The 111,285-nt window shown below is 63.7% G+C and carries 114 protein-coding genes, 3 tRNA genes and 1 pseudogene (2 of these 118 only partly in view); 45 read left to right on the top strand and 73 right to left on the bottom strand.

Annotated features, from left to right (window positions below; translation table 11 throughout):
- On the bottom strand, positions 1-142 hold the 5' portion of the coding sequence (locus CKW06_RS16690; RefSeq protein WP_024958015.1) for a lipocalin family protein. 410 nt of this gene lie to the left of the window's left edge; only the first 142 of its 552 coding nucleotides appear in the window; the start codon lies at positions 140-142; its stop codon lies beyond the left edge, outside the window.
- 442 nt (positions 143-584) lie between these two features.
- Here CKW06_RS16690 and CKW06_RS23835 point away from each other — a divergent pair, with 442 nt between their 5' ends.
- From CKW06_RS23835 to CKW06_RS16665, 5 genes are all read left to right on the top strand, one after another.
- Positions 585-947 (top strand): helix-turn-helix transcriptional regulator, encoded by a 363-nt coding sequence (locus tag CKW06_RS23835; RefSeq protein ID WP_024958016.1) that lies wholly within the window; start codon positions 585-587, stop codon positions 945-947.
- The gene (locus CKW06_RS23830) at positions 931-1,479 is read left to right on the top strand and encodes a hypothetical protein (RefSeq protein ID WP_024958017.1); all 549 of its coding nucleotides are present in this window, start codon (positions 931-933) and stop codon (positions 1,477-1,479) included. Before CKW06_RS23835 ends, CKW06_RS23830 begins: the two co-directional genes overlap by 17 nt.
- 91 nt (positions 1,480-1,570) lie before the next feature.
- The gene (locus tag CKW06_RS16675; protein ID WP_024958018.1) at positions 1,571-2,182 is read left to right on the top strand and encodes a type IV toxin-antitoxin system AbiEi family antitoxin domain-containing protein; all 612 of its coding nucleotides are present in this window, start codon (positions 1,571-1,573) and stop codon (positions 2,180-2,182) included.
- An 89-nt stretch (positions 2,183-2,271) separates the two neighbouring features.
- Entirely contained in the window at positions 2,272-3,351 is a 1,080-nt protein-coding gene (locus CKW06_RS16670; protein WP_024958019.1) for a helix-turn-helix domain-containing protein, read from the top strand.
- Positions 3,332-3,841, top strand: a complete 510-nt coding sequence (locus CKW06_RS16665; RefSeq protein ID WP_024958020.1) for a PIN domain-containing protein — start codon at positions 3,332-3,334, stop codon at positions 3,839-3,841. The genes CKW06_RS16670 and CKW06_RS16665 overlap by 20 nt, the downstream gene beginning before the upstream one ends.
- A gap of 43 nt (positions 3,842-3,884) precedes the next feature.
- Here CKW06_RS16665 and CKW06_RS16660 read toward each other — a convergent pair whose 3' ends face one another.
- Genes CKW06_RS16660 through CKW06_RS16645 form a run of 4 tightly spaced genes read right to left on the bottom strand, consistent with a single transcriptional unit; the run spans position 3,885 to position 10,560 of the window.
- A complete protein-coding gene (locus tag CKW06_RS16660; protein WP_024958021.1) occupies positions 3,885-5,048 on the bottom strand; it encodes a Wadjet anti-phage system protein JetD domain-containing protein in 1,164 nt (387 codons plus the stop codon).
- Positions 5,035-8,409: an ATP-binding protein gene (locus tag CKW06_RS16655; RefSeq protein WP_024958022.1), complete on the bottom strand. Its 3,375-nt coding sequence runs from the start codon at positions 8,407-8,409 to the stop codon at positions 5,035-5,037. Before CKW06_RS16655 ends, CKW06_RS16660 begins: the two co-directional genes overlap by 14 nt.
- Complete coding sequence (locus CKW06_RS16650; protein ID WP_024958023.1) at positions 8,406-9,113, bottom strand: DUF4194 domain-containing protein; 708 nt, start codon at positions 9,111-9,113, stop codon at positions 8,406-8,408. The genes CKW06_RS16655 and CKW06_RS16650 overlap by 4 nt, the downstream gene beginning before the upstream one ends.
- Positions 9,100-10,560 carry a DUF3375 domain-containing protein gene (locus tag CKW06_RS16645; protein WP_024958024.1) on the bottom strand — a complete coding sequence of 487 codons (1,461 nt, stop codon included), beginning with the start codon at positions 10,558-10,560 and terminating at the stop codon, positions 9,100-9,102. Before CKW06_RS16645 ends, CKW06_RS16650 begins: the two co-directional genes overlap by 14 nt.
- 157 nt (positions 10,561-10,717) lie before the next feature.
- On the opposite strand from CKW06_RS16645, the gene CKW06_RS16640 reads away from it, so the two are divergent.
- From CKW06_RS16640 to brxL, 12 genes are all read left to right on the top strand, one after another.
- A complete protein-coding gene (locus tag CKW06_RS16640; RefSeq protein ID WP_024958025.1) occupies positions 10,718-11,632 on the top strand; it encodes a WYL domain-containing protein in 915 nt (304 codons plus the stop codon).
- 62 nt (positions 11,633-11,694) lie between these two features.
- The gene (locus CKW06_RS16635) at positions 11,695-12,195 is read left to right on the top strand and encodes a BrxE family protein (RefSeq protein ID WP_024958026.1); all 501 of its coding nucleotides are present in this window, start codon (positions 11,695-11,697) and stop codon (positions 12,193-12,195) included.
- Positions 12,196-12,197: 2 nt separating this feature from the next.
- The gene (locus tag CKW06_RS16630; RefSeq protein ID WP_024958027.1) at positions 12,198-12,986 is read left to right on the top strand and encodes a DUF1819 family protein; all 789 of its coding nucleotides are present in this window, start codon (positions 12,198-12,200) and stop codon (positions 12,984-12,986) included.
- Positions 12,967-13,542 carry a BREX protein BrxB domain-containing protein gene (locus CKW06_RS16625; RefSeq protein WP_004146420.1) on the top strand — a complete coding sequence of 192 codons (576 nt, stop codon included), beginning with the start codon at positions 12,967-12,969 and terminating at the stop codon, positions 13,540-13,542. Before CKW06_RS16630 ends, CKW06_RS16625 begins: the two co-directional genes overlap by 20 nt.
- Before the next feature lie 29 nt (positions 13,543-13,571).
- Positions 13,572-17,204 carry a BREX system P-loop protein BrxC gene (gene brxC / locus CKW06_RS16620; RefSeq protein WP_024958028.1) on the top strand — a complete coding sequence of 1,211 codons (3,633 nt, stop codon included), beginning with the start codon at positions 13,572-13,574 and terminating at the stop codon, positions 17,202-17,204.
- Positions 17,205-19,097 (top strand): Eco57I restriction-modification methylase domain-containing protein, encoded by a 1,893-nt coding sequence (locus tag CKW06_RS16615; RefSeq protein WP_024958029.1) that lies wholly within the window; start codon positions 17,205-17,207, stop codon positions 19,095-19,097.
- Positions 19,097-21,004 (top strand): BREX-1 system adenine-specific DNA-methyltransferase PglX, encoded by a 1,908-nt coding sequence (locus tag CKW06_RS16610; RefSeq protein ID WP_032964290.1) that lies wholly within the window; start codon positions 19,097-19,099, stop codon positions 21,002-21,004. Before CKW06_RS16615 ends, CKW06_RS16610 begins: the two co-directional genes overlap by 1 nt.
- A 1-nt stretch (position 21,005) precedes the next feature.
- Positions 21,006-21,719 carry a dual OB domain-containing protein gene (locus CKW06_RS16605; protein ID WP_024958030.1) on the top strand — a complete coding sequence of 238 codons (714 nt, stop codon included), beginning with the start codon at positions 21,006-21,008 and terminating at the stop codon, positions 21,717-21,719.
- Positions 21,716-22,333 carry a DUF488 domain-containing protein gene (locus CKW06_RS16600; RefSeq protein WP_032964292.1) on the top strand — a complete coding sequence of 206 codons (618 nt, stop codon included), beginning with the start codon at positions 21,716-21,718 and terminating at the stop codon, positions 22,331-22,333. The genes CKW06_RS16605 and CKW06_RS16600 overlap by 4 nt, the downstream gene beginning before the upstream one ends.
- The gene (locus CKW06_RS16595; protein ID WP_024958031.1) at positions 22,330-22,764 is read left to right on the top strand and encodes a DUF488 domain-containing protein; all 435 of its coding nucleotides are present in this window, start codon (positions 22,330-22,332) and stop codon (positions 22,762-22,764) included. The genes CKW06_RS16600 and CKW06_RS16595 overlap by 4 nt, the downstream gene beginning before the upstream one ends.
- Positions 22,761-25,289, top strand: coding sequence for a PglZ domain-containing protein (locus CKW06_RS16590; RefSeq protein WP_024958032.1), 2,529 nt, complete (start codon positions 22,761-22,763; stop codon positions 25,287-25,289). Before CKW06_RS16595 ends, CKW06_RS16590 begins: the two co-directional genes overlap by 4 nt.
- 5 nt (positions 25,290-25,294) lie before the next feature.
- Positions 25,295-27,385 (top strand): BREX system Lon protease-like protein BrxL, encoded by a 2,091-nt coding sequence (gene brxL, locus CKW06_RS16585; protein WP_024958033.1) that lies wholly within the window; start codon positions 25,295-25,297, stop codon positions 27,383-27,385.
- 9 nt (positions 27,386-27,394) lie between these two features.
- Here brxL and CKW06_RS16580 read toward each other — a convergent pair whose 3' ends face one another.
- The 28 genes from CKW06_RS16580 to CKW06_RS16450 form a co-directional block, all read right to left on the bottom strand.
- Entirely contained in the window at positions 27,395-27,853 is a 459-nt protein-coding gene (locus CKW06_RS16580) for a lysozyme (RefSeq protein ID WP_032964294.1), read from the bottom strand.
- Positions 27,850-28,326 carry a hypothetical protein gene (locus CKW06_RS16575; RefSeq protein ID WP_024958034.1) on the bottom strand — a complete coding sequence of 159 codons (477 nt, stop codon included), beginning with the start codon at positions 28,324-28,326 and terminating at the stop codon, positions 27,850-27,852. The genes CKW06_RS16580 and CKW06_RS16575 overlap by 4 nt, the downstream gene beginning before the upstream one ends.
- Positions 28,323-28,628 carry a DUF6127 family protein gene (locus tag CKW06_RS16570; RefSeq protein ID WP_020200523.1) on the bottom strand — a complete coding sequence of 102 codons (306 nt, stop codon included), beginning with the start codon at positions 28,626-28,628 and terminating at the stop codon, positions 28,323-28,325. Before CKW06_RS16570 ends, CKW06_RS16575 begins: the two co-directional genes overlap by 4 nt.
- 65 nt (positions 28,629-28,693) lie before the next feature.
- Positions 28,694-29,044 (bottom strand): DUF2793 domain-containing protein, encoded by a 351-nt coding sequence (locus CKW06_RS16565; RefSeq protein WP_024958035.1) that lies wholly within the window; start codon positions 29,042-29,044, stop codon positions 28,694-28,696.
- Positions 29,045-29,047: 3 nt separating this feature from the next.
- Positions 29,048-29,644: a glycosyltransferase family 2 protein gene (locus tag CKW06_RS16560; protein WP_024958036.1), complete on the bottom strand. Its 597-nt coding sequence runs from the start codon at positions 29,642-29,644 to the stop codon at positions 29,048-29,050.
- On the bottom strand, positions 29,644-31,914 hold the full coding sequence (locus tag CKW06_RS16555; protein ID WP_024958037.1) for a phage tail protein: 2,271 nt from the start codon (positions 31,912-31,914) through the stop codon (positions 29,644-29,646). Before CKW06_RS16555 ends, CKW06_RS16560 begins: the two co-directional genes overlap by 1 nt.
- Complete coding sequence (locus CKW06_RS16550) at positions 31,914-32,129, bottom strand: hypothetical protein (protein ID WP_024958038.1); 216 nt, start codon at positions 32,127-32,129, stop codon at positions 31,914-31,916. The genes CKW06_RS16555 and CKW06_RS16550 overlap by 1 nt, the downstream gene beginning before the upstream one ends.
- Positions 32,126-32,353 carry a hypothetical protein gene (locus CKW06_RS16545; protein WP_009521704.1) on the bottom strand — a complete coding sequence of 76 codons (228 nt, stop codon included), beginning with the start codon at positions 32,351-32,353 and terminating at the stop codon, positions 32,126-32,128. The genes CKW06_RS16550 and CKW06_RS16545 overlap by 4 nt, the downstream gene beginning before the upstream one ends.
- Positions 32,354-32,371: 18 nt before the next feature.
- Positions 32,372-33,160: a DUF2163 domain-containing protein gene (locus CKW06_RS16540; protein WP_024958039.1), complete on the bottom strand. Its 789-nt coding sequence runs from the start codon at positions 33,158-33,160 to the stop codon at positions 32,372-32,374.
- Between the two features lie 5 nt (positions 33,161-33,165).
- Positions 33,166-34,749, bottom strand: a complete 1,584-nt coding sequence (locus CKW06_RS16535) for a hypothetical protein (RefSeq protein WP_024958040.1) — start codon at positions 34,747-34,749, stop codon at positions 33,166-33,168.
- Positions 34,746-35,804 carry a hypothetical protein gene (locus tag CKW06_RS16530; protein ID WP_024958041.1) on the bottom strand — a complete coding sequence of 353 codons (1,059 nt, stop codon included), beginning with the start codon at positions 35,802-35,804 and terminating at the stop codon, positions 34,746-34,748. The genes CKW06_RS16535 and CKW06_RS16530 overlap by 4 nt, the downstream gene beginning before the upstream one ends.
- A 5-nt stretch (positions 35,805-35,809) precedes the next feature.
- On the bottom strand, positions 35,810-38,515 hold the full coding sequence (locus CKW06_RS16525) for a tail protein (RefSeq protein WP_024958042.1): 2,706 nt from the start codon (positions 38,513-38,515) through the stop codon (positions 35,810-35,812).
- Positions 38,515-39,156: a DUF6441 family protein gene (locus CKW06_RS16520; RefSeq protein WP_024958043.1), complete on the bottom strand. Its 642-nt coding sequence runs from the start codon at positions 39,154-39,156 to the stop codon at positions 38,515-38,517. The genes CKW06_RS16525 and CKW06_RS16520 overlap by 1 nt, the downstream gene beginning before the upstream one ends.
- Positions 39,157-39,159: 3 nt before the next feature.
- On the bottom strand, positions 39,160-39,315 hold the full coding sequence (locus CKW06_RS23755; RefSeq protein WP_169800872.1) for a hypothetical protein: 156 nt from the start codon (positions 39,313-39,315) through the stop codon (positions 39,160-39,162).
- Positions 39,316-39,344: 29 nt separating this feature from the next.
- The gene (locus CKW06_RS16515; RefSeq protein ID WP_024958044.1) at positions 39,345-39,746 is read right to left on the bottom strand and encodes a questin oxidase family protein; all 402 of its coding nucleotides are present in this window, start codon (positions 39,744-39,746) and stop codon (positions 39,345-39,347) included.
- A complete protein-coding gene (locus CKW06_RS16510) occupies positions 39,746-40,498 on the bottom strand; it encodes a phage tail tube protein (protein ID WP_024958045.1) in 753 nt (250 codons plus the stop codon). Before CKW06_RS16510 ends, CKW06_RS16515 begins: the two co-directional genes overlap by 1 nt.
- A 2-nt stretch (positions 40,499-40,500) precedes the next feature.
- Positions 40,501-40,713: a DUF7210 family protein gene (locus tag CKW06_RS16505; RefSeq protein ID WP_032964302.1), complete on the bottom strand. Its 213-nt coding sequence runs from the start codon at positions 40,711-40,713 to the stop codon at positions 40,501-40,503.
- Positions 40,714-40,720: 7 nt separating this feature from the next.
- Positions 40,721-41,146: a hypothetical protein gene (locus CKW06_RS16500; RefSeq protein WP_024958046.1), complete on the bottom strand. Its 426-nt coding sequence runs from the start codon at positions 41,144-41,146 to the stop codon at positions 40,721-40,723.
- Positions 41,147-41,156: 10 nt separating this feature from the next.
- On the bottom strand, positions 41,157-41,435 hold the full coding sequence (locus CKW06_RS16495; RefSeq protein WP_024958047.1) for a hypothetical protein: 279 nt from the start codon (positions 41,433-41,435) through the stop codon (positions 41,157-41,159).
- The gene (locus CKW06_RS16490) at positions 41,435-42,424 is read right to left on the bottom strand and encodes a major capsid protein (RefSeq protein WP_231910805.1); all 990 of its coding nucleotides are present in this window, start codon (positions 42,422-42,424) and stop codon (positions 41,435-41,437) included. The genes CKW06_RS16495 and CKW06_RS16490 overlap by 1 nt, the downstream gene beginning before the upstream one ends.
- A 107-nt stretch (positions 42,425-42,531) precedes the next feature.
- Positions 42,532-42,909, bottom strand: a complete 378-nt coding sequence (locus CKW06_RS16485; protein WP_024958049.1) for a head decoration protein — start codon at positions 42,907-42,909, stop codon at positions 42,532-42,534.
- A 3-nt stretch (positions 42,910-42,912) separates the two neighbouring features.
- Positions 42,913-44,220, bottom strand: coding sequence for a S49 family peptidase (locus tag CKW06_RS16480; protein ID WP_024958050.1), 1,308 nt, complete (start codon positions 44,218-44,220; stop codon positions 42,913-42,915).
- Position 44,221: 1 nt separating this feature from the next.
- Positions 44,222-45,718 carry a phage portal protein gene (locus CKW06_RS16475; protein ID WP_231910804.1) on the bottom strand — a complete coding sequence of 499 codons (1,497 nt, stop codon included), beginning with the start codon at positions 45,716-45,718 and terminating at the stop codon, positions 44,222-44,224.
- A gap of 38 nt (positions 45,719-45,756) precedes the next feature.
- Positions 45,757-45,978 (bottom strand): phage head-tail joining protein, encoded by a 222-nt coding sequence (locus tag CKW06_RS16470; protein ID WP_024958052.1) that lies wholly within the window; start codon positions 45,976-45,978, stop codon positions 45,757-45,759.
- Positions 45,978-46,370: a hypothetical protein gene (locus tag CKW06_RS16465; RefSeq protein ID WP_024958053.1), complete on the bottom strand. Its 393-nt coding sequence runs from the start codon at positions 46,368-46,370 to the stop codon at positions 45,978-45,980. The genes CKW06_RS16470 and CKW06_RS16465 overlap by 1 nt, the downstream gene beginning before the upstream one ends.
- Positions 46,370-46,861, bottom strand: a complete 492-nt coding sequence (locus CKW06_RS16460) for a hypothetical protein (RefSeq protein ID WP_024958054.1) — start codon at positions 46,859-46,861, stop codon at positions 46,370-46,372. Before CKW06_RS16460 ends, CKW06_RS16465 begins: the two co-directional genes overlap by 1 nt.
- Before the next feature lie 17 nt (positions 46,862-46,878).
- A complete protein-coding gene (locus tag CKW06_RS16455; RefSeq protein ID WP_231910803.1) occupies positions 46,879-48,834 on the bottom strand; it encodes a phage terminase large subunit family protein in 1,956 nt (651 codons plus the stop codon).
- 5 nt (positions 48,835-48,839) lie between these two features.
- The gene (locus CKW06_RS16450; RefSeq protein WP_231910802.1) at positions 48,840-49,322 is read right to left on the bottom strand and encodes an elements of external origin; all 483 of its coding nucleotides are present in this window, start codon (positions 49,320-49,322) and stop codon (positions 48,840-48,842) included.
- A 171-nt stretch (positions 49,323-49,493) separates the two neighbouring features.
- On the opposite strand from CKW06_RS16450, the gene CKW06_RS16445 reads away from it, so the two are divergent.
- From CKW06_RS16445 to CKW06_RS16425, 5 genes are all read left to right on the top strand, one after another.
- Entirely contained in the window at positions 49,494-49,691 is a 198-nt protein-coding gene (locus CKW06_RS16445; protein ID WP_024958057.1) for a DUF6900 domain-containing protein, read from the top strand.
- A gap of 94 nt (positions 49,692-49,785) precedes the next feature.
- A complete protein-coding gene (locus tag CKW06_RS16440; protein WP_024958058.1) occupies positions 49,786-50,349 on the top strand; it encodes a DUF3489 domain-containing protein in 564 nt (187 codons plus the stop codon).
- A 129-nt stretch (positions 50,350-50,478) separates the two neighbouring features.
- A complete protein-coding gene (locus CKW06_RS16435) occupies positions 50,479-50,838 on the top strand; it encodes a hypothetical protein (protein ID WP_024958059.1) in 360 nt (119 codons plus the stop codon).
- A 97-nt stretch (positions 50,839-50,935) separates the two neighbouring features.
- Positions 50,936-51,298: a hypothetical protein gene (locus tag CKW06_RS16430; RefSeq protein WP_024958060.1), complete on the top strand. Its 363-nt coding sequence runs from the start codon at positions 50,936-50,938 to the stop codon at positions 51,296-51,298.
- The gene (locus CKW06_RS16425) at positions 51,298-51,537 is read left to right on the top strand and encodes a hypothetical protein (protein WP_024958061.1); all 240 of its coding nucleotides are present in this window, start codon (positions 51,298-51,300) and stop codon (positions 51,535-51,537) included. The genes CKW06_RS16430 and CKW06_RS16425 overlap by 1 nt, the downstream gene beginning before the upstream one ends.
- Here CKW06_RS16425 and CKW06_RS16420 read toward each other — a convergent pair.
- The 22 genes from CKW06_RS16420 to CKW06_RS16315 all read right to left on the bottom strand — a co-directional run bounded on the left by CKW06_RS16420 (position 51,482) and on the right by CKW06_RS16315 (position 67,651).
- Positions 51,482-52,723, bottom strand: a complete 1,242-nt coding sequence (locus tag CKW06_RS16420; protein WP_024958062.1) for a site-specific DNA-methyltransferase — start codon at positions 52,721-52,723, stop codon at positions 51,482-51,484. The genes CKW06_RS16425 and CKW06_RS16420 overlap by 56 nt on opposite strands.
- Positions 52,720-54,153, bottom strand: coding sequence for a site-specific DNA-methyltransferase (locus CKW06_RS16415; RefSeq protein ID WP_032964308.1), 1,434 nt, complete (start codon positions 54,151-54,153; stop codon positions 52,720-52,722). The genes CKW06_RS16420 and CKW06_RS16415 overlap by 4 nt, the downstream gene beginning before the upstream one ends.
- 328 nt (positions 54,154-54,481) lie before the next feature.
- The gene (locus CKW06_RS16410; protein ID WP_024958063.1) at positions 54,482-54,868 is read right to left on the bottom strand and encodes a DUF6362 family protein; all 387 of its coding nucleotides are present in this window, start codon (positions 54,866-54,868) and stop codon (positions 54,482-54,484) included.
- On the bottom strand, positions 54,861-55,064 hold the full coding sequence (locus CKW06_RS16405; RefSeq protein ID WP_024958064.1) for a hypothetical protein: 204 nt from the start codon (positions 55,062-55,064) through the stop codon (positions 54,861-54,863). Before CKW06_RS16405 ends, CKW06_RS16410 begins: the two co-directional genes overlap by 8 nt.
- Position 55,065: 1 nt before the next feature.
- Complete coding sequence (locus CKW06_RS16400) at positions 55,066-55,530, bottom strand: crossover junction endodeoxyribonuclease RuvC (RefSeq protein ID WP_024958065.1); 465 nt, start codon at positions 55,528-55,530, stop codon at positions 55,066-55,068.
- Positions 55,531-55,655: 125 nt separating this feature from the next.
- Positions 55,656-57,947: a phage/plasmid primase, P4 family gene (locus CKW06_RS16395; protein ID WP_024958066.1), complete on the bottom strand. Its 2,292-nt coding sequence runs from the start codon at positions 57,945-57,947 to the stop codon at positions 55,656-55,658.
- A complete protein-coding gene (locus CKW06_RS16390; protein WP_024958067.1) occupies positions 57,940-58,167 on the bottom strand; it encodes a helix-turn-helix domain-containing protein in 228 nt (75 codons plus the stop codon). Before CKW06_RS16390 ends, CKW06_RS16395 begins: the two co-directional genes overlap by 8 nt.
- A complete protein-coding gene (locus tag CKW06_RS16385; RefSeq protein WP_024958068.1) occupies positions 58,164-58,901 on the bottom strand; it encodes an isoleucyl-tRNA synthetase in 738 nt (245 codons plus the stop codon). Before CKW06_RS16385 ends, CKW06_RS16390 begins: the two co-directional genes overlap by 4 nt.
- The gene (locus CKW06_RS16380) at positions 58,898-59,386 is read right to left on the bottom strand and encodes a DUF6511 domain-containing protein (RefSeq protein ID WP_024958069.1); all 489 of its coding nucleotides are present in this window, start codon (positions 59,384-59,386) and stop codon (positions 58,898-58,900) included. Before CKW06_RS16380 ends, CKW06_RS16385 begins: the two co-directional genes overlap by 4 nt.
- Before the next feature lie 9 nt (positions 59,387-59,395).
- Positions 59,396-60,025 (bottom strand): hypothetical protein, encoded by a 630-nt coding sequence (locus tag CKW06_RS16375; protein WP_024958070.1) that lies wholly within the window; start codon positions 60,023-60,025, stop codon positions 59,396-59,398.
- Between the two features lie 5 nt (positions 60,026-60,030).
- Positions 60,031-60,891 (bottom strand): ATP-binding protein, encoded by an 861-nt coding sequence (locus tag CKW06_RS16370; RefSeq protein ID WP_024958071.1) that lies wholly within the window; start codon positions 60,889-60,891, stop codon positions 60,031-60,033.
- Positions 60,891-61,649: a BRO-N domain-containing protein gene (locus CKW06_RS16365; protein WP_024958072.1), complete on the bottom strand. Its 759-nt coding sequence runs from the start codon at positions 61,647-61,649 to the stop codon at positions 60,891-60,893. Before CKW06_RS16365 ends, CKW06_RS16370 begins: the two co-directional genes overlap by 1 nt.
- 2 nt (positions 61,650-61,651) lie before the next feature.
- Positions 61,652-61,933 (bottom strand): hypothetical protein, encoded by a 282-nt coding sequence (locus tag CKW06_RS16360; RefSeq protein ID WP_024958073.1) that lies wholly within the window; start codon positions 61,931-61,933, stop codon positions 61,652-61,654.
- 5 nt (positions 61,934-61,938) lie between these two features.
- Positions 61,939-62,415, bottom strand: a complete 477-nt coding sequence (locus CKW06_RS16355; protein WP_024958074.1) for a hypothetical protein — start codon at positions 62,413-62,415, stop codon at positions 61,939-61,941.
- Between the two features lie 11 nt (positions 62,416-62,426).
- On the bottom strand, positions 62,427-62,690 hold the full coding sequence (locus CKW06_RS16350) for a helix-turn-helix transcriptional regulator (RefSeq protein ID WP_020200569.1): 264 nt from the start codon (positions 62,688-62,690) through the stop codon (positions 62,427-62,429).
- Positions 62,691-62,864: 174 nt separating this feature from the next.
- A complete protein-coding gene (locus tag CKW06_RS16345) occupies positions 62,865-63,329 on the bottom strand; it encodes a hypothetical protein (RefSeq protein WP_024958075.1) in 465 nt (154 codons plus the stop codon).
- Positions 63,326-64,738 (bottom strand): recombinase family protein, encoded by a 1,413-nt coding sequence (locus CKW06_RS16340; RefSeq protein ID WP_024958076.1) that lies wholly within the window; start codon positions 64,736-64,738, stop codon positions 63,326-63,328. The genes CKW06_RS16345 and CKW06_RS16340 overlap by 4 nt, the downstream gene beginning before the upstream one ends.
- Positions 64,735-65,208, bottom strand: coding sequence for a DUF2924 domain-containing protein (locus CKW06_RS16335; protein WP_024958077.1), 474 nt, complete (start codon positions 65,206-65,208; stop codon positions 64,735-64,737). Before CKW06_RS16335 ends, CKW06_RS16340 begins: the two co-directional genes overlap by 4 nt.
- Positions 65,205-65,420 (bottom strand): hypothetical protein, encoded by a 216-nt coding sequence (locus CKW06_RS16330; protein ID WP_076738371.1) that lies wholly within the window; start codon positions 65,418-65,420, stop codon positions 65,205-65,207. The genes CKW06_RS16335 and CKW06_RS16330 overlap by 4 nt, the downstream gene beginning before the upstream one ends.
- 89 nt (positions 65,421-65,509) lie before the next feature.
- Entirely contained in the window at positions 65,510-66,361 is an 852-nt protein-coding gene (locus CKW06_RS16325) for an OST-HTH/LOTUS domain-containing protein (RefSeq protein WP_231910796.1), read from the bottom strand.
- Between the two features lie 17 nt (positions 66,362-66,378).
- Complete coding sequence (locus tag CKW06_RS16320; RefSeq protein ID WP_024958080.1) at positions 66,379-67,308, bottom strand: ImmA/IrrE family metallo-endopeptidase; 930 nt, start codon at positions 67,306-67,308, stop codon at positions 66,379-66,381.
- Positions 67,309-67,321: 13 nt separating this feature from the next.
- A complete protein-coding gene (locus CKW06_RS16315) occupies positions 67,322-67,651 on the bottom strand; it encodes a helix-turn-helix domain-containing protein (protein WP_020200576.1) in 330 nt (109 codons plus the stop codon).
- Between the two features lie 244 nt (positions 67,652-67,895).
- Between CKW06_RS16315 and CKW06_RS16310 the strand changes: the two genes are divergently transcribed.
- Complete coding sequence (locus CKW06_RS16310; protein ID WP_024958081.1) at positions 67,896-69,131, top strand: hypothetical protein; 1,236 nt, start codon at positions 67,896-67,898, stop codon at positions 69,129-69,131.
- Positions 69,132-69,134: 3 nt separating this feature from the next.
- Complete coding sequence (locus CKW06_RS24005; protein ID WP_024958082.1) at positions 69,135-70,085, top strand: hypothetical protein; 951 nt, start codon at positions 69,135-69,137, stop codon at positions 70,083-70,085.
- 263 nt (positions 70,086-70,348) lie between these two features.
- Here the strand turns inward: CKW06_RS24005 and CKW06_RS16300 are convergent.
- Positions 70,349-70,424: transfer RNA gene (locus tag CKW06_RS16300), tRNA-Phe, on the bottom strand.
- A 72-nt stretch (positions 70,425-70,496) separates the two neighbouring features.
- Positions 70,497-70,572: transfer RNA gene (locus CKW06_RS16295), tRNA-Phe, on the bottom strand.
- 336 nt (positions 70,573-70,908) lie between these two features.
- Here CKW06_RS16295 and CKW06_RS16290 point away from each other — a divergent pair.
- Positions 70,909-71,934 (top strand): NADP-dependent oxidoreductase, encoded by a 1,026-nt coding sequence (locus CKW06_RS16290; RefSeq protein WP_024958083.1) that lies wholly within the window; start codon positions 70,909-70,911, stop codon positions 71,932-71,934.
- A 73-nt stretch (positions 71,935-72,007) separates the two neighbouring features.
- Here CKW06_RS16290 and CKW06_RS16285 read toward each other — a convergent pair.
- Positions 72,008-72,850, bottom strand: a pseudogene (locus tag CKW06_RS16285) (bifunctional transcriptional activator/DNA repair enzyme AdaA).
- Between the two features lie 132 nt (positions 72,851-72,982).
- Here CKW06_RS16285 and CKW06_RS16280 point away from each other — a divergent pair.
- A complete protein-coding gene (locus tag CKW06_RS16280; protein WP_024958084.1) occupies positions 72,983-73,744 on the top strand; it encodes an SDR family oxidoreductase in 762 nt (253 codons plus the stop codon).
- Between the two features lie 6 nt (positions 73,745-73,750).
- Here the strand turns inward: CKW06_RS16280 and CKW06_RS16275 are convergent, their stop codons facing one another.
- Positions 73,751-74,236 carry a hypothetical protein gene (locus CKW06_RS16275; protein ID WP_024958085.1) on the bottom strand — a complete coding sequence of 162 codons (486 nt, stop codon included), beginning with the start codon at positions 74,234-74,236 and terminating at the stop codon, positions 73,751-73,753.
- 161 nt (positions 74,237-74,397) lie between these two features.
- Between CKW06_RS16275 and CKW06_RS23750 the strand changes: the two genes are divergently transcribed.
- Positions 74,398-74,568: a hypothetical protein gene (locus tag CKW06_RS23750; RefSeq protein ID WP_005410406.1), complete on the top strand. Its 171-nt coding sequence runs from the start codon at positions 74,398-74,400 to the stop codon at positions 74,566-74,568.
- 61 nt (positions 74,569-74,629) lie between these two features.
- On the opposite strand, the gene CKW06_RS16270 is transcribed toward CKW06_RS23750, so the two are convergent.
- Positions 74,630-74,705 (bottom strand) — tRNA-Ala (locus CKW06_RS16270).
- Positions 74,706-74,942: 237 nt separating this feature from the next.
- Here CKW06_RS16270 and CKW06_RS16265 point away from each other — a divergent pair.
- The gene (locus CKW06_RS16265; protein ID WP_024958086.1) at positions 74,943-77,273 is read left to right on the top strand and encodes a TonB-dependent receptor; all 2,331 of its coding nucleotides are present in this window, start codon (positions 74,943-74,945) and stop codon (positions 77,271-77,273) included.
- Positions 77,274-77,361: 88 nt separating this feature from the next.
- Here the strand turns inward: CKW06_RS16265 and CKW06_RS16260 are convergent, their stop codons facing one another.
- From CKW06_RS16260 to rnd, 3 genes are all read right to left on the bottom strand, one after another.
- Positions 77,362-79,434, bottom strand: coding sequence for a DUF4034 domain-containing protein (locus tag CKW06_RS16260; protein ID WP_024958087.1), 2,073 nt, complete (start codon positions 79,432-79,434; stop codon positions 77,362-77,364).
- Between the two features lie 215 nt (positions 79,435-79,649).
- Complete coding sequence (locus CKW06_RS24000; protein WP_231910794.1) at positions 79,650-79,904, bottom strand: hypothetical protein; 255 nt, start codon at positions 79,902-79,904, stop codon at positions 79,650-79,652.
- A 68-nt stretch (positions 79,905-79,972) separates the two neighbouring features.
- Positions 79,973-81,052 carry a ribonuclease D gene (rnd, locus tag CKW06_RS16250; protein ID WP_024958088.1) on the bottom strand — a complete coding sequence of 360 codons (1,080 nt, stop codon included), beginning with the start codon at positions 81,050-81,052 and terminating at the stop codon, positions 79,973-79,975.
- Between the two features lie 84 nt (positions 81,053-81,136).
- On the opposite strand from rnd, the gene CKW06_RS16245 reads away from it, so the two are divergent.
- The gene (locus CKW06_RS16245; RefSeq protein ID WP_024958089.1) at positions 81,137-83,029 is read left to right on the top strand and encodes a formylglycine-generating enzyme family protein; all 1,893 of its coding nucleotides are present in this window, start codon (positions 81,137-81,139) and stop codon (positions 83,027-83,029) included.
- Between the two features lie 88 nt (positions 83,030-83,117).
- The gene (locus CKW06_RS16240) at positions 83,118-84,014 is read left to right on the top strand and encodes a M48 family metallopeptidase (protein ID WP_024958090.1); all 897 of its coding nucleotides are present in this window, start codon (positions 83,118-83,120) and stop codon (positions 84,012-84,014) included.
- A gap of 517 nt (positions 84,015-84,531) precedes the next feature.
- Here the strand turns inward: CKW06_RS16240 and xseA are convergent.
- Positions 84,532-85,863: an exodeoxyribonuclease VII large subunit gene (gene xseA, locus CKW06_RS16235; protein ID WP_024958293.1), complete on the bottom strand. Its 1,332-nt coding sequence runs from the start codon at positions 85,861-85,863 to the stop codon at positions 84,532-84,534.
- A 44-nt stretch (positions 85,864-85,907) separates the two neighbouring features.
- Entirely contained in the window at positions 85,908-86,978 is a 1,071-nt protein-coding gene (gene queG / locus CKW06_RS16230) for a tRNA epoxyqueuosine(34) reductase QueG (protein WP_005410398.1), read from the bottom strand.
- 23 nt (positions 86,979-87,001) lie between these two features.
- On the opposite strand from queG, the gene CKW06_RS16225 reads away from it, so the two are divergent.
- The 6 genes from CKW06_RS16225 (at position 87,002) to CKW06_RS16200 (ending at position 94,579) form a co-directional block, all read left to right on the top strand.
- Positions 87,002-88,486, top strand: coding sequence for a bifunctional ADP-dependent NAD(P)H-hydrate dehydratase/NAD(P)H-hydrate epimerase (locus CKW06_RS16225; RefSeq protein WP_024958294.1), 1,485 nt, complete (start codon positions 87,002-87,004; stop codon positions 88,484-88,486).
- Positions 88,483-88,965: a tRNA (adenosine(37)-N6)-threonylcarbamoyltransferase complex ATPase subunit type 1 TsaE gene (gene tsaE, locus CKW06_RS16220; RefSeq protein WP_024958295.1), complete on the top strand. Its 483-nt coding sequence runs from the start codon at positions 88,483-88,485 to the stop codon at positions 88,963-88,965. Before CKW06_RS16225 ends, tsaE begins: the two co-directional genes overlap by 4 nt.
- 82 nt (positions 88,966-89,047) lie before the next feature.
- Positions 89,048-90,610: an N-acetylmuramoyl-L-alanine amidase gene (locus CKW06_RS16215; protein WP_024958296.1), complete on the top strand. Its 1,563-nt coding sequence runs from the start codon at positions 89,048-89,050 to the stop codon at positions 90,608-90,610.
- Positions 90,611-90,775: 165 nt separating this feature from the next.
- The gene (gene mutL, locus CKW06_RS16210; RefSeq protein ID WP_024958297.1) at positions 90,776-92,680 is read left to right on the top strand and encodes a DNA mismatch repair endonuclease MutL; all 1,905 of its coding nucleotides are present in this window, start codon (positions 90,776-90,778) and stop codon (positions 92,678-92,680) included.
- Between the two features lie 11 nt (positions 92,681-92,691).
- Entirely contained in the window at positions 92,692-93,621 is a 930-nt protein-coding gene (locus CKW06_RS16205) for a DUF1684 domain-containing protein (protein ID WP_012480845.1), read from the top strand.
- Position 93,622: 1 nt separating this feature from the next.
- The gene (locus tag CKW06_RS16200; protein WP_024958298.1) at positions 93,623-94,579 is read left to right on the top strand and encodes a TraB/GumN family protein; all 957 of its coding nucleotides are present in this window, start codon (positions 93,623-93,625) and stop codon (positions 94,577-94,579) included.
- 72 nt (positions 94,580-94,651) lie between these two features.
- Here CKW06_RS16200 and phaR read toward each other — a convergent pair whose 3' ends face one another.
- The 3 genes from phaR to gluQRS all read right to left on the bottom strand — a co-directional run bounded on the left by phaR (position 94,652) and on the right by gluQRS (position 97,043).
- A complete protein-coding gene (phaR, locus tag CKW06_RS16195) occupies positions 94,652-95,179 on the bottom strand; it encodes a polyhydroxyalkanoate synthesis repressor PhaR (RefSeq protein ID WP_024958299.1) in 528 nt (175 codons plus the stop codon).
- Between the two features lie 185 nt (positions 95,180-95,364).
- A complete protein-coding gene (phbB, locus tag CKW06_RS16190; RefSeq protein WP_005410389.1) occupies positions 95,365-96,105 on the bottom strand; it encodes an acetoacetyl-CoA reductase in 741 nt (246 codons plus the stop codon).
- Positions 96,102-97,043, bottom strand: a complete 942-nt coding sequence (gene gluQRS, locus CKW06_RS16185; RefSeq protein WP_024958300.1) for a tRNA glutamyl-Q(34) synthetase GluQRS — start codon at positions 97,041-97,043, stop codon at positions 96,102-96,104. The genes phbB and gluQRS overlap by 4 nt, the downstream gene beginning before the upstream one ends.
- A gap of 93 nt (positions 97,044-97,136) precedes the next feature.
- Between gluQRS and htpX the strand changes: the two genes are divergently transcribed.
- Positions 97,137-98,003 (top strand): protease HtpX, encoded by an 867-nt coding sequence (htpX, locus tag CKW06_RS16180; protein ID WP_005410387.1) that lies wholly within the window; start codon positions 97,137-97,139, stop codon positions 98,001-98,003.
- A gap of 669 nt (positions 98,004-98,672) precedes the next feature.
- Here the strand turns inward: htpX and CKW06_RS16175 are convergent.
- Positions 98,673-99,500, bottom strand: a complete 828-nt coding sequence (locus CKW06_RS16175) for an inositol monophosphatase family protein (protein WP_005410386.1) — start codon at positions 99,498-99,500, stop codon at positions 98,673-98,675.
- 120 nt (positions 99,501-99,620) lie between these two features.
- Between CKW06_RS16175 and CKW06_RS16170 the strand changes: the two genes are divergently transcribed.
- Genes CKW06_RS16170 through CKW06_RS16160 form a run of 3 tightly spaced genes read left to right on the top strand, consistent with a single transcriptional unit; the run spans position 99,621 to position 103,493 of the window.
- On the top strand, positions 99,621-100,391 hold the full coding sequence (locus tag CKW06_RS16170) for an RNA methyltransferase (protein WP_005414025.1): 771 nt from the start codon (positions 99,621-99,623) through the stop codon (positions 100,389-100,391).
- Between the two features lie 46 nt (positions 100,392-100,437).
- Entirely contained in the window at positions 100,438-101,370 is a 933-nt protein-coding gene (locus CKW06_RS16165) for a phosphate/phosphite/phosphonate ABC transporter substrate-binding protein (RefSeq protein ID WP_024958446.1), read from the top strand.
- Entirely contained in the window at positions 101,367-103,493 is a 2,127-nt protein-coding gene (locus CKW06_RS16160; RefSeq protein WP_024958445.1) for a putative bifunctional diguanylate cyclase/phosphodiesterase, read from the top strand. Before CKW06_RS16165 ends, CKW06_RS16160 begins: the two co-directional genes overlap by 4 nt.
- Before the next feature lie 65 nt (positions 103,494-103,558).
- Here the strand turns inward: CKW06_RS16160 and epmB are convergent, their stop codons facing one another.
- Positions 103,559-104,575: an EF-P beta-lysylation protein EpmB gene (epmB, locus tag CKW06_RS16155; RefSeq protein WP_024958444.1), complete on the bottom strand. Its 1,017-nt coding sequence runs from the start codon at positions 104,573-104,575 to the stop codon at positions 103,559-103,561.
- A gap of 120 nt (positions 104,576-104,695) precedes the next feature.
- On the opposite strand from epmB, the gene efp reads away from it, so the two are divergent.
- The 5 genes from efp to CKW06_RS16130 all read left to right on the top strand — a co-directional run bounded on the left by efp (position 104,696) and on the right by CKW06_RS16130 (position 108,956).
- Positions 104,696-105,262 carry an elongation factor P gene (gene efp, locus CKW06_RS16150; RefSeq protein ID WP_005410381.1) on the top strand — a complete coding sequence of 189 codons (567 nt, stop codon included), beginning with the start codon at positions 104,696-104,698 and terminating at the stop codon, positions 105,260-105,262.
- Between the two features lie 200 nt (positions 105,263-105,462).
- A complete protein-coding gene (locus CKW06_RS16145) occupies positions 105,463-106,806 on the top strand; it encodes a TRZ/ATZ family hydrolase (RefSeq protein WP_024958443.1) in 1,344 nt (447 codons plus the stop codon).
- Between the two features lie 25 nt (positions 106,807-106,831).
- Entirely contained in the window at positions 106,832-107,548 is a 717-nt protein-coding gene (ubiG, locus tag CKW06_RS16140; RefSeq protein WP_005410379.1) for a bifunctional 2-polyprenyl-6-hydroxyphenol methylase/3-demethylubiquinol 3-O-methyltransferase UbiG, read from the top strand.
- A complete protein-coding gene (locus CKW06_RS16135) occupies positions 107,545-108,240 on the top strand; it encodes a phosphoglycolate phosphatase (RefSeq protein WP_005410378.1) in 696 nt (231 codons plus the stop codon). The genes ubiG and CKW06_RS16135 overlap by 4 nt, the downstream gene beginning before the upstream one ends.
- A gap of 11 nt (positions 108,241-108,251) precedes the next feature.
- A complete protein-coding gene (locus tag CKW06_RS16130; protein WP_024958442.1) occupies positions 108,252-108,956 on the top strand; it encodes a squalene/phytoene synthase family protein in 705 nt (234 codons plus the stop codon).
- Between the two features lie 105 nt (positions 108,957-109,061).
- On the opposite strand, the gene CKW06_RS16125 is transcribed toward CKW06_RS16130, so the two are convergent.
- The 3 genes in view from CKW06_RS16125 to yidD are tightly spaced (at most 1 nt apart) and all read right to left on the bottom strand, a layout consistent with a single transcriptional unit that may run on beyond the window.
- Entirely contained in the window at positions 109,062-109,910 is an 849-nt protein-coding gene (locus tag CKW06_RS16125; protein WP_024958441.1) for a M23 family metallopeptidase, read from the bottom strand.
- Positions 109,910-111,256 (bottom strand): dihydroorotase, encoded by a 1,347-nt coding sequence (locus CKW06_RS16120; protein ID WP_012480835.1) that lies wholly within the window; start codon positions 111,254-111,256, stop codon positions 109,910-109,912. The genes CKW06_RS16125 and CKW06_RS16120 overlap by 1 nt, the downstream gene beginning before the upstream one ends.
- Before the next feature lies 1 nt (position 111,257).
- A protein-coding gene (yidD, locus tag CKW06_RS16115) for a membrane protein insertion efficiency factor YidD (protein ID WP_005414016.1) crosses the window boundary here: on the bottom strand, positions 111,258-111,285 show its 3' portion. It continues 227 nt past the right edge of the window; only the last 28 of its 255 coding nucleotides appear in the window; its start codon lies beyond the right edge, outside the window — the gene reads right to left on this strand; the stop codon is at positions 111,258-111,260.

The raw sequence follows: 111,285 nt of genomic DNA, 5'->3' as shown, positions 1-111,285 counted from the left end.
ACACCGGCAGGTGAGCGATCTCGTGCCATTGGCCTGCATAGCGGTCGATGTCCAGCGTGTCGACTGCACGCACCGGTTCGGCGGCGATCACCGGGGCGGCGGCCAGCAGCAGGCAGGCGAGCAGGGTGGGGCGCAATTGCATCGGCAGGCTCCGGCAGGAATCTGCAGCGTAGGTGCCGCGGCGGGTACCGGTGTAAATGTTTCGTCAACCAGACGGCGGTGGCCCGGCATGGATCGAGGCCATGGAAGGGGCCAGCGCCAGGTAGATCCACGCCATGCGTGGATGGCAGGCCGCACGCAAAAAAAAGACCTGCATTTCTGCAGGTCTCTGAAGATGGTGGTGTAGTTTAACAGAAAACCAAACCCACATATCAGCAGTCTCTCAGCCCCGGTCGGAAGCCTTGAGACCTTCGCGCGATTCCGGGGAAGGATTTCGCGCAGCCGCGCATGCCCATGATTGTAAATTCAGAGAGGCTGATTGGCACTCGCAGTTGCCGTGACTGCCAAGGAATCTCGGGGCTGCAACTTGGCTTTCCTCTCGTTTGTCGCCGTAATGCCCGGCACGAACGACGAAAGGACATGCCATGCAAACCGAACCCGCCTTCACCGAAACCGAGCTTGCTCGGCGGTGGAACGTCAGCATCAAGACCCTACAACGCTGGCGCAGCGAAGAACGAGGCCCGCCGTATATCAAGCTCTCAAAGGCCGTCCGCTATCCAGTGGATGAGATCGTCACCTATGAGCAGGTGAACCGCCAGGGCATGTCCAACGAAGTGCCGCTGCCATCCTTGAACGACGCGCAGCCCGTTGTCGAATCTCCCGCGCCCGCCGCCCCTGAGCCAAAGCGGTACTACTTGAGCGAGGCCTTCGCACTCATCGCGCAGTACGGCAGTCTTGAAGCGGCCGAGGCCGCGCTGACGGAGGCGCGCGATGAAGCCCAAGGTTGATGCCGATAGACAGGGTGTTGTGGTCAGCCCGGATGAGCCAGTCATCACGTATCCGGTCCTCGATGAAAACCAGTTGTCCTCGAGGTGGAATCTCTCACCCAAGACGCTGCAAAAGTGGCGCTCGGAAGGAATCGGCCCACCCGCCTGGCACCTCAACAGATCTGTTCGTTACCTTCTGATGGAGGTCGAGACCTTCGAGCGCAAGGCTCGGGTCACTTGGAAATCCCCTAGCGGACGCCCGTTGTCCGAATCATCTCCCACAGCACGTGAAGACGCCATCGAGCAGATGATGCAGAAGCGGCCTGAACGCCGTGATCGGGTTTTCTACTCCGCCAAAGATGTAGTCGACATCACTGGCTTGCCCGGTTACTGGATTCACCAGAATCAGGAACGCCTGCGGCTGGGCATTCCGTTCTATCGGATCGCAAACGGTGACGTCATCCGCTTCAGCATCGAGGAGATCTTTCTCTGGGAGATGCACCACCTGCGCCCATGCCGGTACCCGGCGAGAGGGAATGCTGATGCCCCGTAGTTGATGCAGTCCTTGGCGATGTGCATGGCCATACGTTCCGATATTTCGTTGATTATTTGAAATTGGAGAACAAATGGAACACACTCCATCAATGCTCTCCGAGACCCACACCCAGCGCATCCTTGATCTGGCTAGCCAGAGAGGGCTGCTGCGCGCCAGCGATTTGGACGCCATCGGCACGCCCCGGGTCATCCTGACGCGCATGACTGCCGCAGGACTGCTGGAACGGGTCGGGCGTGGTCTTTACCGTCTGCCAGGCACACAGGTAACGGAATTCGAGAGTCTTGCCCTTGTCGCCACCAGGGTGCCACAAGCCGTGTTCTGCCTGCTCTCCGCACTCCAGTTTCACGGGCTGACCACCCAACTACCTCGTCAAGTCTGGATCGCCATGCCACGCGGTAGCCACTCACCCCGGATCGACTATCCGCCGATCCGGATGGTTCAGATGGCCGGTAGCGCTCATCTGGCAGGCATCGAGGAGCACTTGTGCAATGGGGTGAAGGTGCGGATCTACAACCCGGCCAAGACCGTGGTCGATTGCTTCAAACATCGCAACAAGATCGGGCTAGATGTGGCTCTGGAGGCATTGAAAGACGCCTGGAGGACGCGCAAGGCGTCCGCAGACGATCTGTGGCGCTACGCTCAGGACTGCCGCGTCGCCACTGTGATTCGACCCTACATGGAGGCAGTCGCCCACGAGTGACGCCACAGCCTTCGAGACGGACGGGCTTCTCTTTGGTTTAAATTTTTGGTAGGATCACGGTTGTTTTAAACCCAACCCAAGGAGGCGTCATGATTGCAGATCGCATTCGTCAAGCACGATTGGCGGCAGGTCTGACCCTGGGTGCGTTGGGTGAACAGGTGGGTGTTTCTCACACCGCCATCCAGAAGTACGAGAAGGGTCTGCTGACGCCCTCGTCGTCTCAACTGCTCAAGCTGGCCCGCGCCTGCGGCATCCGGACCGAGTACTTCTTTCGAACGCATACGGTTGCACTGCTGCAGCCCGAATTCCGCAAGCTCTCGACCTTTGGCAAGACGGCGCAGGATGCGCTGAAGATCAAGGTCGTCGAACTGGTGGAAAAGCGCGTGGAGTTGCTCGGCGCATTTCCCGAATTGCCGTTCCCGGCGTTTGCACCGCCCGCGAATCTGCCTGAGCAGATCACCTCGCTCGATGAGATCGACGCCTTCTCGGATACGGTCCGCAACGCTTGGCAGTTGGGGCTGAATCCGATTGCTGACCTAACCGACACCCTCGAAGGCCTTGGCTTGCTGGTCATCGTGGTCGATGAAGAGAATCCGGGCTTCTCTGGCTTGACGGCCAAGGCACGAACCGAAGATGGCCGGGAGTATCCGGTCGTGGCTGTCTCCAAGCGCTGGCCCGGTGATCGGCAGCGGTTCACGCTGGCGCATGAGCTGGGGCACCTGCTGCTCGAAGGACGGCTGGCTGACGGCATCAATGAAGAGAAAGCCTGCGACCGGTTCGCCGGTGCCTTCCTGGCTCCGCGTGTCGCGGTGTTGCAGTTGCTTGGCGCACAACGCCATGCCTTGGAATGGCAAGAGTTGTATGTGCTCAAGCACGAGTTCGGTCTGTCGATGACCGGATGGCTGCAGCGCGCCAAACAGTGTGGCGTGATCACCGAGGCCGCTCACGTCTCTATGTTCAAGCGGTTTTCGGCCAAGGGCTGGCGCAAGACTGAGCCTGGCGAGCCACTGCCGCAAGAGCATCCACGACTGTTTGATCAGTTGGTGTACCGCGCCTTGGCCGAGCAATACATTTCCGAAGGCAAGGCGGCGGAACTGCTGGGCATCCCGATGATGCGCTTCCACAAAGAACGCCAGCTGGAGTCATCGGATGCGGTTGCTCATCAGTGATGCGAACATCTTGATCGATATGGAAGCGGGAGCGTTGATGGAGACGCTCTTTCAGCTTCCGATGCAGTTTGGCATCCCTGATCTGCTGTACTACGAAGAAATTGAACCGGGCAGTCCGGGCCTTGAAGACTTGGGCTTGCAGGTCATGGAGGTCAGCGGCGACTTCGTAGCCTATGCCCAGCAGTTGCCAGGCCAGCACAATCACCTACTTCCCGCGAAAAACGGCCCCAAGCCCAGTCACAACGACTACTTGGCACTGGCGCTTGCGAAGCAAGAGGCCTGCACCCTACTCACGGGCGACACCAATTTGCGAATTGTTGCCAACAAGGAACAGGTCAACGTCATGGGCACCATTGGGTTGCTGTGCGCCATGATCGAGAACCAGCTGCTGACTGTCGACGACGCCTTCAAGGCACTCGACCGAATGAAGTCGGGCAAGCGACGGCTGCCCTGGCCAGAAGCCGAAAAAGTGTTGAACGCGCTGCGCTGATCTGGGGGCGCCATCGGCAGCCAACTGCTACAGGCCGCTGGCTCTAGGCAAATGACCGTTGCAACACGTTCCATGCGGCAGTCCAGTCGATCCGCTCCTGTTCCAAGCGAACGTTTTGCCCCCAGCGCTGCTGCTTGAGATCCCGATAAAGTTGCTGCTCATCCTTGGTCAGGAGCGTCAGTTCCGCTGCTGAATGCTGCGCCGCCTCGTCCACCCACAGTGCCTTGTGTCGAAGCAAAGTCTCTTCGTCCATGAGCACGGATTGCAACTCTGGAATGTATGAACGGGCGCGATGCAGAATGGCAAATCCATGGGTGTCCAAGTCACCCCAGTAGATGCACTTCGCGCGGGCAAGCCAAGGTAGCCGGGCCAACACGTCGACGTTATAGCCAAGGCGCATGAACACGACAGCGCCCGGCATGTCGGACATTGCCAGTCCCGTTTGAAGGTTCTCGACAATGAACACATGCGAGACAGGCCAACTGATACCCGCGAGGTCGTCAACCGGCGCAGTGATGTCACCCACGCCGCCGACATGAGCTCGCAACGACTGATCCAGCACCCTCATGCGCACAAGGAGTGGTGGAGCCTTCAGGCCACACCGCTGGTAAAAATCCACGTCGCTGGATGAGTCCTCCTGTATTGCGGCCACCAGATCCGTCAGCAGCCCTTTGCGCCCATCAAGCCATTTGCTGTCCAGTCCTGATACCGGCAGCTGGCGGGGATACAGGTTGGAGTTCGGATGGCTCGCAATCCAATCCAGCATCTCTGTCAGCCTTTGATAGTCGGCATCGCTGTAATCTGCGAGGACATCAAAATATTTCGGCAACTGCTGCGCAAGAACCGGCCAGCGAGCAGTCAGCGTCTGATACCGAGACAGGGCGCGAACCCACCGTGCAGATGCACCGATCCACAGGGCAACATCTTCAGGGCCTCGTAACGCCAGTTTCTCGGGCAGTCGCTGAACACCAAGCGCTTTCCACCGGCGCTCACTCCACGACAAGGAGCCGACTCCTTGCCAACCTTGCCATGCGCTCACCCAAGCGCGAACGCTGTCAACTTGTCTCAGTGCAGCCTGCTCCGTCGGAATGCCGAGGGGAACTTCCAGCGGCCAGTGGACCTCACCCGGATCACCGATCAACCACTCGCGGTGCTTGCTTTGAAAGCGACGGGCAAGAAGCTGCCGAACATCTTCAGGGAGCTTCAACGTTAGCCTCCTCTCGAGCGTGCTCCGGCAGCTTCAACCGCTGACGGTCACCGTCGTACTCGATCAGCAGAACGCCTGATACTCTCCGATCGCTGATATCGACGAAGCAGGCGCCACCGATGAATGGCTCAAGGGTCATGACGGACTTCAACGGTGTAGCGACCACCATCTGGAATCCGAAATTGGTAAAGATGTTCATCGCCAAAGCGGTGAACTCGTTATCAGCCTTGTCGAAGGCTTCATCAAGCACGACGGGCGCGTACATCGGCACGCCGTGGTCGTTCCCGCCCAGCTGATACCGCAATGCAGCGGCCAAGCACGTGGTGGCCAGCTTCTGTCGTTGACCGCCAGACTTGCCTGCTCCGCTGCGGTAGATCTCGACCTCGACGCCGCTTTCATCGATTTCCCTTCCGATGAACTCCACATGTTGTCGAACGTCGAGCACGGTTTCACGCCAACGTTTTTGCTCGGGGTCCTGACTGGCGAGTCGATCAACAAGTCGGCGTAGGGCCAGGAACCGTGCCTCGGCAAACTCGCGGTCCTCCGTCCACGCATGGCTCAGAGCCTGCTGGATTTCCTGCTTGAACTCCTTGACGTCGACAAGCTGCCGGTCGCTGGCATCGATGTGGAGATAGGTGCGTTGATTGGCGCTCTGATTGAAAGGCACCTGGCCAAGACTGTCGTTGACGAGATCCATCCGCTCAAGGATGGCTTTGCGCGCATCGTTCAGGTAAGTGGAAAGTGCCGCCAGATTCTGGTGGCTTTGGTTTTGAAGCAGCTCGAAGAACCGCTGCTCATAGGCAGGCAAGCCATCCGTTTCCAGTCGAACCAATTTGGCGAAGAAGTCTGGCGCGCTGGCGAGGCTCGTGTCCATGTCGCCCGCGTCCATGGGCCACTGACGTTTGAAATCGGCGAAGCGCGCTTCTATTTCCTTCTCGCAGGCACCAATCCCACGGTTGACCTCTTCGATCTCCGCATTGAGTGCGCGTTCTACAGAGGTTGTCACCTTGTCGAGGTTGTCGAGCCGGACTGCATCTGACTGCTTGGCGAAGCGCTCGTCGAGTCCCGAAACCTGGTGGGGCGTCAAAGGAACGAGAGACGCGTCCTGTAGGAGCGATTCCAGTTTCTGCGTACTGGTCTTGATTTGGTCAAGAATCGAGTCGTGCGCGCGCGTTGCCTGGCGAAGCTCCTTATCAGCATCCTCGACGAGCTTCTTTTGCTTCTCGATCTGCTCACTGAGCTGCAGTAGGGTGGTGTTGCCTTCCCGCGCTTCGCGGATTTGCCGCTCAATGGTGGAGATGCGATCCAGCAATGGGAGCAGATCTATTTCCTGCCACTGGAGATTCACCAGCGTTTGGCACTGCATCGCTCGGGTTGCACGGTTCTTGTCTTGGTCGGAGAGTTTGTCGATCTCCCCGCCGAGGCGCGCAATCGCGTCAGCCTGCTCCTGCGCCTGAGCTTGAAACAGCCCGAGCTTCTCCCGGTTATCGAATCCGAGCACCCAGTTTCGTCGGTCGCCGACACTTCTGCGGTCGTCTTTCTCGTGCCGAGTTTTGCTGTGCTTGACCTGGCCCTCGCGGGTGATGGCGCGATCTGCGCTCCTGAACGACTGAATGGAATCGACGCACGCGTAATCGAAGCGTTGCCGCAGTTCTGCCTGGAGCCAATCAGCGTAGGCTCCCTCTTTGACGTTCAGCTTGAGTACGAGCGAGTTAGCCCCGATTGGCTTGGCCTGCCACGTCTCCGGACGGCCAGTCCGGTAATACACCAAGCGCTGCCCAAGGTGGGTGGTGTTGATGTGATTGGCCAGCGCGGAATACTGGCGCTCGTCCACAAGGAGTGAGAGCGCAAAGCCGTGCAGGACGCGCTCAATGGCCCCCTGCCATTCGGCCTCGTCAGGTTTCACTTCGACGAGTTCGCCAACAAAGGGAAGTGCCGACTCCGCGATCCCGATGGCGGTGGCGATATTTCGGCGCATTTCCAGCATGTCGGCTGGAATGTTCGATGGCTGGCGCTGGAGTGCCTGCACCTCTTTCACTGCTTGCGAAAATGCTGCCTCAGCGTCCCTTTTTTCTCCTGCCAGGCGGAACTGTTCTTCGCGGTTCGCGTTGCTTCGCTGCTCCCAGTTTTCAACCTCCTGCCGCGCGTTGCCCAACAGTTCCGCGAAGGCTTGAGGCGAATCAGGGAGGCTCCAGCCCAGCTTCTTGCAAGCCTCTTCAGCCTGACCACGTTTGCGCAGGCGATCTGTGCGCTGGCCCTCCAGCCCCGATTTCTCAGCCTCCCATTGCTCGATCTGATCACCGCCTGCCTCACGGTGCTGTCGCTCCAGATCGCGCAAGGTTGCGGCGTGGTTATCCAGAGTGCTTTGACGTCGCCCCACTTCACCTTCTGAGCCGTTGGCTTGCACCTCCAGGGCTGCCACGTGCTCCTTGAGAAGCTCAATGCGTCGGGTTTCCCGGTAGCCATCAACGCCCAGCCGAAGCTCCTCCAGTCCATTACGTTGCAGCATCAACGAGTCCCTACGCTGATGCTGCTCCCGTGCTGGCGCGAGCGTTTGAACCTGTTCGCGGGCCGTGACTACCGCCTGGTGGGCAGCATTGAGTTCGCCAAATTCACTAACCAAGCGATCCGCTACCTCGAAGGTCTCGGGCTTGTCGAGCATGAAGTCGCGCAGAAAGGTATTGAGGTCGCCGAGGTTTTTAGCCGACTGGGTTTTGTGCAGCAAACGCAGCGCCATTTCGCTCTCGATGCCGAGCAGACGGCAGAACCGTTCGCAATAGGGACGAAATTCGTCGCGGGCGAATGCCTCCGGGAAGGACTGCTTGAGCTTTCGGATGTCGAAGTTTGACTGACCAAAGTCCTCCAGCTCGCGCAGGTCAAAGGCCCGCTCCATCACAAGGTAGTGGCGTTTGACGTCGGCGCTACCGTTTGCATTACCGCGCAGCCAGAACACCTGAACCAACACCACAGACTGGCCCAAGGCGTTCTGGTAGCTCAGTGCCAAGGCTGACCACGTTGTCCCCGAGCGCAGGTAGCGCGTCGCGATCTCACCCGACTCCCCATCCTTCTGTTCTGCCCACGCACCACGTATGTAGGTGACGAGGTTCCGGTCTCGGCCACTGCGGTCTGCCTCGCGCGCAGCAGCGTTGAAATCGATCCAGCGAGGTGGCGTCAGCAACGCCGAAAATGCATCGAGCAGTGTCGACTTCCCTGCGCCGGATCGACCCACAAACAAAAAGCCTCGCTCGCTGATCGGCACGTCGTGCAGGCCGGAGAAAGTACCCCAGTTGTATACCTGCAGGCGGGTCATGCGGAACTGCTCGCGGGCAAACAAGGAGACGGTTTGGGGTTCCGAGATCATTGGTCGGCCTCCTCGTCAGCGTCGGTCTGAGTCAGTTGCGCTGGCGTCTCTCCGGCGGCCATACGCTGATACAGGTGCGTCAGCGCTTGTATTTCCTCGGCTGAGAATAGGAGCTTCAGCGTCGGCGAAATCTCGAAGCGATCCTCGCTTGAGCGAATTTTCTGCAGGATGCTGTGCTTCTTGATCTTCTCGATGGAGGCGTGAACCCGTTTCACGAACCCTGCACGGTCGGTGTTGGCGGCGCGCTCATAGAGGGAGAGAAACTCCGTGATCTCGTCTGTCGAAACCACGGCGCGGTCACCCTGCGAATCGGCTTGGGTCAATCGCTGCCGTAGGTGGAGCAGCAGAATGGAATCAATGAACGTCAGCTGGGCGCGACGCAGCAGGAGGGGCACTTCGAGGTCACCGGTATCTGCCTGGCGCGTGAAAGCCACTTGTACATCCCGGTCGATAACCAGTTCGAGAAACAGTTCGGCAAGACGCCGACGGATCACCGCTTCGTCTCGCACCAAGATCGGCCAGAGTTTTGGATGCCGACGTCCATCGAGCGACGGCCCTGCCAGCAGCTGCACCAAGGCGCGCCGGGTGTCCAGTGCCAACTCGCCGCTGTCGCCCAGGAACAGGGTGTTGGCAGGTGCCTGAGCAGCATCGGGTTCTTGTGCTTCGGCTGGCATTGCCGATTCGTCGTTCTCAGACCAGTTCATCGGCCCGCTCCTTCAAAAAGAAGATCTTTGGAATTCGGGCGCTACGACGCTCGTCGTCGCCTCCAACCCAGCCTACGGTTTCACTATGGTCGGCCTTGAACCCATGCCGACTGCCCAGCGCCAGCAGGCCGACGACGCTGCCCAGCCCCTGTGCAGCGGGGAACTGCTCCAGCACGTCGGCAATGGATGCATGGGAGCGTTGCTCCAGGACAGCCAGCACATTGGCCTTCAGTGTTCGGAAGTCGATCTCGGACTGTGCGACCAGTTCGCTCACAGACTCAAGGTCGATTGGCGGCGCATCCCCTTCTGCCATCTGCCCAGGCAATGCTTGCAGGGATGGGTCGTGCAGAACCCATTGAGACAAGGATCGCAACCGACTGCTCGTGAGCTCCAATGTGTACTGGAGCGTTTCAGTGGCCCTGACTTCATCTTTCAGGCTCAGTGCTGCGCGCTGAGCGTCTTTCAGCAGGTGATTGAGTCGACGTTGCTCGAGGTATTCACGACTCTGGACAAAGTGCTTCAGGCTGCGCGCGAAGGTCTGGAGCACCTCGTGAACCATGCCGCCCTGCTCAAGAAGGGTGCGCGTTAGCCGCAGAAGGAATCGTCGCTCCTTGGCTTCGAGCTGCCCCACGAACTCCCGCGACATGACACTATCGAGCGCCTGATCGAGCGTGGCCGCCTGTTCGGGGTCCGTAAGCAAACGCCAGAAAGCGGAGAAAGTCCTGCCTGCGTCGCTCTCTGAAATCAGGTCGATTCCGGCGAACAGCGAATCCAGCACATCCCCACGATTGCCATCGTTGTCCATGATGCGTTCACGGAGATCGCGATTCAATTGGTCGAACTGATCGCGGACGCGACGGAAATCACCGGCCAGATCGTCGGCCAGCGTGATGATCTCCCGCGTTCGTTCAAGCGCCGTTGTATGGGGCAGCACGCGCATCTGCCCCTTCTGGATGGCGTCTATCTCTTTGTCGATGCGGGCTTGCTCGGCCATTAGCCGGTCGATGCGGCGGAACTTGTCGGTGTCGGTGTCCTCGGCCAGTCGGGCCAAGGCCTCGATAACGAGGGTCAGGCGGCTTTCGGTCGCAGCTGAATGCGGCTGCGCCAGTCCAGAGACAAATCGAATGGCTTCGACAGCCGCTGTGGATAGTTCATATTCTTCTTCTGAAGCCCCAGCCGGGAAGCGTCGTTCCAAGTAGCCATCGGCGAGCCAGCTGGCGACATACGCCTGTGCCGTTTGGGGAAAGTCTTCGCCTTGGGCGCGCAGCTCTTCGAGATCCCTTGCGATGCGTTCGTGAAAAATGGAGGCAGGCAGGCTTCGCTCGCTCTCATACAGATGAGATTGAAGCAGGCCAATGACGGTAGGCCCGGTAGTCGAGGCAAGCAGACGCCACAGCGGCTGCGCCCGCATGCGCCGGTAGGTCGCGATGGCTTTGTCTGCTTTCACTCCCATGCTCCAAAGTGCGGGCATTGCCCGTCATGTGGTAATCACAATGCAACGCATACAAGAATTAAAAACATTGCGTTGCCACATTCTAGAGCAGCTTATATACTTCCCGCAATAACCCGCACAAGTATTCGTTAACCCGATAGAGCACTCAGGAATGCCCAAAGACCAACTAGCAGAACTGACCCAGCCTCAGCGCGACCGGCTCGCGTTCATTGAGCTGCGTGTGCGCTTCGTGGGGGAGATCCGTCGGCAGGACTTGGTCGCCCGGTTTGGCATCCAATCCGCAGCGGCAACCCGGGATTTGGCGCTCTATAAGGAGTTGTCTCCGGGCAACATCGACTACGACCCCAAAGGCAAGGCCTACGTCCTGGGGCCGGACTTTCGCTCCATCTTCGACTTTCCTCCTGAGCGTGTGCTGTCATGGCTGACGCAGGGCTTTGGAGACGGCGAGCCGATGCGGCTCAAGGCGTGGGTGGCCAGCGAAAGCCCGTCAAGGCTTACGCACCCCGATCTGGATGTGCTGGCCAGCGTGACCCGTGCGATCCATCAGGGGTGTCCGCTCCGTGTTGAGTACTACTCGATATCTAGCGGCTGTACTGAGCGGCAAGTCGTCCCCTTTGCGTTGATCGACAACGGTCTGCGCTGGCATGTTCGCGCCTTCGACCGGAAGTCTCAGGAGTTCCGGGATTTCGTCATTACCCGGATCAAGAACCCTGTCGTGCTCAAGGGGCAGCCAGTTGCAGCCCATGAGATGAGCGATCAAGACATTCAGTGGACGCGGATCGTCGAACTGGAGTTGGTGCCGCACCCGGATCAGCCCCGGCCGGAGATCACCGAAATGGATTACGGCATGCGCGACGGCGTGCTGCGGATGAAGCTGCGCGCCGCCACGGCTGGATACATCCTGCGCAAATGGAGTGTCGACTGCTCTCCTGACCACAGCCTGCGCGGGCATGAGTACCGGCTTTGGCTGAGAGACCACCTTGCCATCTACGGTGTGCGCAATGCTGTTCTGGCCCCGGGATATGCAACACCTGAAGGCTCTGGCGCAGGAGCTGCAAATGACTGATCAACAGATGCAACAGCCTACGCGGGCCGCGTCGGCAAAACCAACGAACAAAGAGAAATGAAATGAAGGAATCCTACCTGTCTACCTTGCTGCAAATGAGGCTCCTTGTGGGCTTCCTCGGCGAGCGTGCTCAGTGCGCCTGGTGGCCCACGGCGTTCTATGAGGCATCAAGCAAGCTCTTCCTGGAACCCGTCTTCTCGAAAACGTCTCGCCTTGCTCAGTACCACGGTGTGCTGGAAGCAGCCCGACGATTGCACGACGAGCATCTGAGCGTGGGTAGCTACCACCTGTTCCGGTTGCCTGAGGAGATCGAGCAAGACCTGCACGCGACTGTGCAAAGCAGCGTGGGAGAAGAACTCACCAGCCAGGCGCCGCAAAGCATAGAGGCTGCGCTGGATGCGTTGAAGCGATTGGCTGCCACGGGTGGCACGTCCAGCGTTGGTCCAACGGCGGTCGGGGGCATCAAGGATCTCGATTCCACTGACACCCTGAAGACTATCGCTGCGGCCTATCTATCGGCGTTCACGCAGAACACCAAAACTTATCCGTATCTGGTGGGGTGATCGTGACCGACAACAAGCCCTACACGACTCAGCTACAAGCAGGCCTTGGACTCGTCAACGAGACCAAGACGTTGCTCGACCTGTGGTCGCCAGGCATGTCGGCGAATCAGTTGCATCAAGTCGCGCTGGAATCAGGTCGGTTCCCCACCGTTACCGCGCGCCGACTCCGCAACATCGTCGTCGAATGCTTTGCCCCGCGCTATCTGGTCAATGGCGGAACACCGGCTGCTCATCTCAAGCGGCTGTCGGCAACGATTTCCACTGCTGATCTGACGCAGCTCATGCTGGTTTTCACGAGCCGCGCCAATCCCATTCTTGGTGACTTCGTGCGCCACGTTTACTGGGCTCGGTATGCGGGCGGATATACACAGATCACCAATGAAGACGCTCGCGCCTTTGTCGAGCGAGGCATCGATGATGGCAAAACCATCAAGCGCTGGTCGGAAACCACCGTGCGGCGCGTCTCTGCCTACCTGACAGGATGCCTTGCCGACTATGGAATGCTTGAGCGCGGGTTGCGTTCGAGCCGCCGCATCCTGCCGTTCCGCATCTCGCCGTCTGCAGCTGCTTACTTAGCCTATGAGCTGCACTTTTCTGGCGTAGGTGACAACGCTCTGCTGACCCACGAAGACTGGCAGTTGTTTGGACTGGCACGCGAAGACGTGCTGGAAGAGCTCAAGCGACTTTCGCTGAAAGGGTTACTCATCATCCAAGCGGCGGGTGACGTGATCCGCATCAGCTGGAAACAACAAGATATGGAGGCGCTCTGCGATGTCCTCACTCAAAGCTGATTTCGACGAGCTGCGCGAGCGCATCCGGCACGGGCGCGAGCTTGGCCATGCGAGCTTCGAGCCGATCTACTACCTCGTCTTCCCGCCGGAACAAATCCTTGAGGTGAAGCGGCAAACGCCCGCTTGGGTGGCCAAGCTGCACCAGGAAGGCTGGGATGTGCACACGTTCTCCATCGCTGAGCAGATCTGGGCTCTACTGAAAGACGACCCGTTCTGGTCGCTGTGCGTGATGGAGGACAAGTCAGCGCCCTTGGATTGGCCACGTACCAACAAGGCGCTGGCGGACATTCTGACGGCGGATAACGGCTTGCTGAAGCGGCTCGAGGATGCCCTACAGCCGCTCGAAGGCCAGCAGAACGCGCTGCTGTTGGTAACGGACCTTGAGGCGCTGCATCCGTTTATGCGCATCGGCGCCATAGAAAGCCAACTCCAGGGCAAGTTTCACGTGCCAACGATTTTTCTGTACCCCGGCGTGCGAACCGGCAAGACACGCCTGAAGTTTCTCGGCTTCTATCCGGAAGACGGCAATTACCGCTCCGTCCACGTCGGCGGCTGAACAGACAAAGGAACCCTGGGACAAACCATATGACCATTCGCTCGCTTTTCGACCCAAGCAAGGACATCTACCGGACCATTGAGAAGGTCATCACCTATGGCGCCTCGCAAGAAGGCCGCCTCAAGGCTGAGATCTCCGAATACGTGGTAACAGAAAGCATTGAGGAGCAGTTCCGCAAGCTCCTCGATCGCATGCAGCTTGCGATGGAGTCCGGTGGTGAAAATGAGGTGGGCGTTTGGGTCTCGGGCTTCTACGGTTCCGGGAAGAGCTCGTTCACCAAATACCTCGGCCTGGCGTTTGACGATCAGCGCACCATTGACGGCACGCCGTTCATCAACTACCTGCAAGACCGCCTGCACAAGCCACAGACCAAGGCCCTCCTCAGCACCGTGGCGAAGCGCTTCCCGGCTGCTGTGGTCATGCTGGACCTCGCCAGTGAAATGCTCGCCGGCGCCACCATGGAAGACGTCTCCACGGTCCTCTACTTCAAGGTGCTGCAGTGGGCCGGCTACTCGCGCAACCTCAAGGTTGCGGCTTTCGAGCGCATGGTCGAGAAGGACGGCCGCACGCACGAACTGCATGAGCGCATCGCCCAGGCGTTGCCCGGTGCCACCTGGGCACGCGTCCAAAACAACCCGCTGGCCATCGACGGGCTGATCCCAAAAATCGCCCATGAGATGTACCCGGCACTGTTCCCGGAGGCCAAGTCCTTCTCTTCCAGCACCGAAGGCTTCTTCCAGTTCGAAGACCAGCGCGTGCAGGAGATGATCGACATCGTCCGCGAGAAGAGCGGCAAGCAGAACATCATTTTCATCGTCGACGAAGTCGGCCAGTACGTGGCCTCGCGTGACAACCTGATCCTTAACCTCGATGGCCTGGCCAAGAACCTCAAGCGCCTGGGCGACGGCAAGGCCTGGATCATCTCGACTGCGCAGCAGACCCTTACAGAGGACGACCCTCGCGCAGCACTGAACTCGGACAAGCTCTACAAGCTGAAAGACCGCTTCCCGATCCAGATCGACCTGGAATCGAGCGACATCAAGGAGATCTGCTACCGCCGCCTGCTCGGCAAATCACCGACCGGCGAGACTGAGCTTGGCAAGCTGTTCGATGCCCATGGTCAGGCGCTGCGACACAACACCAAGCTGCAGGACGCCAAGTACTACGACGCGGACTTCAGCAAAGAGAGTTTCACCAATCTCTACCCGTTCCTGCCGGCGCACTTCGACATCCTGCTGCACCTACTCGGCGCGCTCGCAAAGTCCACCGGCGGCATCGGCCTTCGCTCTGCGATCAAGGTGATCCAGGACGTCCTGAAAGGTGAAGGCGGTTCCAAGGCAATGGCCGATCAGCCTGTGGGCTGGCTGGCCACCACGGTGACGCTGTACGACGAACTGGAAAAAGACATCCGCCGCGCCTTCACGTCCATCCACCAGGCGGTCGGCAAGGTGCAGATTCGCTTCCCGGATTCACAACTCCATCAGGACATCGCCAAATCCGTCGCCGTGCTGCAGATCCTTGGCAACTTGCCAGTTTCCGTGCAGAACGTCGCCAGCCTGATGCACCCCTCCGTCACGGCAGCATCGCAGCTCGACACGGTCAAGAAAGCAGTTGAAGAAATGCTGAACGACGTGCATGTGCCGCTCGGCGAGAAGGATGGCAATCTCGTGTTCCTCAGCGAGAAGCTGCGAGATATCGAGCAGGAGCGCGGTGCCATTGCACTGCGCACCGTGGACGTGAAGCGCATCTTCAACGATGCACTGCGCGAGTCCTTCGATCCGCTGCCCCGTGTCAGCCTCCACGGCACAATGGCCGTCGCGACGGGCCTGAAGGTCCAGGCCGGTAGCGCCATCACCAGCCTGGCCGGTGATCAGAGCACGATCCAGACCGTTGTCGAGTTGGTGCCCGCCAGCGACTACGACACCGCCAAGAACCGTATGCTGGATGACTCCCGCAGCCGGGCGGGTCGAAATGTCATCGGGCTTCTGGCTCGCGCCAATTCCGAACTCGACGATCTGGCAAACGAAATCTATCGCTGCCAGCGCATCGCCGAATTGCATCGCAACGAGCCTGACCAAGAGGTCAAAGACTACTGCACCGGCCAGCTCGACCGTGCTGCCAAGCTGGCTACCCAGCTGCAGAGCAAGATTAAGCAAACCCTGCAAGCCGGCTCGTTTGTGTTCCGGGGACAGGCCACGGCGGTGTCGGCGCTAGATGCCGATCTGCTGGAGGCAGCCAAGAAGCTGCTTTCCGACGTAGCTGACCAGGTGTTCGACCGGTACGTAGAAGCTCCGGTACGTGCGGGAACCGACACCGCCGAGAAATTCCTCAAGGTCGCCAACCCCGCCGCCATCAGCAGTGCGCTGGACCCACTCGGCCTGGTGCAAACCGTGGCAGGTCGCGCTTCGTTCAAGACCGACCACAAGGCGATGATCAGCATCCGCGACTACATCGATAAGCGCGGCACGGTCGATGGCAAGCGGCTGCTCGACGACTTCAGCAGCGATCCGTTCGGCTGGTCGCCGGACACCACGCGCTACATCGTGGCCGCCATGCTCATGGCCGGCGAGATCAAGCTCAAGGTCTCAGGGCGCGAAGTCACAGCTGCTGGACAACAGGCGATCGACGCGCTCAAGACCAACAACTCCTTCAAGCAGATCGGCGTTGCATTGCGCGACGAGCGTCCGTCCATCGAAACGCTCGGTCGCGCCGCCGAGCGGCTCACTGAACTGGTGGGCGACATGGTGATCCCGCTGGAGCAAGAGATCAGCAAGGCGGCGGCCAAGCACTTCCCGCGCTTCCAGCACGACTACGGCTCTTTGGCCGAAAAGCTCAGCGGCCTTGGACTGGCGGGCAGTGACCGCATCCGCACCCTGAACCAGGACATTGCCGATGTCCTGTTCACCGATGCCTCAGACGCCCCTCAACGGCTGGGCGCCGAAACCTCCGCCATTTACGACAACCTCAAGTGGGCGCAGGAAGTGAAACGCGTGCTCGATAACGGGCTCGACGTCACCCTGCGCGACTTGCAAGCCCATCGTCGAGACATCGAGGCTTTGCCGGACACTGGCGTGCCAGGGGAATTGCGCCGCGAACTCGCCGAAGACCTGGGAACCCTGTCAGAGCGCCTGGGCAAAGAAGATTTTTACAAACACACCGCCGATTTCAATTCGCAGCTCACTCATCTGAAGTGCCGCGTGCGCGACGCCGTCATCACGCTCTCCGACCAGCAAAAACTGCGTTTGAAGGAAGGTGTTGAGGGTCTGCAGCGTATTCCCGAGTGGGAAGAGCTCACCCAGGAGGAGCGCGGCAACGCGGTGAATCGGCTGGATGGGCTCGCCCTGGCCGCCACACAGGATCTGGCCGGACTCAAGAAACTGCTGGCTCGCGACTACGACATCAATAGCACCCTCGATGACCTGAAGCGGTCGATCCAGCGCCAGGGTCAGGAGCGTCTGCGTCAGCGTATGGAAGAAGAGCGCGCCAAGACCGGCGAGAAGGGCCCGGCCAAACTCTCCAAGTCAATCGCAGTGCCGACCAAGATGACATCGGCAGCAGACATCGATGCGCTGATTCAGCAACTCCACGAAATCAAAGCGCAGCTCGGCCTCTATGCAGAGATCGAGGTTACGTTCTCTGTGGGCAATGGAGGCGATCAGTAAATGGCCTTCGACCAAACAACAAGAAACCGCCTGCAGCGCTTCGTTAACGATGCGCGCCGTGTGCTGGAGGAGGAATTCACCCGCCAGCTGCAAAACGACTACGGCATGGACCCGAATGCGGGTTCTGTCGCGGAGTTGGCTAGCCTCCGGCACATTAACGACGCCCAGCGCGAAACCGCCCGCATCCTGCGCGACACGCTGGCGCACTACACCGCCAGTGGCGACATGAATGCCATGCAGGGCTTGGACCGCATCGTGCGCGAGCAGGCCTTTACCGTGCTCAACCGCCTGGCCGCACTGCGCATGGCGGAGGCGCGCGGACTGCTGGTTGAATCGGTGGGCAACGGCTTCCAGGCGAAGGGGTTCCAACTTTACGCGCGCTTGGCCGGCACCGGCCTGGGCGAAACCGGCGACGCCTACCGCGTTTACCTGTTCAGCGTGTTCGATGAACTTTCCCAAGACCTGCCAGGCCTGTTCGACCGCTACTCACCGCAGGGCCGCCTGTTCCCGCGCGAAGCCGCACTGCTGCAAGTGCTGAATCTGATCAACGATGCCGACATCGCCCCGCTGTGGAGCGAGGACGAGACCATCGGCTGGATTTACCAGTACTTCAACTCCAAGGAAGAACGTAAGGCCATGCGCGATGCCAGCCAGGCACCGCGCAACAGCCGCGAGCTGGCGGTACGCAACCAGTTCTTCACGCCGCGCTATGTGGTCGAGTTTCTGGTGGACAACACGCTCGGGCGGCTTTGGTTCAATGCCACCGGAGGAGCTACCGGCCTGCGCGAGCGCTGCCAGTACCTGCTGGTGAAACCTGACGAGGCCCCCCAAGCTGCCACCAAGCTGCGTGACCCGCGCACGCTCAAGCTGCTGGACCCGGCCTGCGGCTCGATGCACTTTGGCCTGTATGCCTTCGATCTGTTTGCGGAGATTTATCGCGAGGCCTGGGCCTGGGAACAGCAGCACGGCCCAGGTTCGCTGGATGTATCCACCCAGCCGCAGGCGGCCCTCAAGCCACTGAGCCAAACCTACGAAGACGAAGCCGCCTTTCTGCGCGACGTGCCGCGCCTCATCATCGAGCACAACCTCTACGGCGTGGATATCGACCCGCGCGCCGCGCAGATCGCATCGCTGGCGCTGTGGCTGCGGGCGCAGCGTGCCTGGCACGACGCAGGCGTGAAGGCCAAAGACCGCCCGTTGATCGGGCGTGGCCATGTGGTCGCGGCCATTGCGCCGCCGGCGGAGCGTGAGCTGCGTCAGCAGTTCGCCGCCAACCTCGATCAACGCGATGCCGAACTGTTCGAGAGAACCCTCCAATTGCTCAAGGGGCTGCCGGAGTTAGGGGTGTTGCTCCAGGTCGAACGCGAGCTGCCACATTTGATCCGCCAGGTTTATGTCGGCAAGGGTACGGGCTTGTTTGCTGCGCAGGAGCAGGAGAGCTGGCAGCAGGCGGAGGCGCGTCTGCGCACGGCGCTCACTGAATTCGCGCAGGCAGCCAAGTCGACATATCAGGGGCGCCTGTTTGCGCAGGATGCCCTGCAAGGGCTTCGCCTCATCGATCTGTGCCGTGAAGTGTTCGATGTCGTAGTGATGAATCCGCCTTTTGGCGAACTGAGTGAGAGCGTCAAGAAATATCTGGAAGGCGCTTACCCGAATTCAAAGACCAATTTACTCACAATTTTCGTAGAGCGCGGAATCTCTTTGCTAAGAAATGAGGGTCGGTTAGGGGCCATTACATCCAGAACTTCATTCTTTCTCTCAAGTTACAAAAAATGGCGAAAGAACGTACTGCTCGCAAATACGAGACTCTGCGAGTTCATAGATCTCGGCGAGGGCGTTCTTGATGATGCAAATGTTGAGGTTGCAGCATATTGCCTGGAGGTCAACCAATAATGTCTGTTTTCATTAACCTCCTCACTTCGACGGACAAAGAATCCGATCTTCATTCGGCATTGAGGCAACTGAAGTCAGGCAGACAGGGACATGGGGTCTTCGAGAGGGATGCGGACTATTTTTCCGCAACTGAAGATTGCGCCATCCTCTATTCGATGCCAGCGAAGCTTTACGAATTCGCCATCAAAAAACAAACTCTCTCAAGAATCGGAGCACAGGCAAGACAAGGGAATGGCGCGCCTACTAGGTACCACCGACTTTGGTGGGAAGTTCTGGATAAATCTGCGGAGGACCAGGACGGCTTGGCGTGGCCATTCATGGCGCACGGAACCCCTTACTCTCCTTTTTACAAGGCTAGTTATTTTCGTTTCAAATGGGGTGGCGATGGGGCGGAGGCGAAGGCGGACATTGCCCATCGATATCCATACTTGAATGGAAACTATGGATTCAAGATCCAGGCAGAGGACCTTTATTTTGAGCCTGGACTTTGCTACGGGAAGCGTACATCAAATTTTTCTGTCCAGGTCATGCCCTCGAAGCACCTATTTTCTTTCGAGGGAACGGCAATATCAACACAGAGTGCTTCTATCGACGCTTGGGTGCTTCTTGGCCTCCTAAATTCGAAGCCTGTTTCATACTGGCTCTCTTTAGTTTGCGCACAGCACAAGGCCTACAACTACCTGCAGGCCCTACCGGTGCCCGACACGTTCGACCCGGCACTGGGGTTGCACTCATTAGAGGGCTGGAGCTTGATGCGCTCAATAAATTCCGTTGAGGAAACAAGTAATGCTTTCTTGTTGCCTGAATTCTTACAAAACCGATTGTTTGGCTTCGACCGTTTAAGCACTGAGAATCGCTTGTCTGAAATCAAAGAAGCGATAGATACCATCGCGTTCGGCCTGTACGGCCTAAGCGCAGAAGACCAAGAAATTATCAATCGAGGGAATGATTTATACCGAGCAGAAGATGAGTCTTCCGACGAGGACGACGGTGGGCCTGAGGAGGATGTTGAGCAAAGTAGCGCCATCGACTTGTTGCCAAGTGTCTTGTCTTGGGCTTGTGGTGTAGCTTTCGGGCGATTCGACTGGCGTCTGGCCACTGGTGAGCGTGCGGCGCCACCCGAGCCGGAGCCCTTCGACCCGCTTCCGGCGAAAAGCCCCGGCATGCTGCCGGACGGTGCCGATCCCTTCCACGCGCATGCGGGCATCCTGGTCGACGACCAAGGACATCCGCACGACCTCGCGCGCTTGATTGAGGAGGTTCTAGCTCGTGTCGACGTGACCGTACCGGATGACGTGCGCCGGTGGCTGCAGCGCGACTTCTTCGCTTTTCATCTACAGCGCTACTCCAAGAGCCGCCGCAAAGCGCCCATCTATTGGCCGCTGAGCACGACTTCCGGCAGCTACACGCTGTGGGTCTATTACCCCAGTCTCACCAGCCAAACGCTTTACACCGCCATCAACGACTTCGTCGAGCCCAAGCTCAAGCAAGTCGGCGCCGACGTGACGGTGCTGCGCAACAAGGGATCGGCTCGCAGCCGCGACGACGAAAAGCAGTTCGAAGCCCTGCAAGCCTTTGAGCTGGAGCTGATCGAGCTGCGCGACACCCTGCTCAAGCTCGCGCCCACCTACAAACCCAACCACGAGGACGGCGTGCAAATCAGCGCGGCGCCGCTGTGGCAGTTGTTCCGCCACAAGCCCTGGCAAAAGGTGCTCAAGGACACCTGGACCAAGCTGGAAAAAGGCGACTATGACTGGGCGCACCTGGCCATGAACTACTGGCCCGAGCGCGTACGTGAAAAGTGCAAGACCGACAAGAGCCTGGCCATCGCGCATGGTATGGAGGATTTGTACATCGAGCCCGAGGCAGTGCCGAAGAAAACTCGCGGAAGGAAAAAGGGAGAGTGAAATGAGCAGCGATGCGCCGAACAGTATTGAAACGATCGTTTGCCTGGCCAACTCAAGGAAGATTTCAGGGCGCTGTGTTGCTGGCAAGCGTACGGGCGATAACTCCTGGCTCCGCCCAATCAGCAATCGAGCAGGGCACGAAATCTCTGAGTTTGATCGTCGTTATTCGGACGGCAAAACGGCACAGTTACTGGATGTCATTGAGATTCCGTGTATCGAGGAACGCCCCCACGGCCACCAGAGCGAGAATGTTCTGATCGACGACAGATTCTATTGGGAGAAGAAAGGGAGCGCATCATGGGACGACGTCCTTGAATTGGTTGACCCTGCTGCGGACCTTTGGGCGAACGGATTCAGTGCCTACTACAACCGGAACAATCGCGTTCCAGAAGGACTCATCGACGAAGATGGCGGCTCCTTGCGCTTGATCGAACTTGACGAGATGGTTCTTCATGCGGGCCCTAAGGCCCCGGATTTCGGCGACATGAAACCGATCGTGCGGGCCAGTTTCAATTACCGTGGGCAGCACTACAAACTGGACGTCACCGATCCAGAGTATGAGCGCGCATGCTTGGAAAAAGGAGCTGGAGAGTATCGTATTCCTTCAGTCGTTGCATGCATCAGCCTGTCTGAGCCCCACACCAACCAGAATGGGGAGACGTTCGCGTACAAGCTCGTGGCTTCTATCATCACCAAAGAGAGAGCGGGCGGATGAGCGAACTTTTGACCATCGGGCACTCCACGCACCCAATCGATGCGTTTATTGCCCTATTGAAGCAGCATGGCGTTACCGCACTGGCTGATGTCCGTTCGCATCCCTACAGTCGGCATTTTCCGCAGTATTCCAAGGATGCGCTTAAGAATGCGCTTGCTCAGGCGCAGATAGCCTATGTGTTCCTCGGCAAGGAGCTAGGGGCTCGAAGTGAAAACCCTGCTTGCTATCGCCAAGGAAAGGTGCAGTACGACCTGTTGGCCAAGGAACCCTTGTTTGCACAAGGTCTAGAACGTCTGCGCCAGGGCTTGGAAAAGTATCAAATCGCGCTGATGTGCGCGGAAAAAGACCCGCTTGATTGTCATCGTGCAGTACTTGTCGCGCGGCGCATGTTCGAATCCGGAACGCCAGTGCAGCACATACATGCCGACGGGCATTTGGAAGAGCATCGCGCAATGGAGGCGCGAATGCTCCAGCTCCATAAGATGTCCGAAAACGACATGTTCCACACGCGCGAAGAAATTCTCATCGATGCATATCGGATTCACGGTGAGCAGATCGCTTATCAGGATGAGGCAATGCTGCAGGAAGAACTGCGAGAAGGGGCCAAACAATGAAGGTATTTACCATCGGATTCACAAAGAAGAACGCCGAACAGTTCTTCACGCGCCTCAAACAGCCAGGCCTGGTAAGGCTGGTTGATGCTCGCCTGAACAATGTGTCCCAACTCGCGGGGTTTACGAAGAAAGATGATCTGCGCTTCTTCCTTCGCGAGATCAACCGCATTGACTATGTTCATCGGCCGGACCTCGCGCCAACCAAAGAGATCCTCGACGAATACAAGAAAAACGGGGGGGACTGGGCTAGCTATGAAAAGCAATTCATGGACTTGATGGCTCGGAGAAAAGTTGAGGAAAAGGTCCCTAAAGATCTCATTGATGGCGGATGCCTTCTCTGCAGTGAGTCGACTCCTGAACACTGCCACCGGCGGTTGGTTGCTGAATACCTGAAGTCCCGCTGGGGTGACCTGGAGATCGTGCATCTATGAGCATTGCGGAATTCATTCGAGAAAGCGTGCTGCGGCCGCGTCTGAAGCAAGCTGGCGCCTTGGTGGTGTATGACGCCGACAAGCGCTACCGCGAGCAGTGTTTCGACTTGGCGGCCGACAAGGTGCGGGTGGTGGACGCGTCCGAAAGCAGCATCGAAAGTCGTGAGGCGGCGTTGCTTGCACTGCGCGAGGTGGGTCAGCCCAAAGCGCCGCTGGAAGGTGTGTTGATCTATGTGCCTGCCAAGCGCCCGGAAACCGACGAGCAGAAGCAAGCTGATCCGTTCGCGCTGTACGCAGAATGCGGCGCGTTGTTTCCGCAAGATGATGGCGACGAATACCTGAGCTTGTGTCTGCGCGCCAGGCCGGATCACGCTACCGAGATTCGGCAGGTCTTTGCCACTTCTCCCTCTGGGCCGACCTTTGCAGTGATCGACGCGATTGGCGGCGGCGTGAGCTGGCCCCAGTTGCGAGCCACATTGCGGGTGGAGTCCGGCCGCGAGATTCTGGCCGCACTGCTGGCCCCGAGTACCAGCCAATCCGAAGCGCTCAAGGGGCAGGAAGGCTGGGTGCAAGAAGCGCGTGACTTCCTCCGCGCTACCTTGGGTCTGAGCGTGAAGACGCGCGGCAAGACGTGGTCCGCGCTGGCGGATGAGCTGTGGCGCTACGTGCTGTTCAGTGAATTCGTGTTTGATTTGCCAGTCGCACTGCCGGACACCCTGAAGGGGGTGCCGCATGCGCCGATGGAGGCCAGACCTATCGTCGAGGATGTGTGCGACCGTCTGCGCAGCGACCCGAAGTCACGCGCGGCGTACATCGAACGTGCAGAAGCCATCGAGGTGGAACTCAATCTGACCGATCTTTGTGGGGCGATTGAGGACCTGGGCGAGCGCGACACCTTCCCCTTCGAGGAACGAACTTTCCTGCGCACCGCGATCAAGGGCATTGTCAGCGGCGACACCGATGCCACGCGCCGGGTACTGACCCGCCACAAGAGCTCGGTATGGCTAGGCAAGGGCGAAAGCCAGGCGCAGTGGGAGTTGGTGCGGTCTGGTTTGAGCCTGGTAGAGGCTTGCGATGATTTCGAGCGCCAGTTGCCGGATCACGCCCGCTCGCAAGCGGAGCTGATCGACTTCTACCTGGGCAGCCTGCGTGAAGCAGATCGCTTGCAGCGCGAGTTTGAGCAAGCGGCAGGTGACTTCCTTGACCCGCATGGTCTGATGCATGAAGTGATCAGTCAGGCCCGCGCCCGCTATAGGCGTCTGGCGGAAAAGGTTCAAGGCGTGTTTGTGAAACACGTCGAGACCGCCGGTTGGCCACCCACTGGACGCCTGGCCAATGCCGATGCATTTGATCGCCTGGTGGCGGATCGCCTCAAGGAAAGCGGGCGCAAGGTGGCCTACCTGATGGTGGACGCCCTGCGCTATGAGTTGGGCGTGGCCCTCGAAAAACTGCTGGCGGAAGACGGTCCCGTCGAGCTGCAAGCGGCCTATGCGCAGCTACCGACCATCACTCTGGTGGGCATGGCGAGCTTGCTGCCGGGTGCTCGCACGGGTCTGACCCTAGAGCTTGAGAACGATTCCCTGGTGCCGAAGCTGGCAGGGGCGCCGGTCAGCAATGTCACGCAGCGAATGGGCGTCCTGAGCAAGAAGTATGGCGACCGCTTCGCGGAGATGCCGCTCAACGATTTTGTTCGCGGCAAACCCAAGATCGCAGAGACAGTCGATCTGCTGGTGCTGCGCTCCACGGAAATCGACAGCCAACTGGAAAGCAACCCCGAGACGACGCTCGGGTTGATTCCGGGCACGCTGAAGCTGATTCGCGTCGCACTCCACAAGCTGCGTGGTATGGGCTTCAAGGAAGCGGTGATCGTCACAGACCATGGTTTCTTCCTGAACGCGCAAGCAGAAGCTGGCGATGTGTGCGTGAAACCGCAGGGGAAATGGCCCGTGAATGCCCACGACCGCATGATGCTGGGCGACGGCACAGCGGATGGTCACAGCCTGGTGGTCAGTGCTGAGAAGGTCGGCATTCGCGGTGATTTCACGCAAGTGGCACTACCGCGCAGCATGGCTCCTTATCGCTCAGGGCACCTGTATTTCCACGGCGGGGCATCCCTGACCGAGGCCGTTGTGCCCGTGCTGGTGGCCAGGCTGGATACCGCCGCCCATGCGGAATTGCGCAAGGTGGTGGTGGAGCTGAGCTACAAGAACGGCGCCAAACGAATAACTACGCGATTGCCGGTCATCGAAGTGATACTGGTGGCCGACGACATGTTCTCGCAAGACATGAGCGTGGAGATCTTGCTGGAAGCGCAAGACAGCAAGGGCAATGTGGTGGGAGAGCCGCGCCCAGGCGGGGATGTGAACCCTGCGACCAGAACCGTGACCCTGATGCCAGGCCAGCGCAAACAGATTGCGCTGCGGATGGATGATGAGTTCAGAGGCAAGTTCTCGGTTAAGGCGCTTAACCCGACGACTCTGGCTGCCTACAGCAATCTGGCGCTTGAAACCGACTATACGGAATGAGCCCTATGGACGAACTCGACCAAAAACTAAACGCCACTTTCGACGGCAAAGTCCTTCGTAAGGATCTGCTGCATCGAATCAAAAAAGGCACCAATGTCCCGACGTTCGTCCTGGAGTTCCTGCTCGCTAAGTATTGCGCCAGCAATGACCAGGCAGAAATGGATGCCGGCATGGAGGCCGTGCTGTCGTCGCTGCAGGAAAATTATGTGAGGCCGGACGAGGCGAATGCGGCGCAGTCCAAGGTCGCCACCAAGGGCAAGCACCGGTTCATCGACAAGGTTCACGTTCGCTACGTCGAGAAAGAGAAGCGCCACTGGGCATCGCTGGAGAACTTCAACTCGCAACGCATCGCGATTGGTGAGAAGTTCTACCGCGACAACGACAGGTTGCTGGAAGGCGGCATTTGGGCCGAAGTCACCTTGGCGCACAACGACATCGATGAGGACGACTACGCGTTTTCCATCGAGGACTTGCGCCCGATCCAACTGACCCGCTTCGACTTCGACCGCTACGCAGAAGGCCGAGCAGCCTTCACTCGCGATGAGTGGATCGCAGCGGTGCTGCGTTCCGTCGGTTTGGAACCCAGCAAACTCTCGAAACGCGTTCAGATGCATTTCATCGCCAGGCTTGCCGCGCTGGTGGAGCCCAATTACAACTACATCGAGTTGGGTCCGCGTGGTACTGGCAAGTCCTATTTCTTCAGCGAGTTTTCGCCCTACGCCACACTGATCTCGGGCGGCCAGGCGACCAAGGCCACGCTGTTCTATAACAACGCGCGCCGCAAGGTAGGTTTGGTCGGATTTTGGGACACGGTGGCCTTTGACGAGGTCGGTGGGATCAAGGTGCGCGATCCGGACACCATCCAGATCATGAAGGACTTCATGGCGAACGGGCGCTTTTCGCGCGGGGCCGAAGTGATCGCCGATGCCAGCCTGAGCTTTGTCGGCAACATTGATGTATCGGTGCAGCAGGTCGTGAACTCGAATGAGCACGATCTGTTTCAGCCCTTGCCACCAGAGCTCGACTTGGCGGTGATGGACCGTTTTGCCGCGTATATCCCAGGCTGGGAGATGCCCAAGAACAGCAGCGAGTTTCTGACCAGTAACTACGGATTCATCACCGACTACTTGGCAGAGGCCTTTCACTACCAGTTCAAGCACACGAACCGGTACGAGGAAGTCAGCAAGCGCATCCGACTTGGCAAGGCCATTGAGGGACGCGACGAAAAAGGCATCAAGAAGACCGTCTGCGCGTTCTTGAAGGTGCTGCACCCGAACGGGCCTCCGACCGACGAAGAGTTCGAAGAGTACGTGGCCTACGCGACCGAGTGTCGCCGCCGCGTCAAGGAGCAGATGAACAAGCGCAAACCGGATGACGAGTTTGCCCGGATCAATCTGTCTTACTTCAAGGCCAGCGGTGAGGAGGTGGTGGTCTTCTGCCCTGAGTCCAAGGATGCATCGGCAACACAGGAGCCAGCTCGCCGTCGCTTGAATCAGGCGGATGGGCAGCCTGCAGAGGTGGTTGCGGTGCAACCCACTGAGCAACCGGCGCCTGCTACTACGGAATCTCCAGCAGTGCCGGCACCGATATCACCGGCCCCTATTGTAATTTCGCTGCCACTAGTCGAACTCAAGGAACAGCACTTTACCATTCTCTATGGCGATACCGGTTACAGCTATGAGTCGATCATCGGTCCGTATCTGCAGGGTGCGAAGTCCGTCGTGATCGAGGACCCATACATTCGCTTGCAGCACCAGATTCAGAACTTTGTGCGCTTCTGCGAGACAGTGCTGAAGGCTGGAACCGTGAAGAAGATCAGCCTGATCACCGGCTACGACGACAAGACCCAGTTGGCTGACATCGCCGAGAAGCTCGATGAGCTAAAGCAGAGCTTGCTGGAATTGGATGTCGAGCTGGAAGTGAAGTTGAACCCGAACATGCACGATCGAGAGATTCGTATCGACAACGGCTGGGTGATCAAGATTGGCCGGGGGCTGGATTTCTTCCAGAAGCCCGGAGGTTGGTTCGAGGTGGGCGCGAATGATCTGAGCTTGCGCAAGTGCCTTGAAACGAAGGTGGATATCTTCCGCGCGTAAATCGGCAGGTCAGAGAAGCAGAGCAACCTCCGCTTCCCGCCGAGTCACCAGCCCGGGCAGCACCTTTCCGCCCCCATAGACCCACCGGCGCAGCTCCTGGCCCGCAGCAGTCCAATCCCGCTGATTGACGCGCCGTCGCAACGTCGATGTCTGCAATCGCCCAGCGCCGAGGTTGAAGGTGAAATCCACGATGGCCGCTCGGCGCACTTCGGGTTCTGTGGCCAAAACCGGGCAGTAGCGCAGCGTGGCAGCGAGTGCCGATTGGAGATCGCGCGCCAGATAGACCTCTGCTTCCGTCTCCGTAATCGGTGGGTGCTTGGGGTCGCAGAGGTGGCCGTACCCAATCGTCCAGAACCCTGCTGGGCAGATATAGGGAACGGCGGTGATCTCGATAGCGCGCTTCACCCTGCGTTCGAATCCCTCGAAGCGCTTTGCGAGTTCGATAGCCGCCTTCGGTACTTCGATCACGGCCGCACCCGTTCAAACACGCGCCCGAGGAACCAGAAGTTCAGCACACCTGCCCACAGCGCCTGATCTGCATCCGTCCAGGCATGCAGGATGGCCGTGCCCCAGCCAGCGCCACCTGTTACGGCGGCTGCGACTGTTGCCGTCTTGGCGGCGCAGTACAGTGCCATGAACCAGTAGGTGATGACTGGGCGGACGCTGGAACTCAGTGCATCGGCCCAGCGCACGCCGGTTTTCTCGCCCTGGGAGCGAACGGCTTCGCGCAGGGTCTCGATGGCTCCGACATTCCACGTGGCGTCGGCACCCGCGCCGATTTCCGACATCCGTTGTGCGCCGCGAATTTTCTCGAACTCCAGCGCCTTGTCCTGCATCGCCAGTTCATGGCCGCGCTCACCTTTGCGATCGAGCCACTTGAGGACTTCAGGTGCGAGACGGAAGGCCCCCCCGAGGAGGCCACCGAGCAAGGTCTCGATCATTGTGGGCCTCCCATCAGTTTCAACTTGATGGCGGCTCCGACCAGCAGCGCGGCCAGGATGCCGGTGGTGATGACCTTGACGGTAGTCTGCCAAGCCGTGCGGCGGGCATCGCGCCATGCTTCCAGCAGGTCACGCAATTCGCGGATGTCGCGCGCTGCATGGCCGTTTTCCAGGCCAAGGTGGGTCAGGACACGTTCGGCTCCGCGTTCAGCGGCGCGGTCGAGCAGTTCGTCGAAGTCCTCGCGTCTCAGCAGGAGCATGTTCTCGACGAGCGCAGGCTGTTGTTGTTCGGGTTCGGTCATAGCAGTCTCCAAAAATGCGAAACCCGCCTCGTGGGCGGGTTTCCGGTGGGTACAAAGATGGGAAATCAGATGGCGATGCCTGCGCTCCAGCCGGTAGGCTTGTAGGCCGAGAGCTTGGCCTCGTCCTCGATGAAACAAAGCCAGCCGATCTTGGGCACGTGGTACTCCCAGGCATCGGCGATGCGCACGGCGATCTGGTTGGTCTTACCAGCCCACGCGCCGATGGCGGCGGCAGGAATGAGGTAGCGGTCGCCATTGGCGGGACTGGCCGGTGGCGTGGTCAGGTCGCGGTCTTTCACGGACAGTCCGACCACTGCCCCCAAGCGCTTGAGGTTGGCGTCCATGCCGGTGTCCCAGCCGCTTTCGCCCAGCGTCCAGCCGTAGTTGAGCCCCAGGTTTGGATCGATTGATGACATGGGTTATCTCCAAAGATTCGATGCTTGGCGAATACGCAGGACTGCTTCCGGGTCGCCGATGCGATGACTTTGCTGCGGGTGCTGTCGCCAATGCCGCCCGACGATGGGCAGGTACAGCACGCCGCCACGTTTGGCCACGAGCAGGGTCAGCAGCCAATCGGCAAAGTTATTGAGGTCGGTGGTTTCCTTGAGCACGGCTTCCACGGCAGATCGGCGCATCACGATCAGGCCGTGAACGTGGCTGGCGCTGTTGGCGTGCTGCCAACGGCTGTAGGCCAGACGACGCACGGCGATGTCCTGACCGTTTCCGTCGGTCAGTGCTTCGTCGGTGTAGGCCATCACGGCTTGCGGGCAGGCGTCCAACGCATCGGCCAGTTGTGTGAAGGCACTGGCTTCGTACAGATCGTCGGGATCGACGAAGGACACCAGCGGCAGCGTGCCTTGCGCATAACCTGCCGCGCGTGCCTCACCGATGCGTCCCGGAATGCCCGGCAAAACGTGCAACTGGATCGGTGCGTCCTCGAGGCTGGCGATGCAGGCCTCCCGCCATTCGGCAGGCTCGTTCAGGGTGAGCAGATGAACATCAATGCGTGCTTCCATCACACACCTCCCCAATACTGTCCCCAGCGCAGGCCGTAGCCCGCGCGATCCATGACCCGGACCTGCGGCTGCCAGCTACTCAAACCATCGCGCTCGGCGCTGATCTCGACCGTGATGCGGTCGCCCAGCGCACCGGCATCCAGCGCGGCCACGGCTGCGGTCCAGATGTAAGTGGTGCCAAGCAACCCCGTCTCAGTACAAACCAGCACGTTGTTGCGATTGCGGATACGCAGCGTGTAGGTCACGCCCAGTTCCGGCCCGATGTCGCCCTCGTCTTGCTGCACGAGATAGGCGGTCTGCTGCGTGCGGTCGCGATGGACCCACGCGACGGCGAGATCACCGGCCACCACGGCAGGCTCGGTCTGGCCATTGAGACGGATGCGACCGGGTGGATACGGCAAGGACTGCCGACCGGCCAGCACCATCGGCTGCCCATTAGCGGCCAGCACAGGATCGCCCTGATCGGTCGACGTGCGAGGAATCGCGCCCACGAACACCGATTCGCCCGGGGCGCGCTCCGCACCTTCGGATGCCAGCCATTCGCCGACACCGATCAGCCAAGTTCCAGACGCATGTGCCTGAGGTGTGGTGTCGAGCACGCCGCGTGCGAGATCGATGGTTGCGTTTGCAGCATCGAAGGCCAGGACAGCGACGGCCTCTGCAATCGCCCCACTGGCATCCACCAGATAGGCGTAGTCACCCTCGGCCAGCCTCTCTGGTTGGCTGATGGCGGTCACCGGCACACCAATGGCATCGGCTTCGCTGGCAGGCAAGGCTGCATCGAGCGCCAGCAGCGGCGCGTAGTCCTCGCCCACAACGACTGCGAGGTCGCCGCCAGATGCGCCGGTGGCCAGTTGCCAGTTCAACTGCCCGGTCCCACCGGCGGCGGCCAACGCACCGAGATAGGTGTCCGTGTCGGTCAGGTAGGCCAGCTCTGCGCGCGACAAGCGCCGGGCCAGTTCCCAATACGGCACCTCGACGGCCAGCACCACGGCGGGCGGCAAAGGTTCGATGGTCGGCTCCTCGACGTGCGGTGGCGGGGGCGACAGCACGGTATTGCTCATCCCGAACACATCCTCCATCGCTTCGATGCGCCACTCGGCCGCTCCCAAGGTGCCGGTGTCGATGCCGGTGACGCGCACCACCATCTGATCCACACCCAAGCGCGGCCAGTTCAGCAGAAATACATCACCCGGCAGCGGCGCACGCTCCAACGTGTCGCGTGCCACCGTCAGACTCATCCGGGCCAGCGGCGAACCCAAGGCGCGCAGGTCACGCAAGGCCAGCCGGGCAGCGAGTGGCCCGTAGTTGACGCCTGGGTAGTCGCGGCGCTGATTGATCACGCCGCCTTGCAACTGGATGGTGGCAAGATTTTCGACTGTGACCGTCGCATCACCGCCGGTTTGCCAATCGGTGTAGACCACGGTCAGTTCATTGGGTAGCTCGCCCCACTGGGCGCGCTCGAAGCGTTCCAGCCGCACGATTTCGTCAGGGCCCAACTGCGGCAGGCTATCGATCCAGTAGTCGTCGCGCAGCAGCTTGAGCTCAAACGTGCCTTGCTCCGGATCGGTGTAGAGGATGCCGCCGATGTGGTCGATGACCTGGCCGATGAAGCTCTCGATGGGCTGCTGGCGCGTCCAGATCAAATTGAGGCCGAAGCCCTCACTCGACAAAGCCCATGCCGCATTCCAGAAACTCCAGCCGATGGTGCTCTGCGGATAGCCCATGCCCCAGTGCGGATCGGTGAGGCACTGAACCAGGATGTGCGCCGGATTCATGCCGACGCTGATCTCCTGTCCTTCGTCCTCATCCCAGATGCGGACTTCGGAATCTCCCATCCAGGCATGGTCATGCCAACCGGCATTGAAGCGACGCACCCGCACAGCCCAAGGCTTGATGTACGGGTTGTTGGCCGCAAACAGGATCTTGCGTGCGACCAAGGACAACACGCCCCGAAATGCCGGAATGGCTGGCCCAAGGCGACTCATCAGATAGTCGTTACGCCCCTGACCAGCATGGCCCGACAGCACATCGATGGTGCCCACCACGCCGCCTTCACGCTCGTCACCACCAAACAGGGTGGGCTTGTTGATGGAGAGACTGGTCAGTCCATGCCCGTTCGGAAGCGGCGCACGGTCGGCATCACCCCACGCTGTACGGTCGCCCATCTGGATTTCCTGCACGGCATCGACCGGCCCTTGGCACAGGGCTAGATGCAGCCCCATCCGGTAGCGGTAGCCGACGGTCTGCGATTTGCTGCTGCCACCCATCAGCCTTGCTCCCGCTGGCTGGACTGATTGCGGGCGTGCTCGACCACCCGCTGCGCCATTGCATCGCCTGTGGCCAGCAGGGTGTCGGCGTCACAGCCATCCCGCAGAAAGGCGCGGAAGTCCAGATCGTGACGCGCAAACCATGTGCGCGTGCCGTTCACGCAAAGGCCCACGGCGCGCACATGATCGATGGTGATGACGGTCTGCGTGGTCATTTCTTGCCACCTTTCTTCTTGATCGGATCGGCTTCCAGATCGCCGTACCAGACGACGTTAGAGCCGCGCAGCAGCACGGTGCCGAACACGACGGGAATCGGTCGGCCTTCTTCTGCGGTTGGGGCATCGACGTCGGACAGGGACGCCGGTTTGGGTTCGGGCGGTTTCGGGGCGAGCGCGACCGAAACCAGCGCCGCCACCACGATGACGACGAGGTACCACATGGCGATTTCTCCAGGGATTCAGAACACGCCGGTCGAAAACGGGTTCTTGCTTGGGATGGCGGGAAAGCCGCCGTAGTTGTCGAGGTTGCCGAAGCGCGACTCGCACGTGGCCGTGCTGTGGTCGCAACCGACCGTCAGCAGCACTTCGGTGCCGACCTCAATGGCTACCGGATAGAGCAACTCCACGCCGCCACCGTAATCGTTGACGATCATGTGGCGGGCACCTTCCGGGGTTTGCAGCCAACCACCGGCCAAGCCACCGTTGACGCTACCGGGCGTGCCGCCATCGAGATCGACGTTGCGGCCATAGCTGTTGCTCACGAAGGCGCTGACAGCAATCGGTGACGCACCGCAGGCTGCCGAATACAGAACGTGGGAACACTTGCGGCTGTAGAGCCGCCGCAACCCGATGCGCTTCAAACTGACTTGCGCCGACTCGCAGCGAACGCGAGCCACATCGTCAGCGACTTCGACGCCCAGCACCCGGCCCATCCAGCGCGTACCTGAGATCCACCAGTAGTCGCCCCAAGTGTCACGCCGTCCGATGCGCAGGGTGATCGAGGTGGTGTCACCGGTCAGCGAGTTGGCGAGCAGATGGCGCACCAAATCACAGTTCGGCGGCAGTTTCAGATCCAGCCCAGCCTTCGCAGCTTCAGCACCCAGCGCCAGTTCGTTGCGTTCGATGGGCAGGCTTGCGTACAGATTGCCGTCCAGATCGACGTCGAATTCGTGCGGCGTCAGATAGAACTGCGCGCTGTCGCTGGCGAAGGCGTATAGCTCGACTTCCAGCAAGGGGTTCTGGCTCATCGTGCTTACTCTCCCTCGTAGGTTTGACGGTCATTCCCGCGCGGTTCGGGCAACTGGCGCGCGGTCAAGGTGATCTCCAGCAGCGTCGGGCTGTGCCAGTACAGATCGACTGCGTCGTGGTCGAGGCGGCAGCGCACGAGGCGAATGACGCGGCTGCCTGCGGGCACCCAGTCGTCGAGACCCGAGCGCAGCACCAGCACACCGCCTTGATCCAGATGGCAGGTCGCCGTCAGGGCGTACTGCCGATAGCCGTCTGGGTGCACGATCAAGCAGGCGGCGGGGCGATGCCAAAAATCCGAAATTCGCGCGGAGATGTCTTTGCCATCCACGCGCAGGAAGCCATCTTCGGGATCGGCCTCTGCGGTCACCCACAGGATCGGGGCCAAGCCATCGGGCAGCCAGAAGGCTTCCAGACGGCCTTGGGTGCGCCACAACCGCGCCCGCCAGATTTCGATTTCATCAAGTGAGCTGGCCAGATAGCGCCGCTGCAAAGTCGTGGTCGCCCACGGATCGTCCCGGCGCACCCACGGATCTGCAGGCGAAAAGTCCTGGCGGGTGATCGTCGCTTGCGCGGCGGCCGTCGGATCGTCACGCCAGTTGCCATCCGGCCAGATCGGGATCTCGTCGAGCCATGGGTCATCCAGGACATCCTGGTCGGGCAATGGTGCAGACTGGATCTGCGTGGGAATGTTGCCGCCGACCATGCCCGGCACCCACTGCGTGAGATCGGCCGGGTCGATGGCCTTGCCCCACACCAAGGGCATGACGGTGCTGCCTACGGCTGCGGCGCGTGCCAAAGGTTCCATCAGCCACAGCAGGTCGCTTTCCACATCGCTGAGTTGCGCGATCTGCCAGCCGTCGGCGGCGATGATCAAAATCCAGCGACCATTGCCCTCAATTTCCTGCCAGCCCTGTACCCCGTCGTAGGTCAGGCGCACATTCGCTGAGATCGGCCCGAACTGTCGCCCGTCAGCCTCCGTCACATTGAGTGCCAGTGCGCCACGTTCGCAGGACTCGGTCAGGTGAACCGCGTACTGCGGCAGCGGCCACAGCGCCATTTGACCGAGATGATCGGCCAGCCAGTCAGCCACCAGGGCATCGGTCTGGCGAGCGTTACCCACCTTGTAGGTGAGCCAACGCCGGGGAACGCGTCGGCGCGCCTGCCGGGATTCGTTGCCGCTGGCCAGCCGCGTGACGCTGGTCTGCCACTCCAACCGTTCGACGAGGGGCTCCATCCAATCGTGGCGGAAGGCAAACACGCCGCGTTGCGCATCCGGCCACGGCTGGTCGCCAAAGGTATCCATACCAGTGGTGACGATGGCGCTTGAGGCCGTATCTCGGCGCAGCACTTCGACCAAGAATGTCGGTGAATCGATGGGTGGCCAGGGGCCTGCCAAGGATTCCGCCAGCAGGCTGGCCGCCAGATTGGGCGGCAGCGGAGCGACAGCTGTTTCCGGCGTGAAGCTGGCTGCGCTCGCCCCGAAGGTGGCGCGCGAGAGCACTTCACCTTGGAAGGCGGGCAGTTCGCTTCCAGGCGTCGGTTTGCTGGAAACCTCCGCGATGTCTTGAACGATGATGCGATCCGTCATGCCGACTCCACGCCGAACTCAGCGGCATTGAACGCGGCCTCCGTCCACTGCAAGTTGCCGTTCGGGTTGCGCTCGAACAGCGTGCTCTGCCAGGCCAGTTGCTCCTGCAGAATGATGTCGGTACTGACGGCGCTCTGCGCACCACTGACCACGAGGCCTTTGACCTTACCCAGACCGGCGTCGGTCTTGCGTGCCAGCATCGTCAGTTGCACGCCGTAGATGGCGGGCGTGGCCATCACCGGCAGCGGCTCGACATCGAAGGACTGACGCAGCCCCACGCTGGGCGCACTGATTGCCGTAGCCTCGTCTTCGTCACTCACGGCTTCCCAGGCAGCGGTGCCGACCGGACTGGTTGTCCACTGGTTCAGGCTGCCATCGGCCTGTGCCTGCAAGGCATCGACGCGCACATCACCGAGGAAGGTGTTGTTGATCGTGCCGCTGGTGTCGGCGATGTAGAAGTCGTCGACGTCGATGGTGAGCGGGCAGTTCTGGCCGGGCACTGCGCCCACGAATGCCGTAAGCAGTTGGCCACCACCTTGAATGGTGTTCTGCGCCGTCATCTGGATGGCCAGGATTCCGTTGATACGCACTGACAGAATGCCGTTGCTGGTGCCTTGCGTGACCTGCAACTCGATGTAGTGCCAGCCGCGCGCCGGAGCGCTGGCGACTGAGACAGAGATCAACTGGTCATAGCCGTATTGCCAGCGGTAGAGCTTGAGCCGCCCGTCCTCGCCGATCTTCACCAAATGTGCGACCTGCGAGTTGGTATCGCGCACGCCGAGCAGCAAGGGTTCGGTATAGGTGTTCTCGTACGGCACCACGCGAATGGCCGCACCGACGATCAGGCTGGTCTTGGTGGCGTCGAGGTTCTTGACGTAGCCACCACCCGAGCCTTCCGGCAAACGCAGGGCATAGGAGGACGGGCGACGGCCATTGATGCGGATGGCCTGCGGTGACAGATACGCCGCTTTGCCACGCGCAAGCCACGGAGCGCCAAAGCTGTCCACGGCCTGCGGGTCATAGTGATCGAAACCGTCGATGAACAGAAGTGCCATGAGATTTACCCTTGCAGCGCCGCACGGATGGCCCGTGCATTGCGCCCGATGATGTTGACGATGACTTTCTCTCCGGCAGGCGACTGCAGGTGGTCGTGCGTCACGCCCGGATCGACCGCGTTGACGATGCGCACCGCCTGATTCATCTGCGGCTGCGCGGGTGGCACTTTCACTTCCGGCACCAGACCACCGGCAGCAAAGGCCAGCTCACCACCTTTGAAGCGCGGGCCTGCCGACAAGCCGTTGAGCGAGTCGAGGAAAGCCACGCCGACCTGGCGCACAGCGGCCGCCCGCACCACGTACTCGCCTGCCGACAGACGCGCCGGGATCGAATCCGAGGTGGCGCTGCCCGGCCCGGAGACCAGTCCGCCGCCCGCGAACTTCTTGATGCCACCCAAGAGCGCCATCACGGCGGCGACCATGGCTACCATCGCGGCCACAGCCAGCGCAGGCCCGACGTAGGGAATGGAAGCCTGAGACGCCGCTGCCCCGGCTCCCGCCTTGGCGGCATCCATCGACACCACGGCGGTGGTTTCGGTGGTCATTTGGGCGACCTTGGCGGCGCTGGCCGCAGCATCGACGGTCTGCTCCTGCTGAATGAAACCGAGCTTGAGCGCCAGCATCCGAGCCTGCATGGCGATCCACTGCTGGAACGGCTGGATCACGATCTGCTGCAGGAAGGCGTCGGCCACCTGCTGGAAGATGCTCGCCAAGGCACTGCGCCAGGTCTGCGCGCCGGTGATCATCCCGTTGAGCGCACCGCCGAAGCTCTCACCGATGCGGTTCCACAGCGGTGCCATTTCATCGACGGTGAGCTTGGTGCGATCCAGCTCGTTGCGCCACGCCTGCACGCGAATCACAGCATCCGGCCCGATGGCCTGCGCAGCTTGCTGCATGGTCGGCAACAGGCGCTCCATCTCTGTGGCTGATTGCTGTTGCAAGGCCACGATCTGCTGGCGCGCCTGTGTTTCGGTTAGTAGCCCAGCCTGCTGCTGGGTCTGAATGCCCTCCTGCGCATTGCGCAGACGCTCAGTGACCTGCCGCCATTGGGCTTCGAGCGCCGCCAGATTGGCCTGTGCGGCCTTCACGTTGATCAGCCGGTCAACGAGTGACACGCCGTCGGCATCGCTTTCGGCGGCCAGTCGCGCCCGCAGGTCGCGGTAGCTGCGCTCAATGGCAGCCTGCCGGTCGGCATCTGTGGCCGTACCGGTGATCTGCGCCAGTTCCTCACGCGCCTGCGCCAAGGCATCAGCCAGTTCCCGCTCGGCTTGTGCCGCCTTGCGGGCGTTGGCTTGCTCGATGTCCGTGCGCCGGTTGTTGAGTGTGATGAGGTCGGCTTCCGCTTTGGCGACCTCGGCCTTGGCGCGCAGGCGGTCGTTTTCCGATTTGCCCGTGGAGGCGACTTGCTGACTGCGGGCCAATTCCTGCTGCTTGCGGGCGATCTCGGCATCGACCTCGCGCTGCTCGATGGCCGTCTTCTGCGTGTAGTAGTCGCGCACAGAGACCAGACGGTCTTCGAGCGCAGCGTCCAGCGCAGTTTGCTGCCGCGCCAGTCCGTCCTTGAGCAGCGCAAACTCGGCGTCCAGCTGCGCTTTCATCAGCGTGGTCTGCGCGCCGGTCGTGTCCTGCACTGGCTTGACGGCCTTGGGTTTGGTCAGGCGCTGCAGCAGTTCTGGATCGGCCTGGATCTTGGGTGCCTTGACCTCGATGGGCTTGGGGTCGAACAGGCTGTCACGGAAGGACGCCAGTTCATCCAGCCGTTTGACCAGATTGCCTTTGAGGTCGGCAATGATGGCCTTCGCTCCGTCGGTGTTGCCCTTGAGCGCTTCGACCGCCGCCGCAACACCGGCACCGATGGCTTCGCCCAAGGCGACAAAGGCCTTGCCAACCGTGGCGGCACCGAGCGCCAAGGTCTTGAGCACCAGCACCACGCCATCCAGGATCGCGCGCAATGTGCCGCCTTGCTTTGCAGACTCGACCATGCCACCGGCCATGTCGTTCAGGGCGGGCAGCAAGGAGGCGATGATCTGGTTGCCGATGCTGGTGGTGGCCAGCTTAAGCTTGTCGAGCGCATCGTTGAAGTTGCCAGCCTGTGCTGCAGTCTCACTGCTCATCTGCACGCCGAGCGCCTGCATCTCGGCAGCCAGCTCATTGATGCCGTCGCGCCCCTGATTCAGAAACGGGATCAGCTCCGCTCCTGACTTGCCGAACAGTTGCACTGCCAGCGCAGTCTTCTCCGCACCATCGGGCATGGCCTTGAAGCGCTCGGCCAGATCCAGTAGCACCTGATCGGTGGCACGCAGGGTGCCGTCCTGGTTCTTGAACTCGACGCCCACCGCAGAAAATCCGCGAGCGGCATCTTCCGACCCGGTCGCGGCTTCCAGCATCGTGGTGGACAGCTTGCGCAGGCCCTTCTCGAAGGACTCGCCGGAGACGCCTGACTGCTCGGCTGCCGGTTTCCATACCGACAGGGTTTCGACACTGACACCGACACGTTGCGACATCTCATCCAGTGCATCGCCAGTGTCGATGGCCGATTTCACCATCGCGGTCAGACCCGCAACCGACACGGCCACGCCGAGATTGGCCAGCACGCCGTTGACGCTCTTGGCCGTATCGGTGATGCCACCCAAGCCCCGCTTGATCGAGTCGAAGGCGGTCTTGGTCTGGTCGACGGCGCTGATCAGGATTTGGGCACGGTTGCTTGCCATCAGACTTTGTCCAGTTCTTGTTGAATCGCCCGAGCCAAGGCAGGCAGTGCGCGTTGCACGCCACCCGCCAGATTCAGCCGCCGTTTGAGATCGACGCGCTTGACCAGCACGGCGATGGGAATCTCCTGGCCACGCTTGATCTGCTTGGCCCCGGTACGACCACGCTCGGCCCGTTTGAAGCGGCCCAGCAGCCCGGCGTTCTCTTTGATGTTCTCGGCCATCAGCAGCACGCGACCGTTCTTCTCGATGAAGAAGGCATTACCCGAACGCATCAGGCCATCGATGACGGCCCTGAAGCGTTTCGGACCGATGCGCCCGGGCAACAGTGGGATCAGCAGGTTGCCACTCACCGTGCCGCCTTTTTCGTGCAGGCCGAGCCACGGAATCTTGCTGCCCACCAGCAAGGCGGGCAGTTGCTCCGACTTCTTGTCGAACACCTTCACGCCCATCGAGGAGATGAAGCTGTTGCGTTTGACGGTGAAGGCACTGCGCATCTCGGATCGCGCCGCATCACGCACTTCACGCCCGCCCGATTGCATGCCCTTGGCGACGGCGGTGTGGATGGCACGACGCCGCTCTGTGCTCCACGCTGCCAACTGGCGCGGGTCCAGCAAGCCGGTGGTGGTGAGCGAGAGACGCATGGCTCAGTCCTTCAGAAGATCGCGTTGCAGTTGTTCGATGCCCCGCTTCTCGCCCTGCGCTGCCACGGCATGAATGCCGAGCAGCTGGGCCAGTTGCTGCCGCTCGATCTGTCCGTCGGCATCCAGAAAGGCTTGCGCTTGGGGGAGTGTGTAGCCCATCAAGTCACCGAGGCGGTGACCGGCGCGGATCAGGCGGGCGACGGCAGCGTCCCACCCGAGTTCGTCAGTGAGCGCAGCGTCGGCGCGAGTCGCTGGGCTGCGCCCTGAATGCTCGGTACGACGTGCGCCACGAAAAAATCCGCGTTCACCTCGAACACAGCGGCGGCCAGTTGCACGGCGTCCGCAAGCTGAAGGTCGTTGATCCACGCGCGTTCACGCCGGGTGGTAATCGCCAGCAGGTCGAGCACGGCATCGCCATGCCGCCCTAGCAGCGCCATCCAGTCCGGATCGCTGGTGATTTCCTCGGCCAGCGGGCGCACCACGGCTAGCAACCGTGGCAATTCGCCCAGCCGGATCGGCGTCAATTCCAGCGCCGTACCGGACAGCGTCACGACCACAGGCTCAGGGGGGAAGGTCTTGAAGCCGTCCATCACAGCAGTACCAGACGGCCGAACTGACCGAGATCACCACCGACCGGCTTGGTCAGATCCGCCAGCACTTGGCCCGACAGCTCGAACTTGAGCAGTTCGTCCGTGATGATCGAGAGCTCCTTGGCTGGGTTAATGGCCACGCGGTAGAGGTCGATCACCACCTCGCGGTTGCCGTCGGCGGTGTTGAGCCCCTCGAAGCGAATCCAGCGCTCGGGCAAGGGCTGGGTGAACATCGCCGTGCTCTGCGCCGCGCCATAGGCGTAATCGACTGTGAACGGCTCGGTGTAGGGGCCACCCGACGTGGCATCGAGCACTACCAGCGAACCGTGCTTCGCATTGACGCTGTATTGGCTGGCCGGGAGCGTCTTGGGCGTGGCATCGGAGTCCTGAATCTGCACGGCGGACACGTTCTGCATGGCCAGCGGGTACAGACTGCCCGGCGTGACCGGGAGGGGCAATGCTTCGCCAGTCACCGTACCAGGGGTGATCGTGGTCGTGGTGCCGTAGAGCGCGAGCGCCAGGTTGGTGGCGATCAGTTCCTCCAGCGTGCAGGCGAACTCGCCTTTCTTGGTCTTGATGAGTTGCAGGTCGGTTAAGCGCTGACCCGACTGCGCTTCCTGGTGCTCGATGGTGTCCACCGACAGCGACACCTTCAGCTCGGGCACGTTGCCAACGAAGGTCAGCCCAGCAGGGTTGCCGAGTTCATCACGTGCGCCGATGTAGACGCGGCCTTGTCCGGAAAAGTAAGCCATGTTCAGTCTCCTTGGGTGGCTGCAGTTGTGGAAACACCGGACGTAGCATCACGGCGGGTGGGTTTGGAATCGGTGGCGGGGATGGCCGCTTTGGCCGTGCCTTGCGCGATCAGCCAACGGGCGCTGGCGTCATTCAGATCAAGGCGTTCACCCACGGCGAGGCGCTTGCCTGCGTGGGTGTGGGGTTTCAGTAGTTCGATGGAGAGGGTTTGCATAAGGTGTTCATCCTGTTTGGGTGAGGTCGATGGCGTGGGTGCGGTAGCGGATCTCGTAGCGGGCAGGCAGCGCGACGGCCCCGGCATCGGCGTCGTCGAACTCCCATTCGCAGTCGATCTCGCGCACGGCGATGGCCAGACCGCCCAGATTCGGGTCGGCGAGCATTGCCGCGTGGGCCGCGACCAGGGCCTGGTCGGCCACGTCGAAGGCATCCGCTCCGCGTGCCACCACGGCAAGCCGGACGATCAGCAGCCGGTCGACGAGGTGGTTGGCGTGGGCTGTGATGCTGTCGCCATCAACGAACAGCAGCAGCGCTGGACTGGCCTCGCGGGTGACCGGCACGGCAGGCATGCGCAGCACCGGGATCGGGGCAATCGCAGATGCCAGGCGCGTGACGATCTCCCGCAAGACGCGCTCGCGGACGGAGTTCATGGGGCGTTCCTCAGAGTTGGGAGAGCGAGGCGCGACGCTCGGTGCCGTCGCCGATGGCACGTACGTCGCGCACCTGATAGGTGTTGCCTGCCACCTTGACCGTGTCCCCGGCAGCCAGCGTCAACCAGGACGCCGGGTAGTCGATCTGGTAGTCCCGCGACAGTGCGAAGCCATCCAGCACGGTTTCGTCCGGAGCGAGGAAGGCGCAGTGCACCGTGTTGCCCGCCACCGTGACGACGGTGAGCAATCCGGCATTGCGTGCTGCTTCGTACAGCGTCGCGACGTCCATCAGGCAGAGATCAGCTTGATCAGCACGCCCGGGCGATGGCACATCGGCAGTGGGTTCGATTGCGTATGCAGATCAGTGCCCCGGTCGAATTTGCGCGGCTCCTGCTTGGCATACAGCGGCTGGCCGATGGTGTTCACGGTCTCGTTGAAGTCCGCTGGCGCGAAGTAAGTCGCGAAGGTGTCCACCGTGCCGACCGGGAATGCATGGGCTTCACCGGCAGCGATGAAGCGGCGCGACCCCAGCGTGCCGTCGGCCTGCACAAAGGACGCCTGACCCCGGTATTCCTCGAAGGTGATGCCGCTATAGCTGAAGCCCGAGCGCATGTCGTTGATCAGCACCGCGCCCTGTTGCCAGTTCTGGTAAGCGGTCTTGACCTCCTTGTGGGTGGTCAGCGCCCGGAAGAACTCGGTCGAGCACAACACATGCACGCCGGTCGAAAACTCGCCCGTGAGCCCATCTTCCATGAGCCCAAGCAGCTCCAGGCAGGCACTCTTGATTTGCCCGTTGTCGGCCGCCGTCGAAAACTCGAAGGACACTGATTGCGCGGTGATGTCGAACTCGTCGAACAGATCGACCAGCTCACTGCCGTCGGCATCGAGGATCTTGCCCTTGAGTGCGCCCATGCGTAGGTGCTCCAGGGTGATCGCGTGCTTGTTGCGCATGGTCTCCAGATGACGGGCCATGACACCGCCAATGGCTTCCATCTCAGTTTCGGAACCAAAGGCGCGCAGGCCTTGCACTTCTTCCGGCAGCACCACGTCGTCGTGCGGGATGTGCGGGATCACGAAGGAACGCAGGTTGCGCTTTCCACGTTCACCGACGGTGCCGGGTGAACCGGGCGCGCGGGTGGGCAGCAGGTTCAGACGACCGGCGTACTCCTCGACGATGATCTGCCTAGTGCGCACCGGCTTGGCCGGAAACAGGTTGAGTTGCTCCAGCCGCCCGTAGCGGTTGGGCAGGAGGTTGATGGCGGCCGTCAGGCTGGCCATCGAGAAGCCGGGGTTTTCAAAAGGGTTCTGCATTTGGGATCTCCAGAAATGACGAAACCCGCCAGTGGCGGGTTTTCGGGGGAGTGAGATGGATCGTTGGGACGGGATCAGGCGCTATCGCGCACCAGCACCCCAAGGGCGGTGAGTTGGGCAACGGCAGTTGCCTTCTGCGCAACCGTGAGACCGGTCGGCCAGACCAATGCGCCGCGCGCGACGATGGCGTGGCGGGCGATCAAGATCGCGTCCTCGCGGTCGATCAGCATCGCATCGACGTCGTTGCCGAGCACGCCAACGGCGATTTCCGTACCGTCCGTGGCGCTCGGGTCGAGGGCCTTGAGCTTGGCCGTGGCCGTTTCGCGGCCCACCACGGTGCCCAGCGACAGGTTCTGCGCGGCAGCGACGGTGTCCTGGTCACGCGAGTAGAGATTCGGCGCTTCGTACTTCAACAGGTCACCGAGGTTCTTGGGTTGAGAGACAGTGGGCATGGCTTACTCCTTGGCGGTGAGTTTCTTGACGGCAGCGACCACTGGACTGTTTTCCGGGCGCTGACTGGTTCCTGCATCGGCGGTGATGCGCGAGGCGATTTCGGGTTGGTCGGCACGGGCATCCAGCAAGGCGCGGCGCACCTGCGCTTCCGAGAAGCCTGCTGCGAGGAATTCCGCCGTGCGTTGGGACTGGCCCGCGATCAGACACATCTCTGCAATGGCCTGTGCTTGGCCGCGCCCACTGGCGAAGGACTGCGCCAGTGCTGCTTGGGCGGCAGGCGTCGGTTGCGGATCGCTGTCGGTCTGCGGCTGGTCGCCCTGCGGGTCGGTGTCGGTCGGATCGTTTGGGTTGTCGTGGTCGTTTTTGGGGTCGGTCATGGTGTTCTCCAGGGTGAGAGGTTTGCTTTGGGACGGGGTTGCGATGGGCTGCGTGGACAGACTTCGGGGCGACGCACGGGCCACGCCGGGCTGCGCCAGCCGCTGCTTGGCCGCCAACGCGTCGGTGAACTCGGTCATCACCTGTTCGAGCGGCATCACTGCGTCGGCGAGGCCTGCTGCCACCGCCTGCTCGCCGTAGAAGAGAGCCGCCTCGGTGGCGCGCACGGCATCCGGGTCGAGGCCGCGCATCTGCCCGACCTGATTCACGAAGATGTCGTAGAGGCGATCCACCTCGGTCTGCAACGCGGTGGTGGCCTGGGGGGTAAGTGGCTCGTGCGGGGAGAAGTCGTTCTTGTGGCTGCCCGCGAAGACTGCGGTGTAGTTCAGGCCGTCCTTGGCGTCCTTCACCGACTGGTCGACGTGCAGCGCGATCACGCCAATCGACCCGACGCCAGCGGTCTGCGACAGCGTCAGGCGCTGGCATGCCGCCGCGATGGCAAAAGCCGCCGAGTACGCGGCATCGTTGGCGTGCGCCCAGATCGGCTTGATGGTGCTGGCGGCGCGGATGCGCTCGGCCAGTTCGAACACGCCCGAGGCCTCGCCGCCGGGCGAGTCCAGATCGAGCAGGATGCCCGCCACCTGTGGGTCGGCCAGCGCGGCGTCCAGCCGGGCTTCGATCTCGCCGTAGGACATCAGGCCAGAGGCGGCTTCGATACCCATCGAACGTCTGACCAGCGTGCCGACCACCGGGATGACGGCAATGCCCGCCTGACCCGATGTGGCGTTCTGGCGCGGCATGGGCAGCGGCATCGCCATGTCCAGATCGGGCAAGCCGATGCGGGAACCCAGCACGGAGAGGATCACGTCGAGTTTGGGACGCGCAATGAGGAGCGGCGTCCCGTAGAGGCGGGACGCCAGATGAACGAGTTGCATGTCAGTTGTCCTGTTGGTCTTGCGGCACGGCCACTGTGGCGGCCGCATTTATGGGAGCGCCCGATGCCGATGGTTGGGGCGCTTTGTCGTGGCGCGGGTCGGAGTCAAAGACCAGACCGAGCTCATCGGCACGCTGGTTGTCGGCGGCGATCTCGCGGTCGATGTCCTCGGCGTCGTAGCCGAAGGCCGAGATGGCTTCCGAGCGAGACAGCAGCCCGGCGCGAATGGCGGTCAGCATCGCGTCGAATTCCTTCTTGGGATCGACCCACTGCCAACCCTGTGGAATCCATTTGGCCGCGAAGTAGTCGCGCTTCTTCTCGGTGAACTGCGGCAGCGCCAGCGCGCCTTCAAGTAGCGCCTGCTCCATCCAGGCACGCCAGATCGGGCGGCACAGCTGGTGGACGATCACGCCGTGCTGGATGGCCTCACAGCGGCGGCGAAACTCCAGCAGCCCGGCCCGGATCGACGAATAGTTCACTTGCGTCAGGTCGCCGGTCAGCATCTCGTAGGTGATGCCCATCGCCGCTGCCACCGCCCGGAACTGCATGCGCAGGAATTCGGCGTAGCTCGCGCCAACGTCGGCGGGCTGACTGAACTTCACGTCCTCGCCGGGCTCCAGGATCTGCATCGTGCCCGGCTCCAGCCCGGCCAATGCCGCACCGCTGGCATCCGGCAAGCCTTCACCCATCAGGTTGTCCTCAGGTGACAGGCGCGTGATGAAGCCCGCGAACATCGCGGCGGTTTTCTTGCGCACGAGCTCGGCGTCGTCGTACTGGTCGAGTTCGTTGAGCTTGACCAGTGCGCGCGCCAGCCACGGTTCGCCCCGGATCTGTCCGGGCCGCAAGGGACGAAACAGGTGAATGATTTCGCTGGCCGGGACACGCACTGTGTCGAGACCGCCCACCACGCCACCAGTGCCCGACATCGGAGCCAGTGAGCCATCACCCGGGTGTGAGCGATACAGGTGGTAGGCCACCCGCCGTCCGAGCTTGTCGAATTCGATGCCCGCACGGATTACATTTCCCGAAGCCAATTCCTGATTCAGCGTGGCTGGCAGGTGTTCGGGTTCGAGCAACTGCAATTGCAGGCCTACCGGCAGGCCATCCTCCGGACGGCGATAGCGCAGCCGCACCAGACATTCCCCGCCTTCGAGCATGGCGCGACAGGCCAAGGCCTGCAGGCCGTAGAAATCGGTCAGTCCGGCGGCATCGGCTTCCTCGCACCAGTCCCACCACAGGCTGTGGATCGCTTCGCGCAAGGACTGATCGGCCAGCATGCTCTGCGGCTTGATGCCAGTACCGATGGCGTTCGAGACAAAGGCTTCAACGCCTGCCGCTGCCCAGGCATTGCGGCGTACCAGATCGCGGCTCTTCGCGCGCAATTCGTTCTGGGTGAACGCCAGTGCTGCGACTGCGCCTGGATTGCCGACCTGCCACGCCAATGCGCGACGGCCGCCACCGATACCGTCATAGAACGGGGTGCCGCCAAGCAGACGCATGCCGACGCGCCTGCGCATTCGGTCAAACCATTGCATGTTCAGAACCCTTTGCCGGTGGTGACCCGGATCTGGCGTGGCGCACCGGGCCACAGCCCGGTATCCACGGCCTGCTCGAAGATGTCGCGCTTGACAGCCGCAATGGCGGCCTGGAGTTCATCGACGCTGCGGTACTCGACGGTCTTGTCGCCAAAGGTCACGCGCTTTTCGCCCTTGACCAGCGCAGCTTCCAGTGCGTCGAGATGTGCTTGTGTGTAGGCCATCAGCGGTACACCGTGAGGTTGATTTCGGTGGAGTCGTCGAACGATGCGGCCGTGGTGGCGCAACTGACGTCGACGTACTGGGCGGTTTTCTGGTCGGAGCTGGATCGCACGATGGCGATGCGCTGCGTGCCGCTGTTGGTGCTGCTGCGGGCAAGCGCCGTCCAGCAATAGTTGGCGTCGGGCATGGCAACGGCGAAGGTCACGCGGTAGCGACCCGCCGCCGTCCGGGTCACGCTGGCCACGTTGTGCGATGCACGCACGACGACCTGCGTGCCGACATAGCCGAAACACACCCACGCCCGGGCCACGCCGGGGTGGGTGGCGTCGATCTTAGTCTTGACCTCGAGCCCGACGCGGCTGGCCAGCGCACTGATGCGCGATGCGAGGCTCATCAGACCAGCGCACCCACAAAGACCGCGACGAAGTCAGTGTCGGTGTTGCCGACATCACTGGTCGCGACGGCACCGATGTTGCTGCGTGCCTGAAGTTGCTCGGCCACGGTCAGCGACTGCGCCGCATCGAAGCGCACGCGGTTGTTGACGGCGGCGAGCAGCGCATCCAGACCACTGGTGCCGTTCTGCAGCAGTTGCTGGATTTCCACCAGCGTGTCGTACGCGGCATCGGCACCGCCCAAGATCTCGGTCTTGAGCGCATCGAGCAGTGAGACGATCTTGTTGGACGAGTAAGTGGTCGTGGCCGCGACGTGCGCATCGTCGATCACCGCCGACGACACCACGGCGGCTTTCAGTTCGTTGATGGCCGCGACCAGATTCGACTTGTCGGTGGTGGTGAGGTTGGCCAGGTTGCCTGCCTTGGCGCGGACGTCGTTGAACTCCTGCGCGACGCGGATGACCAGGCTTTCGATACGGGTAGCAAGACTCATGTTTTCTCCTTGATGTGTCAGGACAGCCAGCGGCTTTTGATCACGCGCCGACCGGTGTTACGGTTGCCAGAAACAGCGAGGCCACCGCGTTGGGTGGCCTCGTTGATCGATTCAGTAGGTGTTTCAAGGGCTGGCGGACTAGACAGCCCCAGTTGTCGCTCCAGTTCCCGCCAGTGGCGTTCCTCGAAGCGATCCAGTCCCGCCGCCGATGCAGCCGCGCGGGCGTAGACGTAGCAGTCGAGCGCCTCATTGCGCTCACGCATCTTTTGCCACTCACGCACCGGGAAGCCGTTGCGGTCGCGGCGGGTGATCAGTTGTTCCGCGCAGAGTTGCTGGATGAACTCAGCATCGATCTTGGGCAGATGGACGAACCCGGCCGGGAACACCGTGGTCAATCCGTCCTCGCCAACATCGGCGCTCTTGCGCAGGTTGTTGTAGAACTCGAGCTTGGCGATGCTGACCGCCACCGAGTACACCTTGATGCCCCGGCGCAGCTTCTTTCCACCCTGCGAGACATCGATGGCGGTCGGCGTGCCGATCAAGGCTGCACCACGAGGTACCCCCTTGACCGCCATCACACGCGAATCGCGGCAAGCCCGCACAAAGGCGTAGGCCTCCTGCGTCGCAAAGCCGGTATCCAAGGCAAAACGCACCAGCGGCATCGCCGCGCCGGAGGCGTGTGTCCAGGTTTCGGCCAGCATTTCAGCAAGGCGCTTCCATACCGCGTCGCGGGCGGTGTCACCCATCAGCACGCGGTGCTCAACCAGCCAGGACTCCTTGCCGCGCCCAAAGGCCCAGACCGACGCCTCGATGCGATCTTTCTGCACGCCGGCCGCGCCGACCAAGAGCAGACCGCCTTGCGGCACGCTGCCGACGCGGTAGTCCTCGCGGCGTTCGACCAGTCGTTGCCAGTCCGGCGCTTCGCCTTCCTCGACCCAGGTTTCACCCAACTCGGTGTTCTTGAAGGTCTTGATGGCGGCGGCCGATCCCGACTCTTTACTGACGGCGGCTTCCCACGCAGCGGCGATCTCTCGCCACGAACGCCAGCCAACCGGGCTGTACAGCGACGACAGGTGGAAGCCTGCCGTCTTACCCGCGCCATCGGTGATCATCGCGCGCCACTCGCCGTGCTCCAGCATCCACGTCTTGTGGTGCTCGGCAATCGCGGTGTCACATGACTCGCAGATGTAGGCGGCGGTCTCCGGTTGCCCTCTGTCCCAACGCAGCTGCTCGAAACGCAGCCACTGACGGTGGGAGCAATGCGGACACGGCACAAAGTAGCGACGTTGGTCACTGGCCTCGTACTCGCGCTCGATAGCCGATGCCCCTGAGATCGTCGGCGTCGAGACGATGAAGATCTTGCGCCGCGCGAAGGTGCGTGTACGCGCCTCGGCCAGCGAGATCGCATCCCCTTCACCCTCAACGTCCAACGGATAGCCGTCGACCTCGTCGAGAAACAGATACCGCACCGGCATCGAGCGCAGTCCGACCGCGCTGTTGGCCCCAGTCATCACCAGCACGCCACCCCGGAACTCCTTGGCCAGGATGGTGTTGCCGGAATCCCGGCTGCGCGCCGGTGCAATCAGTTCGGCCAATGCCGATGACTCTTCGATCAGCGGATCAATCCGCTGCTTGGAGTTGCGCTTGGCCATCTCTACTGTTGGCCACACCGCCATCATCGGGCCCGGCGCGTGGTGGATCACGTAGCCGATCCAGTTCGATCCCATCTCGGTCGCGCCAAGCTGTGCCGCTTTCATGAACACCACACGCTCGACCGGCGAGGTCGGCGACAGGCAGTCCATGATGGCTTTCAGGTAAGGCGTGCGGCTGGTACGCCAGCGCCCGGGCTCGGCGGACGCCTTGCTGGAAAGCATCCGGTGGCGATCCGACCATTCGGACACGGTGAGCAGCGGGTCGGGAGTCAGTCCCTCACGCCATGCGCGTTCGATCTCGGCAGCGCCTTCGTAATCCATGTCCATCAATCCACCCTCGGTCGCATCTCGCCCAGTTCCTGCAGGTGCTCACGCACGGCTGCCTCCAGGGCGATGTGCATCGTGTGCGGATCAACATTGAGCTTGGCGGCCATCTGCGCCGAAATGCGCGCGGGCCAGTTCAGCCACGCATCGCGCTCGGAGCGCGCCAGTTTGAAAACGTGCGCGATGGCCTGTGGCCGATCCACCAGCTCGCCCTTGAGGCGGGCCAAACGCACCTTGTTGGTTTGCGCCTTGACCACCTCGTTGACCGTGCGCGCCTGGAGCAAGGACGTGCCGCCTGCAGGCAAGGCAGCAGGCCCGTCACCCGTGGTGCCGCTGGATTCCGCCACAGCAACCTTGACCGCGCGGGTGGCCGTGCCATTGCGCGGTGCATCGGAATTGCGCGCCCACTCGCGGTCGACGCGCTCGGCATCAATCGTTCCGTCTGCCTCCGGCGTGATCCGCCCAGCAGCGATGGCCTTGCGCACCGCTGCATCGGACACCCCTCGGTGGCGTGCGTAGGCACGAATCGAAATACCCATATTTCCCCTTCGGGGCACCTTCAATCATTTGTTCGTCATTCATGCGAATTGAGCTTGGCTTCCATCTGGAACAGCGCGTTCATACGTTCGTCATCAACACCATGAAAGGACACGGACATGAGCAAGCTCGAACAACTCCTGACCCAGATCGCGCAAAACAAGCTGGGCATCGAAACCCTGGAAACCCGCAGCTCGGACAGCCTCGATTTCCACGATGTGGCGGTCTGGTGCCTACGCGATGCGCTTGAAGCCGCCTTCAACGCGGGTCTCGAGCAGGGGCGCAATGCCAACCCGTCAGACAAGGCCAACACCTGATTGCGAAGCGAAGAAGCCAAGCAAAAAGCGCTTGGCTTCACTTGAGAACAGCGCGTTCATCACATCACCGTCCACCACATCGAAGGAGCAAAACATGACCACCACTCAACTGACCCCTGCCCAGCACGCGATCCTGGCCCACGCGGTTGAACACACCAGCGGCAAGATCGACTGGTTCCCCGACAACATCAAAGGCGGCGCACGCAAGAAGGTGCTCGACGGACTTTTCAACCGCGCACTAATCACAACCGACGGCACCAACTGGTTTGTCGCTGCGGAGGGCTACGACGCCCTGGGCATTCCGCGTCCCGACGTGAACAGGAAGGGCATCGGTCAGTTCGAAGCCAATCTCGACCGGATCATCGCCAACGCTGAAGGCGCGCCTGCGGCCGCGAGCGATCCCGAACTGGAAGCCGCCGTAACCGCCGCAGAAGCAACGTGGGTCAAGCCGCGCACCCGCGAGAACAGCAAGCAGGCCGAATTGATCAGGATGCTGCAACGCCCCGAGGGCGCAACCATCGGCCAGATCTGCACCGCCACCGGTTGGCAGGCGCACACGGTGCGCGGCACCTTCGCCGGAGCCTTCAAGAAAAAGCTCGGCCTGAACATCGTCTCGGACAAGCCGAAGGGTGGCGAGCGGATCTACCGCATCGCCTGAAAACGAGCACAGCGAGTTTCGGCGAAGCCAAAAAGATGGCGAGAGGAGCCATGAATAGCTTGGCTTCTCTCCCCACCAGCGCGTTCATACAGATGTCGTGATTGACGACGCCAAACCAGGAAAACCGCCATGAGCACCATGACCATCACCATCGAACGCACCCCACGCACTCTGCAGTTCGCAGGCCAAAGCCTCCAGGTCGAAGAGTTGAGCATCCGCCTACCGTTTGCACGCAAACCTGCCGACCTCGGCGAACTGGGCGGGAGCGACCAGCACAATGTCTACGTCACCGAGACCAAGGAGCTCACCCCTGCCGAATTCGACGCCTTTGGGCGCAGCCTGCTGGTGTCACGCGACTGGCTGCGTGGCAAGGGTGGCGGCACTGGCGACGGCTACCTCTGCGTCGAGGTCACTGCTCCCGGACGCCCTTACCTCTACGTCAATCCCGAGGGCGGTGATTACGCCCGCTACGTAGCCCGTCTCGGGTAAGCGAAATTGATCGAGAAAGAGGCCCGGAACAGCTTGGCTTCTCAATCGAACAGCGCGTTACTACAGGTGTCGCAACGATCAACCCGGAGAAGACACCATGACCACCAACCAGATACCCGCCACCCAAAACGAAGCCTGGGGTTTTTGGGGCACGATGAACGAACACGCCAGCGCCGCATGGCCCCTGGCCATGAACGCTATTTCGGACGCCACCCACCAGCCCCTCGAATCGGTGCGGACCTTCCTCGACAGTCGCCACGGACGCCACTTTGCCGACGACGTCCAGAACGGCTTGTACCAAGGCCAAGCCTTGCAGGATGCGATCAAGGCCGCCACCCAACGTTGGATGGGCTGGACGATTGGCCGCCAGACCAGCAAGCAGTACGGCATCCCGCGCGGCCTGCCTTACCTGACAGGCTTTGTGATCCACTGCGAAGTCTGCGAAGAGATGGCTGCCTGATGAAAGCGCTCGCCACCGAACGCGAGCAGGCGCTGCGTTGGCTGATTGCCAACCGGCGTCCAGACATCTCCATCGAGCAGGCTGTGCGCGTCATGTGCATGGCACTGCCGCGCGATCTCACCACCCTGCAAATCCTACGGCGTATCGCCGAGGAAGAAGAGGCCAAGCAGCCCGGCCAGCCATTCAACTGGCGCACACTTCCTGGTCTGCTGCCTCGCGGATGGCCGTCTGACCGGTGAAGTCCTCCCACCGGCGCACGATCACATCCACGTACTTCGGATCGAGTTCGATCAGCCGCGCGACGCGTCCCGATTTTTCGGCCGCAATCAACGTTGTGCCAGAACCACCGAACGGATCGAGCACCACGTTACCCGGGCGGCTCGAATTGCGGATGGCTCGCTCGACCAGCTCCACCGGCTTCATCGTCGGATGCAGATCGTTCTTCTGCGGCTTCTTGATAGCCCACACATCGCCCTGATCGCGGTCACCACACCAGTGGCGTTGCGCACCCTCGGGCCATCCGTACAAGATCGGTTCGTACTGGCGCTGGTAGTCGGCACGGCCCAGCGTGAAGGTGTTCTTGGCCCAGATGATTAACGTCGACCACTTTCCACCGGCGGCGCGAAAGGCGGCCTGCAGCACATCCAGCTCGCTGGATGACATCGCTACATAGATGCCGCCCCGGCAGTTCGCCACGGTGGGCGTCAATGCTGCAAGCAGGAAGTCGTAGAAACCGTCACCCAGGTTGTCGTTGAGGATCGCGCGATCCTTGCCGCGCATCTTGTCCTTGGCGCTGTTGGCGTAGTTCACGTTGTACGGTGGGTCGGTGAAGACCATGTCTGCCATGTCGCCTTGCATCAGCCGGGCATAGCTCTCTGCCACGGTCGAGTCGCCGCACAGCAGTCGGTGCTGGCCCATGATCCAGACATCGCCCGGGCGCGATATTGGAATTTCGCCAACCTCCGGTACCGCGTCCTCATCGGTCTGGCCCTCGTTGTCCGGCTCGTCGCCCGCGATCAGTTCGGCCAGCGCGTCGGCGTCGAAGCCGGTGATGTCCAGATCGAAACCTTCCAGCTGCAAAGCCTCAAGTTCGATCCGCAACATCGCGGCATCCCAGCCAGCGTTCTCCGCGATGCGGTTGTCTGCGATGACCAAGGCGCGGCGCTGGGTCGGGCTCAGGTGATCCAGTACGACCACGGGCACGATTTCCAGCCCGAGTTTCTGCGCAGCGGCCAAGCGGCCATGCCCAGCGACGATGATGCCGTCACTGCCTGCAAGGATCGGATTGGTGAAGCCAAACTCGGCAATCGATGCGGCGATCTGCGCCACCTGATCATCCGAGTGCGTCCGCGCATTGCGGGCATAGGGCAGCAGTTTGGCTGTCGGCCACTGCTCGATCTTGTCTGCCAACCAGGACGCGCTCATTGTTCTACCTCCGTGGTCGCCAGCCGTTCTGTGGCCACGTCGTCGAAGGACTGGCCCGATTTGATTCCACAGCCTGCGATGAGCGTGACCGGCACGCCGGGGTGGTTTTGCTGAAAACGCTTGATGGCCACGTCCACGTACTCCGGCGCAATTTCCACACTGCGGCAGATACGACCAGTGCGTTGCGCGGCCAGCATCGTCGTGCCACTGCCGCCGAAGGGCTCGAACACGACGTCGCCCGAATCGGTGTAAGCCTCAATGGCAAACTCAGGCAATGCGACCGGGAACACGGCCGGGTGATCAATGTCCTGCCCAATCTTGCCCTTGTGGCGCATCACGCGAATCACCGAATCGGGGATGCGGGTGTCCTGCGTCGGCTGACCCTTGTGCGTCCAGCCGCCGACCTCGCCATCCTTACCACGCATCGCTGTGGACGACCCGTCAGCGCGCAGGTGCGATTCCTGGCCCGCGTGCTTGCAAGGAACAATCTTGTTGGGTTTGCGGGTGCTGCGATTGAAGTGGAAAACAAACTCGAAGCTGGGAGCTAATCGGCCCTGCCAGTCGCCGGGCATGCCTGGCCCCTGATCCCAGACGTACCACGCGAAGCGCCGCCACCCTTGCTGACGCATCCAGGACAGCCAGCCGTCCCAATAGGGGATGACTTCGTTGTCGCGGTGGATCAGCCCAAGATTGACCAGTACCTGTCCGTCGCCCGCCATCGGCAGATGTGCGAACACACCGCGCATCAGGACATCCCAATCGGCAATGCCGCCGGATGTGTAGTCGCGCTGGTTGCCATACGGCGGCGAGGTGAAGCAAAGCTGCGCGGTGTCACCCTGCATCAGCGTGGCGACCACGGCTGGGTCGGTGGCGTCGCCACAGGTCAACCGGTGCGAGCCGATGGCCCAGACATCTCCCTCGCGCGACACCGCCACCACTGGCGTGTCAGGTACGTCTTCGGTCGTATCGGGTTCATCGGCGTCTACACCATCCTGCGCCGCCGGTTCACCTTCAGAAGACGGGGCATCTGCCAGCAGCGCATCGATCTCGATGTTCTCGAAGCCGGTCAGCGCCAGTTCGAAACCCGCTTCGGAAAGCTCCGCCAGTTCGAGCGCCAACATCTCCTCATCCCAGCCAGCGTCAAGCGCCAGCCGGTTGTCGGCGATGACCAAGGCGCGCTTTTGCGCGGTGGTGAGATGGGCCAGTTCGATCACCGGCACCTGATCCAGCCCCAGCTTGCGTGCAGCAGCCAAACGACCGTGGCCCGCGATGATGCCGTTGTCGCCATCAACCAGTACCGGGTTCGTCCAGCCATATTCGACGATGCTGGCGGCGATCTTGGTGATCTGCGCATCGGAATGTGTGCGCGGATTGCGGGCGTAGGGAATCAGCGCCTCGACCTTGCGGTACTCGACGTTGAGCGTATTCAAAGAGGGTGTCCTGAAAATAGAAAACCCGCCGACGACAACCGTGGGCGGGTTTTGGGGTTGGTGCGAACTGACGGGGTGCGAACTGCGAACCGTGCGAACCTTGGTTCGCACCCTGACGCTAAAAAAGCGCCGCGCTCGCGCCCCCCGCATTGGTTTTTGGCCAGGAAGGACCCGTTGATTTCTGGGCTGCTTCCTCTGCCGTCACCTCTGTCCAGACGATAAATGAATACTACGCAAGATCAGGTCGTTTTGTTGCAGGGGTAAAAACCGCTGATTGCCGCGTGATTACGCACATCCCCGACCATACGCGCCAAATCACGCCAAAACCCTACGCGACCACCACACCATTGAGTTGATCTGCGACCGTCTGCAATGCCCGCTGCCAATGCCGCCATGCCGTCGTGCGGTCGCAGGCAAAACGGATCGTGATGTCCCGCCAGCCATAGCGCTTCGCGCGCATCCATACGAGATGACGTTGCTCAACTGTGAGCCACTGCACCCAGCGCATGACTTCCAGCATTCGTTCAATCGCGTCTGGACTCGGCGGAAAGGATCGGTAAACCCTCTCGTCAGCAGCAAAGGTCTCCCACTCGTTTCGGACAATGGCAGGCCAGCAGTTGAAGTAACCTTGCACTCGAACAGGAGGCAACCGTCGACTGGTGCTTGCCGCCTCTTCAAACCGAGCAGCAACGTCCTCGATAGTCCACTTAGTCATTGCGTTGCCCTCCGTAGAGCCGGTCACCGATGCGTCGCACGATCTCGCGTTCGATGAAGTCCAGACGTTCGTCGGATGCGTTAACCACCAGGATGTGTTGGTCACGCCAGCCACGTTCCTTGATCGCATCCAGATCCGTGGCCTGAGGCTGCAGACGACCCAGGGGGCAGCGGTATTGGGGTATCGGCACCTTCATGTCACACCTCCTGCGTCTCGACAGCCCAGTGCAGCAAGGCAAGGGCGTCGGCTTCGTTGTCGTCGACTGGGGTGTGACCACGCTGGCGGACGGACGCGATCATGTCGTCCTTGCCCGCATTGCCCCTGCCGGTCGCGTGCTTCTTGATCGTGCCGACCGGAACACCCTGGTAAGGGATGTTGTGATGCTCACACCACGCGGTCAGGTGTCCCATGAAGCCACCGTAGGCGTGCGCCGCATCAACGCCAGCGTGCCGTCGAACTTCCTCGAAGAACACCGCGTTGATGTGGTTGCTGGCCGAGAGCAATTCGTTGAGCCAGCGCTTGAAACGGAGGAAACGCATTCCGCCCCCTTCAAATCGCTGCGGCTTGAAGTGCTCCGTGCCGCTGGTGATCGTGCCGTCCAGGTGCTGCAAAGCCCACCCGGTGTGTGTGCCCAGATCAAGGGCCAAGATTGTCGTGTTCATCGTCGTGCTCCAGTTCGGGGGCGAGTGACGGATGCGACGGGTTCTCTGTAGAACAGCCTTTACGTGCGCGCACGCGTAGCGCGTCAATCAGGAAACCCGTCAAATCCGTCACTCGCCCGGATTGCTCAGTCATCGCGGTAGGGGTAGCCGTGGCTGTACGGCTTGGGCCTGAGGGCAATGCCCGTGATGCCACGTGCGCCCCCGGTCAACCGACACTTCTCGAACTTGCGGGCCGCCATCAGTTCGGAGAAGCGCTTGACCGAGCCCACGTATTCACCCGCGCGCTCTGCCCATTCGCGCCAGTCGGCGAATAGTTCGGACACGCCTTCGCGGTGGGTCTTGGCCAGCAGGCAGCGCTCTTCGATCCACTGCCCGAGCGCGTCCTCGGCCTCGAAATACTCTTCGGTCGCCGACACCACGCTGGCGGGCGGCTTCAGGCCCTGCCGTTGCCAAAGACTGCAGCCCTCGACAGCCCACGCCAGAATCCCGTCGCGCTCCTTGAGCAGCTTTTCGGTCAGCCTGCCGTCGCGCCGTTCGGGCGGGATCGTCACCGTGAACGGGATCAGGTGCAGTCGCCGCTTCATCGCCTCATCCACGTTGCGGATCGATGGTTTGTGGTTGCCCGCGATCACCAACTTGAACTGTGGCACGTACTCGAAGAAGTCCTGTCGCATGAAACGTGCGGAAACCTTGTCGCCACCGGTGATGGCCTTGACCTTGGATTCGTTCCAGCGCCGACCCTGTTCGGTTTCGATGGATGACACAAAGCGTGCGCCGCGCAGGCCCGCCAGATCGGTCGGATGCCGGTCGGTGCGCGCCTCCATGAACGTGTCCATCGGCGCGTTGGCCGCGTAGTCGCCCAAGATGGTGGTCAGGACGTTGACGAACACCGACTTGCCGTTCGCGCCTGTCCCGTACAGAAAGAACAGCGCGTGCTCACTGGTCACGCCCGTCAGACAGTAGCCAACCATCAGTTGCAGGTAGGCCATCAGTTCAGCGTCGCCGCCTGTGACGTCGGCCAGGAATGCGCGCCACGTCGGACTGTCGCCCTGCGGTGTGGCCGTGGTCACCTTGGTCATCCGATCATCGCGCCGGTGCGGTCGCATGCGGCCCGTGCGCAGATCAACCACACCGCCTGGTGTGTTGAGCGCCCAGACGTCGGCATCCCACTCCTCGGCGGTGGACGCGTGCTTGGGATCGGAGCGTGCGATTTTCTCGACGGACGAGATCGTGGCGGAGCTGGCCAGCTTGCCTGTGAGCCGAGGGCTGTCCGCCTTGAGTGACGCCATCCGGCAGATACCGCGCGCCAGATGAGACACATAGAGCACCTGATCCGGATTCCAGCGCACGCCGGTCCAGACCAGCCATTTGCCCCAAAGCGCGCAGTAGCGCCAGTCCTCGCCATAGCGGCGGGTGAAAGCGCTGGACAAGCCATCCTCGGTCGTCCAATCGATGCCCGTCAGCAAGTCTGGCGAAGGTGCTTCCTCTACCGAGCGCATCACCGGCATCCGCTCGCCGACGGCAAGGAAGCCCCCCACATCGAAGCCATCCGGAATGGCGTCAGCCGCATCCCAGCCTTCCGGCTTGTCATCGGGTGGCACCAGGATGGCGACCGTGGTCGCACCCGCGTTCAGGATTGCTTGCGATGCACGGTCAGCGTAATCCCAGCCCGGCGCGTCCCGGTCAGGCCAGATCAGCACGGATTTGCCCGCCAGCGGCGACCAGTCGGTCTTATCGACGGGAGCATTTGCGCCATGCATGGCCGTGGTTGCCACCACGCCGATGGCGATCAGGGCCTGCGCACACTTCTCGCCCTCGACCAGCACAACGTGACCAGCGGCAGCCAGCCCCGGCTGGTTGTACAGCGGGCGCGGATCGGGCGGAGTCATCTTGCGCCGCTTGGCATCCCACGGCCGGAATTCCTTCTTGCGCCCGGGTGGGTCGTAGCGGTACACGACCGCAATCAGTTTGCCGGTGGCATCGAAGTAGTCCCACTTGGCCGTGGCCGGGCCGAGATCATCAACCGGAGCTTCCTTCTTGACGCGGCGAACCGGCACTGATCGCGAACGACCGAGCAGATCAGCAGCCTCGTCGAGCACCCGGGGAAAGTCGGTGTGGACGTTAGCCCCGAGGTAGGCGGCGATCAAAGCAAAGATGTCACCGCCATCACCCGTGGCACGATCCGTCCAGAGACCTGCCTTGTCGCCTTCGAGTACCACCTCGAGGCTGTCGCCCGGGCTGCCCAGGATGTCCCCGATCAAAAACTTGCCACGACGCTTCTTTCCCGCCGGGAACATCGTGGTCAGGACTGATTCCATGCGTGCGATCAGTTCAGTGCGAATCTCGTCCCGCTCGCTGTCATTGATGTTTCGCCGACCCGTTTCTCCCGGTGGTGATGTGTCATTGAAATCAAGCATCGGCACCACCCTCGTGTGACGTCTGCTGCGCAGCGATCCAGGCTTCCAGCTCGTTGGGTTTGAAGCGAACCAGTTTGCCGACGCGGTAATGCGGAATGCGACGCTCCTGTCGCTCCTTGGCTTGTGAGAGCCAATACGACGGCAGGTTGAACATCAGTGCAGCCTGGCGCACGTCGATCAGCTGCTCGCCCAGTACGTGATTCAAATTCGAGGTATTCATGCTTGTGTCCTCCAGCAGCGGTCTTGCCACGCGCACATCCGGCATTCAAAGTGGGTCGAGTCATGGAAGGCGCGCGGCAGGAGCTCTCCCGCCTCGGTCGCCGTGATGACCTTGACCCCCCGATCCGACATGCGTTGGGCCAGTGCTGCGTCAAAGGGCACGAGCTCGGTGTAGATCTCCATCGTGTCGGCGTTGAGTGCCGTGAAGATCGCCGGGTGCTCGTGCAGTTCGAGATAGGCTTGGTAGATCGCCACTTGCGCGGCATAGACGGGCTTGGATAGAGTCAGGCCCTTCTTGTCCAGATCGCTCCAGGACTTGTTGCCGAGACACTTACATTCCCAGAGCGCGGGATAGGCGAAGCCATCGGGGCCGCCGACGATGACGCCGTCGATGTGGCCCTGCAGGCGACCGTTGGCCACCGAGAAACCGAACTGCTCGCCGTCGGCCTTGCGGGTGCGCAGGTCGAAGCCCGCGTCCCGCAGCCACGCGACCATGCAGTCCTCCATGACGTGACCGCGTTCGAAGATCCGCAGCATTCGGCCCGGGGTGTCACGCCCGTGGTCGATGGGTGCCTTGGCGTACTCGAACTGCAGCGCTCGCTCGCAGGCCACGCCGAGACGTGAGGCCCCGAGGTACTGGCGCTCGGACTGGCGGGCGCGAGCCTGTTGCAGGCCCGTGTCCACCAGGGTGGTGACCTGACCCGATATGCTCGATGAGGAGTTGAAGTCGATCATGGCTTCTTCCCCTTCGGCTCTTCCCAGGGCAGGTCGTCCTCCAGATCCGCGAACGGGTTGGCCAGAGGGTCGGGCGCAGGCGTCATGCCGCGTACCGGTGGGTACTTGCTCGCCTCGTGGTGCGCGACCATTGCCTCGGTGTAGCAAGTGACGATGGCGTCGATCACTTGCTGCGCCTCGGCTTCGGAGTAGTCGCCCAGCGGCTTGGTGAAGCCAATCTCGCCCGCAGCCTCGCCGAAGGCCTTGAGGCACTTCTTCATCGCTGCTAGTTCGACATCAGATGGATCGATCATGGCGACCTCCGTACTGTCGACGCGACCTTCCTTGACCCGCAGCCAGTTGCCGTACAGCGCATGAAACGCGTTTTGGCAGCGTTGTGAGCAGAACACCCAGTCGATGGGATAGCGCCGGGGATGGCCGACACCGTGACGGTTGTCGGTATGGCCGAATCCCCGGGCCTGTCGTTTGCAGACCCAGCATTTCATCGGCCTCCCTCACTGTGCCCACGACGGCTTGCCGGTCACCGGTGCGCGTTGTGGAGCCGGTGCCTGATACGCAGGCGCAGCCGCCTGCGCAGGAGCGCCGGAATGTCCACTGCCCGGAGCCTTGGGTGGCACGCCCATCAGTTTTGCGTAGTCGGGGTGATCAGGCTCGACCGCGATCTTGACCACATTCCGGTCTTGGCCCTTGCCATCCTTCTCAATGTCAACGCGCGCCAGAAACTCCAGGCCATCCAGTTCATGGAAGCCCTGAATGCGACGCGCAGCGGCCGCCTGCGGACTGTTGTCCTGGGGGTGGACGTTGCGGGCGCTGTTAAGTGCGGCGCGGATGAAGCTGCGCCCCATCTGGCCCCAGGTCGGCCCCTTCTTGGAGTGCAGGCCGATGTTGCTCCACATCTTGCGCTTGGCGTGATCACCAGCCGTGACCACGAATTCGGCGGCGAGATAGATGGAGCCGGTATCGAAAGACTCGGTGGCGTAGCCGCCGCCCCAGCCTTGTTCCGGGTCGTCATAGCCACCGGGCTTGATGGTCATGCGCACGGGCACGACCGCGCCCTTGGGGATCAGGTCAAAGCCCGACTGTTGGGGATCGGCATCTTGGAAATCAAAATAGTTGGACGACATGGCGATTACTCCTTGGATTCGGTGGTGTTTGCTGTAGTGGGGGTGCCGGTGCAGCCGGGCATGGGCAATGGCGACTGGCCTGCGCACTTGGCGATCAATGCGCCGAGATGCGGCGGCTCCAGCAGGTCGAGGCGACCGCTGCGGTCTTTGGCCGGGAAGCCGTAGGGATTGACGGTGTGCGTGATGAAGGCGCGGTAGGCACTGCCGTCGTCGGCCTTGATCTCGGCCAGCGTCACGACCTCATCCACGATGCCGGGCAGCTCCAGACTGGTCTTGCTGCCTTCGATCTGCGGCACGAACACCTTGCGGTTGTAGTCATCAAGACGTTCGTCGAGGATGGCAACGAACACCACGTTCTTGCCGCGTGCGTGCTGCAGATGGGTCAGTGCGCCGATCATTTCCTGGCCAAGCAGGCCATATGCGGCGCGCAGATCTGGCTTGCCGGAACGGTCGCTGGTGGCACCGGGTTGCGTCTTGCACCACGCGAAGCACTGCCGGGACAACTGCGTGATCGAGTCGAGGAAGAAGGTCTGGTAGCTGTCGAGCTGCGTCGGGTTACCAAACTTCTCGATGACGTGGTCGTAATGCGCCTGCGAGAACGCGCTCTCCGGCGGCAGCGACTTGTCCGGGCCTGCGAGGAACACGAAAAAGTCGCGGCTTTCCGGCCACGATGCCGGGCGGATGGTGTCGCCCGGCCAATCGGCCACGGCGAGATCGCCCGCCTCGATATCGAGGAACAGGGTGGTGGCAGGGTCGAGGTCTTTGAGCCGGGTGGTCTTGCCGATGCCGGATTTCCCCAGCATCAGCAACTTCACACCCTTGCGCTCGGCCAAGCGCTGCTGCGCGGAAATGATCGGGAGGGACATCACGCCACCTCCTTCAGTTGTTCCGCGACCGCCGGATTCCAGAGGATCTGGTAGCCGCTGTGGCCGTTGCGCGAGTACGGCATGGCTTCGGCCCATGCTTCACCGGCCTCGGTCAGCTCCCACTCGTCCCGGTCGTTGCGGAACTGAAGGCCGCCAGATGCCAGCAACTGGTTCGTGGCTTTGGCTGAGCGACTCAGCAATTTGCCGAGCTGGGTGGCGTTGAGCGAGCAGATCGGTTCGTTGGCGGCAGGCAAAGCGCGGCGCAGCACTTCCGTGGTCAGGCCGGTGTTTTCCTGAATGCAGGTCAACGTGGCAGCCATCGCAATGCCAGTCTTGACGCCCGGCACTTTGGCGACAGCTTCGCCGATCAACAGGATGGCCGTGACACGGTCGTGGGTCGGCGCGGGCAAGGCTGCCATCGTGGTGGCGGCCGAATACCCGCCTGTCTTGCGGATCGCAGGCAACACTTCGCTGGTGATCCAGCGCTTGAAACGCTTGGCGGCATCCTTGGTGCTACCGAGGATCAGGGCGTAAAGGCCCGATTCATTGACGTGGTTCTGGCGTTGACGGCCACCCGCCGTAAGGGTCTCCAATTTCTGGAGATCCTCGGCATCGACGTGGGACTTGATCGCCTGAGACGGATTGCCCATCTCCAGTGCGTCGCAGACATCGGTGGCGTTGAACCACGGCAGCCCGAGTTCATCGACCTGGACGCGCACGGCGTGCGCTTCGAACTGGAAGGGAATGATCGCGCTCATGATCAGCCCTCCCACGACACGTCGGCGATACGGTCGACTCCACGCGCGGCACGTTTGCGTACCTCGGTGTGGAGTTCTTCCAGCGCGGTGCGGCGGCGACCGAGCGCCAGCGATTCCGCGTTGGCTGTCTGGATGGCAAAAGCCAGCTCGTCCACAGTGGCGACATCAAGCGGGACAACGACGTACTGACCGTCCGCGCGGCGATACCGGATTTCGTCAGGGAGGTGTTCGCCGTAGATGGACGGCAGCTGTTGACGCAGCGAGGCGATGAGATTGGTGCTCATGGTCATTACTCCGAATCAATGGAAAGGGTGAAAGACGGCTTGCCGGAATCCACAGTGCGAGCGGCGGCGAACTGCTGTTGCAAAGCAGGCGGCCAGTTCGTGAAGCGGGATTCGGAGACGGACAACTTGATGTCGAGGTAACACTCGACCTTCTCGCCTGAGGCGACGATGCGTTCAGCGATCTCAGCCAGTTGCTTCTGATCCCAGCTGACCTTCTTGGGCAGCTCGAACTTCAGGTGCAGCGGGCCAACGCTGATGTGTGCGGTGCCGAAGTCACGGCCGGACTCGCGCAGCGCGGTGCGTGCCTGCTCGCCGTAGCACTGATCCAGTGCCGCATCGAACTTGGTGCGCGCCTTCTTCAGCCAGTCGATGGCTGCATCGAGGTTCTTGTCGATCTCGTGTTTCTGCGCGGGCGGCAATGCGGCCAGTTGGCTGACCGACATCTCGGCGATGTCGGCAGGGAAGATGGTGATGTCATTCATCGCATCTCTCCTCAAACCGCCGCGCGTTCGGATGTCGAGTCGTGCAGCGCTTCGCGCTCAAACTCGAGGATCGCGTCGACCGGGTAGCCGACACGCTTGGACAGCTTCAGGTAGCGTGGACCGCGACCCTCACTGCGCCAGCGCTGCAAAGTCTTGGGGCTAACGCCCCAGCGTTGCGCGAGCTCGTTTTCGTTGAGCACGCGGCGATCACCGGGTGACATGGTGTTGATCGCCTGCTGTGGCGACCGGGGGATACCGCTGGTTGGTGTCTGCATGGAATGCTCCTGTGACGTTGTTGAGTAACAGGTGTCATTCCAAACTTCGGGTGGCGAACCTTTAAGGGACGCAATGGCGAACCACGACGGAACTCCAGGTTCGCCAATGGCCCACGGCAGAAAAGCAAACGACGAGCACATGGCTCGCCGTCATCGGATGTGTCTGGAAGCAGATCAGGCGTCGGAGAAACCGAGCAATCGACGCTGCGCAGCCCAATCGCGCGGCAGTTGCTCTTGGCGGCCACGCAAGGTGTGCAGATTCAGGTGGCGTGGCTGACGTCCTTCGAATACCGCCTCCACGATATCGGGGGCCAACATGGTCATGCGCAAGACCTCGGCAGCCCAGCCCGGTTCCACTTTGAAGGCGTGCGCCAAGTCCGTTGTCGTGGAGTAGGTGCCATCGTCGATCAAGCGCTTCCAGTAGAAGGCCTTGCCCAGCGTTTTGATCATCGGCACATCGAAGCCACCGATTCGGTCCGCGATCTCGGGGGCTGGCGGTATCAGCAGCTTCCGGTTCTGGCGGCGCTTGATCGTCAGGGGCACCAAGGTGACCCGCTGCCCCTCGCTGACATAACTGCGCGCCTCGGCTCCTATCTCGATGCGGACGGCGCGCTGGCGCTGGTGGGTCGTGGCATTCATGCCAAAGCCTCCTCGACACGCTCTTGGGACTCTTCGATCAAGGGATGCGTGCTGATGTCCGCACCGAATCCGATCCAACCGTCCTCTCGCCAAACGATATCCAGGCCGTGCCCGTGTAGTTGCACGCGTTCGATCAACAGCCGTGTGATCCGTTGCTGCTCGGCGGGGAACAGTTGCGACCAAACGTCACCGATGCGCTGCATGGCGACCACCACCTGTGCCTCGTCCAACGTCGACCCCGCCGGATGCTGCTGGCAGGATCTCCACACTGCGATCAGCATTTGCGGCGATGAGAGCGCAGCATGGATTTGCGCCAACACGGCATCTTCGATCTCGGCGGCTGGCAGGTGGCCCACGTCCGGAGTATGTGGAGCCAGGCTGGCACCGGCGTTGCGCCGCTTGTGCAGGTAAGGCACGTAGTAGCGGTACTGCCGACCATTTTTCTTCTTGACGAAGGAGTGCAACATCCGTTGGCCATCCGGTGCAAACAGAAGTCCCGCCAGCAGTGCCGGATGCTTGGCTCGGTGTTCGCGCGGTGCCTGCTTTCGCCTCTCAATGAAGGCGTGTGCCGCGTCCCACAATTCTTGAGAAATGATGGGGTCGTGCTGGCCCGAGTACCACGTCTCGTGATTGCAGATTTCACCGAGGTAAATGCGGTTACGCAGCAAGGTAAAGATGTACTGCTGATCGATGCTGCGTCCCAATCGCTCCCGACCGGACTGGGTGACCCATGCCTTGGTGGTATGCCCCTCGATTTCCAATTCGCGGACGAGTCGCGCAGCCGAGCCGTGCTCGGCATAGCGGCGGAAGATGTCACGCACCAGCGCGGCTTCACGTTCATTGATGACGAGCTTGCGTTCGACCACGTCGTATCCAAGAGGCGGGACTCCGCCCATCCACATGCCCTTGGCCTTGCTGGCGGCGATCTTGTCGCGGATTCGTTCGCCGGTGACCTCGCGTTCGAACTGCGCGAATGACAAAAGGATGTTGAGCGTCAATCGCCCCATCGATGTGGTGGTGTTGAACTGCTGCGTGACCGCGACAAAGGAGACGCCGTTGCGGTCGAAAACCTCGACCAGCTTTGCGAAGTCCGGCAGGCTGCGCGTGAGGCGGTCGATTTTGTAGACGACCACGGTATCGATCTTCCCCGCCTCGATGTCGATCATCAGGCGGCGCAACCCGGGCCGTTCCATGTTGCCGCCCGAGTAGCCGCCGTCGTCGTATCCGTCGTCGACGGCAATCCAGCCTTCATGTCGTTGGCTTGCAATGAAGGCCAAGCCCGCATCACGCTGTGCCTCGAGGCTGTTGTATTCCTGGTCGAGGCCTTCGTCAGTGGACTTGCGTGTGTAGACGGCGCATCGCTTCTTTGGCGTGACTGCGGGAATCTGGTTTCGACGCACTGAGCTCATGCTGCCCCCTTCTTCGAAGCAGGTGCCTTCAAACCAAAGAACACCGGGCCTGACCAATGGCTGCCTGTGATGCGTTTGGCTACAGCGGACAGGCTCTTGAAGCGTTGCCCCTGGTACTCGAAATCATTCGATCCGCGCACCAGCACACGATGTTCAATGTCGTCGTAGATGCGTGTCAGGACGGTACCGGGCAGTAGGCGTTGGCTATCGCCGCGCAGTTGCTTGGGCAAGATGCCGGTTTCGCCAACATCCTCGAGCTTCTTGCGCAGTGACGGTTTCAAACCGCCAAACGCGCGCTCTTGCATCCGGTAGGCCAGGCGACTTTCCAGCCAGACCCGATGGTGGTGATTCGGCCGTTCATCGAAATGGTCGTCCCAGAGAGCCCAAAGATCATCCATCGAAAGATGGGGAATAGCCGCGACGCGGGCGGCGACTGAGGCGGGCGTTGGTGAGGTTGCGTGTGCTGTCATGGGCGAACTCCGTTGTTGTGATCGGGGTTCGCATTCACGCGCTGTTGGCCGGGGAAGCCAAGGCAAACCTGCTCGCTGTTTTTGGTGATGTCGCGCGATTGGCGGGCACGAAGGCGCAGCAGCGCGGCAGCCAACAGATCAGCGATTTCTTGATGCCCGTGCCGTGGCCGGTCAGGTGATGAGCAAATGGAGATAGGTTCGATTTCTGTCATGGCAAGCGTTCCGATCGAAAACGCTGCTCATGCTAGAAACCAAGGGCACTTCGCGTAACGTGATTTAGCGTGAATGCGCGGGTTTGGCGCTATGTCTCTTTGGGCCTATACCAAGCCGCGCGCTGGCCATTCACTTCCCGATACCGAAGCTCGAAAAGGCGGGATTCGTGCACGACCTGCCGCCAACTGCTGCACCCATACTTGGCCGGCAGTTGATCGGGATACCTTTCTGCAATCCATCGTCCAGCAGTAGCGACCGGCGTCCACTCGTCGACAGCCAACTGATCTGCCGCTTCACGCAATGCGCGAACAATTCCGGCTGCGGGCCAATCCACCGAGCCATCCGGCGCTATGCCGTTGATCACCAGATCGCGGAAGGCATCGGACTGGGCAAACTCCGCCGCCAGACGACGGGCCTGATCCATGTGCTCCGCCCAGCCTCGCAGTTGCTCAAAGTGTTGATCGACGCGACTGTAGGCCGCGACCAAGGACTCTTGCGCACCACGGCATCCGTCCAGACTCCAAAGGTCGTGCTGGTCGATAAAGTGGTGCACCAGGTTGTTTCGCAGCAGAACCAGTTCCTTCAGATCGTTTTGCGTCGTATCGAAATCCTCGGCAGACATCCGCAAGCTCATCTTCATCTTGAACGAGATGATGTTGTCGGGCGCATCTGGTTCGGCGACCTCGTCTTGGTCGCCGCTGGTGACATACGTTCCGAGCAGCGTGCCAACCAACGTACCCAGAGTCTTGTTTGCGGCATCCGCAATGCGCTCCGCCTGGTTCGATTCGAGGGGTGATCCTGACGCGGAGATTTCGTGGTGGGCCACGATGGCCTTCATCAACTGTTCGTACTGCTGCAGACGCAAGAGACAACGGCCCAGCATTCGTTGCACCTCGCGTTGCAAGGTCTGCAGTTCTTCATCTATGGGTTGGATCGGCAAGCCTGTCATCGAGGGACTCACCGTACTGGCAATTGCCCGTTCGAGACGAACTGATCGAAGCTGTCAAAGCTCTCGCCGTCTTGCCAAGACCGATCCCATGACCGTGGTTCAGCACTTTCCAGTAGCAAAAGGGTCAGGACGCGATCTCCTGTGGTGTAGCTGTGCTTGAACTCGCGCAACTTCATGTGTGGTGCCTCCTCCGGGCACCAGATCGCGGCAGACATCTCCGTGCCATCCCACTCCTGCTCAACGGTGGAATCAGCAGCCAGGGTGCCGGGTAATGGTTCCTGCGGATCGTCAGTGCGCCGAATGCGGGCGCGCGTCTTGACCGCGCTGCTGCTGCGCCATTCGTACTTCACGAAGCCGTTGTCCCAATAGACAAGGATTGCCCGCTGCGTGGTGAATTTGATGAACCGAATGCATAGCGCCTCGAACGACACCTGGAACCGTTTGGCAAGGGCGCTCAGGACATGCAAGTCGATGCGCTGGTTCGAGATCCACTCGCGCAGCAAGTCGCCAGGCATCAGCAGGTTGCTGGCAAAGTCGTCCGCCTCACGTTCGATGACACGGATAGTGTCAGCGCCGGAGTACACGCTTTCCTTGTCGCAGTTGAAACTTTGCCGCTGATCGCGGTGAAGGATGAAGTGGCCCAGTTCGTGAGCGATGGTGAAACGCTGGCGTTCGGGGTTTGCCTTGCCGTTATAGAAGATGCCCCACTCTGCGGTGTCCTGTGGGTTGCGCACCAACATGCCTTCGCAGCTATTGATGTCCAGCACCATCGGGGCCTTGATCTCCCGCACCCCTTTGCCGTAAGGCGTCTCTGGAAGCATTTGCCGGACGACTTCCAGATCCACGGCATCCGGCATGCCGTCGGCGTGCCACGCCCGCAACCATCTCAAGACGGTGCTGGCCGCGATGGAACCGGTTAGGGGCTGGGATGAGCTCAATTGTCAGACCGCCTTAGTTCTTGTCGGGGAACATGATTTTGAGTGCCTGACGGTAACGATCCTTCTCCTCGTCCGTCATTCCAGCGTACTCGCGGAAGAAGGCCACATCTTCTGGACTGGCCTGAGGAACCTGTTCAATGGGCTCGCCCATGATGTCCTCCATCGTCACGCCCAGCACCCTGGCCAAGGCCTGGACCCGTTCAGCGGAGGGACGCTGGCCGTCCTTCATCTCCAGTTCCCATATATACGCCTTGGTACAGCCGACTTCGTCGGCGACCTGTTGCAAGGTCAATTTCTTCGCCTCGCGTAAGCGTCGCAGGCGTGCTCCGAACGCTGAAGCCATAGCGATGCTCCTGTAGGGGAAAACAGTCAGTTAACAAAAACAAGACCGCTAGTATAGCTGCGAGATACAAATAACGTCTAGATGTGCCGCTTTGATTGACAAGCGGAAATCTGAGGTTCAGAATTGCGCTTGTATCTCGCTGCTTTACTTGTGCGAGGTGCGTGTTCAGTAACCTAGTCGCTGGCCAGTGCAGTCCGTACATCGGTCGCAGACCTTCGACGCCGATCCAGAAAGGACGATCAAGATGAAGAAGACCTTTGTCGACGTGATGCTCGAGCTGCCGGTGGACGCCACGCTGCGCGACTTCCTGACCACCCACAGCCTGCCAGTGCCCGATGGCTTTGCCTGGGATGACACACCGGAGACCAGTCAGTTTTTGGTCGAAGCGGTCAAAGTCTGGCCCGACATTGCTGCCCGCGACCGGATGACGGCCAACCTCATGGCCAGCGTTCAGTTGGGCGATGCGGCTGGTAAGCAGGCGATGTTTGAGGCGGCCGTGGCCGATGGTGCTGCGCTTGCGGGTTTGGCGCTGTGTGCAAGCGACATCCACCGTTCCTTCTGGCTCTACGTCCACCACCCGGCACTGTTCGAGCGTGCCTATGACTTCAGCTTTTGGGAACAGCATGGGCAACAGACACAGCAATACGATCTTGGCCTGAAACGCCAACCGAACGGTTCGGATGCCAATCTGACCGCGTTGCGTCACGCCATCTCGGCCTTCTACAAGCGCGAACTCCAATGCGGAGACGGCAGCGTGGCGCACTTGGTCGAGCGCAGCCCGGGCGTGTTCCTGCTGTCGGTCCATGTCAAGGACATGGCGATGCTGCGTCTGGAGTTCGAGGGAGCGACCCTGAAACGCCGGGTCGGCAACCCCAACATCCACATGGTGCTGGAGTACGCCAAGTCCACCGGTGTGGTGCGCACGCTGGTGCGCGGCGGCGCAAAGTATCAGCAAATGCTGGTCGAGGCCTTTGCGGAACATGTGCTGGGCGTGAAAGCAAGCGCTCACAAGATCAAGTCGCCGACTCTGGATCTGTCGATGCTGCGCACCGGGTTCGATGTGCCGGATGCGTTCGAGGACGGCTTCTCGATGGTTCAGTTGAAGGCACTCACCCTGCTCAGCCCTGACACGGCGCTGAAGATCGAATGCACGGCGATGCAATCCAGCCAGCAACGCTCGGTGCACGATTTGCTGAAGGAAAAGCTGCCGGGCCCGCTGGAGGGGCAGTGGGCGGTGACGGCGGCGCAGGTAAATCTCTACTACCCACCCGAGCCGGGCAGGACTCGCCCCAAGGTGGTCACCATCGAAGTGACCAGCAAAGGGCGGCTGAACCTGCACAAGTTCGACGCCAAGATGCAGGCGCAGCTGGAAGGCTACTTGGTTGCGGTGGGCATCTTGCAGAAGGGCCAGACCCTCAGCGCCCAGGAGTTGCCGCCGGAGACCGACCCAGTCAGTTCTTCATCCGCTTTCGAGGACTGACCAATGACGACGCACGATGCCTGGGCCCTGGTTTGCCGACTGTTCGCAGGCGGCACGCCGGTGCTGCGGGCCACGCTGTCGCCACGCGAGGTATCTGCTTTGTCTATGCTCGGCAAAACCGTCAGGCCAACAGTGGTGGATCAGTTTTTTGTGCTCTGTCCCCACTGTCAGCAGCATCGGGCGCAGGTCTGGGGCGATGGACGGGGCGGTCGAATCTGCCGGTGCCCGGAGTGTGGCCAGGTTCCTGTCGAGGCAATCGACGGTGCGGCGTTGGCCCTGGACGAAGACTGGCTGCGGCAGAAAATGCGCCTCGCGCTCGACATCGAGAGCCGCGACGACATCGATGACTTGGGCGACGGTGCTTGGCGGCTCGGCAATGCCCGCAGCTCGCCGGTCGTGCTGGCCCGAGAGCTGACGAGAGTGCTGCATGAGCCGTCCTTGCTGGATCGTGTTCGGGTGGCGGGAAGCAACATCCGGGTAATCACCCCCAGGCCGCGCACGACCCGTGGATCGCCCTTCTGCTCCGGTGTGGAATGGCTGGCGCTGGAAGAACGATTCACGTTCTATGGCGGCGGGATCGCCTTCATCCCTTCGATACCGTCTGTAGCGCCAGCAGTGGCCGATCCGGCCGCACCTGTGAACGGGCCATTCTCGGCGGACTTCAAGTGGGCGACGCTGCCGGACGTGCAGGCAACGCCGATCCGGTTCACCGATGGTCAGGCCAAAGTGTTCGAGTCGCTGTGGTCGTTCAAGGGGGGCGAGGTGGACGGCGAAAGGGTCATGCAGCGTGCCGGCCAGAAGAGCGACAAGCCAATTGACCTGTTCAAGATCAAGTCGAAGGACAAGGGCAAGCCGGAGCACGAGGCGAGGCTGGCGGCCTACGGAGCACTCGTCGTCACGCAGCAACGCGCAGGCTTGTACTCCATGCCTTGCGCGGCGGCTGTGTTGGCGTGATGGATTGCTGCTCCAAGCCCACCCGACAACGAATGGCAATGGCACGCGCGCAAATGATGGTCGCAAAAGGCCATGTGCGTGTGCCACGGCGAAGAAGTTAGCGCCGATTTCGAGAGAAGAGAGGGCGGAACGGAGGGCAACCGGGGATGTTCCTGCCAGGCCACAGGAGCCTGGTCGCACACGCAGAATGTGCGGGAACCCCGCGTGTCATGCGGGAAGCACAAATGAAAACGCCCAACTGAGAACAGTTGGGCGCTGAATTTTGGTGGCCGAAGACGGAATCGAACCGCCGACACGGGGATTTTCAATCCCCTGCTCTACCAACTGAGCTACTCGGCCAAATTGTGTGGAACCGTGATCAAACCCGGTTTCCGGAAAAAAAAGACCCGCATTTCTGCAGGCCTTCGAAAGTGGTGGCCGAAGACGGAATCGAACCGCCGACACGGGGATTTTCAATCCCCTGCTCTACCAACTGAGCTACTCGGCCACATGTTTCGTTGCAGCGAGGTCGCTGCCAAGGACGCGTATATTACGGAGGTCGGCTGCCTTCGGCAAGCGTTTTGCCAAGATTTCTTCACATTGCCGTCTGCGGGCTCGCAAGTGCTTGATCCTCCGTTGTGGGACGGGGGCGTGGTCAGTCGATCATCGTCTGCGGTGGAAATCAGCAGATCGCCGCGATCGCCAAAGCTGCAAGGCCAAGGGCTGCGCCGGACCCGCGCCGCGCCGGTCCATGGAACGCTGTTTTCATGGCCGTTGCCGGCGATCGTTGCGGCGTAGTGTCGGCATTCCTTTCCTGATGCTGGCAACAGCAGAGCCGGTCACCATGTCCGATTCCCTCGCTACCTCCCGTATCGTGCTGGCCTCGCGTCCGCAGGGCGCACCAAGCGCGGCCAACTTCCGCCTGGAACAGGCTGCGCTGCCGGCATTGGGGGATGGCGAAGTGCTGCTGCGCAACCGCTACCTGTCGCTGGACCCGTACATGCGCGGACGCATGGACGAGGGCCCGTCGTACGCCGCGCCGGTGGCGGTGGGCGCGGTGATGGAAGGGCAGACCGTGGCCGAAGTGCTGCGATCCAGCGCCGAAGGTGTGGCGGTCGGAGATCTGCTGCTGGCGCCGGGTGGCTGGCAGACCCACGCAGTGCTGCCGGCCAAGGCGCTGGGGCGTCGGCTGGATCCGGCCGGACTGCCGCTGAGTACCGCGCTGGGGGTATATGGCATGCCCGGCTTCACCGCCTATTCCAGCCTGCACGAAATCGCCCGTTTGAAGCCGGGTGAGACGCTGGTGGTAGCTGCCGCGACCGGGCCGGTGGGCGCGACCGTCGCCCAGCTGGCCAAGCTGCAGGGCGCGCGCGTGGTCGCCATCGCCGGTGGCGAAGCCAAGCGTGCCTACCTGCAGACGCTGGGCGTGGACGTGGCGCTGGATCATCGCGCGGCTGATTTTGCCGATCAACTGCGCGCGGCAGTGCCCGCCGGCATCGACGTGTACTTCGAGAATGTCGGTGGCCATGTGCTGGATGCAGTGCTGCCGCTGCTCAACGACTTCGCCCGCATTCCGGTGTGCGGCACCATCGCCACCTACAACGAGCGGGGCATCGAGCAGCCCGGCCCGGACCGGTTGCCCGCACTGTTCAGCCAGATCCTGCGCCAGCGCCTGACCGTGCGTGGTTTCATCGTGCACGACTTCAACCACCTGTGGCCGGACTTCGAACGCGAGATGCGGCAGTGGCTGCGCGAAGGTCGCATCCAGTACCGCGAGGATGTGGTGGAAGGGCTGGAGAATGCGCCGGAGGCGTTCTTCGGGCTGTTGCAGGGGCGCAACTTCGGCAAGTTGGTGGTGAAGCTGGATTGAGGGCTTGGTGGTGTGCCGACCAAGGTCGGCACCTGCCGGAAGCTGAGCGTGCCGATCAAGGTCGGCACCTGCTTCAGGCAGTCGAGGCCTTTTCCCGGCGCAGCAGTTCGCGCTTGCGCGCTACGCCCCACGCATAGCCGGACAGGTCGCCGTCGCGGCGCACCACGCGGTGGCAGGGCACCGCCACCGCCAGCGGGTTGCTCGCGCATGCGCGGGCAACCGCACGGCTCGAGCGCGGGGCGCCGATGCGCGCGGCGACATCCGCATACGACGCAGTCTGCCCGCGCGGAATCTGCTGCAGTGCCTGCCACACCCGTTGCTGGAACGCGGTGCCGCGGATATCCAGCGGCAGCGTGGCGCCTCGCGAAGGATCCTCGACCAGGCCTACCACCTGTGCCACCAGTTGCTCATAGCCCTGGTCGGCACCGACCAGTTCGGCCTGGCGGAAGCGTTGCTGCAATGACTGCAGCAGCGTCTCCGGATCGTCGCCGAGCAGGATCGCAACCACGCCGGTGGCACTGCTGGCCACCAGCACGCTGCCCAGTGAGCTTTCGGCAAGCGCGAAGTGGATGACTTCGCCGCGACCACCTGCGCGCCATTGCTTGGGAGTCATGCCCAGCAACTTCGGTGCGTTCTCGTAGAAGCGTCCACTGGAACCGAAGCCGGCATCGTGGAAGGCATCGGTGATGCGCTCCTATTGTTCCAGTCCGGTGCGCAGGCGGTCGGCGCGCAGCGCGGCGGCGTACTGCTTGGGGGTCAGCCCGGTGGCCTGCTTGAAAAGACGATGCAGGCGCGTCGGGCTGCAGCCGGCGATGTCGGCCAGCTCCTGCAGCGAAGGTTCGTCGAGGCTCGCCTGAAGGTGGCGGCAGACCCGTTCGACGCGGGCATCGAAGGCGGTGGTGGCGGTACTGTCCATGGCCGGATTCTGGCACGTGCCGGTGCTGCGGAAACTCCGTTTCCTGCACCGACGGGCCAGGCCCGGAAACGGAGTGTCGGCAGGGGAGATGCGCGGCATCGTGGCGGCCACTTCACAACCGGTACTGCCACCATGCGCCTGAACAACAAGATCGCCCTCATCACCGGAGCCAGCGCCGGCATCGGCCGCGCCGCCGCGCTGCGCTTCGCCGCCGAAGGGGCGAAGCTGGTGCTCAACGCACGGCGGCCGGAGCCGCTGCAGGCGCTGGCCGAGCAGATCCGTGCCGCCGGCGGCGAGGTGGTGGTGCATGCCGCCGACGTGGCGGATCCGGCCACGGCCCCGGCACTGGTCGATCTGGCCCGGCAGTCATTTGGTGGCCTGGACATCGCGCTCAACAATGCCGGCATGCTCGGGCCGGGCGTGCCGGCAGCGGAGTTCCCGGTGGACGCCTGGCGCGAGGTGATGGCGACCAATCTGGATGCGGCCTTCCATGCCGCACGCGCGCAGTTGCCGGCACTGCTGGCGCGCGGGGGCGGCTCGCTGGTGTTCGTTGGCACTTTCGTCGGCCACACGGTGGGCTTCCCCGGCATGGCGGCCTATGCGTCGAGCAAGGCCGGGCTGATCGGCCTGAGCCAGGTGATCGCCGCCGAATACGGTGCGCGCGGCGTGCGCAGCAACGTGCTGCTGCCCGGTGGCACCGATACCGAGATGGGCCGGCAGGCGGCACCGACCGGCGATGCGCGCGACTTCGTGCGCTCGCTGCACGCACTGAAGCGCATGGCCGAGCCGGAGGAGATCGCCAACGCGGCGCTGTTCCTGGCCAGCGATGAAAGCAGTTTCGTTACCGGAACCGCGATGCGTGTGGAGGGCGGGGTATCGATCACCCGCACCTGAGCACGGTCACCGACGTGGCCGGTAGCGGATACCGCTGCTGGCCATGAAGCCCTTCGGATCGAAGCGGGCCCATGCCTCGCCCCAGTCGAAGCGGGCGTGGCCGCCGGCCAGCTTGCGCCCCAGCGCCGCACCCAGCGTGCGGCGCATGAAGGTGACTTCGGCATCGATCGCGGCCTGGGTCGGCCAGCCGTCTTCCAACGTTGCACCGGGTAGATCGACGCCCATCGTCACCATGTCGAGCTGTTGCCCGTGGAAGCACAGGCTGATGCCAGCGGGCGCGCCGCCCAGGCTGAGCCGGTGCAGGCTGAGCCAGACGTAGCCGGTGCCGACATCGCGCTCGCCATGCATCAGCGTGACGAAGGCGACACGCGCCTCATCCCGTGCCAGGGTGGGGCCGATCAGAGTCGGCAGATTGCCGAGCTGGATGCTGCCGTCGGTCGCATCAATGATCATCGGCACGGCGTGTGCTGCGCGCTGGGCAGAAGAGGGCATGGCGTACCGGTGGGCGTTGTTCCTCGGATTCTGGCTGCGCGGGGGCAGTGGCGGCAAGCCAGTGCCTGCACATGACGTTGGCGCAGGACTGACCTGTGGATTACCCGCCAGCCTCTAGCGTGGTGCACAGCGTTGGCCTGCCGCCGACGAGGGAGTTTTCGATGAACGAGCGAGACAAGGATCAGGACCCGAAGCAGGGCGTCCAGGAAAGCCGCCAGGACAGGAAGCAGGACGATGTGGCCAAGCAGCGGCCCGGGCAGCGCGACCAACAGGTGCGCGATGCGCACTCACGCGGCCCGCAGCGCAAGGACGGCGACCAGGAGCCGGCCTGAGTTGCCGGCGCTGAAAAGAAAAACCCGCAGATCACGGAGATCTACGGGTTCTTCTGCATAGTGGTGGAGCCAAGGAGGATCGAACTCCTGACCTCGTCATTGCGAACGACGCGCTCTCCCAGCTGAGCTATGGCCCCACGGCAGGGCTTCAGTCTAGCCAAGCGCCTGCCGCTTGCCAAGCCGATCAAAGGAATTTCGTGTCGAGACGCGAGGCACATCAGCGGGTGACTGTGCCGAAACCGCTTGTTTCGCCGGGTTTGGGCGCCGCGCAACGAAATCGTAACAATTTGGGGGATAATGGCGGCTTGCGCAGTTCTCCTCCTTTTTGCCGCCCGGCTCGCGCAGGCCGCACGGACGCCTCCTCAGAGCATTTCATGCCCTCCCATTCCGATTCCCGCCGCCTGTCGGGTCTGTCGTCTTCCTTCGTTTCCTTCCGCCGCCATCCGCTGGCCCTGGCCTGTGCCGGCCTGGCTCTGGTCGGGAGCTTCGGTGCCGCCGCGCAGGACAGCGCGCCGACCCCGACCGGGCTGGACACGATCACCGTGACCGCCGAACACCGCGAGCAGAACCTGCAGGAAGTGCCGGTCTCGGTGGGCGTGGTGCAGGGCGAGCGCATGCGCGACTTCACCGCCGGCGGCGATGACACCCTGCTGGCGCTGTCCGGCCGCGTGCCGAGCCTGTATGCGGAAACCACCACCGGCCGCATCTTCCCGCGCTTCTACATCCGCGGCCTGGGCAACATCGACTTCTACCTGGGTGCCTCGCAGCCGGTGTCGATCATCCAGGACGACGTGGTGCTGGAGCACGTGGTGCTGAAGTCCAACCCGGTCTATGACGTCGACCAGGTGGAAGTGCTGCGCGGCCCGCAGGGTTCGCTGTTCGGCCGCAACACCACCGCCGGCATCGTCAAGTTCGACACCCTGAAGCCGACCCAGGATTACACCGGCCGCGTCAGTGCCAGCTATGCGACCTATAACAGCGTGTCGATCGACGGCGGCTTCGGCGGCCCGATCAACGACATCGCCTCGTTCCGCGTGTCGGCCCTGTACCAGCACCGCGACGACTACGTCGACAACACCTACCGCGGCCCGAGCGCCGACGGCACGGTCAGCCCAAAGAAGAACGCCATGGGCGGCTTCGATGACCGCAACGTACGCGCGCAGCTGCTGCTGACCCCGAGCGACCAGTTCTCGATCCTGGCCTCGGCCCACGCCCGTGATTACGAGGGCACCTCGACCCTGTTCCTGCGCGGTGCGCTGACCAAGGGCTCGAACAAGACCGACGTGCCGCGTGACAAGGTCGCCTACGACGAAGCCGACAACAACCCGCAGGCCTACAAGACCTACGGCGGCTCGGTGAAGGCGCGTTACGACTTCGGCGCGATCGACTTCACCTCGATCACCGCCTACGAAACCACCTCCGGCTACAGCCGCGGCGACACCGACGGCGGCGCCGCGGTGAACTTCCCGGTCAACGGCGTGCCGAACGGCTACGGCCAGTCGATGGGCCGCATCCGTGACCTGGACCAGTGGACCCAGGAATTCCGCCTGGCCAGCCATGATGACAGCGCCCTGCAGTGGCAGGCCGGTGCGTTCTACTTCAACGGCAGCGACACCACCGACTTCTACCAGCGCGCGTGGTTCCTGCAGGGCGCGGCCCGCAACCCGAACAACTGGGTGCGCCTGCGCAACAAGAATACCTCGTGGGCCGGTTTCGGCCAGATCAGCTACGCCTTCACCGACAAGTTCACCGTCACCGCCGGCCTGCGCCAGACCAAGGACGAGAAGCACACCCGCTTGCTGAAGACCGCTGACACTGCCGCTGGCGTGGTCACCTACAAGGGCCGCACCGACGTCAGGATGTCCGACACCACCCCGAGCTGGGATCTGAGCGCGATGTACCAGATCACGCCGGACGTGAGCGTCTACGCCAAGGTCGCGCGTGGCTTCCGCGGCCCGACCATCCAGGGGCGTTCGGCGGTGTTCAACGCCGATTTCACCACCGCCGATTCCGAGACCATCCTGTCCTGGGAAGCGGGCGTGAAGAGCAGCCTGTGGGACAACCGCCTGCGCCTGAACGCCACCGCGTTCACCTACACCGTCAACGACATCCAGCTCAACGGCAACGATTCGGACGGCAATGGCGTGCTGTTCAATGCCGACAAGGCCAAGGCCTACGGTTTCGAAGCGGACATGGAGCTGCGCCCGATCCCGAACCTGACCCTGAGCGCCGGCCTGAGCCTGTTGCACAGCGAGATCAAGGACAAGCGCGTGTACGCGCAGGTCTGCGGCCTCAACGGCCAGGTGGTGTGCACGGTGAATGACCCGACCATCAAGGTCGGTGCCAACACCTTCGCCCAGATCGACGGCAACCCGCTGCCGAACGCGCCGAAGTACAACGTCAACCTGGCCGCCCGCTACGACTTCCCGGTCAGCGACGCGGGCACCATGTTCGTGTCCACCGACTGGAACAAGCAGGGTTACACCAGCTTCGTGCTGTACGACAGCAAGGAGTTCAACTCCAAGGGCGACTTCGAGGGTGGCCTGAAGATCGGCTACTCGGGCAACTACGGTGCCTACGAAGTGGCGCTGTTCGCGCGCAACATCACCAACGAGAAGAACCTCAAGGGTGTGATCGAGAACTACATGGCCGCGGTCTACAACGAACCACGTACCGTCGGTGTCTCGCTGAACATGAACTGGTAATGCGCTGTCGCGACGGCGGAGCATCCCGCCATCGCACTGCTGGAATGCAAAGGGCGGCCCGGATTACCGGGCCGCCCTTTTCGTTGCTTCAGACCGCAGTGAGGTTGCTGTCCTGGCTGCGCTGGCCGAAGGTCAGGGCCCAGGTGGCGCTGTCCACCTGCTGCCGGTCCTGTTCCTGCTGCTTGCGTGCGCGGCTGGCACCGAACCAGCGGCCTTCGCCGTTGATCAGCGGTGCCATGCGTACCACGTCCACATACTCCGGATCGATCTCGCTGGCACGCTGCAGCCAGGTCAGGGCGAGGAATGCATTGGCCGGGACGCCGTTACCGAAGTGGTAGATGTCGGCCAGATAGCCGGCAGCCCACAGCTTGTCGTCGTCGTCGCCGCGCCACCACAGCGGAATCAAGGCGCGTTCGACCGCTTCGCGCTTGTGCGCGTCGTTCCGGCCATCGAATGCCAGGCAGGCCAGGTTGCGGCAGGTTGGGCCCCACACGCGCTCGCCGGCCTCGGCCTCATCCAGGCAGCGCAGGTACAGCTCGCGCGCACGCGCTTCATTCTCCGCGCCGCCTGCGGCGACGAGGCGTACGGCCAGGTTGTAGGTGGCGATCAGGTCGCCGCCTTCCACCGCACGCTCCTGCCAGTAGGCGGCCTTTTCCGCATCGGCGAACTGCGGTTGGTCGCGGCCACCGAGGCGGCCCTTGTACAGGTCGCACAGCGCCGACATCGCGCCGGCGTCGCCATCGTCCGCCATGCGCTGCAGCAGCGACAGGCCTGCGGCTTGCGAAACATCACAGAACAGATTGGCGGCGAACGTCACCGCCGAGGTGTCGTCCTGCTGCGCAAGCTTCAACGCGCGCTGCAGCAGGACACTGGCGCGTGTCGGGTCGCTGGCCTGGCCGAGCAGGCCATGCTCGATGGCGGTGGCGGCCCAGAGCAGGCCGATCGCCGAATCGCCTTCGCGCGCGGCATAGTCCACCACCTGTGCGAACAGTGCTTCGGCACCGTCGACATGGGCGAACGAGGTGCAGGCCTCGAGGTTGCTGAGCCCCTCATGCAGGACCACATCGCGGTCCAATGTCCATGCCTGCTGCAGATCTTCAAGCACCGCCTGCATGTGGTCCTGATCCCACTGCACGACGCCTTCGCTGTCTTCAACGCGGCCAAGACGGTAGCGCAGCCCGGCGCGCTGGGCCAGCACCTGCGCGCGCAGGTGGCGGTCCAGGTGCCAGTCGAGGATCTGCGTGTAGGCGCGCTCGTGCGCGGCCACGGCCTCGGCATCCTCACGGTGGGGCAGATCGCCCATCCAGTCCTGCTCCTTGTGCCACCGCAGCGCGTTGCTCTGCGCCAGTTCCAGGCCACGGCACCAGCTACCCTCGATGAAGTTCTCCATCGCCTCATGGCTGCCGCCCCAGCGCGGGTACAGGAAGTACAGGGTGTCCTCCAGCGTGGCCAGATCGTCCGGGCGCTGCTCCAGTACCAGGCGCATCCAGTACGCCAGTGGTGCGTCGAAATCGTCCTGGCTGCGCTCGCGCAGCAACGGGGGCAGCGTATCCGGCAGCGTCTGCAACGGCGTGCCGAAGCGCGACAGCAGCTGCAATGCCTTTGGCCAGGCTTGAGGGTAGTGCTCGGCCAGCGTGGCGTCATCGGATGCGGCGGGTTCCCCGGCCTGCAGCGCACGCAGCCAGTTCGGTTCGCGCAGGTAGCTGGTGATGCGCTTGATGCCATCCAGCGCCAACGCAGGTCGTGGCGACAGCGGCATCGCCTGCAGGTAGGCGTGCACGGCATGGTCGCGGGCCAGCTGCGCCGCCAGCCACTGGCTGTCTTCGACCAGTGCTGCAACATCGGCGCTGCGCAGTTCGCCGGCAGCGTCCTGCCAGCAGGCGCCCAGGCAAAGCCAGGCGTAGTAGCTGTCGGGGGCGGCCGAGGCCCACTGCTGGGCCTGTTGCAGGCGGGCTTCCAGCGTCAGCGTGGCGTCGTGCAGGTTGCGCAGCCGCCAGCGGATGCCGGGCAGCGCATTCTCTCCCTGCAGCCAGGCCAGCTCATGTGGAGCAAGCAACGCATCCAGTTCGGCATAGCGCCGTTCCTGCAGCGCAGTGCGCGCCTGCACGCGCCAGGCAAGGTCTTCGGGGGAAAGCCCGTCTTTTGCAAATCCGTTTGTCATTGCTGCAATCCAGCGAGTACGAGGCTGGACATTAGAAGCGCGGTCGTTAGCGGCGGCAAGCAGGACATGCGGCTGCCATGTCGGTGGCATTCAGCAGGAGGCTTGAAGGTGAATCCCGTCACCCGGAACAGGCGTTCGCGCTGCGGATCGTCCATGTGCAGCGGAAAGGCAAGCAGCAGCTCGGGCCGGTAGGCGAGTGTGCCCTGGCCCTGTCTCTACGCCTCGATTCCGGGAAATAGCCGTGCATCAGGGCGTGCGGATGCAGCCAGGGTTCGAGCTTGTCCTGCGCCGGCAGCGGGGGGCTGTTCGATCAGGCGTGCCGAAAGCGCGAGGTAGTGAACCGAACGGGCCAGGTCCAGCCCGCCCGTCAGTGCCGCGTAGGCGTTGAGCTGGCTGCTGCGATCCATGCAGGGGTGCCGCCGGCCAGCAGCGTGACGATCGTCCATCGCAATATGCCGGAAGAGGGCCATGCAGGCATGCAGCAATGTCCTTGTCGAGCATTGGCAGGGCCGCCCCGTGAGGCGGCCGATGCGGGTTGCTAGTTCGCCGGCAGCAGCGCCTGCAGGCGCGACTCCAGTTCCTGCTGGCGCCAGCCGGCCAGTGCGGCGGGCCATTGGCGACGTTCCAGATAGCTTTCCAGGTGCTTGCGCGAGGCAAGGATGCCATCTGGCAGTCCCAGTTCGCGGCTGCGTTCGGCCACGGCATCCTGCAGCTTCTTCAGCGCCTGCTTGTTGCTGTCGTTGGCCGGCAGCGCCAGCGGCGCGTCGGCTTCGTCGGCCAGCGGCGTGGACAGCGCCTGCCACACGGCGCCGGCCAGTTTGCGCGGTGCCTTTGGGAACTGCTCGAACAGCTTGCCCAGCGCTGCCTCGTCGGCCGGAGGCGTGCGCGCCAGAGTGGCGGCCAGTTCGTTGTCCAGGATCCAGCTTCGCGGGCGGTCGCTGCTGCGTGCCTGCACATCACGCCAGCGCAGCAGGCGCAACAGGCGGTGCTGCGCGGCGTCATCAAGGAACTGTGCCGAGCGCATCGCCAGGTGCGGCCAGCGATCTTCATCGTTGGCGACACTGGCCAGCAGGCGCTCGCCATCGTCGTGCAACCACTGCTGGCGGCCGAGCGCCTGCAGCCTGGCATCAATGGCGTCGTGCAGTGCGAACAGGTGCTCGACATCGTCGGCGGCGTACTGCAGCTGCGACTCGGACAGCGGGCGGCGCATCCAGTCCGAGCGGGTCTCGCCCTTGGCCAGCGCCACTCCGGTGATCTCCGCCACCAGCTTCTGGTAGCCCATACCGCCGCCGATGCCGGCCAGCGATGCCCCGATCTGGGTGTCGAACAGCGGTCGCGGCAGCACGCCGCAGGCCCACTTGAAGGCAACCAGGTCTTCGCTGGCGCTGTGCATTACCTTGGTGATGGATTCATCGGCCAGCCAATGCGCAAGCGCCTCGGTCATGCCGGGGATCAGCGGGTCGATGAGCAGGATGTCCTGCCCGACCGCCATCTGCACCAGGGCCAGCTGCGGCCAGTAGGTGCGTTCACGGATGAATTCGGTGTCCAGGCCGATGCGGGTCGGGCGCTGCTGGAAGTACGCTTCCAGCTCGGCGGGGGTGGTGATCCAGGTTGCCACGGGTCAGGGCCTACTACTCGGGTTTGCTCAGGCAGGGGAGAATAGCCTAACGTCGGTCCGCGTCTGTGCCGAAGGAGGCTCTGCTTGCGTTTTCCGTTGTCGCCCGTGTTGTGCACCGCCCTGGCCGTGGCCCTGGCCGGCTGCACGCCGTCGCCGTCCGCGCCGGCGGAACGGGCCGCCAGCGAAGAGGCGCGCGCGGCCGAGGGCGCCGACACCGGCGCCAATGCCAGTTCGCAGGCCGGGCAGGGCAGCGTGACCATCGCCGGTGAAGATGCCGCCGAGGACGTACAGCAGTGGACGCCGCCACGGGTGGACCGCCAGGGCCGCAGCCTTGCCCAGTTGCGGCGCGCCGCCGAGCAGGCGTTCGCTGAAGGCCGGCTCTATGAAGATGCGGATGCCGCCATTCCGCTGTGGCTGGCGGTGCAGGAAGAAGACCCGGATGACCGCCAGGCCCGGCTGGGCCTGCAGCGTGCCCGCCAGCGACTGCAGCAGCTGGCCGATGCCCTGCTGGTGCGGCCGCTGAAGCAGCGCGAGGCGCTGGCCGAGGCCAGCCGCCAGGCACTGGTGTTGCTGACCCTGTCGCCGAAGGACGAGCAGGTGCGTGCGCTGCAGGCGCGGGTGGAGCTGGCGCAACGGGTGGTGGCCTACAACCGTGCTGGCGAGGAGGACCTGCGCTCGGACCGTATCGGTGAGGATGGCGACGGTGCCATCGGCAACTTCCGTGAGGCGCTGGCGCTGGATGAAGACAACAGCCGCGCACGGCAGGGCCTGGCCGCAGCCGAGAGCGGGTTGATCCGCCGTGCCGAACAGGCTGCTCGGGCGCGCGATTTCGCCAGTGCGGGTACCTGGCTGGCCGAAGCCAGCAAAGTGCGCGATTCGTCGCCGACGATCGCCGACGCCTTCGAACGCATCGAGCAGATCCGCGCCGCCACGCTGCTGCAGCTGCGTGATGACGGACTGCTTGACCTTGCCACGCCACAAGGCCTGAAGCCGGCGCGCGAGAAGCTGGCCGAGGCGCTTCGCATCGCTCTGCCGGGTGATGCAGTGGTGGGCCAGCTTCGCGAGCGCATCGACCTGGCCACCCATTACGGGAGCTTCCGGCCGGGACAGGTGTTCAGTGATGCGATGCGCGATGGGGGGCGCGGACCGCAGATGGTGGTGGTGCCCCACGGTGGCTTCCAGATGGGTGCAGGCGATGCCGAGCCGGGCTCGAGTGATGCCGAGCGTCCGTCGCACTACGTGCGCTTCGATCGCGGCTTTGCCATGGCGATCACCGAGATCACCGTCAGCGATTTCGAGCGCTACGTGAAAGCCTCCAATGCGCGCCCGCGCGCGACCCGGCGTGGCCATTCGGTGGTCTACGACGAACGCAGCGGCAATTTCATCCGCCGCAGCGGCGTGGACTGGCGTTCCGACTACGACGGCGGTCGCGCGCTGGGCAACTCGCCGGTGATGCACGTCAGTGTGCGTGATGCCGAGAATTATGCGGCGTGGCTGTCCGAGCAGACTGGCCGCAGCTACCGGCTGCCCAGCGAAGCCGAGTTCGAGTACGCGCTGCGCGCTGGCAGCAGTGGCCGCTATCCGTGGGGCGATGCCGGCGTGCCGCCGCCAGGCAGCGGCAACTTCACCGGCAGCAAGGACGTTTCGCCTTCGGGACGGCACTGGCACAACGCGTTTATCGGGTACGGCGATGGCTGGTGGGGGCCGGCGCCGGTGGCCAGCTTCCAGGCCAATGCCTTCGGTCTGCACGATATGGGCGGCAACCTCAGCGAATGGGTGGCCGACTGCTGGCATGCCAGCTACCGCCGCGCACCGTCCGATGGCGTCGCCTGGTTCAACCCGGGCTGCCGGTCGCGGGTGATCCGCGGTGGCAACTGGGCCAATGCCCCCGAGCAGACCCGCGCGGCCTGGCGGCAGTCCCAGGATTCGGATACCACCAATGCCCGCATCGGCTTCCGCCTGGTGCGCGGCATCTGAGCGGCACCCGGCTTCACCCGCTGCGGGCAGCGGCGCACTAAGATTGCGCCGTGCCCGCCAGCCGGCGGGGCCAGCAGGAAGTCCCCCGATGCGCAACGATCCCTTCTCCCGCTCGTCGCAAGGCCCACAGCGGCGTGGCCTGTTCGGCAACATCCGCTGGTGGGTGCTGCTGCTGGCCGCCGGCTATGCGCTGTTCTACTGGTTCTCCAACCGCACGGTCGATCCGTACACCGGCGAGAAGGTGATGATCGACAGCAGCCTGGACGCGCGCCAGGAAACCGCGCTGGGGCTGCAGGCCTACCAGCAGATCCTGTCGCAGGAACGGCCGATAGACCCCAATGCACCGATCGCGCGCGATGTGCGCGATATCGCCCAGCGCCTGATTGCCAAGGTGGACGTGGTGGAGACCGCGCTGGCCCAGGAGCACGGCGTGCAGCCGGCGCATTTCGCGCGGGATTTCCAGTGGGAAGTGAATGTGATCCCGTCCGACCAGGCCAATGCGTTCTGCCTGCCGGGCGGCAAGATGGCGGTCTACACCGGGCTGGTGCCGGTAGCACGCACCCGCGATGCGATGGCGGTGGTGATGGGGCATGAGATCGCCCATGCGCTGCTGCGCCATGGTGCACAGCGCATGGCCCAGCAGAAGCTGACCCAGATCGGCCAGGTGGCCGGCGCCGCCAGCGGCATGGATGCGCAGCAGCAACAGATGATGATGTCGGCGATGGGCTATGGCTACCTGCTGCCGTATGCGCGCAGCCACGAGACACAGGCGGATGAAGTGGGGCTGATGCTGGCCGCAGCGGCGTGCTTCGATCCCCGCGAGGCGGTGCCGCTGTGGCAGCGCATGGGCCAGGCGAGTGGCGGCCAGGCACCGCCGGAGTTTGCCTCCACCCACCCGAACCCGGGCACCCGCATCCAGAACCTGCAGGCGCTGATGCCGAAGGCGCTCGAGTACCGGCAGAAGTTCTGCGAGCAGGCGAAGTAGGGTGGTGTTCGGCAGGGCTGCGCCCTGCACCTGCCGAAGCAACAGCAACAGCGTGCATTCCGTGGGATGGCGGGGTGGGTCCGGTTGCGGGGGCCGCTGCAAGTACGTCCATGTAGCTCGGTCGCCGCATCCATGCGGCTCACGCCCCCGCAACCGGACCCACCCCGCCTTCGACAGATTCTCGCGATCTGTCGGAATAGCGTGGGGTCAGATCCGTTTTCCTACGGAAAACGGATCTGACCCCGAATTGATTCGATATCTGACAGAGATTCATCCACGCATGGCGTGGATCTACCGACCGTCATCGGGAAACTGTCGAGGGTGGGGCGGTGTGGCTGTGCAGGACCGTTGGCGCCATGGATGGCGCCATCGAGCCCCCAGGGATGGGTTTACGGCGTGTCCTGCACAGCCACACCGCCCCGCCAAACCATCAGCAATCCAGAGCCGCTTTGGCTGTTGCTTCGGCCGTTGCTTGAAGCCTCTGCAGGTGCAGGGCGCAGCCCTGCCGACCACCCCTTTACTTGACCTGCACGTCGATCACGCCGTCGCCAACGCGGGCCTGCAGCGCGTCACCGGGCTGCACCTGGTTGACCTTCCGTACCAGCGTGCCATCGTCAGTGCGGGTCAGGATGCTGTAGCCACGGGCCACGGTGGCCAACGGGCTCACCGCTTCCAGTGAACGCGCCAGTCCGCGCAGTCGCAGTGCATCGCGCTCCAGCAGACGCTGCATCGCTGCCTGCGGCCGCCCGCGCAGGGCAGCCAGGCGGCGCTGCATCGCGTCGAGCTGGCGTTGCGGATGGTGCCCGCGCAGTACCGCGGCCGCATGGCGCAGGCGTGCGGCACGGCGCTCCTGCTGCTGGTTGAAGACCGCATGCAGGCGCCGACCCAGATCGAGCTGGCGGCGGCGCAACAGGTCCAGCCGCGCCTGCGGGCTCTGTGCGTTCAGGCGCAGCAGGGCGCGGTCGGCACGCTGCATCGCCTGCTGCATCGCATGCCGTTGCAGCTGCACCATGCGCGCGACCGTACGGCGCAGGCGCAGGGCCAGTTCGCGCTGGTCCGGTACCAGCAGCTCGGCTGCCACCGACGGCGTTGGTGCGCGCAGGTCGGCGGCAAAATCGCTGAGGCTGAAGTCGGTTTCATGGCCCACCGCCGACACTACCGGGGTGCGGCTGGCGGCGATCGCGCGGGCCAGTGCTTCATCGTTGAAGGCCCACAGGTCTTCCAGTGAACCGCCGCCACGGGTCAGCAGGATCACGTCGTAGCGGCCACTGGCATCGGCGGCCTGCAGCAGCCGGGTGATCTGCGCCGCGGCGCTGCTGCCCTGCACCAGGGTCGGCAGCAGGTCGACCTCCAACAGCGGGAAGCGGCGGCCGAGCACGCTCAGCACGTCGCGCACGGCGGCGCCGGTGGGCGAGGTGATCACCGCCAGGCGCTGCACGTGCGCCGGCAGCGGCCGTTTGCGTGCCGGGTCGAACAGGCCTTCGGCCTCCAGGCGTGCCTTCAGCTCCTCGAAGGCGCGGCGCAGTGCGCCTTCGCCGGCTTCCTCCATATGGTCCAGCACCATCTGGTACTCGCCACGGGCGTCGTACAGGGTCACCTTGCCGCGCACCAGCACGCGCATGCCTTCGCGCGGCACGAACTTCAGGTACTGCGCCTTCATCCGGAACATTGCCGCGCGCAGCTGCGCACGCGCATCCTTCAGGGTGAAATACAGATGCCCGGAGGCGGGACGCGCCACGCTGCCCAGTTCGGCCTCGACCCAGATCGCCGGGAAGCTGCCTTCCAGCAGGTCGCGGGCCAGGGTGTTGAGCTGGCTGGGGGTGAGGATGTCGTTGTTGCGTGGCTGCATGGGAACGGCGTGCTGCGGGCGGAACGGGGGCTCAGGATCGCACGTCAGCGCACCGTGTGCTGGCCCAGCGCCCACTGCACGTGTTCACGCACCAGCGGCGAGGGATCATCGACGCGGGTATGCAACGCGGCCAACGCTTCGGCCGAGGACGGTGCATTGCCCAGTGCCACGGCGATGTTGCGCAGCCAGCGTTCATGGCCGCTGCGCCGGATCGGGCTGCCTTCGGTACGGCGCAGGAATTCAGCTTCGTCCCAGGCAAACAGCTGGTCCAGACGGGCAGTGTCGAGGTTGTTGCGCGCGCGGAAATCGGCTTCGTCGGTACGCTTGGCGAACTTGTTCCAGGGGCAGACCAGCTGGCAGTCGTCACAGCCGTAGATGCGGTTGCCGATCAACGGCCGCATGTCTTCGGGGATGGCACCGTCGTGCTCGATGGTCAGGTAGGAAATACAGCGCCGCGCGTCCAGCCGCTGCGGGCCGGTGATGGCCTGGGTCGGGCAGACATCGATGCAGCGCGTGCAGGTGCCGCAGTGTGCCGTGGCCGGTGCATCGATCGGCAGCGGGATATCGATGTAGATCTCGCCGATGAAGAACCAGGAGCCGCCATGGCGGTCGATCAGGCAGGTGTGCTTGCCGATCCAGCCCAGGCCGGCATTGCGCGCCAGTGCGCGTTCCAGCACGGGCGCCGAATCGACGAACACGCGGTAGCCCAGCGGTGCCACTTCATCGTTGATCTGCGTGGCCAGCTTCTGCAGGCGGTTGCGCATCAGCTTGTGGTAGTCGCGGCCCAATGCGTAACGGGCCACGTAGGCGCGGCCCGGGTCGGCCAGGGTTGCCCAGGCTTCGGTGTCGTCCTTGTGGCTGTAGTCCATGCCCACCGAGATCACCCGTACGGTGCCGGGCAGCAGCTCGGCCGGGCGCGCACGCAGGGTGCCGTGGCGCGCCATCCAGTCCATCGTGCCGTACAGGCCCTGGCCCAGCCAGTCGGCCAGGTGCGCCTCGTCCTCGCCCAGCTCGATGCCGGCAATACCGCAGCGCTGGAAGCCATGCGCACGCGCCAGTTCGCGGATGCGCTGCACGGCCTGGGCCGGATCGACAGGGATGGGGGCGGGGGACATGTGCACCAGTATAAAATCCCTGCATGGCCAACCTTGCCGATCTTTTCGATTCCGCTGCCGCGCGTGCGCTTGATGCGCAGGCCTCGGCGCTGGCCGCCGAGAGTGGTTGGGGCCTGATGGCGCAGGCCGGCCAGGCCGCCTGGCAGTGCCTGCTGCAGCATTGGCCGCAGGCGCAGCGGATCGGCGTGGTGGTCGGAGCAGGCAACAACGGTGGCGACGGCCTGGTGCTGGCCCGCCATGCACGGAAGGCCGGGCGCGCGGTGACGGTGATCGCCTTGCCGGGCAAGCCACCGGCGACGTCGCTGGCACAGCGTGCAGCATCGGAATTCACGTCCGACGGCGGCACCATCACCGATTTCGACGGCGCGCTGCCCGAGGTCGATATCTGGGTCGATGCCCTGTTCGGTCTGGGCTTCGACCGTGCGCCGGAAGGTGTGGCGCAGGCGCTGATCACCGCCCTCAACGCGCAGACGGCACCGGTTCTGGCGCTGGACGTCCCCAGTGGCGTCGATGCCGACCGGGGCGCCGTACCGGGCGAGGCGGTGAAGGCTGCTTTGACCCTGCAGTTCATCGTGCCGCATCGCGGGCTGTATACCGGCGATGCGCTGGATCATTGCGGGCGGAAGGCGTTGGCGCCGCTGCAGCTACCCACGGCCGCATGGCAGGGCGTGTCACCCGCCGCAGAGCACTGGACCCAGGCTCGCTTGCCGGCACTGCTGCCGCCGCGCCGCGCCAATACCCACAAGGGCGAATCCGGGCACGTGCTATGCGTCGGCGGCAACCATGGCAGCGGTGGGGCCATCGCGATGGCGGCCGAAGCGGCACTGCGTGCCGGCGCGGGACTGTTGAGCCTGGCCACCCGGCGCGATCACGTCGGCCCGTTGCTGGCCCGGCTTCCCGAGGCGATGACCCATGCGCTTGAAGATGGCGATGTGCTGCCGGCGCTGCTGGACAAGGCCAGGGTGGTGGCGATCGGCCCCGGCCTGGGCCAGGACGAATGGGCACGCGCAATGTTTGCGCAGCTGCTGGACAGCGACAAAGCGCTGGTGGTTGATGCCGATGCGCTGAATCTGCTGGCGCAGGATCCGCGCGCGCTGCCGGAGGCGATCCTTACGCCACATCCGGGCGAGGCCGCGCGCCTGCTCGACTGCAGTACCGCTGACATCCAGGCCGATCGCTACCGCTGTGCGCAGGCGTTGGCCGAGCGCTTCCACGCCGTGGTGGTGCTGAAGGGCGCGGGCAGCATCGTGACGGCGCCCGGGCAGGTGCCACGGCTGATTGCTGCAGGCAACCCCGGCATGGCCGTGGGGGGCATGGGCGACCTGCTCACCGGCATCATTGCCAGCCTGCGCGCGCAGGGCCTGGCCGCCTTCGACGCTGCCGCCACTGGCGCACTGCTGCACGCGCTCGCCGGCGACGCTGCGGCCGCCGACGGCGCGCGCGGCATGCTTCCCACTGATCTGCTGGTGCCGCTGCGGCAACTGGCCAACCCGGAACGCTCTTCATGACTGAATTCTTCCTTGCCGACAGCGATGCCACCGAACTGCTCGGGCAGTGGCTGGCGGCAACCCGACCGCCGCAGGCGCTGATCGAACTGCGCGGCGACCTCGGCGCTGGCAAGTCCACCACCGCACGCGCACTGCTGCGCGCACTGGGCGTGCAGGGCGCGATCCGCAGCCCGACCTATACCCTGGTCGAGCGCTATCCGCTTGCCAGCGGTGGCGAGGCCTGGCACCTGGACCTGTACCGGATCGGCCAGGCCGGCGAACTCGATTTCCTGGGCCTGGACGAGGGCAGCGCGATGTTGTGGCTGGTGGAATGGCCGGAACGCGGCGCTGGCGCGCTGCCGCCGACCGACCTGGTGGTGGCGTTGGAGATCGAGGGGCAGGGGCGCCGCGTCCGTCTCACCGGAGCCAGCGACGTCGGACATGAGTGGCTGAAGCGGCTTCCCCAAGGGGGCGACTTGCAGGCCATTTCTGTCGGCTGACGAGAACAAAGACCGGCAGGTTACGGATTATTAAGGAAAAAGGTGTTGCATTCCGTTCAGCGCGGTGATTGAATCCTGAGCCATGCGCCCGGGGAACCGTCTCATCGCTGTCTGTGCCGCCGTCGGACTGGGTCTGGCGAGCGTCAGTGCGTGGGCCGGTGAAGTCCGCCAGGTCCTGCTGAATACCGGCGCCACCGGCACCCGTGCCGAGATCTCGCTGGTCGGCAGTGGCGGCTACAAGACGCTTTCTCTGGCCGGTCCGAACCGTCTGGTGGTCGACTTCCCTGACTCCAGCGCCATACGCAACCTGAAGATGCCGGCTGCGCAGGGCGTGGTCACGGCGGTGCGTACCGGACAGCCGGTGCCGGGCACCTTCCGTGTCGTTTTCGACCTCGCTGAATCGGTGGCGCCGTTCCGCCCGCAGATGCAGCGCGAGGGCAATGAATCCAAGCTGGTGATCGAATGGCCGGGCGATGGCCCGGCCATGGCCGCCAGCCGTCCGGCAGCGACACCGGCGGTGCAGCCGCAGGCACCGGTGGCGACGCCCGGGCCGACCCCGGCTGAAAGCGCACAGTCGCGTTCCGATGCCGCACGTGCGACCGCACTGCTGACCGCGCAGGTGCGGCAGCAGGCCAGTGCCACTGCCGCCGCACCGGCCACGCCGACCCCGGCGCCGTCCACCGCGCCGGCCCAGGTTGCGGCGGCCGGTACCGTGGCCAGCAGCTCACCTTCTTCCTCGCCGGCCGCGATCCTGGCCGGCCAGCGCACCGCCGCCGTGGTGACCACGCCGCCGGCTACCGTGCCTGCACCGGCGCCGACGCCGGTGGAACCGCCGCGCCCGGCCATGCCCAGCGATGCCTCGCGCATCCGCATGCAGGCCGGCATGCGTCATCTGGTGGTCGCCATCGATCCCGGCCACGGTGGCCAGGATCCCGGCGCGATCGGCCCGACCGGCAAGCGCGAAAAGGATGTCACCCTGGCGGTGGCGCGTGAGCTGGCCCGCCAGGTCAATGCGACGCCGGGCCTGAAGGCCTATCTGACCCGCGACAGCGACGTGTTCATCCCGCTGCCGATGCGTGCGCAGAAGGCACGTGCAAACAAGGCCGACATCTTCATTTCGATCCATGCCGACGCGGCCGAAAACCGTTCGGCCACTGGTTCGTCGGTATACGTGCTGTCGACCAAGGGCGCCTCTTCGCAGCGCGCCCGCTGGCTGGCGGACAAGGAAAACGCGGCCGACCTGGTGGGGGGCGTGCGCCTGCAGCAGACCGAAGGCACGCTTGCCAACGTGCTGCTGGACCTTGCCCAGAGCGGTTACATGAAGGCATCTGAAGATGCCGCCGGCCACGTGCTGGGCGGCCTGAAGCGGATCGGCAACAACCACAAGCCGAACATCGAACGTGCGAACTTCGCGGTGCTGCGCACCTCGGACATGCCGGCGATGCTGGTGGAAACCGCGTTCATCTCCAACCCGGACGAAGAGCGCCGCCTGATCGACCCGGCCTACCAGCGCAAGATCGCCGGCGCCGTGCTCGATGGCGTGCACACCTTCTTCAGCCGCCAGCCACCGCCGGGCACGCTGTACGCAGCCCGTGCCCAGGCCGAGATCGACGCTGCCGGGACCATGGCCGGCGGCAGCAAGTAACCCGCCGAAGGCAGGTTACTGCTTTCTGTAGCGTCGACTGTCAGTCGACTACGCGCGCAGCGCGGGGTTTTCGCCGCCCGGCGGAGGGCAGTCGACTGACAGTCGACTCTACACGGGGCGGCTCCGCTATCATCAACCCATGAAGTCTGCTGCCCATCCTCTCCCATGAGCGCGCCCGGACCGCGCCCGATCCGGCCGTTGCCGGAAATCCTGATCAACCAGATCGCCGCCGGCGAAGTGGTCGAACGTCCTGCGTCAGTGGTCAAGGAGCTGGTCGAGAACGCGATCGATGCCGGTGCCAGCCGCGTTGATATCGATCTTGAAGAGGGTGGTGTCCGCCTGATCCGCATCCGCGACAATGGCAGTGGCATCGCGCCGGAACAGCTGCCGCTGGCGGTCTCGCGCCACGCCACCAGCAAGATCGCCGATCTGGACGACCTCGAATCGGTGGCCACGCTCGGGTTCCGTGGCGAAGCATTGCCGTCGATCGCCTCGGTCAGCCGTTTCACCCTGTCCTCGCGTCGCGCACATGATGAACACGGTTCGGCGCTGCAGATCGAAGGCGGCAAGATCGGCGAAGTGACGCCGCGCGCGCATGCGCCGGGCACCACGGTGGAAGTGCGCGAGCTGTTCTACAACGTACCGGCGCGGCGCAAGTTCCTGCGCGCCGAGCGTACCGAACTGGGGCATATCGAAGAGTGGTTGCGTTCGCTGGCGCTTGCGCGACCGGATGTCGAGCTGCGCGTGTCGCACAACGGCAAGGCCTCGCGCCGCTACAAGCCGGGCGATCTGTATTCCGATGCGCGCCTGGCCGAAACGCTGGGCGAGGATTTCGCCAACCAGGCCGTGCGCGTCGACCACAGTGGTGCCGGCCTGCGCCTGCACGGCTGGATCGCGCAACCGCATTACTCGCGCGCCAGCGCCGACCAGCAGTACCTGTACGTCAACGGCCGTTCGGTGCGCGACCGCAGCGTCGCCCATGCGGTGAAGATGGCTTACGGCGATGTGCTGTACCACGGCCGCCAGCCAGCCTATGTGCTGTTCCTCGAGCTCGACCCGACCCGCGTTGACGTCAACGTGCACCCGGCCAAGCACGAGGTTCGCTTCCGTGATTCGCGGCTGGTGCACGATTTCGTCTACCGCACGCTGAAGGACGCGCTGGCTGATACCCGCGCCGGCATGTCGGCGCAGGAGATCGGTGCGGGTCCGGTGCATCCGGTGGACGCCGCTGCTGCACCGATGGCATCGAGCGCGGGCGCATCGGGTTTCGGGCTGGCGCGTGGACCTGCGCCCGGTGCCGGCTCGGGTGGCGGTGGTGGTGGTTTTTCCGGCTGGCGCCCGCAGCAGCCCCTTGGACTGCAGGTGGCCGATGCACCGGCGGCCTATGCCGCGCTGTATGCCGCGCCGGCCGGCGCCGAACGCGGTGCTGCGCTGCCGCCGATGCCGACCGAGAACGGACTGCCGGTGACCAGTGCCGACGCCGGCGTACCGCCGCTGGGCTACGCGATCGCGCAGCTGCACGGCATCTACATCCTGGCCGAGAACGCAGAAGGCCTGATCGTGGTCGACATGCATGCCGCGCACGAGCGCATCGGCTACGAGCGCCTGAAGAACGCGCACGATGGTATCGGCCTGCAGTCGCAGCCGCTGCTGGTGCCGATCACACTCGCCGTGGGCGAGCGCGAAGCCGACACCGCCGAAAGTGAAGCCGAAACGTTGGCGGCGCTCGGCTTCGAGGTGACCCGTGCCGGTCCCGGATCGCTGCACGTGCGTAGTATTCCAGCGCTGTTGGCGCATGCCGAACCGGAGGGGCTGCTGCGCGATGTGCTGACCGACCTGCGCGAGCACGGCCAGAGCCGCCGCGTGGCCAGCGCACGTGACGAACTGCTGTCGACCATGGCCTGTCACGGTGCGGTGCGTGCCAACCGGCGCCTGACCGTGCCGGAAATGAACGCGCTGCTGCGCGACATGGAAATCACCGAACGGTCTGGCCAGTGCAACCACGGCCGGCCGACCTGGGCCCGTTTTTCGCTGGCGGAGATCGACCGCTGGTTCCTGCGCGGACGTTGAGGGGAGCATCGATGCGTTATCGGGGAATGGGCGGCCTGCTGGCCGCCTTGCTGTTGGCCGCGTGCAGTCCGGCAACACCGCCGGCGCCGAAGGTTACCGAAGATCCGGCCTATGCGGCCGCGCAGCAGCAATGGCGGGTGGCCCGCTACCAGGACCTGACCCGGCCCGATGGCTGGACGGCCCTGGTCGGCCTGCACTGGCTGCAGAACAAATCACACTTCGTCGGCAGTGGTGCCACCAACGGCATCCGCCTGACGGTTGGCCCGGACAAGCTGGGCCTGCTGCGTCGCGAGGGCAGCCAGTGGTGGTTCACGCCCGAAGCCGGTGTGGATGTCAGCCATGATGGCCAGCCGGTGCGCGGCCGCATCCGCATCGACACCGACAAGGATCCGCAGCCAACCCTGTTGGCCTTCGACGGTGGCAAGGGCCAGCTCAGCATCATCCGGCGCGGGCCGCGCGATGCGCTGCGGGTCAAGCATGCCGATGCGCCGGCGCGCCGTGATTTCGCCGGGCTGGAGTACTGGCCGGGTGGCCCGGACTGGCAGGTGCAGGCACGCTTCATCCCGCATCCGGTGGGCAAGACCCTGCCCATTGTCGACATCACCGGCCTGACCACCGAGATGCCCAATGCGGGCGCGGTCGAATTCGAACGCGACGGCCGCACATGGCGGCTGGAGGCGATCGGAGCCACCGGGCAGCCGCTGTTCCTGATCTTTGCCGACCGCACCAGTGGCCGCGGCAGTTATCCGGCCGGGCGCTACCTGGATACCGATGCGCCGGCAGCCGACGGCACGCTACGCATCGATTTCAATCATGCCTACAACCCGCCGTGTGCATTCACTGCCTATGCCACGTGCCCGCTGGCGCCGCCGGAAAACCGGCTGGACCTGCGCATGGAAGCGGGCGAGAAGGCCTACCACCTGTCTGAAGGAGAGGGCTGAGATGCCGTTGAAGGGACTGTTCCGTGCAACGCTGCTGATGGCAGCGTTTGCAATCGCACCGCTGGCACCGGCGCGCAATGCACCGGCCACCGACGCCGCGGCCACGGCGGCGGCCAAGCCGCCGGTGCCGCTGCTGTGGAAGGTGACCGGCCCGGGTGATTCACGCGTATACCTGCTTGGATCATTCCACCTGTTGAAACCGCAGGACTACCCGCTGTCGCCCGATGTCGAGCAGGCCTTCGAGGCCTCGCAGCGGGTCGTGTTCGAACTGTCGCCGGAGGACATGCAGTCGCCGCAGCTGGCCAGCCGCATGGTGCAGGCTGCCGTGCGCACCGATGGCAGCGAGCTCAAGCGCGATCTCGACGCGGCCACCTGGCAGAAGCTGCAGGCGTTCGCATCCGAGAACAAGCTTCCGTTGGCACAGATGCAGGGCATGAAGCCCTGGTTCGTCGGCCTGAGCATTTCGGTCGGGCAGATGCAGAAGATGGGCCTGGACCCGGCGCTGGGCCTGGACCGTCATTTCATGGAGCGCGCGCAGAAGACCGGCCGCAGGACCGCTGGGTTGGAAGACATCGATACCCAGATCGGCATGCTCGACGGCATGACCGTGCAGGAGCAGCGACAGATGCTGTCCGAGGCGCTGGATCAGGCGGGCAAGGGCGATGAGCAGGCGCGCCAGCTGCATGATGCCTGGCGGCGAGGCGATGAGCGCGTGTTGTGGACGAAGATGGCTGCGGAAATGCGCCAGCAGTACCCGCAGCTTTACCAGCGCATCAACACCGGGCGCAACGATGCGTGGGTACCGAAGCTGCTGCCGTACCTGCAGGCCGGGCAGGGTGGCACGCTGGTGGTGGTCGGTACGCTGCACCTTCTGGGCGGTGACGGCGTGGTCGAGAAGCTGAAGGCGAAGGGCTACAAGGTCGAACGCGTGTGCACGGGGTGCAAAGCGAAACGTTGATGCTCCCCCGGGGCACAAAACAAAGCGGCGCGCCATTGGGCGCGCCGTTTTCGTATCCGCCGGTACATCGGCTCAGCGGCGGGTCTTGCCGCCGGTGCCGGTACCGGGTTCGTTGGGCTTGTTGCCGGTACCGGTACCGGTACCACCCGGTCGCGGACCACCGAAACCGTTGCCCATGCTGCGCTGGAATTCCTGCCACAGCTCCAGGTTGCGCTCGGTCAGCTGGTTCATCATCGCCCACGGGGTCTGGCCCAGCAGGTTGCCCATCTGCTGGCGGAACTGCTGCTGCTGGTCGAGGAAGACCTGCATGCTGCGCTCCAGGTAGTTGCCCATGAAGCCTTGCAGGGAGTCGCCGTAGAAGCGGATCAGCTGGCTCAGCAGCTGGGTGGACAGCATCGGTACGCCGTCCTGTTCCTGGTCGGCGATGATCTGCAGCAGGACCGAACGGGTGAGGTCGTCGCCGCTCTTGGCGTCACGGACTTCGAAGTCTTCACCGTCCAGGATCAGCTGGCGCACGTCCTCGATGGTGATGTAGCTGGAGATCTCGGTGTCGTAGAGACGGCGGTTCGGATACTTCTTGATGATGCGGGTCGCAGCCATTGAAGCGGTCACTCGTCACAGTAGATGCGAAGCATGGCGCAGTGCAGCAGCCGTTGCAACCGCCTCAGCCCCCGCCAGGCTTGGCTTTCACAGGGGATCATGTTGCGCAACAAGGGTTTGCGTGCTGCGCAGCATGACCATCGGCAGGGGCGGCGGGTGTGCGCCGCCGAGGCCGCCGGCGCGGCTTACCAACCCATATGGTGGCCGCCATTGATGTCCAGGTTGCTGCCGGTGATCCACGAGGCTTCCTCCGCCACCAGGAAGGACACCCCGTAAGCGATTTCCTCCGGCTTGCCGAGGCGCCCGGTGGGAATGTCGGCGACGATCTTGGCGCGCACTTCCTCCGGCACCGCCATCACCATGTCGGTGGCCACGTAGCCGGGCGAAATGGTGTTGACGGTAATGCCGAAGCCGGCGTTCTCGCGCGCCAGCGAGATGGTGAAGCCGTGCATGCCGGCCTTGGCCGCCGCGTAGTTGGCCTGGCCGTACTGGCCCTTCAGGCCGTTGATCGAGCTGATCTGGATGACCCGGCCCCAGCCGCGGCGGCGCATGCCCTCGATGACCGGGCGGGTGACGTTGAACACCGAATTGAGGTTGGTGTTGATCACATCGTGCCACTGGTCCGCGCGCATGCGATGGAACGTGGTGTCGCGGGTGATGCCCGCGTTGTTGACCAGGATCTCGACCGGGCCCAGCTCGGCCTCGACGGCGCGCACCAGCGCTTCGGCGCTGCCTGGATCGGAGACATCGCCCGGGAAGATCGACACGCTGTAGCCGCGTTCGGTCATTGCCTGCTGCCAGGCGCGGGCCTTGGCCTCGTCGCGGTAGTTGGTGGCGACCCGGTGGCCCTGGTCGGCCAGGCGTTGGCAGATGGCGGTGCCGATGCCGCCGGTTCCGCCGGTGACCAGTGCGACGCGAGATGTCATGGAGTGTTGTCCGGGTGTCGGGTGGGGGAAGGGGGATTCTGCAACATCGGCGCGGAAAGTGCGCCGGCTGGCAACAGGATGTCGGTCCGCGGCAGTCGTGCCGGGTCGAAGGCCTGCCGAGCGGTGGCCAGCAGCGTATCCAGGTCGTGCGCAGGTTCCAGCGCCCCGGGTGCCTGGCCGAGCAGCTTCCAGAGCTGGCGCAGCAAGGGCAGCGGGTGCGAACTGTCCACCGGCAGCGCCGCCAGCGACTTGGACAGTTTGTGGCCCGGCGCATCCAGCAGCAGCGGCAGGTGCCAGTAGCGCGGCACCGCCAGCCCCAATGCCTGCTGCAGCAGGATCTGCCGCGCGGTGGAGTCGAGCAGGTCGGCGCCGCGCACCACTTCGGTCACTCCTTGTGCGGCGTCATCGACCACCACGGCCAACTGGTAGGCCCAGCAGCCATCGGCGCGGCGCAGCACGAAGTCGCCGACTTCGGCGTGCACGTCCTGCTGCTGCGGGCCGCGCAGGCCATCGTCGAAGTGCACGATGCTGCCCGGTGGCACGCGGAAGCGGACGGCAGGGTCCGGTCGAGGTTGCCGGGCGACGCAACGATGGTGGATGCCGCCGTTGGCGGCCAGGTCGCTGCGGCTGCAGTGGCAGACAAAGGCCTGGTCGCTGGCCAGCAGCACGTCCAGCGCGGCCTGGTAGGCCTCGCCGCGGGTGCTCTGCCAGAGGATCGGGCCATCGTGGACCAGGCCGAACGCGGCCAGCGCCCGCAGCTGTGACTCGGCGGCGCCGGGCACGGTGCGTGGTGGATCGACGTCTTCGATGCGCAGCCGCCACAAGCCGCCGTTATGTCGCGCGAGCAGCCAGCTGCCGAAGGCGGCGAGCAGGGATCCGGGATGGAGCAGGCCGGTCGGCGAGGGCGCGAAACGACCGCAGGGAATGGGGGAGGTCATGCTGGCTGAATCGTCGGTCAGGTTGGCGCTTGAATTCAAGCTGACCACACCGCAAATTGACCGGTATCGACCCCTTCCGAGCCGGATTTTCCCATGTTTACCCGCATTGCCCTGTTCCTGGCGACCAACTTCGCGGTCCTGATTCTCGCCAGCATCGTGATGTCGTTGCTCGGGGTCAATCCAAGCCAGATGAGCGGCCTGCTGGTCATGGCCGCGATCTTCGGCTTCGGTGGCTCCTTCATCTCGCTGCTGCTCTCCAAGTGGATGGCCAAGCGCTCCACCGGTGCGGTGGTGATCACCGAGCCGCGCAACCAGACCGAGCGCTGGCTGCTGGCCACCGTCGAGCGCCAGGCCAAGGCGGCCGGTATCGGCATGCCCGAAGTAGCGGTGTACGAAGGCCCGGAGATCAACGCCTTCGCCACTGGCGCCAACCGCAACAACGCACTGGTGGCGGTGTCCACCGGCCTGCTGCACAACATGAGCGAAGACGAGGCCGAAGCGGTGCTGGGCCACGAGATCGCCCACGTCGCCAACGGTGACATGATCACCATGGCGCTGCTGCAGGGCGTGCTGAACACCTTCGTGATCGTGCTGGCCCGCGTGGTCGGCGGCATCATCGACAGCGCGCTGTCGGGTAACCGCGAAGGCGGCGGCCGTGGCTTCGCCTATTACATCATCGTGTTCGTGCTGGAGATGGTGTTCGGCCTGTTCGCCACCATGATCTCGATGTGGTTCTCGCGCCACCGCGAGTTCCGCGCCGACGCCGGCGGTGCCTCGCTGGCCGGCCGCCAGAAGATGATCGCCGCGTTGGAGCGGCTGCAGCTGAACCACGGCCAGAGCACGCTGCCGACCCAGATTGCCGCTTTCGGTATTGCCGGTTCGACGGCGAAGAAGCTGTTCATGAGCCATCCGCCGCTGGAAGAGCGCATCGCCGCGCTGCGGGCGTCGACGGTGGCGTAAGTCTCCGTACTTCTACGGTAGTGCAGGAACGCCTGGCCCCGCGCCGGGCGTTTTTGTTTGCGCGGTGCATTGCTGATGCCGGATCGTGCCCGGGGGATCGTTTCCGCGCCTGCGGGGAGGTGTCACTTTCTTTGCTCGTGCAAAGAAAGTAACCAAAGAAACACGCCGCCAGGGCGCGAGCCGACGTGCTGCGCACGCCGGTACCCTGCGCTCCTCGGCCCGTCGAGGGACGGTGCGGGAACTCGCTGCGCTCAGACACCCGCACCTCTTCGCCCTCGCCGGACCTGCGGTGCTCGGCTCGCTCAAGGCGGACCCAACGTCAAATGCCACAGCTGCACCCAGTAGATCCACGCCCCGTGTGGATGCTGTCGATCTTGATCTTGATCTTCCAGTCCGCCTTGAGCGAGCCGAGCATCGCAGGGGAATCAGGGGCGAAGAGGCGCCGGTGTCTGAGCGCAGCGAGTTCGGCGCCGTCCCCTGATTCTCCGAGAAGCGCAGGGAACCGTCGCGTAGCGACGGCTCGCGGCTGGCGGAGCGTTTCTTTGGTTACTTTCTTTGCGCGCAAAGAAAGTGACACCCCTCCGCGGTCGCGGAAATGACTCTTCGTGCGCACAAACGAAAACGGCACCTTCGCAGGTGCCGTCTCCATGAACCGCTTCAGGCGAAACCTCAGAACTTCGCGTCGAACTCCGCCGCGTAGCCAGTGTTCACCAGCACCTTCTGCAGCGACTCGGCCACCTTCAGGTTGCCGGCAACGATCTGGTGGGTCTCCGGGCCACGGTTGTCCATCCGGCCCAGGGTCGCGCCCTTGAAGTCGCAGACCTTGCCACCCGCCTCGCGGACCAGCAGCAGGCCGGCAGCGATGTCCCACGCCTTCACGCCGGCTTCGAAATAGGCGTCGGCGCGGCCGCAGGCCACGTAGGCCAGGTCCAGCGCGGCCGAACCGGTGCGGCGGATGTCCTCAGCCTGGACCAGCAGGGTGTCGACCGACTTCAGCTGCGCGCTGGCGCGGCTGCGTTCGCGCGGGGCGAAGCCGGTGTGGATCATGGTGCCTTCCAGATCCTTGCGGTCGGCCACGCGGATGCGGCGGTCGTTCAGCACGGCGCCGGCGCCACGGCTGGCGGTGAACAGTTCATTGCGCAGCGGATCGAAGATGACGGCATCGGTCGGCTCGCCGTTCTCGACCAGGGCGATCGACACGCAGTAGTGCGGCACGCCGCGCAGGTAGTTGCTGGTGCCATCCAGCGGGTCGATGACCCACATCTGGCGGCGCTCGCCCTGCACGCCACCTTCTTCACCGAAGATGCCGTAATCCGGGTAGGCGCGCTTGAGTTCCTTGACGATGACCTTTTCCGCGTCCGCATCCACTTCGCTGGCGTAGTCCATCCGGCCCTTCTGCACCACGTTCAGTGCCTCGAGCTTGTTGATGTTGCGCAACAGGACGTTGCCGGCGAGGCGGGCGGCCTTGACCATGACGGTGACGGCGGGTTTCTGCATGGCGTGGGCTCCCGGAAAGGCAGAAGAGATGGACTGGCGGGGGAAAAGAGCGGGTCCGGCGCAGTGGCCGGCCGCACAGTTTACCATTGGTCATCGTCCAGCTCGACCTTTTCCCTGTTCATGTCCCAGTTTCCCGCCGCCACCCGCCTCCGATTCGTCCTGGTCGGTACCCAGCACCCCGGCAACATGGGGGCTGCCGCCCGCGCCCTGAAGACCATGGGCCTGGCCCGCCTGGTGCTGGTCGCCCCCGAAAAGCCGCTGGACGAGGAGGCCTTCCGCCGCTCGGCCGGTGCCGAAGACGTGCTGGGGGACGCTCCGGTGGTGGCCACCCTGGCCGAGGCCGTGGCGGATTGCCGCCTGGTACTGGGTTGCACGGCCCGTGCCCGCCGCGTCCAGCTGGAGGAATACCTGCCGGCCGACGCTGCCGCCCGTGCGGTGGCCAAGGCGGGCGAAGGTGCCGAGGTCGCACTGGTATTCGGCCGCGAGCGTACCGGCCTGACCAACGAGGAGCTGCAGCTCTGCCACGCCGCAGTGCACATCCCGTCAGACCCGGAGTTCAGCTCGCTCAACCTGGCCGCCGCCGTGCAGGTGCTGGCGTACGAAACGCGCATGCAGCTGCTGGGCGCGCAGCCGGCCGCCGACGCCGAGCCGGGCTTCCGCGAACAGGCCGCCAGCCATGAGCAGATGGAGAGCTTCTTCGCCCAGCTCGGCGACACCCTGGACGAGATCGATTTCCACAAGGGCCGCGCGCCGGAATCGGCGATGCGCAAGCTGCGCCGCCTGTTCCTGCGCAGCGAGCCGAGCGAGCAGGAAGTGCGCCTGTTGCGCGGCATCCTCGCCGATACCCAGCGCATGGCGCGTCTGGCCCAGGCCGGCAGCAAGGACAGCTGACGACGTTCTCATTTTTTCGGGTAGTCTGTCTGGATACCCAGGGGGGATGACGTCTGTGTCGGGTCTGCGAAAGGCAATGCAGGGGGGACTGCTGAGCCTGGCCATGGTCCTGCTGGCCGGAGCCGTGCATGCGGCACCGGATCCGGTGCTGGTGCTGGGCCGGATCAGCGATGACCCCCAGGCTCACTACGAGCAGCTGCAACCCCTGCTGGACTACGTGGTGGCGCGCATGCATGACGTCGGCATCCAGGAGGGGCGGGTACTGATGGCCCGCGACCCGCAGCAGATGGCCAGCTATCTGCGGCGGGGACGGGTCGACTGGGTCACGGAAACCTCCGGTACGGCGGTGGCACTGGGCCAGCGCAGTGGTGCGCGGCCGCTGCTGTTGACCGAGCGCAACGGGGTGCGCGAATACCAGACGGTGTTCTTCGTGCGCAGCGACAGTCCCATCCAGCGGGTGCAGGATCTGCGCGGCCATCGCCTGGCCCTGCAGAACACGGCATCCACCAGCGCCTACCTGGTGCCGGTGATGACTCTGCTGAACCATGGCCTGTCGCCGCAGATCCTGGCCGGGGTCTGGGACGTGCCAGGGCCTGACAGCGTGGGGTATGTGTTCGCGCGCAGCGAGTTGAACATCGCGACGTACGTGCACAAGGGGATGGCGGATGTGGGGGCGGTGAGCAGCGTGGACTGGAACGACGAGCGGCGGGTGCCGGCTGCATTCCGGCGCGATTTCCGCGAACTGCTGCGCACCGAACCCTATCCGCGTGCGGTGGAGATGGTCCGCGCCGACCTCGATGCCCGGGTGCGCGACCGCCTGCAGGAAGTCCTGCTGCAGGCAGCCAGCGACCCGCAGGCACAGGGCGCGTTGCATCGGTTTTTTGGCACTTCCGGTTTCCACCGTGTCGATGCGCATGCGCAGCAGCGGTTGGATGAATTGAAACAAGGATTGACGCGCGTGCGGATGGAAGTGGAATGAAGTGGCTCGGCTCGGGGATGCAGGCCCGGTTCCTGCTGGCGATGGGCGGAGCGATGGTCGTGGTGGTCGCCATTCTGGCGGTGCTGCTGGGGCGCCAGACGGCGATGCAGAGCGAGGTGCGCACCCTCAGCGGTGGCGTCATCCATGAATTGTTCGACCGCAGCGTGCGCAGCCGCGGCGAGGCGATGGCGCGCGAGTTGTCCGATGCGCTGGCCAACCCGCTGTATTACCGCGACCTGGACCAGGTCGGCGTGCTGGTGCGCAGCACGGCGCGACAGCCGGTGGTGCGCTATGTACTGGTGTTCGACGAGCGCGGCCGGCTGGTGCACGACGGCTCGGTCGAGGTCCCGGGATTCGGCCAGCCGATGGCCGATCCCCTGGCACCCAAGGCTGCGGCGGCGCAGGCCTTGCTGGTGCAGGAATCGCCGAAGGTGCTGGACAACACGATGCCGATCATGGTCGGCAACCAGCGCATAGGCGGCGTCCGCGTCGGCATGGCGCTGGACGAAGTACAGCAACGCGAGCAGGCGGCCAACGCCACCCTTGGCGAGCGCCTGCAACTGGTCGGCAGCCGCCACCTGGGTTGGTTGCTGCTGATGCTGGGGTTGCTGGTGGTGATCGGCGTGGTGGTGATCCTGTACGTGCAGCGCACGCTGGTCGCGCCGATCCGCGATCTGGCCGCGGCCGCGCGCCGCATCGAGGCCGGTGACTACCAGACGCCCCTGGCCGAGAACACCCGTGATGACGAAGTGGGTGAGCTGGTGCGCGGCTTCGCCCGCATGCGCGATGCGATCGCCCGCCATGACCGTGAAGTGCGGCGCATGGCCTATACCGACGCGCTGACCGGGCTGACCAACCGGCTGGCATTCCGCGAAGCGCTGGACCATCGGCTGATGGCCGCGCGTGCCGCCAATCACCGGTTGGGCCTGCTGTTCGCCGACATCGACGATTTCAAGCGGGTCAACGACACGCTTGGCCATGAGGCCGGTGACGAGGCGTTGCTGCAGTTCGCACAGCGCATCGGCCGCGCCGTTGCGGAGGCAGGCGGCGACGAGGCCCTGCTGGCCCGCTTCGGCGGTGACGAGTTCGTGATCCTGGTGGGCGACGGTGATGTGGCCGCCAACGCGCGGCTGCTGGCCGAAGTGCTGGTGCGCGAGCTGGGCAGGCCGCTGGTGGTGCAGGGCAGGGAGCTGTTTCTGGGCACCTCGATCGGCGTGACCCTGTTCCCCGACGATGCGGCCGATGCGACCACCCTGTTGAAAAACGGCGACATCGCCATGTACCAGGCGAAGATGGCCGGCAAGAACTGCTATCGCTACTACAGCCGGGCGATGGAACACGCGGTCGAACGTCGCGTGCATATGGAACAGGAGCTGCGCGGGGCCTGGGAGCGCGGCGAACTGCGCCTGGCCTACCAGCCGATCTTCCGCATGCGCGACCGCCGCATGGTCGGCGTCGAAGTGCTGCTGCGCTGGCAGCATCCGACCCTGGGCACGATTCCGCCATCGGTGTTCATCGAGGTGGCCGAGCAGAGTGGTCTGATCGAGATCATCGGCCCGAAAGTACTGCGTGCGGCCTGCATGGAGGCCTCGCAGTGGCCGCGCGGGGCGGCCGGGGACGACCTGTTCGTGTCGGTGAACGTGTCACCGCGGCAGCTGCGCGGCGGCGAACTGCCGGCGCTGGTCGCGCAATGCCTGCATGAGTCCGGGCTGCCAGCGTCGCGCCTGCATCTGGAGCTGACCGAGACCGCGGTGATCGGTGACGAGATGGTCGCCGCGCAGCTGCTGGACAAGCTTCACCGCACCGGCGTGAAGGTATGGCTGGACGACTTCGGCACCGGCTTCTCCGGCTTGAGCCACCTGCGCCAGGTGCCGGTGGACGGCGTGAAGATCGACAAGAGCTTCGTGGCCGACATGCAGCGGGATCCCGACGACCTCGCATTGACCACGGCGATCATCGCCATGGCCCACGCGCTGGGCATCACGGTGGTGGCCGAGGGCATCGAGCAGCAGGCGCAGTTCGAGCTGCTGGCGCAGCGCGGCTGCGATCTGGGGCAGGGCTACTGGCTGAGCCACCCGGTCACTGCCACCGAAGTGGTGCGGATGATCGAATCGGGCGTTTGACCGATTGACGTTGTGCCGGGGGTCATCCCTTTTCCGCAGGAAAAGGGATGACCCCCGCTACGGAATTACACCGGGCGCTTGCTCGGGTCGCCGGGCAGTTCGCGTACCAGCTTCGGGACCAGATAGCCGGACAGGCGCGCGGTCAACCCGGCAATCAATGCCTTGGCCCGGGTGTCGTCCACTTCGAAGTGGGCCACACCTTCGACCCGGTCCAGCTGGTGCAGGTAGTAGGGCAGCACGCCGGCGGCGAAGCTGCGCTCGCTCAGGTCCTGCAGGGCCTGCACGCTGTCGTTGACCCCGCGCAGCAATACCGCCTGGTTCAGCAGCTGGGCGCCGATGCCGCGCAGGCGGGCCATCGCCGCGTCCACGCTGGCATCGAATTCATTGGCATGGTTGGCGTGCACCACGATCGCCAGCGGCCACGGCAGGCTGCCCAGCCAGGAGACCAGTTCATCGTCCACGCGCTCGGGCAGCACGATCGGCAGCCGGGTATGGATGCGCAGGCGGCGGATATGCGGGATCGCGCGCAGGGCGTCGGTCAGCTCGACCAGCTTGTGCGTGGCCAGCGACAGCGGGTCACCGCCGGACAGGATCACCTCGTCGATGTCCGGGTCGGCGGCGATGGCGGCTACGGCTTCCTGCCAGCCACCCTTGGCGGCGTTCTCCGCGCCATAGTCGAAGTGGCGGCGGAAGCAGTAGCGGCAGTTGATCGCACAGCTGCCCGTCGCCACCAGCAGGGCGCGGCCACGGTACTTCTGGATGACGCCGGTGGCCTTCTTCGCCGCCCCGTCGCCTACCGCATCGAAGCTGAACCCGGGCGCGGGACGCATTTCCTCATCGATCGGCAGCACCTGGCGCAGCAGGGGATCGGCCGGATCACCCTTGCGCATGCGGGCCACGAACCCCTCCGGCACGCGCAGCGCGAACTGGGCCATGGCCGCTTCGGAGACGCCCAGTGCCGCCGGGTCCAGCTGCAGCCGGGCCAGCAGCGCCTGCGGGTCGCGCAGTGCCTGGCGCCAGAGCTGCTGCCAGCGCGCGGGCGCGCCTGGCGACTGGGGCCGGGGGAAGGCGGAAAGCTGCATGGAGAGGGGGCCTGCGGTTATCATGGGGGCAGAAAAACAGTCGCCCACCGGCATCCGGTGGGCTTTCCATTCTAACGGCTCGCCGCACCCGCGGCGTTTTTGCCACTCAGGAGTTTACGCATGGCCAGCTACGGCATGAACGACGTCAAGAACGGGATGAAGATCCTGGTCAACAACCAACCGGCCGTCATCATCGACACCGAATACGTCAAGCCGGGCAAGGGCCAGGCCTTCACCCGCGTGAAGTACCGCCTGATCAAGGACGGCCGTACCCAGGAAGTGACCATGAAGTCGACCGACTCGCTGGATGCAGCCGACGTCGTCGATACCGACATGAACTTCATGTACAGCGACGGCGAGTACTGGCACTTCATGGACCCGGAATCCTTCGAGCAGGTCCAGGCCACCAAGGCCGGCATGGGCGGCGCCGAGAAGTGGCTGAAGGGCGAGGAGTCCTGCGTGGTCACCCTGTGGAACGGTGAGCCGATCTTCGTGCAGCCGCCGAACTTCGTCGAGCTGAAGATCACCGAAACCGATCCGGGCGTCCGTGGCGACACCTCGGGCGGCGGCGGCAAGCCGGCCACCCTGGAAACCGGCGCCGTGGTCCGCGTGCCGCTGTTCGTGAACCAGGACGAAGTGATCCGCGTCGACACCCGTTCGGGCGAATACTCCGCACGCGTCAAGTAATCCGGCGCAGCCGGATTACGGTAGTGACGGCCGCTGGCCGGATACGCGCCATCGCATTCGCGCTGGCGCTCCCATGATCTGCTTCGGCAGATCATGGGCCCCCGCTTCACGGGTCTCCAGACCCCGCCGCTTCGCGGCAGCCCCTGACTCAGGGGCGTGTCCCCAGAAGTATCTCGCCGCCCCCCAGCCAGTGAGCCCGCATGAGCGATAGCCCGCACCTCCCCGAAGCCTGCGACCTGCTCATCGAAGCCGGTTACGTCGTTCCGATCGAGCCGCATGCGGTGGTGCTGGAAGACCATGCCGTTGCCGTGCGTGGCAGCGAGATCGTGGCCATCCTGCCGCGTACCGAGGCGCGCGCACGGTTCCGCGCCACCCAGGTGGTCAGCCGCCCCGAGGCGGCGCTGATGCCGGGCCTGGTCAATGCGCACACGCACAACCCGATGACCCTGCTGCGCGGCGTCGCCGACGACCTGCCGCTGATGACCTGGCTGCAGCAGCACATCTGGCCGGTGGAAGCGGCGGTGATCGGCCCCGAATTCGTCGCCGACGGCACCACCCTGGCCATCGCCGAGATGCTGCGCGGCGGCACCACCTGCGCCAACGAGAACTACTTCTTCGGCGATGTGCAGGCCGCCGTTTACAAGAAGCATGGTTTCCGCGCGCTGGTCGGCGCGGTCATCATCGATTTCCCCACTGCCTGGGCCAAGACCGACGATGAGTACTTCGCCAAGGCCGGTGAACTGCATGACCAGTGGCGCACCGATCCACTGATCGGCACCGCGTTCGCGCCGCATGCGCCGTATACGGTCAACGATGCCAACTTCGAGCGGGTGCGGATGCTGTCCGACCAGCTCGACATGCAGGTGCACCTGCACACCCACGAGACCGCGCAGGAGATCAACGATTCGATCAAGCTGCACGGCCAGCGCCCGCTGGCGCGGCTGGATCGCCTCGGCCTGGTCAACGACCGCCTGATCGCGGTGCACATGACCCAGCTGACCGATGCGGAAATCCACCTGTGCGCCGAGCGTGGCGTCAGCGTGGTGCATTGCCCAGAATCGAACCTGAAGCTCGCCTCCGGTTTCTGCCCGGCCTGCGCCCTGCAGCGCGCCGGCGTGAACCTGGCGATCGGCACCGACGGCTGCGCCAGCAACAACGACCTGGACATGTTCAGCGAGAACCGCACCGCGGCGATTCTGGCCAAGGCCGTGGCCGATGACGCCACCGCGCTGGACGCGGCAACCACGCTGCGCGCGTCCACCCTGGGCGGTGCCCGCGCGCTGGGCTTCGGCGAGCGCATCGGTTCGATCGAAGTCGGCAAGCAGGCCGACCTGGTCTGCGTCGACCTGTCCGCACTGGAAACCCAGCCGCTGCACAACGTGCTGTCGCAACTGGTGTACGCCACCGGCCGCCAGCAGGTCAGCGACGTCTGGATCGCCGGCAAGCCGAAGCTGGTGCAGCGCGAGCTGGTCGGCATGGACCTGCCGGGCATCATCGCCAACGCGCGCCAGTGGCGCGAGCGCATCCGTCATATCCGCGCCTGAACCCCGGCGCCGCAAGGACTCCCTCATGACTGCCCCCCACGCTTCCTCCAATTTCGATCAGGCCGAGCTGGACAAGTTCGCCGCGCTGGCCAACCGCTGGTGGGACGCTGACGGCCCGCAGAAGCCGCTGCATGCGCTGAACCCGGTGCGCCTGAAATACGTGGCCGACCGCGTTCCGCTGCGCGGCGCACGCGTACTCGACATCGGTTGCGGTGGCGGCCTGTTGAGCGAAGCGCTGGCCCAGGCCGGCGCCGACGTCACCGCCATCGACCTGGCCCCGGAGCTGGTCAAGGTCGCGCGCCTGCATGCGCTGGAAAGCGGCGCCAAGGTCGATTACCGGGTGCAGGCCGCCGAGGACCTGGCCGCCGAGCAGCCGGGCAGCTTCGATGTGGTGACCTGCATGGAAATGCTGGAGCACGTGCCGGACCCGGGCGCGATCATCGAGGCCTGCAAGCGCCTGCTGAAGCCGGGCGGCCACCTGTTCCTGTCGACCATCAACCGCACCGCTGCCGCCTTCGCAGTGGCGATTGTCGGTGCCGAGTACGTGGCGCGGCTGCTGCCCAAGGGCACGCACCACTACCAGGAATTCATCAAGCCGGCCGAGCTGGCGCGCTGGCTGCGCGAGGCCGACATGCAGCTGGTGGACGTCAGCGGCATGGCCTACGAGCCGTGGCGCAACCACGCCCGCCTGAGCAGCCGCACCGACATCAACTACCTGGCCTACGCGGTCAAGCCGGCATGACCTCCGCCCGCTTCCCGCGTGCGGTGCTGTTCGACCTGGATGGCACGTTGCTGGACAGCGCGCCGGACTTCGTCGCCACCTGCAACGCGATGCTGGCCGAACGTGGTCGTGCACCCATCGATCCGGCCGCACTGCGCCCGGTGGTGTCGAAGGGCTCGCGGGCGATGGTCTCGGCCGCGTTCCCGGACCTGGATGCCGCTGCGCGCGATGCACTGATCCCGGAATTCCTGCAGCGCTATGAAGCGTTGATCGGCCAGCACGCAGTGCTGTTCGACGGCGTGGCCGGCATGCTTGCCGCGCTGGATGAGGCCGGTACGGTGTGGGGCATCGTCACCAACAAGCCTGAATACCTGGCGCGCTTGATCCTGCCGCAGCACGGCTGGCAGCAGCGCTGTGCAGTACTGGTCGGTGGTGACAGCCTGGCCGAACGCAAGCCTCATCCGTTGCCGCTGCTGCACGCCGCACAGGCGATCGGCATCGCCGCCGAAGACTGCGTGTACGTGGGTGACGACGAGCGCGACATCATCGCCGCACGCGCTGCCGCCATGCCGTCGGTGGCGGCGCTGTGGGGCTACCGCCTGCACAGCGACGACCCGCTGGCCTGGCAGGCCGACGTGCTGGTCGAGAACGCCGAACTTCTGCAACTGGCCAGTCTCTGGCCGACCCGGCCGGCAGCCCCGGCCCAGCCGTAAGGAATCACGTAGTGAGCAGTACCGCGCTGGACAGTTTCCTCGACAAGTGGCGCAGCCGTTGGCCGGAATGGTCGGTGGCCGCCCCGTTCGTGGCCGAATCGCAACGCGAACTTGCCGTGGCGTGGTTCGCGCTGCTGCAGGAGTTCGACGACATGCTCAATACCGGCGGCGATCCGCTGCCGGCCGATGCCAAGCTGGCATGGTGGGGCGAGGAACTGCGCAGCTGGGCCGGGCATCGTTCGCGCCATCCACTGGGCCGTCTGCTGGAGCCGGTGCGTGCGCCGTGGGCGCAGTTGGCCGAGGCGTTGCCGGATCTGGTTGAAGCACGCACCGTCGCGCTGGACGCCGCCAGTGCCGAGCGTGCGCTGGCCAACTACGCTGAAGCCGTGGCTGCGGTCGAGGCGGCCTTGTTCGCGGACAAGCCGCGCACCGGTGCCGGTCGCGCGGTGCAGTTGCAGACCCTGGCCCAGCGCCTGCAGGACGCCGGCGTGGCCGGTGTACCGCGCAGCCTGCTGGACGGTGATGCCAGCACGGCTGCACAGCGCTGGGCGCAGCATCTGTTGAAGGGCTGGGGCATGCGCGTGCCCGGCCCGCGCCCACGCCGTGTGTGGTCCAGCCTGGCGCGCGCCCGTGTGGCCGCGCAGGCCGCAGGCAAGCCGATTGAAGCGACCCCGGTGCGCACCTTGTTGCGCGTGTGGTGGGCTGCGCGCGGTTGATCGATCGGCGCTGTTGACTGCTTCTGGTGGGTGCGGACCTTGGTCCGCAAGCTCTGTGAGGTTGTGCCGACCAAGGTTGGCACCCACCAAAGCGCATTGCGCGCGTTATTTGCGTTCCAGTACCAGTAGCGGATCGATACGGGTATCGAACCAGTTCATGCCCCAATGCAGGTGCGGGCCGGTGGCGCGGCCGGTGGCGCCGACCGCGGCGATCACCTGGCCTTGTTCCACACGGTCGCCAACTTTTACGTCGATGCGCGACAGGTGCAGGAAGTTGGAGCTGACCCCGAAACCGTGGTCGAGCAGCAGCGTACCGCCGGTCAGGTACAGGTCCGGCCCGGCGAAGGTGACGATGCCGGCGGCCGGTGCCTTCACCGGCGTGCCGGTCGGTACCGCGATGTCCATGCCGGAATGACCGGCACCGGGCTGCCCGTTGTACACGCGCGCATTGCCGAAGCGACCGCTGATGCGGCCCTGCACCGGCCAGATGAAGGTCTGGGTGAAGTCGGTGCGGTCGTCATCGCGGGCACGCACGGCGGTCACCTGCGCCTGTTCGCGTTTGATCCGCTCGGCAATCGCCGGCGGCGGATTGACCGTCTTCGGCGGCACGCCGTTGACCCGCTCGGTGGGCCAGTCGCGCGGCGTCACCGCAATGGTCGCGGTCTCGCTGCCGCCATCAGGGCGCTGCACCTGCACGCGCAATGGTCCCTTCTCGTCGCGGCCGATGCCGAACACCACGCTGCCGTAGCCGCTCACCCGCAGCTGGCGACCGGCGTACTGCACGCGGCTGCCGGCGGGAACCTTGCCGATCACCAGTGCGCCCTGCGACGCACTGGCCGGGAACACCACGCGGCTGTCGATCAGGCTGCCGATGGCATCCTGCGCGTGAGCCGACGGTACGCTGAGCAGGGGTGCCGCCAGCAGCAGCGCCCCGGTAAATAGAGCCGCGCGCATCAGCGGTCGTAGGTCATGCGCTGGCCGGCGGGCTCGCCCACCAGTTTGCTGCCGTCCCACACCAGCTGGCCGTTCACCCAGGTGGAGGCCACGCGCGAACGGAAGGTCGTGCCTTCGAACGGCGACCAGCCGCACTTGGACAGCACGTCCTCGCGCTTGACGGTGAACGGCACGTCTTCCACAAGCACCAGGTCGGCGAAGTAGCCTTCGCGCAGGAAGCCGCGTTCTTCCACGTCGAACAACTGTGCCGGCGCGTGGGCGAATTTCTGCACCACCTGTTCGCGGGTCAGCTTGCCTTCGTGCACGCGCTCCAGCGCGGCCACCAGCGCGTACTGCACCAGCGGCAGGCCCGACGGTGCCTGCGCGTACGGCTTCTGCTTCTCTTCCCAGGTGTGCGGCGCGTGGTCGGTGGCCAGCACGTCCAGCACGTCGTCGGCCAGCGCAGCGGTGATCGCCTCGCGGTCGGACACTTCCTTGATGGCCGGGTTGCACTTGATCAGGTTGCCCTTGGTCGCATAGTCCGGGCGCGCGAAGTGCAGGAAGTGCACGCAGGTCTCGGCGGTGATCTGCTTGCGGCTGCCGTCGGCGCGGATCAGCGGGCCCTTCTCGAACAGCGCCAGCTCGTCGGCGGTGGAGATGTGCAGCACATGCAGGCGGGTGCCGTGCTTGCGCGCCAGCGACATCGCCAGGCGGGTCGACTTGATGCAGGCCTCGCGCGAACGGATGTCCGGATGCATGTCAGGGGTCAGCGCATCGCCGTACTTTTCCTGGAAGGCCTTCAGGTTGGCATCGATCATCGGCGTGTCTTCGCAGTGCGTGATGATCGGGGTCGGGCATTCGCGGAAGATCGCATCCAGCGTTTCCGGGTTGTCCACCAGCATGTTGCCGGTCGAAGCACCCATGAACACCTTCACGCCCGGGGCCTTCTTCGGATCCAGGGCACGGATCGCGTCGAGGTTGTCATTGCTGGCGCCGTGGTAGAAGCCATAGTTGGCCCAGGCGCGGCCGCGCGCGAGCTCGTACTTGGCTTCCAGGATGGTCGAATCCAGCGTCGGCGGGTTGGTGTTGGGCATGTCCATGAAGCTGGTCAGGCCACCGGCCACGGCCGCGGCCGATTCGCTGGCGATGTCGCCCTTGTGGGTCAGGCCCGGTTCGCGGAAGTGCACCTGGTCATCGATCATGCCGGGCAGCAGCCAGCGTCCGGCCGCATCCACCACCTGCTCGCCGTCGCGCGGCGCCAGCCCGCTGCCGATCTGCGCGATGCGGCCGTTCTCGATGCGCAGGTCGCCGTCGAAGGTGCGGCCTTCGTTGACCATCCGGGCGTTGGTGATGAGGGTGGAGGACATGTCAGTGTTTTCCTGTGCAACGGCAAGAG

Origin of the sequence: Stenotrophomonas maltophilia (genome assembly GCF_900186865.1) — a bacterium.
GTDB classification, from domain to species: domain Bacteria; phylum Pseudomonadota; class Gammaproteobacteria; order Xanthomonadales; family Xanthomonadaceae; genus Stenotrophomonas; species Stenotrophomonas maltophilia.
This window is presented reverse-complemented; position numbering and strand designations above follow the sequence as displayed.

Excerpts from the sequence above, each read along its gene's own strand:
- CKW06_RS23835 (WP_024958016.1), top strand. The coding sequence starts at position 585 with ATGCAAACCGAACCCGCCTTCACCGAAACCGAGCTTGCTCGGCGGTGG.
- CKW06_RS23830 (WP_024958017.1), top strand. The coding sequence starts at position 931 with ATGAAGCCCAAGGTTGATGCCGATAGACAGGGTGTTGTGGTCAGCCCG.
- CKW06_RS16675 (WP_024958018.1), top strand. The coding sequence starts at position 1,571 with ATGCTCTCCGAGACCCACACCCAGCGCATCCTTGATCTGGCTAGCCAG.
- CKW06_RS16670 (WP_024958019.1), top strand. The coding sequence starts at position 2,272 with ATGATTGCAGATCGCATTCGTCAAGCACGATTGGCGGCAGGTCTGACC.
- CKW06_RS16665 (WP_024958020.1), top strand. The coding sequence starts at position 3,332 with ATGCGGTTGCTCATCAGTGATGCGAACATCTTGATCGATATGGAAGCG.
- CKW06_RS16655 (WP_024958022.1), bottom strand. The coding sequence starts at position 8,409 with ATGATCTCGGAACCCCAAACCGTCTCCTTGTTTGCCCGCGAGCAGTTC.
- CKW06_RS16650 (WP_024958023.1), bottom strand. The coding sequence starts at position 9,113 with ATGAACTGGTCTGAGAACGACGAATCGGCAATGCCAGCCGAAGCACAA.
- CKW06_RS16640 (WP_024958025.1), top strand. The coding sequence starts at position 10,718 with ATGCCCAAAGACCAACTAGCAGAACTGACCCAGCCTCAGCGCGACCGG.
- CKW06_RS16635 (WP_024958026.1), top strand. The coding sequence starts at position 11,695 with ATGAAGGAATCCTACCTGTCTACCTTGCTGCAAATGAGGCTCCTTGTG.
- CKW06_RS16625 (WP_004146420.1), top strand. The coding sequence starts at position 12,967 with ATGTCCTCACTCAAAGCTGATTTCGACGAGCTGCGCGAGCGCATCCGG.
- brxC (WP_024958028.1), top strand. The coding sequence starts at position 13,572 with ATGACCATTCGCTCGCTTTTCGACCCAAGCAAGGACATCTACCGGACC.
- CKW06_RS16615 (WP_024958029.1), top strand. The coding sequence starts at position 17,205 with ATGGCCTTCGACCAAACAACAAGAAACCGCCTGCAGCGCTTCGTTAAC.
- CKW06_RS16610 (WP_032964290.1), top strand. The coding sequence starts at position 19,097 with ATGTCTGTTTTCATTAACCTCCTCACTTCGACGGACAAAGAATCCGAT.
- CKW06_RS16605 (WP_024958030.1), top strand. The coding sequence starts at position 21,006 with ATGAGCAGCGATGCGCCGAACAGTATTGAAACGATCGTTTGCCTGGCC.
- CKW06_RS16600 (WP_032964292.1), top strand. The coding sequence starts at position 21,716 with ATGAGCGAACTTTTGACCATCGGGCACTCCACGCACCCAATCGATGCG.
- CKW06_RS16595 (WP_024958031.1), top strand. The coding sequence starts at position 22,330 with ATGAAGGTATTTACCATCGGATTCACAAAGAAGAACGCCGAACAGTTC.
- CKW06_RS16590 (WP_024958032.1), top strand. The coding sequence starts at position 22,761 with ATGAGCATTGCGGAATTCATTCGAGAAAGCGTGCTGCGGCCGCGTCTG.
- brxL (WP_024958033.1), top strand. The coding sequence starts at position 25,295 with ATGGACGAACTCGACCAAAAACTAAACGCCACTTTCGACGGCAAAGTC.
- CKW06_RS16575 (WP_024958034.1), bottom strand. The coding sequence starts at position 28,326 with ATGATCGAGACCTTGCTCGGTGGCCTCCTCGGGGGGGCCTTCCGTCTC.
- CKW06_RS16570 (WP_020200523.1), bottom strand. The coding sequence starts at position 28,628 with ATGACCGAACCCGAACAACAACAGCCTGCGCTCGTCGAGAACATGCTC.
- CKW06_RS16565 (WP_024958035.1), bottom strand. The coding sequence starts at position 29,044 with ATGTCATCAATCGATCCAAACCTGGGGCTCAACTACGGCTGGACGCTG.
- CKW06_RS16560 (WP_024958036.1), bottom strand. The coding sequence starts at position 29,644 with ATGGAAGCACGCATTGATGTTCATCTGCTCACCCTGAACGAGCCTGCC.
- CKW06_RS16555 (WP_024958037.1), bottom strand. The coding sequence starts at position 31,914 with ATGGGTGGCAGCAGCAAATCGCAGACCGTCGGCTACCGCTACCGGATG.
- CKW06_RS16550 (WP_024958038.1), bottom strand. The coding sequence starts at position 32,129 with ATGACCACGCAGACCGTCATCACCATCGATCATGTGCGCGCCGTGGGC.
- CKW06_RS16545 (WP_009521704.1), bottom strand. The coding sequence starts at position 32,353 with ATGTGGTACCTCGTCGTCATCGTGGTGGCGGCGCTGGTTTCGGTCGCG.
- CKW06_RS16540 (WP_024958039.1), bottom strand. The coding sequence starts at position 33,160 with ATGAGCCAGAACCCCTTGCTGGAAGTCGAGCTATACGCCTTCGCCAGC.
- CKW06_RS16535 (WP_024958040.1), bottom strand. The coding sequence starts at position 34,749 with ATGACGGATCGCATCATCGTTCAAGACATCGCGGAGGTTTCCAGCAAA.
- CKW06_RS16530 (WP_024958041.1), bottom strand. The coding sequence starts at position 35,804 with ATGGCACTTCTGTTCATCGACGGTTTCGATCACTATGACCCGCAGGCC.
- CKW06_RS16525 (WP_024958042.1), bottom strand. The coding sequence starts at position 38,515 with ATGGCAAGCAACCGTGCCCAAATCCTGATCAGCGCCGTCGACCAGACC.
- CKW06_RS16520 (WP_024958043.1), bottom strand. The coding sequence starts at position 39,156 with ATGCGTCTCTCGCTCACCACCACCGGCTTGCTGGACCCGCGCCAGTTG.
- CKW06_RS23755 (WP_169800872.1), bottom strand. The coding sequence starts at position 39,315 with ATGGGCTACACACTCCCCCAAGCGCAAGCCTTTCTGGATGCCGACGGA.
- CKW06_RS16515 (WP_024958044.1), bottom strand. The coding sequence starts at position 39,746 with ATGGACGGCTTCAAGACCTTCCCCCCTGAGCCTGTGGTCGTGACGCTG.
- CKW06_RS16510 (WP_024958045.1), bottom strand. The coding sequence starts at position 40,498 with ATGGCTTACTTTTCCGGACAAGGCCGCGTCTACATCGGCGCACGTGAT.
- CKW06_RS16505 (WP_032964302.1), bottom strand. The coding sequence starts at position 40,713 with ATGCAAACCCTCTCCATCGAACTACTGAAACCCCACACCCACGCAGGC.
- CKW06_RS16500 (WP_024958046.1), bottom strand. The coding sequence starts at position 41,146 with ATGAACTCCGTCCGCGAGCGCGTCTTGCGGGAGATCGTCACGCGCCTG.
- CKW06_RS16495 (WP_024958047.1), bottom strand. The coding sequence starts at position 41,435 with ATGGACGTCGCGACGCTGTACGAAGCAGCACGCAATGCCGGATTGCTC.
- CKW06_RS16490 (WP_231910805.1), bottom strand. The coding sequence starts at position 42,424 with ATGGCCAGCCTGACGGCCGCCATCAACCTCCTGCCCAACCGCTACGGG.
- CKW06_RS16485 (WP_024958049.1), bottom strand. The coding sequence starts at position 42,909 with ATGCCCACTGTCTCTCAACCCAAGAACCTCGGTGACCTGTTGAAGTAC.
- CKW06_RS16480 (WP_024958050.1), bottom strand. The coding sequence starts at position 44,220 with ATGCAACTCGTTCATCTGGCGTCCCGCCTCTACGGGACGCCGCTCCTC.
- CKW06_RS16475 (WP_231910804.1), bottom strand. The coding sequence starts at position 45,718 with ATGCGTCTGCTTGGCGGCACCCCGTTCTATGACGGTATCGGTGGCGGC.
- CKW06_RS16470 (WP_024958052.1), bottom strand. The coding sequence starts at position 45,978 with ATGGCCTACACACAAGCACATCTCGACGCACTGGAAGCTGCGCTGGTC.
- CKW06_RS16465 (WP_024958053.1), bottom strand. The coding sequence starts at position 46,370 with ATGAGCCTCGCATCGCGCATCAGTGCGCTGGCCAGCCGCGTCGGGCTC.
- CKW06_RS16460 (WP_024958054.1), bottom strand. The coding sequence starts at position 46,861 with ATGAGTCTTGCTACCCGTATCGAAAGCCTGGTCATCCGCGTCGCGCAG.
- CKW06_RS16455 (WP_231910803.1), bottom strand. The coding sequence starts at position 48,834 with ATGGATTACGAAGGCGCTGCCGAGATCGAACGCGCATGGCGTGAGGGA.
- CKW06_RS16445 (WP_024958057.1), top strand. The coding sequence starts at position 49,494 with ATGAGCAAGCTCGAACAACTCCTGACCCAGATCGCGCAAAACAAGCTG.
- CKW06_RS16440 (WP_024958058.1), top strand. The coding sequence starts at position 49,786 with ATGACCACCACTCAACTGACCCCTGCCCAGCACGCGATCCTGGCCCAC.
- CKW06_RS16435 (WP_024958059.1), top strand. The coding sequence starts at position 50,479 with ATGAGCACCATGACCATCACCATCGAACGCACCCCACGCACTCTGCAG.
- CKW06_RS16430 (WP_024958060.1), top strand. The coding sequence starts at position 50,936 with ATGACCACCAACCAGATACCCGCCACCCAAAACGAAGCCTGGGGTTTT.
- CKW06_RS16425 (WP_024958061.1), top strand. The coding sequence starts at position 51,298 with ATGAAAGCGCTCGCCACCGAACGCGAGCAGGCGCTGCGTTGGCTGATT.
- CKW06_RS16420 (WP_024958062.1), bottom strand. The coding sequence starts at position 52,723 with ATGAGCGCGTCCTGGTTGGCAGACAAGATCGAGCAGTGGCCGACAGCC.
- CKW06_RS16410 (WP_024958063.1), bottom strand. The coding sequence starts at position 54,868 with ATGACTAAGTGGACTATCGAGGACGTTGCTGCTCGGTTTGAAGAGGCG.
- CKW06_RS16405 (WP_024958064.1), bottom strand. The coding sequence starts at position 55,064 with ATGAAGGTGCCGATACCCCAATACCGCTGCCCCCTGGGTCGTCTGCAG.
- CKW06_RS16400 (WP_024958065.1), bottom strand. The coding sequence starts at position 55,530 with ATGAACACGACAATCTTGGCCCTTGATCTGGGCACACACACCGGGTGG.
- CKW06_RS16395 (WP_024958066.1), bottom strand. The coding sequence starts at position 57,947 with ATGCTTGATTTCAATGACACATCACCACCGGGAGAAACGGGTCGGCGA.
- CKW06_RS16390 (WP_024958067.1), bottom strand. The coding sequence starts at position 58,167 with ATGAATACCTCGAATTTGAATCACGTACTGGGCGAGCAGCTGATCGAC.
- CKW06_RS16385 (WP_024958068.1), bottom strand. The coding sequence starts at position 58,901 with ATGATCGACTTCAACTCCTCATCGAGCATATCGGGTCAGGTCACCACC.
- CKW06_RS16380 (WP_024958069.1), bottom strand. The coding sequence starts at position 59,386 with ATGAAATGCTGGGTCTGCAAACGACAGGCCCGGGGATTCGGCCATACC.
- CKW06_RS16375 (WP_024958070.1), bottom strand. The coding sequence starts at position 60,025 with ATGTCGTCCAACTATTTTGATTTCCAAGATGCCGATCCCCAACAGTCG.
- CKW06_RS16370 (WP_024958071.1), bottom strand. The coding sequence starts at position 60,891 with ATGTCCCTCCCGATCATTTCCGCGCAGCAGCGCTTGGCCGAGCGCAAG.
- CKW06_RS16365 (WP_024958072.1), bottom strand. The coding sequence starts at position 61,649 with ATGAGCGCGATCATTCCCTTCCAGTTCGAAGCGCACGCCGTGCGCGTC.
- CKW06_RS16360 (WP_024958073.1), bottom strand. The coding sequence starts at position 61,933 with ATGAGCACCAATCTCATCGCCTCGCTGCGTCAACAGCTGCCGTCCATC.
- CKW06_RS16355 (WP_024958074.1), bottom strand. The coding sequence starts at position 62,415 with ATGAATGACATCACCATCTTCCCTGCCGACATCGCCGAGATGTCGGTC.
- CKW06_RS16350 (WP_020200569.1), bottom strand. The coding sequence starts at position 62,690 with ATGCAGACACCAACCAGCGGTATCCCCCGGTCGCCACAGCAGGCGATC.
- CKW06_RS16345 (WP_024958075.1), bottom strand. The coding sequence starts at position 63,329 with ATGAATGCCACGACCCACCAGCGCCAGCGCGCCGTCCGCATCGAGATA.
- CKW06_RS16340 (WP_024958076.1), bottom strand. The coding sequence starts at position 64,738 with ATGAGCTCAGTGCGTCGAAACCAGATTCCCGCAGTCACGCCAAAGAAG.
- CKW06_RS16335 (WP_024958077.1), bottom strand. The coding sequence starts at position 65,208 with ATGACAGCACACGCAACCTCACCAACGCCCGCCTCAGTCGCCGCCCGC.
- CKW06_RS16330 (WP_076738371.1), bottom strand. The coding sequence starts at position 65,420 with ATGACAGAAATCGAACCTATCTCCATTTGCTCATCACCTGACCGGCCA.
- CKW06_RS16315 (WP_020200576.1), bottom strand. The coding sequence starts at position 67,651 with ATGGCTTCAGCGTTCGGAGCACGCCTGCGACGCTTACGCGAGGCGAAG.
- CKW06_RS16310 (WP_024958081.1), top strand. The coding sequence starts at position 67,896 with ATGAAGAAGACCTTTGTCGACGTGATGCTCGAGCTGCCGGTGGACGCC.
- CKW06_RS24005 (WP_024958082.1), top strand. The coding sequence starts at position 69,135 with ATGACGACGCACGATGCCTGGGCCCTGGTTTGCCGACTGTTCGCAGGC.
- CKW06_RS16290 (WP_024958083.1), top strand. The coding sequence starts at position 70,909 with ATGTCCGATTCCCTCGCTACCTCCCGTATCGTGCTGGCCTCGCGTCCG.
- CKW06_RS16280 (WP_024958084.1), top strand. The coding sequence starts at position 72,983 with ATGCGCCTGAACAACAAGATCGCCCTCATCACCGGAGCCAGCGCCGGC.
- CKW06_RS16275 (WP_024958085.1), bottom strand. The coding sequence starts at position 74,236 with ATGCCCTCTTCTGCCCAGCGCGCAGCACACGCCGTGCCGATGATCATT.
- CKW06_RS23750 (WP_005410406.1), top strand. The coding sequence starts at position 74,398 with ATGAACGAGCGAGACAAGGATCAGGACCCGAAGCAGGGCGTCCAGGAA.
- CKW06_RS16265 (WP_024958086.1), top strand. The coding sequence starts at position 74,943 with ATGCCCTCCCATTCCGATTCCCGCCGCCTGTCGGGTCTGTCGTCTTCC.
- CKW06_RS16260 (WP_024958087.1), bottom strand. The coding sequence starts at position 79,434 with ATGACAAACGGATTTGCAAAAGACGGGCTTTCCCCCGAAGACCTTGCC.
- CKW06_RS24000 (WP_231910794.1), bottom strand. The coding sequence starts at position 79,904 with ATGGCCCTCTTCCGGCATATTGCGATGGACGATCGTCACGCTGCTGGC.
- CKW06_RS16240 (WP_024958090.1), top strand. The coding sequence starts at position 83,118 with ATGCGCAACGATCCCTTCTCCCGCTCGTCGCAAGGCCCACAGCGGCGT.
- xseA (WP_024958293.1), bottom strand. The coding sequence starts at position 85,863 with ATGCAGCCACGCAACAACGACATCCTCACCCCCAGCCAGCTCAACACC.
- queG (WP_005410398.1), bottom strand. The coding sequence starts at position 86,978 with ATGTCCCCCGCCCCCATCCCTGTCGATCCGGCCCAGGCCGTGCAGCGC.
- CKW06_RS16225 (WP_024958294.1), top strand. The coding sequence starts at position 87,002 with ATGGCCAACCTTGCCGATCTTTTCGATTCCGCTGCCGCGCGTGCGCTT.
- tsaE (WP_024958295.1), top strand. The coding sequence starts at position 88,483 with ATGACTGAATTCTTCCTTGCCGACAGCGATGCCACCGAACTGCTCGGG.
- CKW06_RS16215 (WP_024958296.1), top strand. The coding sequence starts at position 89,048 with ATGCGCCCGGGGAACCGTCTCATCGCTGTCTGTGCCGCCGTCGGACTG.
- mutL (WP_024958297.1), top strand. The coding sequence starts at position 90,776 with ATGAGCGCGCCCGGACCGCGCCCGATCCGGCCGTTGCCGGAAATCCTG.
- CKW06_RS16205 (WP_012480845.1), top strand. The coding sequence starts at position 92,692 with ATGCGTTATCGGGGAATGGGCGGCCTGCTGGCCGCCTTGCTGTTGGCC.
- CKW06_RS16200 (WP_024958298.1), top strand. The coding sequence starts at position 93,623 with ATGCCGTTGAAGGGACTGTTCCGTGCAACGCTGCTGATGGCAGCGTTT.
- phaR (WP_024958299.1), bottom strand. The coding sequence starts at position 95,179 with ATGGCTGCGACCCGCATCATCAAGAAGTATCCGAACCGCCGTCTCTAC.
- phbB (WP_005410389.1), bottom strand. The coding sequence starts at position 96,105 with ATGACATCTCGCGTCGCACTGGTCACCGGCGGAACCGGCGGCATCGGC.
- gluQRS (WP_024958300.1), bottom strand. The coding sequence starts at position 97,043 with ATGACCTCCCCCATTCCCTGCGGTCGTTTCGCGCCCTCGCCGACCGGC.
- htpX (WP_005410387.1), top strand. The coding sequence starts at position 97,137 with ATGTTTACCCGCATTGCCCTGTTCCTGGCGACCAACTTCGCGGTCCTG.
- CKW06_RS16175 (WP_005410386.1), bottom strand. The coding sequence starts at position 99,500 with ATGCAGAAACCCGCCGTCACCGTCATGGTCAAGGCCGCCCGCCTCGCC.
- CKW06_RS16170 (WP_005414025.1), top strand. The coding sequence starts at position 99,621 with ATGTCCCAGTTTCCCGCCGCCACCCGCCTCCGATTCGTCCTGGTCGGT.
- CKW06_RS16165 (WP_024958446.1), top strand. The coding sequence starts at position 100,438 with ATGACGTCTGTGTCGGGTCTGCGAAAGGCAATGCAGGGGGGACTGCTG.
- CKW06_RS16160 (WP_024958445.1), top strand. The coding sequence starts at position 101,367 with ATGAAGTGGCTCGGCTCGGGGATGCAGGCCCGGTTCCTGCTGGCGATG.
- epmB (WP_024958444.1), bottom strand. The coding sequence starts at position 104,575 with ATGCAGCTTTCCGCCTTCCCCCGGCCCCAGTCGCCAGGCGCGCCCGCG.
- efp (WP_005410381.1), top strand. The coding sequence starts at position 104,696 with ATGGCCAGCTACGGCATGAACGACGTCAAGAACGGGATGAAGATCCTG.
- CKW06_RS16145 (WP_024958443.1), top strand. The coding sequence starts at position 105,463 with ATGAGCGATAGCCCGCACCTCCCCGAAGCCTGCGACCTGCTCATCGAA.
- ubiG (WP_005410379.1), top strand. The coding sequence starts at position 106,832 with ATGACTGCCCCCCACGCTTCCTCCAATTTCGATCAGGCCGAGCTGGAC.
- CKW06_RS16135 (WP_005410378.1), top strand. The coding sequence starts at position 107,545 with ATGACCTCCGCCCGCTTCCCGCGTGCGGTGCTGTTCGACCTGGATGGC.
- CKW06_RS16125 (WP_024958441.1), bottom strand. The coding sequence starts at position 109,910 with ATGCGCGCGGCTCTATTTACCGGGGCGCTGCTGCTGGCGGCACCCCTG.
- CKW06_RS16120 (WP_012480835.1), bottom strand. The coding sequence starts at position 111,256 with ATGTCCTCCACCCTCATCACCAACGCCCGGATGGTCAACGAAGGCCGC.